Below are 115,343 nucleotides of genomic sequence, written 5' to 3' on the forward strand. Positions count from 1 at the left end.
CTCTTCCGTCATCCCTTCCAGCAGCCGCAGCTCGGTCACACTAACGAAAGGCTGGTTGCCAGCCCGATAAGCGGGTTCGGCCGATAGATATTGGCCATCTTCTGCCCCAGAGACACTGATAGTCTGGTCATTACCATCTATCCAGTCGACCAGCACGTCGACGTTGATCGCTGAAACATCGAGGGCAGCGAAGAGCCGGGTCAAGCGTTCTTTGGTCAGGGTGTTAACCTGACCATTACCAGTCACCAGATCGTTCAGGTTAATTCGACCACCCAAATCATCGATCTGAACCTCGACTACGCCATTCTCATCTAATGGCAATATTGCCGCGTTCATGGCCCAGAACTCATCGAGACTGTCGATCATCTCGCTTTCTTCTTTATCGTCCTCGTAATCTCTGACCAGAATCTGTCGGGCAAAGGCTTCCGCACCGAGCGCGATGCTCGTTCCCTGTTGCTGGGCCAGGTAATGCCCGGCCTTGAACACCCGGATGCTCTGTTGCTGGGTCATCCCGGAGGTCAGCATTACTACCAGCGCCATCGCCAGCAATACCATGATCAGGCCACGCCACGCTCTCTGAACGGGAATCGGCTAGCACGGACTTGTTTCATCAGCCACCCTGCCCCTGAGTACCGGGATCCGCCGAATCGTCAGCGCCCTCTTCGGCTTCTGTTTCGCTCGCCGCTTCGTTGGCCTGATTCACCACGCCCTGCGCGTCTTCCGCATTAAAGTCCGGCAGCACAAAGGTGCGCACCAGTTCGCCGTAGCGTTCATGCTCCAGGGTTATCTCGATCCCCATGGGAAGTGACGTCTCTGGGCGGCTGCCGGGCGACAGGCCCGCCATGGTTTCATCACTCGGCCATTCCGGTTGCCAGGCGCGTTGATCGTTGAGAAAACGCACTTCAAAGTCCAGAACACCTTCCAACAACAACACGTCTCTACTATTGTCTTCCTGCCCCTGATCGACCAGCGGCCAGTATCGGCGCCGGAGTTCCTCACCGGTGTATTCCCAGGCTACCCGTTGCAGTCCACTGCGGCGTGACCCCAGAGGGTTCCGCCAACCCTGCCGGGTCAGCATGAGGGCAAAATCGTCCTCCCGACTGGTCAACGCAACCTTATAATCGCCATACACATCTCGCGCCGGTCGATTTACCACCTGCATCAGATCGCGCTCGAGCAGCAACATGGCCCGCTGGAGTCCATCGAACTCTTCAGCCAGTTCGTTCACCCGATCCCGGGACGTGATCACACCGCTTAACACTTGCCACACGCCCAGACCAATCACCGCCGTGATGGTAACGGCAATGAGAACCTCAAGCAGCGTGAAGCCACTCTGCGACCGGGTTGGGTGCGGGCGAAGGCTCATCAGTTTTGCCCCAGGAACGCTGACAGAGAATGCACCGGCGCGGGCTCCGCCCCCTCACTGCGATAGCGAGACACCGTCACTTCAACGCGTCTCATGGTGGGCTCTTGGGTGGCCAGCACCGCAGTGGTCACCTGCCACCTGAAAGGACCGTAATCAGTATCGCGGGAATTTTCGGAGATTCCAGGCAGGTTCTCGGCCAGACGCAGCTCATTGATCCGGTTATCCGCCAACCAGGCGGCCAGGGTTTTATCGCGGACTCGTTCGTAGCTGGAGATGTACTGACTCCCCACTTCCGCCGCCGCCGTGGCAATCAGGCCAAACACCAGCAACGCAACCAGAACCTCAATGAGCGTGAAGCCTCTGTGATTGTTCACAAATCTTCCTCGTCATCACCGGGCTTGCGCCATTCCAGCTCCGATACACCATCGGACGCAAGGATATGCAGGTAGTCGCTGTTTTTACCGGCGGTAAACTCAATCTCAAAAGGCGTGGTTTCGCCGCTGGAGAAAAACACGACGTCTGGGCGCAACTTGTCTTCGGTCGAGGCCAGTCTCGGGGAATCGCTTTCGATGAACTTGGTCACGACCAGCCACTCCGGAAAACTGCCCGGACGGAACAAACGTTCTCCGGAAGCTGCCCAGTCACCGGATTCATCTTCATAGGCGACGAACTGGTAACCCTCCTCCATCACCTGCACACCCAATTCGCGATTATTGAGAATCGCTTGCTCGGAGGCGGTTTGCATCAACAGGTACAGGTCGCGCACTTCGTTCTTAAGCTCCCGTTGCTGGGAGCTTCCGCCAAAGCTGAATACGGCCAGGGATGCCAGCAGTCCGACGATAATCAAGACAACCAGGATTTCCAGCAGCGTAAAGCCGGCTTGCCGCGTCCCGAGGCGCACAATCACTTATTCCTTGGTGTTCCAGGCGCTGATGTCCGCCGCGTCGCCTTCACCGCCTTCCTGGCCATCGGAACCGTAGGAATACAGATCGTAAGGCCCCTCAGTACCCGGGCTCACGTACTGGTACTCGGCACCCCAGGGATCTTCCGGAACACTTTTCAGGTAACCATCGGCGTTCCAGTTTTTGGGCTCGGGGCTGCCGCTAGGTTTGGACACCAGCGCTTCCAGACCTTGCTGGGTGGACGGGTACTGGCTGTTATCCAGCCGGTACAGGTCCAGCGCGTTGGCAATATTGCTGAGCTGGGTTTCGGCAACCGTGACTTTGGCTGATCACTCCGGCCCATGATGTTTGGCGCAACAATCGCCACCAGAAGCCCAAGAATTACCATCACCACCATGATCTCGATCAGGGTGAAGCCGCGACTGTTGGTCCGCAGGTTCCTATTTCGATTCGTCATTGTTTCACTCGTCATTGGAATGGAATTCCTTCGTTTTAAGTGGCATTCACGAGCACCTGCCGGGCCTAGCCCACCAGATTGCTCATGTTCAGAATTGGCAGCATGATGGCCAAGACAATAATCAGCACCACCACGCCCATTATCAGCAGCATCATTGGCTCAAACAAACCAACAATGGCCGCAATCTTTGATTGCAGGGTGTTTTCCTGCATCCGGGCCGTTCGCTCCAGCATACTGTCCAGCTCACCGCTGGCCTCACCGCTTGCAATCATATGCAGCATCATCGGTGGGAAGTACCCGGTTTGGTCCAGCGAGCGATGCAGCGACCCGCCCTCACTGACCTTTCGCGCCGCGTCCCGCAGTTCGCCCCGCAAATAATCGTTGGACAAGACCTCGCCCGCAATGCGCATAGCCTCCACCAACGGCACGCCACTGGTGGTCAGAATGCTCAGGGTACTGGCGTACCGGGCCGTGCTCACACCCCGCACCATGCCGGAAAATAACGGCAGGTGCAGCAGGCGTTTATGGAACTTCAGCCGGAACGCCGGCCTGCTGAGCGCTAGCCGGAACGCGATCACCGCAATGATCAGGAGAACCAGAAGGTAGATACCGTAGCTGCCGAGGAAGTCCGATACGTTCAGCATGGCCTGGGTCAGGGTCGGCAATTCCTGCCCTTGCTTGAGGAACACGTCAATGATGTCCGGCACCACGTAGGTCAGCAGGAACACCACGATAGAAATCGCAACCACACTGAGAATGATGGGATAAATGGCGGCAAGCTGGATCTTTTGGCGGGCTTCCTGCCGGCTTTCCGTGTAATCAGCCAATCGGTTCAATACCAGATCCAGGTGGCCTGCGTGCTCGCCCGCAGACACAGTGGAGCGGTACAGGCGCGGAAAGGCGTTAGGAAATTCACCCAGACTTTCAGCCAGACCGTAGCCTTCCATTACCTTGGCCCGAATGGCAATGAGCATGCTGCGGATACGCGGCTTGGAGGACTGTTGTGCGGCTGCAGAAAGAGCCTGTTCCACCGGGATGCCAGACTGAATCAGTGTGGAGAGTTGGCGGGTCACCAGGGCAAGATCGGCCGCTGCCAATGAACCACGACGGCTTAGAGGGTTGGAGCGTACCTGTTTTTCCGTCGACGGCTCGACAGCCAACGGGGTCAAGCCTTTCTCTCGGAGCTGCTGGCGAACCGCGCGCGGCGCATCCGCCTCCATCACGCCGGTTTTCTGCTTGCCCCGGGTATCAAGTGCCTTGTAATCGTAAGCAGGCATGGTTTATCGACCCCGGTAGGTAACGCGCAGAACTTCTTCCACACTGGTCACGCCGTCGAGTATCTTCTGCACGCCGTCTGCGTGGATGCTCGGCCCCCGCCTGCGGGCTGCCTTTTCCAAGTCCAGTTCACCGCCCCGTTTATCGATCAGCCCGCTGATCTCATCGGTGATCTCCACCACTTCATAAATACCAATACGGCCGCGATAACCCAGATCGTTACAGTGCTCGCAGCCTTTCGCGCGGTAGAGAGTCGGCGGCAATGACGGGTCCAGTTGCAGGAACTCACAGTGCTCCTCCGTGGGCGTGTATGCCTCACGACATTCGGTGCACAGCACCCGAACCAGGCGCTGAGCCAAAATACCCACCAGACTCGACGAAATCAGGAACGGCTCGATGCCCATGTCCATCAAGCGGGTAATCGCGCCCACCGCCGTGTTGGTGTGCAGGGTGGAGAGCACCAGGTGGCCAGTCAAACTGGCCTGTACCGCGATTTCAGCTGTTTCGAGATCCCGGATCTCACCAATCATCACCACGTCCGGATCCTGACGCAGAATGGCCCGCAGGCCGCGAGCAAAGGTCATGTCGACCTTGGTGTTGACCTGGGTTTGACCAATACCGGGCAAGTCGTATTCGATCGGGTCTTCCACCGTGAGGATGTTGCGGCTGCGATCGTTGATTTCCTGCAGGGAGGCGTACAGCGTGGTCGATTTACCGGAACCCGTCGGGCCGGTGACCAGTAAAATGCCGTAGGGCCGATGAATCAGCTTCCGCAGCACCTTCAGATCGTCACCAGACATGCCCAGTGATTCCAGACGAATGGCGCCGGCCTGCTTGTCCAGCAGACGCAGCACTACCCTCTCGCCACTGGACGATGGCATGGTCGACACCCGGATATCCACTTCCCGGCCGGCAACTCTCAGGGCAATCCGGCCGTCCTGGGGTACCCGTTTTTCAGCGATATCCAGCTTGGCCATAACCTTGATACGGGACACCAGCAGCGGCGCCAACGCCCGCTTGGGTTGCACTACCTCACGCAGGACACCATCAACGCGGAACCGCACCACCAATCGCTTTTCATAGGTTTCGATATGCACGTCCGACGCGCTGGTCTTCACCGCTTCGGTCAGGATGGCATTGATCAGGCGAATGATCGGAGCGTCGTCTTCCTGCTCCAGAAGATCCTCGGTCTCGGGAACGGAATCCGCCAATGAGGCAAGATCCATATCGTCACCGATTCCCTCCACCATCTGCATGGCTTCAGCAGAATCGTTCTGATAGGCAGCGTTCAGGGCGTGGTCGAACCGGTCGGGATCAATGGTAGAGAACCGTGCTCGGCCACCGCTCACGCGGTTAGCTTCCGCGAGGGCAGAATGCGAGGCACCGGGCCGAATCAGGATGATCGGGTCCCCTTCCTCCGAGCGCGTCAGGATGACCCCATTGCGCTTGGCAAATGTAAAAGGAAGACGGCCCAGCGGAGCATCCTGCTGCTGAAATTCAGATTCTGTAGTCAAGGTCTTCCCCGTCCCGAAATTCTTTTTTATTCAATCAATTCAGAAAGGCTACCACAGGATATGGACCCGCTGAATAACTCTATACACTATACTGCCAATAATTCATTGCCGTCTGATAACCTGTGGACTTTTTCCGCCCACACAATTGCATCCAGGAAGATCAATGCCTTTTAACAACCAACGGCTTCCTCTCCTCCTCACCGTTATCGCGGGCGCGGTCATGGTGGGTGTGACAGCCTGGCAGGTTTATAGTTTCTCCCAGGCCGAACGCCAGGGTGCGTCTTCATCAGACGCTCAGCAACTGGTCCGGGAAGGCAGAATTTGAGCCAGGCGCCGGAAGTGGATCTGACTACGTTGGCCCTGTTTGGAACGGCCAGCCCGGAGGGCAGCGCGGGGCCGGTGGAAACTGAAAACCTGCCGGAAACCAACCTGCGCCTGTTTTTGAGGGGCGTTATGGCAGCAGACGGCGAATTTCCCGGCAGTGCCTGATTGAAGACCAGAAAGGCAACACCGAGGCATACCCTGTGGGCGATGAATTGCCCGGTAACGCCAAGCTTCGGTCCGTGCACGCTAACCGGGTGGTCATTGAGCGCGGTGGGAAGCTTGAAAATCTGTTCTTCCCTGAAGAAAAAAACCGTTCCGGCATGACCATAGCGTCTGACAATCAAGATGAACCGCAACGGTCCGCGCCGGAACCCCAAATACCAACGTCCACACAGGCACCCTCACCTGCCGCTGATGAGCAGCGCAGAGAGGAAATTCGCCGACGCTTGAACAACTCAGGGAACGGCTGCGAAACAACAGTAACTGAGGCCGCCAATGGGCACTGCCGCTCGTACGCTCGGGTACCCTGCATCGCTGTTACCGGCACTTGTGCTGGCGACAGCCTTGGTCGGTGCCCTCGAGCTCAGCAGCCGCCTGATGAACTACGTGCAGCAGGAGTTCGGTACCGAGCTTTCGAACGCCTCGAGAACTGGCAGCGCCTGCACAAGCTCGCCGCCAATGCGCCGGTCGAGCGCCAGCTCGAGCTTGTGAACCGCTTTTTCAACCGCGTTAAATTTGTCAGCGATATTCGTCACTGGGGCGAGGAGGATTACTGGGCCACGCCGGTGGAATTGCTCACCACCAACGCCGGCGACTGCGAGGACTTCTCCATCGCCAAGTACCTGACCCTGAAATCCATGGGCGTACCGGATGACCAACTGCGTGTGGTGTATGTAAAAGCGCTGGAGCTGAACCAGGCCCACATGGTTCTGGCCTGGTACTCGGAACCCAATGCCGATCCGTTGATCCTCGACAACCTTATAAATGAGATAAAGGTTGCTTCCCAACGCACTGATCTTGAACCTGTTTACAGCTTTAATGGTGAAGGTCTTTGGCTAAACAACTCATCCGGCGGCGAAGGAGAGCGCATCGGCGAGGCGCAGAAGCTTTCCCGCTGGCAGGAATTGAACGAGCGCCTGACCGACTCCCTACAGCAATGATAATCCCCATCTCTGGATGCTCATCGATTTTCACAAAAATGCTTTATACTGTGAAAAATCGACAAAGGAGCTCCATCATGAGTACCGCACAGCTCCCCAACGAGCAAACACAAGACAAAGCACTGCTTGCAAAAGCCCTGCTCAACGCCGGGAAGGCCTTCGGCTTCAACCAGACCGAACTGGCCGACATTGTGGGCCGGAACCGGACCGGGCTGGTGCGGGACGGCATTGATCCCGCCAGCAAGTCCGGTGAGCTCGCCCTGCTCTTCATTCGGCTTTACCGCAGCGTATTTGCGCTGACCGGCGGCGAACCTGCGGCCATGAAGCACTGGATAAACACCGAAAACCGTTACTTTGATGAAGTGCCGCGGCAGCTAATCAAATCGGCGGAAGGGCTGGTTCGGGTGAATCACTACCTGGATGCCATGCGAGGTAAGGTGTGAGTTATGAAGAGCGCATCTATAGAGCCCTCGAACCGCTGCAGGGAACAGCGTATCGGGTGGTGGAGTCTCAGGAGGAAATAGCCACCACGCGGCTGGTGGATAACATACCGGAACAAGCCCGCCTGGAAGAGCTACTGGAGGCTACCAAACCGGCTCGCGCGAAGAGCACCGACAAGCTTCATTACCTGCTGGCCACCCCATTTCGCTACCCACCACTGAAACACGGGTCACGGTTCGGCCGCGCGTTCGAAAAAAGCCTGTTCTACGGCGCCATGACTATCAACACCGCGCTGGCCGAAACCGCTTTTTACCGTTTTGTGTTCGTCAGCCATGTGAGTGCGCCATTCCCAAAGCCCCTGCAAACCCTTCACACGGTATTCGGCGCCAGGGTTCGGAGCGAGCACGGCGTGCGCCTGCAGGATTCCGCCTGGCAGGATCTCCACGAGCCGCTTACCCATCCTTCGAGCTATGCCCTGACCCAATCCCTGGGCACCCAGATGCGGACGTGCGGCGTGCACTGCTTTCAGTTCCTGTCCGCCAGAGCGCGACAGGCAGAACTGTACCGCCTGCCCTACGATGCCGGAGATGGCATGGAAGGCATCAATGTTGCGTTGTTCGAGCCGAGTGCGCTTAAAGACCGGAAACCCCGAGAATCCTCCCGCCTGATAATCGTGACTGGACCGGAATCCGTGTCCATGAGCCTGACGTTGGCGGATGGCTCTCGACAGGTTTCGGAGTTTGCTCTGAGCAGCTTTTTAATTGATGGCCGGCTGCCTGATCCTGCGGCGTAAAACCCAGCTCACTACACGCAATATACTTTGATATACGGATTAAGAAACATCCGTAGACTGTTGACATTAAACAAAACATGCTCCCCGGATAGATCACATGTCAGAAGGTATTTACGACCTATTCTTCGGGAGCGCTATAGGCCACCTGAGCATAATTCACAGCGGCTACCATCATTACCCCGCCAACCATGTTGCCCAGCAGCGTAGGCGTGAAAAACTGAAAGAGAAACTCCCAGATACCATAAGAACCATGGAAAACCCCATAGAGCGCCGCCACGGAGCCAGCGATGATGTGGGGGAAATGTGCGAGGCCAATGACGTAGGTGACCAGAATAATCACGACCACCCGTGCAGACTCGGCAAACGGCAATAGCCAGAGCATCAGCGCCACCAGCCAGCCGGCAAAGATTGCCCTGACGAACATGGAGCCAAAACCATGGCCATATTCCGTAGCCGCGATCGCTGCCAGGGCATCGTCGATTTTAGGGTCGAGCACGTCAAACCAGCTCAACGCTGCTGCGAAAATTGCCGTACCCAGTATGTTGAAACAAAGTACAACGGCCCATAATTTCAACGTGCCCGAAATGGTGGGCAGGTTCCTGACCCTCAGTACCTCAAGCACCGGCGTTAGCGTGTTTTCAGTGAACAGTTGCTGTCGCCCCAGAATGACAAACAGAAAACCGATGGAATAACCGAAGCTACTTATAATCGGGCGCCAAGGCGCCTCTGGCGTGTAACTATAAAGAAGAGCCTGTGCAATCAGGGAGAAGCCCATCGACAAGCCTGCGGCCAGAGCAGACCAGGCTAAAGCAACTAACGGCCGATTCAGCTCTGATTCGGCCTCACGCCGAATTGCCTCATAGACCACCGCGGCACTCGGTGCTTCCCTACGACGAGCATCCTTTTTCTCAGTTGAGTTCAAAGCCTCAGTCGTCGGGTCGTCCTGATCCATAAAGAAATATGCTCGCTAGTTGGTGGCGTTTTAGGTTGCGGTGCACGTACACGAGAGTCAACTAGCGATCTTCAGAAAACTCTCCGTCACGACTCTTTGGTAGCAGCCCTACAGACTAACCAAAGGAATCCAAAACGATCTGATTGGCAAGCCTTCATACTGTAGATCCGACCCTAACCTTGCTCATACTCCCGAACCAGCTCCTGCAAAAAGTAGAAACCGGCGGAACTCAGGAAGCAGCGGCTGGCTCCGGAACGAAACAGCAGGTTGCGTTTATCGAGATAGTCCAGGGCCTCCGAGAAACCTTTCTCGAAGCGCGCAGCCCGGAGAATTTCCTGATATTCCTCATCGCCTGCCAAGGCAGTAAGGTCGTTCTCATTCAGTCCGGCATCCGGACGACCAAGGTATTCCAGATCCCGCCCGCTACGAGCGAAATAACGCCCGATCAACAGCAGTATGACCTGCACCCGGAAGGCGTTCTCGTCGTGCTCCTCGTTTTCGTCATCACTGCTTTCCTTGAGAAAGAAAAACGCGCCGGTTTCGTTAAACGCCAGCTCGCTGCCCAGGTGTTCGTAAAATGTCCTGAAATGGGACAAATGGTTATACAGCAGATTGTAGAGCGGATTGGCTCGCAGCTCGGAACGGTTGTTGTCCCAGACGTCACGCACAATCACCCGGCCGGCCTGAAATTCCCGGTAGATCGCAGCGCTCCGGGCCGGCAGGATCTGCTCGAAGCTGCTCGAAGTTTGTGAATGGTCCACGGATTCGTTGGTTTCCATCGCGTCAGTGATGTCAGGCATGCTGTTGCTCTTCTTGATTGGCCGGGGCGTTGCTTTGAATAGTTTCCAGGTTTTCCAGGCGACGCTTCCGGTAGACAAACTGTTCGCCGTCCGATGACTGGTCCAGGATTCGGAAGCGGTTGGTGGTAACCACCTGCAGACCCTCCGGCGGCGAGTTGACCAGACGGTTCAGCGCTGCCAGCAAATCCGGAAAGCGATAGCCCGGTATGAAGCCATCCAGCCGGCCGTGCAGCTCCCGCACAAGATCGTTGGTAGGCCGCAGCTCCAGGGTTTCCAGCCATTGATAAAGCTGGTTGATACGCTGTACATCAATCCGGGTATGGCGTCCGCTGACGTCGACCTGCTGCAGTACCGGCACCTCGGCCTTGCGGCGGAGGTCGTTCAGGCGCAGCTCCAGTTCGCTAAACAACAGCTGGTAATAGCTGGACGATTCACCGAAGGCGTAGTGTTTCGGGCGCTGCTGGGCCCGCAAGCCCACGAGGAAGCCAGTACTGCGGGCAAAATCACCGCCCTCCAGCCATTTTCTCTTGAGGCTGAGGGTCTCGGTTTCGCTCTTGAGCTCCTGAAGCTTGCCGTAGAAATGCTCCATTGCGTTGTACTGGACCATGCCCTGACGGGTCTTGCGCAGAAAGTGCTCCACCTCCTGAGCCACCGCCTGAATGGGTTTGTACAAGGCGTTAAGGCTAATGGAGGAACGGAACAGCTGATCGGCCAGGCTATGGTCATCATGCTTTCCAGTAGCCTAACCATGGCTTCCAGGGTCTCAAACAGGTTACTGCCATCGGGCAGTCGGGTATCCGGATTCAGGAACACCAGAGTCGGCTTTATGTGGCGTTCGTAGAGAGTAACGATCTGCTCAAACAGGTTCTGGCGGAACTCCAGATATTTCTCAGGCGCCCGACTGGCGTCTCCGGAAAGATCCGCAAGCTGGGCACTGATAGTCTGCATGCGCAGGACATTCTGACGCAGCAAACCAATGAGCTGGCTGACCCGCTCGTTCAGATCGTCCCTCAGTTCGGTGTAGTCCAGGTCGGCAGCGCTGAAGCTGCTGGTTTCCAAGCGGTTACGCACGTCCCGAAGGGTCACCAGATGGCCCCGCAGACGGGCATCCGTCAGTTCCTGATAGAGCGAAGCGTTACAGGCTCGCATCAGGTTGATCAGGGCATCCTGGAACACCAGTCGCCGCTCGCCTTCGGCCTTGATGATGTCGATCACCAGGCCGCTCCGGAACAGATTGTCAGTATTCAATGCAAGCCGCACCCGGTCCCGGTCGGCATTGCCAAGGGTGCGGGTATAGTCCATCACCTCAGCCACCAAATCACTCTCGCGAATATACCGGGCTTCGTTTCGGTCCATCCGTTCGATCATCCGGAACAGAATCTTCGGGTGCTCGAACAACAGCCGGGTGGTGTCCAGGGTGCTGAAGCGTTTACTCATCCGCCGGCTCCAGCAGGCTGCTCTGGGACTGATCGGCCCATTGGCTCAAGGATTCGCCGTTGGTAAAACCCTCAGCCCCGCCCCAGAACACCAGGGTGCGCTGCGGGCTGTAAGGCCGCGCCGTGCGCATCTGCCCCACTTCCAGGTGCCTGCCGATCAGGTAGATCACTTCCGCGCTGGCACTGTGAGTAGCGGCAGAGAACAAATTGAAGCCCTGCTTGCGCAACCGTTCCAGCAGCGAGGGCATCTGGCTGATGTCCACGCTGGCCAGCTCGTCCAGCACCATGGGGAACGACAGCTGCACGCCGGGATACAACACGCGCTTCAACAGCCGGTACACCAGCTCTAGATTGATCAATGCCGTGGTGGAGGTGGACTGGCCTTTCTTGTCCAAGCTCGCAGCGTTTTCCTTACGAGTGCGGTAGGAAATGCCGGTGATCACTCTGTCCATGGTCAGGCGCTTGCTACCGCTCTCACCGAAAAAGTCCGCCACGAAGACCCGCAACCGGTCATAGAACGCGTCCGACTGCAGCTGGTTGCCATAGGGATCGATGTTGTTGGCTTCTTCCACCAGATTGCGGAATTTCGGATCGGTGTGGATATCCACCCGGATTTCCACCAGATCGTTGATGCACACCCCATCCAGCTCGCGGTTCAGCTGCGCTTCAAACCGGGCAATGTGCTCATGGTTGGATTTCAGGGCCTGCCGGTAGCTGGCGACTGTCTCATTATGGATTCCAACCTGCTGCTCCAGCACATTCCATTGCTCGACCATGCCGGCAAACAGGTCCGACAGGCTTTTGAACGTTTCCCGGATGACCGATGAGGCCGGGCTGTCTTTCTGCAATTCGCCTTCGGTATCTTCGTGGATGCCGAGATAAACAAATTGGCGAAGGTGGTCGAGAATACTGCGACGGCGCTCTTCCAGGTCGTCCAGCTGGGTTTGAAGGTCGTCGAACGCGGCGACAGACACCTGCTCAATAGCCAGCGGCTGCTCGACTTCCACGGTTCTCAGATGCGGAAAGCGGTGCTCCACGGTTCCGACGCTTCGGCTCAGACCCGTCAGTTCCCGCTCCCGCTCCTCAATACGCTCTTTTTCGGCCCTGGCTTTGGCGGCCTTCTGCTGAACCGCATCCTGCTTCTCCTGCTCCAGACGGGCCTGCTCTTCCAGCTTGGCCAGCTGCTCCTCCGCCGCCTGTTTCTCCTCAGTAGCGTCCCTCAGTGTGGTTGCAGCTCCCGGGTAACGGCTCAGGGTATCCAGATCCTTTACGATGGCGCGGATCTCTTTTTCCGTGCGTTCGATCAACCGTGGCCGGTCATGTTCCTGGTTGGCGGTATCTGCCAGTTCAGCCCGCTCCTTTTCCAGGCCCTGGAGCTCACCTTCAATATGCCGGCGCTGCTCTGCAAAGTCAGTCTGCCGAGCTGGCTGGGCCACGTATTCGGCATCGAACCAGTCGAAGCCTTTATCATTAGGCACGAACAGCCGGGCAAAAGCTTCTATGGCCGCCTTGCTGTCGGCATCCAGATCCTGGCCCGGGCTGGCCATAACCAACCGTGGGTCCACGGCCCGTAGCGGTGCCGCGGTGGCTTCATCCAACTGGTTCTGCAGCTGCCACTGCTGTTTGCTTTCCCGATCCTTCAAGGATTCCAGCTTGCGCTCAAGCTCCTGCTTCTTGTTCTGGATCTGCACCAGCCGGATTTCCGCTTGGGCGGCACTCTTTAGCGCAGCCAGATGACCTTTCTTGCTATCGAGTTCCTCTTTCTGGATGTCCTCGATTTCCTGAAGGGTCATCTCCCGTATTGGGACACCAGCAAATCGCCATCTTTCTGGCTCTGCTCTGCCTGCTTGATGCGCCGATCGGCTGAACGGATCTCGCCCTTCAGGCCGCTGGATTCTTGCTCCAGCTTTTTCAGAACCTGGAGCACATGGCGCAGAGTCTCGTTCTGTTCATTGAACGCCTCTACTGCGGCTTTGCGCTTGGCACCAATGTCCTGCAAGGCATTGCTGACGCCATCCCGGAAAGCGGCAAAATCGTGCTGGCTGCGAAGCAGGGTTTGGTAGGCCTGATAATCCCCTTGCAGCTTCTCGAACCGTGAACGCTCTTTTTCAATCTGGTTCAGCTGGATTTGCTGTTGCTTAAGTTGATCATGCCGATTGAGGAACTCATCGATGTTGAAATCGAAGGCATCGTCGGCAAACTTCTTGTCCGCCTCGATGATGCTGGCCACCGCATTAGACATGGCCTGATCGTCTGCCTTCATTTCAAACAGCAGCAGGATCAACGTGCGCAGCGACTGCACCCGGCGCTCGTCGGACTCACCCAACGGCAGCACCGAATAACGCACGGCATCGGCGTTCATCAACTCGCTGCTGTACAGCATCTGTTTGAGTTTCGCCGGGTCATTCACCAGCCGGGTATCTTTGGAAAACTTCTTCAGGGTCTCGGACAAGCGGCTGAACGACAGCTCCGGCACCGCCTGGCCGATTCCGTCCTCGTCGTCACCATTCCAGAACAGCGGCCGCAGCTGGTCGTAGCCCACCGGCACGAAAGCGCGGCCATAGCTGAGCTGACTGGCGCTGTCCCGGTACAGAATTTGGCAATGCACCCCTGCCGGGTTCTCAGCTCCATGATCAGGAAACTGAACTGGCTCGGAAAGTAGTGCTGGTAGCTTTCCTCGTTAGTGTAAAAGCTGCCGGCACTGGCGTTGCGGAACGCAAATTTCTTGCGGCTGTTCTTGAAGTTGTTTTCCGGCAGCAGGAACAGACGCAGGCTGTTTAAAAGGCTGGACTTGCCCAGATTGCCCGGGCCAAGGATCAGGCCATGGTTGTCCACCGGAATTTCCACGTAACAGAAGCCGGCGGAATCCACCAATACCAGACGGCGAATACCAAAATTGAAATTGCCTGGGCTCCCCTGGGAGTCACTCATCCAGAATCATCTCCTGTTCCATGAATTTTCCGGTTGCCCGGAAGGCCTCTTTTAGGGATGTAAATCCCAGCCTCTCCGCCAGGGAAACTGCCTTTGTGAAGCGTTCAGTGCTGTCCGGTATTTTGTGAAACCGGTATAGCCAGGGCTGCCAGTCAGGTGGCTGCACAAAACTGGTTTTATCGCCGATAAACGCGGTCATCGTCGAATACATTTGCAGGCCACCAGCATCATAATCGAATGCGCAGAATACTTCTTCGTAACCCTTCAACCACTCGAGAATCGCGCCCCGGGTAATCCGGTTGCCACCGCCCAATACCACATCACACTCCGCCAACGTCACGCGGTTGCCCAGTGCCTCACTGACAAAGTTCAGCATCTGTGAGTATTGGAAGAAATTACGCTCGTTCTCCACCACCAGTACCGAACGTCCCCGGCGAAAACCGATATCAACAGATTCGTTGCCTACAACGACCACATCCGGGCGGCTGGATGTCAGCCCCTGATGGTAAACCAGCAGAAAACTTACCTCAGTACCGTGGCGATGGGAGTCACCTTTTTTGGCGGCATCTACCCGGCTTACCGGAACCTCCGCGACATTCTGCAGCTCCGCGAAACCGGTTTCATCCCGCACCGTGACCATCCACCGATTGGCCCCGACTTTCTCTGTTGCAAACATCTCCCTGTGACGGCGGCGAAACGCCTCCGGGAGCTTTTTCACGAACGATTCATAGTTGATCGGCAGACCGCGCAGGATTTTTTTTAGGTAGTCGTTCAACAGGTCACCACAATTACTCTGAAGTGTGTTTTAGAACGTATGTTTAAGAGTTAGTGTAACGCTATCAGGCGCTTACTGTATCGGCTGTTTTTGATTCAGAATGCTGGCCTGGACCTCGAGAAAGCACTGTAAGGTAAACCCATGAAAGAAACCCACTGTACCAGCCACTCCAGCCAAGGCCCCACGCTGGTCACTTTCGACGGCGAGAAGAATCACCTTGAGTGGGAATCCCTCGGCGATCAAGTCATGGGCGGGCAATCTGATGGTAAGGTTGTTTGCTCTGAGGAAGGCGTCGGCCACTTTCATGGCACGGTTCGATTGGATAACGGCGGCGGCTTTGCCTCTGCTAAATCTGACCTTCAGCCCCCCGCGGATGCTTCCGGTTACACAGGCATCGAATTAGTCGCCCGCGGTGATGGTAAAACTTACAAGATCGGACTTCGCAACAGCACCAATCGGCGCAGCATCGTCTACCAGCAGAGCTTTACACCAGATGTGGACCAATGGTGCCGCATACAGCTTCCCTTCAGCGACTTCGTACCGACCTGGCGAGGCCGAACCGTGACGGATGCGGAGCCACTGGACATCCGCCAGCTGGCGTCAGTGAGCCTGTTTGTGTCTGGGCGCCAGGTTGGTGAGTTTCACCTGAGGATGCAGGACTGGGCTCTTTTTTAGAACCAGTTGTGGCTGATCTTTGCTTGACCACTCCACGTACTCCCTAACTCGTGAACCGATTTGCCCACAAAGCCAAAGGAATCAGAACGATGGATAAAAATCAGAAAGCGAACGGCCTCCAGACAACCTTGATCGCCGCTCTCACCTCAGCGGCACTGCTCGCTTCAGGTGTCGCGACGGCTGAGGATTCACTCAGTGCAGAAGCCATCTCGGCCGCGGTTAGCGACCACTCTTACCAAGGCAGCATGAGCTCCCCAAACTCGGGGTTCAATGAATACTATGCACCCGATGGCACCATCTACGGCAAAGACTACGAAGGGAAATGGACCACTCAGGAGGGCAAAATGTGTTTTGCCTACGGCGACGAGCAACTTGCTACGAAGTCAGTATTGACGGGCCATCCATGGTGTTGCGGCAGAATGGTGCGATCAAAGGCAACGGCATGCTAATTCAGGGCAATACCGTTCGATAGGTGGACCAGTAAGTGACGAAACTAGCTCTAGTAACCGGTGCCAGCGCCGGCATTGGCCGTGAAGCCTGCGCCCTTTTTGCCCGGAAAGGCTATAGAGTGATCGCCCTGTCCCGACAGCCAACCGGCGTCGAGTCAGCCGATCTGGAGCTGGCGCTGGATCTCGAATCCTTTGAGCAGATTGAAGGGCTTGCGGGCGCTCTGGACACCGAAATCGCGAGCGCCGAGCGGGTTATTCTGGTCAACAACTCCGGTTACGGCCAATTCGGCGCGCTTCGAGACCTTTCCGAATCCATGTGGCAAAAGCAGTTCAGCACCCACGTATTCGGCCCCATCAAGCTGGCTACCGTCTGCCTGAGACTCTGCGAACAACACGGCATACTCTTGCGGGTCATTGCGGTTAGCTCTGTTCTATCCATCGCCCCCCAGAAAATGAAAGGCACCTACTGCGCCGCGAAGGCCGCAATGAACGCGGCTCACGACAGCTTTTGGTTTGATGAGCAGGGCAGCGAAAGCCTGGAAAGCGTCTCACTGGTGCTTCCGGGGCCGGTGGTCACCCGGTTCAGAGAACACGCCCTGGCCGCTTTAAAACCGGTGATTGACCGGGGAAGCGCAATTCATCAGGAGAAGTACAAAGCAATGGAAGCCGCGCTTGCCCCCGGCGCGAAAATAAAGCCGTTCACAGCGAGTGCCTCGGACGTGGCCAATAAGATCTTCCGGGCTGCGGAAGCGGCGCGACCCAAGCCACGATATCTGGTCACGCCACAAACCTACATGGCCACCTTTATCACCCGATTTATGCCCCACTCTGTGCAACGAGCGCTTTTTAAGTAAGGCCCGTTCTGACGGTTGAGAACTATTCATTCTTTTGCTCGTAAAATCTTCTCTAGGAGTTACGAGCAGACAAACAGCGATCTTATGAGCCTGATATCCAAACCTTTCGATGACAGTGGCGTTGACATGGTCGACGATATCGCCCGCTACGGCCTGTGCATATCGAAACGGATCGAACAGTTTCGCCAGCGCAACCGGCTAAAAACGGTCACAGCGAATCCGTTGTCTGGCCTGGACGTTACCCTTGTGCTTTGCGACACCCTGTGTGGAATCATCGACACAACATCCCACGAGCCATACCGCACAGAATGCGCCCGCGCGGCCGACACCATCTACTTCGAATCCGTGTCCCCAGACTACCTCCCCCGGCAGGAGCCGTCGAACAATCACCCGCTGGCCTCGGCGCTCATCCAGGAAATCAGCTCTATCCTGACTGATGACCAGATCGTGCCGGCAGACGGCAGGATTCCCCTTCAGAAGGTAATGCTGGCGCTGGTCTGGTCGGCCCTGAGCTTTGCCATTGAGTCGATACCGGCTGACCAGGCGCGTGTCTGGGTCCGGGAGCGAATCATGGGTTCTGCACCCTCGCGACCCTACCACTGAACGCCAGGCCCAAACTCAAATACTTTAACCCGCACGCCCGCGACGCGCCTTTTTTACCGCCCTGGACCGGCTGAACTCATCCTTCACAAAGGCACCAACCGCCTTGAGGATGCTCAACTCCGGATCCACTGCCTGGTCATCCGCCAGCCTAAAAATCTGCTGGTAATACCAGGCCTGACCGCCCAATACGTTGATGATTTTAAGCGGCATCAGCGGACTGACCGGCGAGAAAAATCCCCGCTGCGCGAGCTTCACGTGATCTTCGTGGCAAACGGTTTTATCAATGCGCGCGTCAAGCAAATCCCTGGGTGTATCGGGATCCGTGCAAAGCGGTCGGCCAAGGCCAATTACGTCGGTTTCGCCGCTGGCAATCGCCTCTTCCATAAACGTGCGCGTGCGGAATCCACCGGTAACCATCAGCGGGCAATCGCACACCTCTCGAATCGTTTGGGCGTAATCCAGGAAGTAAGCTCCCGCTTGCGAGTGCTTTCCCGCATGGCCGGGCCATCGCTCGCCGTGTCGGCATCACCGCTGTACCCGAGCAGCCGCGGCTGCTCGTAGGTGCCGCCGGACACCTCCAGCAGATCAACACCCTCCTCATTGAGCCAGCGCACCACGCTCACAGACTCATCAAGCGTAAACCCGCCCTTGCGGAAATCGTCGGAATTCAGCTTTACCGCTACCGGAAATTCCGGCCCCACGGCAGCGCGCGTCGCCCGCACCACCTCGAGCAGGAAGCGGGCGCGATTCTCCAGCGACCCACCCCAGCGATCAGTGCGCTGGTTGGTGACCGGCGACAGAAAAGACGACAACAGATACCCATGAGCCCCATGCACCTGAACGCCAGTGAAGCCCGCATCTTTCGCGATCCGCGCCACGTTGGCAAAGCGCTGGATAAAATCGAGTATCTCTGGCTCCGTGAGTGCCCGTGGGCGGGCGTAGTTGCCCATCAGCGATAACTGCACCGCCGATGGCCCCATTGGGCGCGTAGTAACGTAACGCGGCGACTGGCGACCGGCATGGGAGATCTGCATCCACAAGTGATTGCCGTTACGTGTGCCTGCTTCCGCCCAGGCACGCAACTGCGCCATACCCTCCGGCTCTCCATCCTCAGGCACCGGATCAATCGCCACGTTACCCGGCCGCTCCAACACCCGGTGATCAATCATCACGTTGCCGGTAATCAACAGCCCCGCCCCGCCATCGGACCAACGCCGATACAGGGTTTCATGGCGGTGGGTGGCGTGGAGCTGATCGTCTGCTAGCCCTTCGGTCATGGCAGCTTGGCAATGCGGTTGGGCAGTACTGCTCCGCAGGGGAGTTTCAGGGGTTGGGCGAGGGGCGATTGGGGCACGGTAGTCTTAATCCGTCGAATTTAGTCTGAAAATTACGCTCATTGGGCCGCTTCCTTCATGGCTTTGATACTCGACGGGGCCGAAATAGGTAAAGGGCGCCGCTTTACCATTACGCAGCTTATTATCGCGGACAAATAGGTGCACTGAGAGTCCCAGCTTTCTGTGTTCGATCAGTTCCCGACCGCGTTTGTTTTGGGGCGTGGTTGAGTTCTGACTCTGCCAATGAAATGTTTGCTCATCAATCCAATGATCGACATACCGATGCTCGACGCCCTTACCCTGCTTGTTTAACGTCACAAGCAAAACATGTGCATTGGCATCTTTCAGGAAGACATGGCCACTTTGCCAATTGCCAGGATTAAAAGTCGCTCCGAATAGCTCCGGAATCTCCTCTCTCGGGATTTCCTGTCCGAGAGCCATTTCCAATGGATCGATAACCTCACAAAAGCGTGCGAACGTTCGAAACTGTTCGAGAAGCTCTGGCGTGACAATAATGTCTTCATACTCCGAGTTAGCGGCTTCGAGAACATATTCACCGACCGGGGATTTACGAACTGTCCGCAGAAGATACTGGGTGTCACCAGTCTCATCGAGCCGCTCAATAGCGAGCGTATTGTCTGTGATGGACCCGGCCTGACCAGGGTTCATTTGCTCAAGCAATAGATAATCCCCATCTTGGATCGGCTGCTTGCCGCCATTCATAGAGTTACCCGATGCTCTAGCAATGAAATGCCGAGTTGGCTCTATTCGCCCACGCCCCAATCCGATGGACCTGTACTCCGGTTCTTCAGCGTTACTGCTTCTAAAGTGGCCACAAGCGATCTTCAAGGATGGAAAGTAAGGCAACTCCGTTCCAGAAGGAGTGATCGGGACTACATTTTCAGACGAAGACTGCACTAGCTTAGAAGACTCGCGTGCTTCGTAGGAAGCCAGACGGTAATCAATTAACTCCTGCACCATCTCCTCGAAAGGCGGTATCTGCGCACCTTCCAGCCCAATAACAGGCTTAAATTGATCGTTCTCGATCTCAAAAACAGCTGGCGACTTATTGGTCCAATGATCGACTGGGTTCTTCTTCCAGTATTGCTGCCATTGCGCCGAGGAACCATCCGCGTCTTTCACTGAAGTAGCAATTTCTTGATAAAGCCTGGGACGGCGTTTCAGTGTCTCCCAGGATGTTTGGGCCAGTTTTGAGAGCTTTGGTGGACTACGCCATCCGCCTAACTGCTGGAACGCGTCCAGCAATATCATTTTGAACGATTTACTCATGGCCGTCGTTTCAACTTCCAGCAGAAACGTCTCGTAGCGGGACAATAGTTCTGCCTTAATCTTAGTGAGATCCTCCATATCCCGAACCAATCCAAACCAGCTTCCGTGCAATTTGCGAGTCTTGGCGATACTGGCACCGAAACGGTAGTACTCTGTGAGGGTTGGGCGACGACCCAACGTATCTTTCAATACCTGATAGTCTTTTTCAGCGCCCTGATGATCAAGGCCCTTAAGGAAGTCGATCACCGCCAGATCGTAATTGATAAAGCATCCGTCTGGCAGGTCCAGCTGGTTCTTTTCAGCTTTCCTGGCAAACTCCGCTAACTGTCGGTGATTCATTGCCTGGCCAATAAGCGCCTGAGGTTTGTGCAGGAAACTCTGGTGGTTCCCAACAAAATCCAGAATCACCAGCTTGTCTTTGCCAGTGGCCGCGCTTTTCCGTAGGCCCCGACCGATCTGCTGGAGGAAAAGGATCTTGGATTCCGTTGGGCGCAAGAGCAGCACCGTATCAATAGCGGGCAGATCGACACCCTCGTTGAACAGATCAACGGAAAAAATCACTTCGAGCTGACCGTTCTCCAACTTCTCCAAAGCCTCGCCACGGGACATCTCTGATTCACCGTGGACGGCTGCAGACCTTACGCCCTTTCTAGAGAATTGGTCTGCCATGAAATCGGCATGAGCCCGCGAAACACAAAACGCCAAAGTCCTGCTTTGCTTCTGCTCGCCCCATACCCTAAGCACGTGTTTGGCACGTCCGTATGTAGCCAGCTTATTCGCGAGCAGATTGGGATCGAACTTTCCGTTACGCCAGGGGATCTCGGTGTAATCGACAGTCTCGTCGTAGATGCCATAGTAGTGAAACGGCACCAGGAATTGTCCCTTGACACCCTCGAACAACGGATACTCGAATACCAGGTTGTCATCGCATAACGACAAGATATCGGAGCGGTCCGTGCGATCTGGCGTCGCCGTTAAACCCAGCAGAAACTGGGGCGCGAAATAATTCAGAAGCCGATGATAGACAGGCGCGGCGGCATGGTGGAATTCATCGACAACGATGTAATCGAAATGGCGTGGGTCGAATCGTTCCAGATGGGTTTCTTTGCCGAGTGTCTGTACCGAAGCACAAAGGATATCCACCGTCCGATCTCGCTGCTTACCCATGAAAAAGCCAACACGGCTATTCGGCTTGATCCGCAAGTAGGTTTCAGCCGCCTGATAAAGAATTTCTTCGCGGTGGGCGACAAAAAGAATCCGACGCGCACCCATTTGAACGGCATCAAACGCAGATAGCCAGGTTTTACCTAAGCCCGTTGCTAACACGACCAAACCTCTGCGGTAACCTTCTACGCGGGTCAGTTCCAGTGACTCTAGCGCTTCCTGTTGCACTTCATTAGGTTTTGGAACTTCCTGCTTCTCGTCACTGCCCGGTTCCAATGACTGTTCTGGTGGTTTCCTCCTTTTCTCGTACTCATCAATCCAGTTGTCTGTGAGCGGCACAACATTTGGGTGCTGAAACAGTTCATCGAACCTGCTGGCAGCCTCGAGGTACCCAGAGTCGGGCGGGAAATCCACCTGATAATTCCATTCCAACCCGTCCTGCAGCGCTTGTCGGCTGATATTGCTAGAGCCGATGAACGCCCTGCCCCACATTTGCTGATTCTCAACATGGCCAGCGAACAAGTAAGCTTTCAAATGAAAGCTACTCCCTTTGCTTTGATAGACACGCACCTGAGCGCCATGGTCATGCAACAGAACAAGCTTTCGAAGGGCCTCTGTGTCGGTAATGTCCAAATAATCACTGGTGAGAATGCGGATACGAGTCGGATCAGGAGTTCGCTGCAGCGCGCTCACCAAATCCGGGAACAATAGATTTAGGCCGGTGGTTTTAACAAAAGCTACCGCCATATCTACCTGATCAGCAGCTTTAATTGCCTGGCAAAGCTTGGGTAAGAAATGATGTTCTTTCCCGCCCGTCGTCAGCTTTTCGTGGGAAGCCGGCGCCTTGGTCAGAAGAATGTTCAACCACTGCTCATCCCTATCAGGACGCTGATCATCAGTGCGCCACATCTGGCAAGCTTCATAGTCTGTCAGGTCCTGAATCCACTGCTCGGCAATCGACTCGTCAGCGTCAGTAAAGTGCCGGCCATTGTGGTCACGTTCCCCCTGGCCAACCTTGAAACTCATGTAGAAAACGCCATCCGGTTTCAGGGCATTCCATAACCGTTCAATAGCTCTGGGTACTTCAGCGAGAGGCAAATGCAAAAGGCTGGCACAAGCCAGATGCCGTCATACGTAATGGATTCTTGAACGTCTGAAAAAGACCTGTGCTGAATTGGCAACCCGGTCTTTTGGCGGGCAAGAGAGGTGATGGCTTTTGAGCCATCGAAAGCAGAAACGCGGTAGCCATTCTGTTTGAAGTACAAAGCATCTCGACCAGAACCACAGCCCGCATCCAGAATGTGTCCACCTTCGGGAACTTGTGGCAAGAACTCTCGGTAAAGGTCTTCCATGCTGACCTCAAAAGTAGACTCCACAAAGTCGTCGGCATTACTGTCGTAATAGCTCAGCGTATCCTGCATTGAATAGTTCCCTTGCGACTAATTAGCCTGAAGTCGATCTAGACCAGGCTACCAGGCGGACAGGTCGTCGCCAACAAACTCGGGAGATCTACTCCAGAACTTCCCTTCAAGATACAGGAGTGTTTTTTGAATCACTGGTCTCAGGCCAACACCGCAACAAACTCTCCAACGACCCTCAAGTCGTGAAGATCATCGTCTTCAATCACGATATCTCGATAACCATGAGCGCTAGTAACCGGCATCAAGATGACTTTTTCGTTAACGAGTTCATCGCCGGACATCGTTTTTTCACTGCGATACAGTTTAATGGTGAGGCAACTGCCGTTATCAGGGTCTTCAATAGCCCGATGTTGCACTAGGACTATCTTGCCATTTCGCGTTCCTCCAGGGTTGGCACTAAAGAGGCACCATGCGCCGTTCGGAATCCGCTTGTTCATGGACTCACCAATAACCTGAGCGACAAACTGGCCTGGTCTCGTGGCAAAATGCTCGGGCAATTTCACCCACTCAAAATCTTCAACGGGAGACTGAAATTCACTGAATTCGCCGGCCACCGCCTGTAGGTCGTAGAGGGGCACAAAGCCTTCATAAGGAAGTGCTGATTCGTAATTAACTACCTCGTACGGGACTTGCATAGCGGAAACATCATTCCTTTGTTCCGTTATCTGGGTCTCTGAAAAGCTACGAAAGTGTTCTCTGGTTTCTGCATCTGCAGAGTAGATGTAACACCCTTTCATACCCCGCGTCATCAACGTCCGATAAGTGTTCTTGATGATCATGTCAGCATCCGCGAGGGCGCTCTCTCGATCCTCTTTCAGCCTCTTCTTGTAGCCACGCACAGAACGATCAGACTTTGAGCGAGCGCCGGCGTTTGTGACAGCAACTCCATCTCGGATTACTAAATCATCTCCGATAATCACGCCTACATAGTCGAGCTCTAAGCCTTGGCATGTATGGATACAGCCAATCTCACTGATAGAGTCCTCGGCAATCAGCCATTTTGAGCCGTGCTTGTCGAGATTCCACCTTGCTCTGAAATCATGCTCAGGGAGCTCAATATCAAACCTGGCTGGATCCTTCTTGCTGTTCCAGTCCCAGCAATACCCTGCCACCAACCGCGCTTTATTGGCCCGGCGATTTTTCTGTTCAATAACATTCCGCAGCTCGTTAGGGTCGTCAAAGACCCGAAAATCATAGTCGATGCCGTCCAGACTTATATTGGCTGTTTCCCTGATCTGCAGGACATGATCAATCCATGCCAGATAGCCATCAGAACCGTTGCAACGAAATTGTGAGCTCAGCTCCAAGACAGTGACTTCTGAACCCAATTGCTTGGCAAAATGCCGGATCTCTTCCACCGTGCCGATATCCGAAAGAGTCACGCGCTGGTCTTCATCAATAAAAAAAACAGAGGTTCGGGCGCTATTGATCAGTTCTTTTATCTGGTTCTCACCGAGATTCCCGTACAGGCCAGACTTCTCGTTTAGCCTGTGGGCCTCATCAACGACCAATAAATCAAAAAAGTTGTTCTCAGTTTCGGTATAACCACCAGAACCGCGAAACAGGTTATCGATGTGGGTTTTGCGCATAGTGCCTGTCAGGCGGGCTTTGAAGACTTCCCGCGGCGCGGCATTCTTGCTGACAAACTGAGTCAGCATCTCTCTATTGGTTGCTTCAACGATAAGGTTAATTGCGACGACCGATTTCCCCGTGCCCGGGCCACCCTTTACAATGAAAGTCTGCTTTGGATTTTTGCGCCCTTTTTCCGCTAGATCCAGCGCGGTCTCGTAAACCAGTTTTTGCTCATCTAGCAAAATGAATTCCCTGTTTCCGCGAAGCATCGAAGCAAGGCTGTCAGCGAGTCCTTTTGACGGTTTGATTACACCATGTTCAATTCGGTACATGATGTTGTCGCTGTCGCCATAGCGGATATTTCGCCTGAGGAAATCCGACAACTTTTTCGCATCGCTCGAAATAAACACCGGCGCCCTGTCGGTATGCTCTTGATAACGGGAGTCGTTGATAGCCACTCCACTATCCATGTTGTGCAGATAGGCGCATGGTTGAAGGTCAATCCGTTCTTCCCGGACCGTTTCGTTATAGTCTTCAATCAGTGCTGAGTATGACCAGGCTTGATAGGAAGGATGGTTAACTTCACGGATGGACCCGTTCAGGAATGTTCGAACGATTGCGTCTTTATCCGTAACTTCTGCTTCGGACCACTGCTTTAGTTCAACGATGATTGCGGTGTCATTGCGCGCTGCATCTTTGCCCGTCAGGATAAAATCCACTCTGCGACTGGTCAGCGGAATCGTATATTCAATGGCAACACCGGCCGACGGGGGTATGCCCTGATCCAGCAGCGCGTTAAACATGTATTGAAGCGAATTTTTCCAGGACGCAATTTCAGATTTTGGGGTTCGTCGTTTGAGCTTCCTCCAGACTTCTTCCTCGATAACTTTCTCAATCTGATTGAACTTCACATGCTCAACAAATTCCGCCTTGGAAGCCGAATAGACGATCACGAATAACCCCTACAGTTCGTTATATTTATTGGATCTGCCTTTAGCTTTGGCAACAGGATATTTGAGCGCATTTGCCTCTATTTTTCGGGCGGATTCTTCAGCAATATCGACGCCCAAAGAATCTGCCAAGAGAACAAGGTACAGCTGAATGTCCGCAATTTCGTCTTTCACTGCTGCCAAACGTTTTTCGCTGAGGTTTTTCGAGTCGTCTTCGCTAAGCCACTGGAATTGCTCCGACAACTCACCCGCCTCACCACAAAGAGCCATGGTCAGGTTTTTCGGTGAGTGGAACTGGCGCCAATCGCGTTCTTCAGCAAATTGCTTCAATTTCAGGCGCAACTCTTCAAGCGAATCCATTTTGGCTAAACTCCCCTTTCTCGTGACAAAACCATTTGCTTTCGATCTATTTGCACATTAACCAAACTCAAGTGCACCGGTCCACATAATCCATCATGAACACACCAGCTAAGCGCTCAGCTCCTTCGATGCCTGAATATCCACAGGCGGGACCCCGAGGTCCTGCCACTTCTCCGGATGGCAGGTAAACAGCAATATCTGATGCCGGCTGGCCGCATCGAACAGGATGCGTTTCATGTCTTCCAGGCGATCGCTGTCACTGTGCACCAGGGTGTCGTCCAGGATGACCAGCGTTGGCCTTCCTGCTTCCCGCAGCAGATCGGCATAGGCCAGGCGGCTGATGAGGCCCATCTGTTCCCGGGCGCCAAAGCTCAGTTCAGTGATCTGCCCCAGTTCGCTGCCCCGGCTGAAGGTGCCCGGGCGTAGCTGTTCGTCGACTTCCAGCGACGCTTCCGGAAACAGCACTGAAAGGTAGTGGTTCAGGTGCTTTTGCAGCGGCGCCTGCAGACGGCGCGTCAGGGCCTGGCGCTTTTCGGTGAGCAGGGTCAGCAACAGGTCCAGTGCCTGGGCGCGGCGGTGCAATTCCTGATAGCGGCGATTGCACTGATCGTACTCCGCCTCTTTCTCGTTGAGCTGTTCTTCCAGCCTTCCGCGCCCCAGGCCTCCAGCCTGACTTTGATATCCCGGAGTTCGCGGCCCCGGTTCTCCTGGGTCTGGCGCAGCTGATTGACCGCATTCTGGTAGCGTTCGATATCCTGCCGGAGAAACTCAGGGCGGGCATCGCGGATTTCCCGTTCCCGACGTTCGAGGCTGGCTTCCAGTTCGGCCTGCTGTTTTTCGAGGTTCGCCAAGTCGGTGGTTATCTGGCGGAGTTGCTGTTGCCGTTCCGGGCTCTTTTCTTCATCCGCCAGCCGCTGCCATTCGGTTTGGGCGTTGTCACGAGCCTGTTTTAGCGCAGACAGACTGGACTGATGCGCGCGCTCATCGGATTCGGCTTTGTCCAGTGCGGTGCCAGCTCGGGCGAACGCCGCCTCCGCTTCTTCCGGGGCCGGCACATTCTCTTGCGAATCCGGTTTGGGAGTGGCTTCCAGTTGTTTTTTGGCTTTCTCCAGCTCGCCCTCCGCCTCGCTCTGGTCCGCGGCAAGTTGCTCAAGGCCTGCCGGCGCCAGAGATTTAAACAGCTCGTCGGCATGCTTCACAGCTCGTCCAGCACTTTCAAAGGCAGAAAGACGATCCTCCGCCTGTTCCACGGATTCCACGCCAAGAGTCTTCAGCTGTTCGTCCAGATCTTCCTCAAGGGCTTTTAGCTTCCTCCGGGTGCTGGCCAGCTCTTCCCCGCCTGGCGTGATGCCCAAGGTGCCAACGCCCGGAATCACCAGGGTCGATTCTTCCAGAAGCTGTTGCTCACCTTGTCCGGTAAGCGATTCTTCGTTCAGCGTCAGTGAGGCGCCAGCATCCAACTGCCAGTTCAATCGGGTGGCGATGGTCCGTGAGCGAATAGTCTCTTCGTTCAGCTGGTTCCCCGTTGCTCGCAGTTTCTTGACCAACGCTGAATCGATACGATTTTCCCGGGCCTGCTGCCTGGCTTGCTCCAACTGCTGGTGGTATTCCTTTGCCTTGGCAAGGTTCTGGGTCAGCACCTGTTTTTGCTGTTCAAGCCGGCGGACATCCTGCTCAAGCCGCTCCCGGGTTTGCAGTAAACCCGCCAGTTTGCGTTGCTTTTCGGCTTGCTCATAGGCGATTCTGGCTTCGGTTAAACGGCCTGTGACCACGGGCGTTTGTGCTTCTGCCACGGAAAGGTCGCGCTCGGCACGATCCAGTTCTGCCTTTCGGCTCTCAAGCTGGCGACTGAGCCTTCCAGGTGTTCCTTGTTCTGCTGCAACAGGCGGTGGTTTTGCTGTAGCTGGCTGAGCGTGGCTTTCTCCTGGTTCTGTTGCTGCTCCAGGCGCTCAACCTGCTGATAACGTGCGCGGGCCTCCTCCAGCTGGCGCTGGGCGTCTTCCCATGGGCGCTCGGCCTCGGCCTGATCATAGTCCTGCGCCAGTTTGCCAAGCCGGTCGACCTGCTCCTGGTATTTATGCACCCGCTCCTTCAGCTCTTCAGTTTCGAGTTCATATTGGGTGCGGTCTTTTTCCAGTTTCAGGTAATCGCCCCGGGGCTTGCCGGTGCCGGTCAGCAGGGTGTCTCGTTGGCTGCGGACCGTCTCGATCAGGTCGTCGCCCCCAGAACTGGCCACCTCTCCCACCATGGAATTCAGGGCAGACTTCAGATGATCACCGGCATGCTCTATGGCCTGTTCGATGTCCTGCCCGGTGCCCTGCTCCACCCACAGCAGTCCCGGTATGCCCCAGTGTTCAGCTTTGCTGGCGCCACGTTTTGGGTACTGGTAGCCCAGCAATTCAGCCAGCTTTTCTTCGGCGTCGTCTTCACTGTAGGTCTCGGTGCCCACAGCCAGGTCGCAGCGTTTGCGCTGGAGAAAGCTTTTGGTGAGTCGCCAGGTTCGGTCGTCCTGCTCAAACTCCAGCTCAATGGTGGGCGCAGCGGCAGAGTCGCCCCACGGGCGCAGGTCGTCTACGGCCGTTGAACGGTAGCGCTCGAAAAACGCCGCACGGATGGCGCGTACTAGGGTGCTTTTGCCGGACTCATTTGGGCCGTGAATCAGGTTGAGGCCGGGTTGCAGGTTGTCCAGAACGAAGGGTTTGCGGAACTGGCGCAGCTGTTCAATACGCATTCGCTGCAGTTTCATTGGCTGGCCTCCTGTTCCCGCTCTCTGAGCAAGCCCGCCAGAATGGCCAGCGCGTCACGGGCGGCGTCATCCTGCGCGCCTTCCTGCTGTTCACGCAGACTCTCAACCACCTCGCCCACATAACCATCGGCTTTCAGGGCCGCAATGTCGTCGTCCGTTGGCGCAAGCTGAAGCCCGCTGCGTTCGCAACGAAGGCTGCGGAATCTGGCTTCAGCGACCGACAAGGCCTTCAACAGCGTCTCCTCGCCGGCCAGGGTTACCGAGCCTTCAAGGCGCAGATCGACAACAGCGGAGTCGGGCAAGGCGTTCAAACGCTCCAGCAACTGCTCAAGATCAGACTGCACAGCCAGGGTTTCCCGCCACTGGTCCCACTGATACCGCCCCGTTGGAACTCGGGTGACTGTCGGCGTTGCACCTGCCTCGGGCACTTCAACGATCAGGGCATTGCCGGCTTCGTTATTCTTAAAGCGTTCTGGCTCGGGGGTGCCGCTGTACCAGGTGCGTTCATCAATCTGTTTGGTGCCGTGCCAGTCGCCCAGGGCGAGGTAATCGACCCTGCTGGCTTTCGCCCGGTCTGGTGCAATCGGATTGGTTGAATCAATCTCGTCCGGCAGCAGGCCCTGTACACTGCCATGGGCCAAGCCGACTCTGAGAAAACCTTCCGGTGTTTCGTAGCTGCTGAATGGCTCGGTCAGGTCGCCGTAGGTATGGCGTTGGGTCAACGGCGCGCAGAGAATGCTGAGGCCCTGGGGTTCCAGATCAATCACGCCGGGCTGAAGCGCCAGATGTACATTCTCCGGCACTGCACCAAGGCGTTCCGCTCGTGTCCACACGCTCTCTGCCAAGGCGGCGTCGTGGTTGCCTGGCAGCATGACCCAGGGGCCGGTAAACGCTTTCGTGGCGTTGAATACCCTCCTGATAGTGCGATCGGAAACCGTTTGGGCATCGAAGACGTCGCCGGCGACCAATACCGCATCGCACTGATGCTCATTGGCCAGTTGGGCAAGCGTTTCAATGGCCTCGAACCGAGCCTCGACCAGGGCCGCACCGTCTTCGGTCTCGAAACGGGTAAAGGCCCGGCCCATCTGCCAGTCTGCCGTATGTAAAAACTTAGGCATTTTATCTACCTGAAAGATCTGGAAATTTTGGCGTTATTCTAAACTACTCGCGCCTGTTTTACAGATGCGGTAGGGCAATGAACGGCGTTCGAAAGGAGCTTGTTTGCTAGGGAAGCTACGCCGGGCTCAGCCTGCAGGCTGCATACTTGAACTCCGGGATCTTTCCGAACGGATCCAGTGCCGGATTGGTGAGTAAGTTCGCCGCCGCCTCAACAAAGGCGAAGGGAACGAACACCATGCCCTCCGGCATGGTCTGATCGACCCGCGCTGTCAGGGTGATGGTGCCGCGGCGGGTGGTAATTTGAATGTCATTACCCGAGGTTACGCCTATGCGATCCAGCTCCGCTGGTGCCAGATAGGCTGCAGCTTCGGGTTCCCGCTCATCCAGCACCCGGCTGCGACGGGTCATGGCACCCGTATGCCAGTGTTCAAGCAAACGCCCGGTGGTCAGCACAATGGGATAGGCCCCATCCACCGGCTCATCCGGTGGCAGCGGGCTGGCCGGTGAGAACCTGGCACGGCCTCCTGCGCGCGGGAAGGCATCGGAGAAGACAACGTCCTGGCCTGGGGCGCCATCCGCGGGGCATGGATAGGTTACGGACCCTTCGCGCTCCAGGCGAGACCAGGAGATATGATCGAGTGAATGCATGCCCTGCTTCATCTCTTCAAACACTTGCTCGGGGCCGACGTAGTTCCAGGCCAGCCCGAAACGCCGGGCGATTTCCTGAATAACCCACCAGTCGGGCTTTGCCTCTCCCGGCGGCGGTAATGCGGCACGGCCCATTTGCACCTGGCGGTTGGTGTTGGTAACGGTGCCAGACTTTTCCGACCAGGCTGCGGCAGGCAGGATAACGTCGGCAAACTGGGCGGTCTCTGTGACAAACAGGTCCTGAACCACCAGGTGTTCCAGGGCAGCGAGCGCGGCCCGGGCGTGGGTCAGGTCCGGATCGGACATCGCGGGGTTTTCCCCGAGGATGTACATGCCCTTGATGGTGCCCGCCTTGATGGCGTCCATAATCTCTACAACGGTGAGGCCCGGCTCCGGGTCCAGCTCGGTGTTCCAGAGTTCTTCGAAGGCGGCGCGCAACTGCGCATCACCGACCGGTTGGTAATCGGGCAGCACCATGGGAATCAAACCGGCATCGGAGGCACCCTGCACGTTGTTCTGCCCCCGCAATGGGTGCAGGCCGGTACCGGGCCGGCCGGTGTGGCCGCATGTGAGCGCCAGGGAAATCAGGCATCGGGCGTTGTCGGTGCCGTGCACATGTTGGGAGATGCCCATGCCCCAGAAAATCATCGCGCGCTCCGCACCCGCATAGGCTCGGGCCACTTCACGAATGGTGTCGGGCGCCACGCCGCAGACCGGGCTCATCACTTCCGGGGTCATACCTTCGACACTCGCTGCCAACGCCTCGAAGCCTTCGGTGTGGGTATCGATGTAATCCTTGTCGACAAGCCCCTCGCTGATAATCACATTGAGCATGGCGTTGAAGAGCGACACGTCGCCACCCGGCGAGAAGCGCAGGCTGCGCCAGGCATAGGCATCCAGCGCCTGGCCCCGGGGGTCGATGATGATCAGTTTGGTGCCATTTCGTGCCGCCTGTTTGAAGTAGGTGGCGGCCACCGGGTGGTTTACCGCCGGGTTGCAGCCGGTGAGGATGACCACATCCGCCTCAAGCGCCTGCATGAAGGAAGCGGTCACGGCGCCAGAACCCAGGCACTCCATCAACGCGGCCACGGAGCTGGCGTGGCAAAGCCGCGTGCAATGGTCAACGTGATTGGAACCGAAACCGGTGCGCACGAGCTTCTGGAACAGCCAGGCTTCTTCGTTGGAGCACTTGGCGCTGCCGAAGCCGGCGAGCGCATCTGGACCGTGTTGGGCTTTAAGTTTAGTCAGTCCACTTGCAGCAAGATCCAGCGCTTCGTCCCAGCTTGCCTCTCGAAAGTGCGTTAACGGGTTGGCGGGATCAAAGTCGGGGTCGAGCCCCTTGGGGACGCCCTCTCGTCGAATCAGCGGACGGGTGAGCCTTGCCGGGTGAGACGGATAATCGAAGCCGAAACGGCCTTTCACGCATAGGCGGCCCTGGTTTGACGGGCCGTCTTTGCCTTCAACAAACAGGATGCGTCCTCGTTGCTCGCCTGTTTCTGATTCGGCAGGCGCGGGTTCGTCTTTCACGTGATAGGTCAGTTGGCAGCCCACCCCGCAATAGGGGCAAACAGAGTCCACAGTGCGATCGGCCGTGGCGGAGTCTCCGCAGCCCTGGGCATCAATGAGGGTGGCGGGCATGAGCGCGCCCGTCGGGCAGGCCTGCACGCATTCGCCACAGGCAACGCAGGTGCTGTCGCCCATGGGATCATCGAAATCGAAGACCACTTTGGAGGCGGCACCGCGATGCGCCAGGCCGATGACATCGTTGCCCTGCACTTCGCGGCAGGCGCGCTCGCACAGGCCGCAGGTGATGCAGGCGTCCAGATTCACGTTCATGGCAGAGTGAGTAGCGTCATGGCCACGGGCGTGGGCCAGTGAATCAGAGCGTGGCTCAACATGGTGAACCGTAGGCACGTTGCGCTCTGAATGAGCCGGGATACGACGGCGCACTTCACTGGCATCAATGGCCAGTTGATCCGCCGTACGCCACAGATGGCTGGACCGGTCCGGGCTCTCCCCTCGCTCAGGCTGATCGGCCAGCAGTAATTCAAGCACGCTTTTCCGGGCCGCCTGAACACGTGAGGAGCCTGCGCTTCGCACTACCATGCCGGGCAATGCCTCGCGGATACAGCTTGCAGCGAGCACCCGCTCACCCTCCACTTCCACCATGCAGGCACGACAATTGCCATCCGCTCGATACCCAGGGGCGTCTTTGAAGCACAAGTGCGGGATGGTCTCGCCTGCGCGCTTGGCTACCTGCCATAGGGTTTCGCCGGGGAAGGCCTGAACCTCGATATCGTCCAGGGTCAGGGTAAAACTGGTGGTTGCACCGTCCATGGCTGCCTCCCCTAACCTTTCGCGATCAGGTTGCTGCTGGCAAGTTCGCTGCGGAAGTCTCGCAGCAGACTCAGCACAGGATTGGGTGCGGCCTGGCCGAGACCGCAGATGGACGCATCCGCCATCACTCTGGCCAACTGTTGGAGCGTCTGCTCATCCCAGGTATTGCGCTCCAGCAAGGTAAGCATTTTCTCGGTGCCCATACGACAAGGCGTGCACTGGCCGCAGGATTCATCCGCAAAGAAGCCCAACAGGTTGGCTGCCGCAGCCTGCAAATCGTCCTGATCAGACAGAACGATCACGGCAGCGGAGCCGATGAAGCAGCCGTGCTCCTGGAGAGTGTCGAAATCAAGCGGGATGTCCGCTTTGTTGGCCGGCAGTATGCCGCCGGACGCCCCACCGGGCAGATAGGCCAGCAGGCGATGACCTTCGGCCATGCCGCCGCAATACTCCTCGATCAATTCATTGAGGGTGATGCCTGCGGGTGCGAGATGAACCCCAGGCCGCGCGACCCGGCCGGACACCGAAAAGCTACGAAGCCCCTTGCGACCATGCCGCCCCTGGCTGGCGAACCAGTCGGCGCCCTGGGCGTGAATGCGCGGAATCCAGTAAACGGTCTCGACGTTGTTAACCAGGGTGGGCTGGTTAAACAATCCCTTCTGGGCCACAAACGGCGGGCGATGGCGTGGTTTGCCGGGTTTGCCCTCCAGAGACTCGATCAGGGCGGATTCTTCGCCGCAGATATAGGCGCCCGCGCCACGGCGCAAAATTACGAAGCCCCGCTCAACGATTCCGGCTGATTCCAGCTCGGCTATGGCCTCTTGCAGCACACGGTGCAGGCAGGGATATTCATCCCGCAGATATATGTAGAGGGCCTTCGCCTCAACCGCCCAGGCGCTAACCAGCGCACCTTCCAGAAAAACATGGGGTTCGCGTTCCAGGTAATAGCGATCCTTGAACGTACCCGGTTCCCCCTCGTCGGCATTGATCACCGCGTAGCGTGGCCCGGGTTCGGCTCTCACGGCCTGCCATTTGCGATAGGTGGGGAAACCCGCGCCGCCGAGGCCGCGCAAGCCGGCCTGCTCAAGTTCTTCCGCAAGGGACTCGACCGCAACCCGGCCGTCGCGGCAATCCTTCAGCAACTGATAACCACCCGCGGACCGATAATCCGCCAGCTTCTGCCAGTGGATGTCGTCGGGTTGAACCTGCTTTTGTTCCACTGCCGCGCCAACCGCCTGGGCAGTGGCGTTGCATACATGATGTTGCCCCACGGCCACCACGGGTGGTGTATCACAGCGCCCCATACAGGGCGCGTGGACCACACGCACCTGGCTCGGGTCAGTCCCATCAGCCAGTGCCTCATGCAGTGCGCCTGCTCCCGCCAGTTGGCACGAAAGCGAGTCGCATACCCGAAGTGTTATTGCCGGTGGTGGCGATTGCTCGTCATGAACAACATCGAAATGGGCATAAAACGTGGCCGTTTCATAAATGGCGGCCATGGGCAGGTTCATGAATGAAGAGAGGGCCCGGAGACGGGGCATGGAGAGGTAGCCCTCGGCATCCTGAAGTACATGCAGGTGCTCGATCAGTCGATCGCGGTGGCGCAACGACGAATCAGTACGTTCGTCACCGATCAGGTGCCGCAGCGCTGACAGTACCGACGGTTCCAGTTGTCGGCCACGAAGGCCGGAACGCCGGCGTTTGACCTTCTGTTCGTCTGTTTTCATTATTTTCGACCACGCACCGAAGCACAACAGACAGCATTTTCTGCTGGTCTGGCAGTTTACAAGTCATTGAAGCATAGCAGTGTGTCGAGGCACCAGAAGATCGGGAATTAGCTGCACAGCGAGACGAATCTGGCTTGGAGCTTGAATCTTGATAAGAGGGGGTAAAAATGGAGGCGCGGGTCGGAATCGAACCGGCGTACACGGAGTTGCAGTCCGCTGCATAACCACTCTGCCACCGCGCCGGGTAAAAGTCCGTATAGGAGGAGGACTTTCATGCTCTCAGGTGGGCATTGAGAGACTGTGTTAACTGGAGCGGGAAACGAGATTCGAACTCGCGACCCCAACCTTGGCAAGGTTGTGCTCTACCAACTGAGCTATTCCCGCTTGGTCAACGAGGGCGTATTCTACGGATTCGGCCGATTCCGTCAACCTCTTTTTTCAACTTTTTGTTTTATAATGATTTCTGGACAATTTTTAGCCGCCTTCCGTCAGAATGCCCGGCTTCAGACAGACCAAATAGCAGCATGATATACTTCGGCCAACTCAACGGGGTGCCCTCCTAGACACAGGGCTGAGACCAGACCCGCGGAACCTGATCCGGATTATGCCGGCGAAGGGATTGAGTGCTCACCAAGGTTGGTGGCCCGCGCCATGGTTGCTCCCCCAGTTTTCCCGGAGGAATCTACAACCATGCACTTACCTGCTGCACGCTTACTGCTTGCCCTGCTTCTGCCGCTAACTGCCGCAGCTCAGGCGGCCAGCGAACTGACTGTTTATACCTATTCTTCCTTTGCCTCAGACTGGCCCCGGCCCTGCCGTAAAAGCCGCGTTTGAGGAGCAATGCAGCTGCCGCGTGAACTTCGTGGTTCTGGAAAGCGGCGGCGACATCCTCCAGCGGCTTCGCCTTGAAGGCGATAGCAGTGAGGCGGACGTGGTTCTGGGACTGGATACCGGCACAATGGATACTGCCCGAAAGGCCGGATTTCTGGCTGCCCATCAGATTGACACCAGTTCTCTAAACCTGCCCATTGACTGGGCCGACGACCTGTTCGTGCCCTTCGACTGGGGCTATTTTGCGTTTGTCTACGACACTGAGCAATTGCCCAATCCGCCAGCCAGCCTGGAAGAATTGATTGCTGCGCCGGATGATTTGAAGATCATCGTCCAGGACCCGCGCACCAGCACCCCGGGTCTGGGACTTTTATTGTGGCTGCGCCATGTCTACGGAGACCAGGCGCCAGAGAAATGGACACAGCTCAAGGACAAGATTCTGACCACCACCAAGAGCTGGAGCGATGGCTACTTTTCGCTGTTCATGAATGGCGAAGCACCGATGATCTTGTCCTACAGCACCTCGCCCGCCTATCACATGGCGATCGATAAAACCGACCGTTATCAGGCGGCGAATTTTGCCGAGGGGCACTACCTGCAAGTGGAAGTAGCTGCTCTGGTAGATTCCTCTGATCAGAAAGAGCTGGGCCGAGAGTTTCTGCAGTTTATGCTGACCGACGAGTTCCAGCGTCACATCCCCCTGAAGAACGCGATGTATCCGGCCATCAACCTTGGCCCTGAATTGCCCGATGTCTTCAATAAACTGATCACTCCAAGCGAAACCCGGTACTTTGAGCCCGCGGAAGTGGCCGAAAATCGGCGCGCCTGGCTGGACGAATGGCTGAACGCCATGACCCGATAACCGGGCCAGAAGTTTATGTCTAAGCTTACTCGCGCCCCTCTCAGTCAACCGGGCTGGCAACACTGGCCAGGTTGCCTGTTTGCGCTGGCGATTGTCTTGCTGACAGTCAGTGGTGCTGGGGCCTTGTTCTGGCAGGCGCCGGCATTGGACATAGGCGACTTGTGGGCTAGCCGGTATCTGCGCAGCGTGGTGCTGTTCACACTCTGGCAGGCGCTCCTGTCGGTCTCTATCAGTGTCTTGCTCGCCCTTCCCATTGCCCGAGCACTGGACCGCCACCGGAACTTTGTCGGGCGCGCCCTGCTGTTAAGGCTGATGGAGCTCAGCCTGGTGGTACCTACCATCGTTGCCGTGTCCGGGCTGGTCAGTATGTATGGTCGGCAAGGCTGGCTGACCGTTGCGATTCAAGAGTGGCTGCCGTCCTTGAGCTGGAACCTGTATGGACTCAACGGCATTGTGCTGGCCCATGTTTTCTTCAATGCCCCTCTGGCTGCGCGCATTTTGCTGCAAGCCTTGGAAAGCGCTCCATCAACAGCGCCGCATTGCCAGCCAACTGGGCCTTGGATCCTTTTGGCTCTGGCGCAGCCTGGAATGGCCCAGTATCCGGCCGGTTTTACCCGGGATCGTGGCCTTGGTATTCACTCTCTGCTTCACCAGTTTCGCCATTGTCATGACCTTGGGTGGCGGGCCGGCGACTTCCACTATTGAAGTCGCCATTTACCAGGCGCTGCGCTTCGAATTTGATGCTGGCCGGGCGGCATTGTTGGCACTGATACAGCTGCTAATTTGCGGAACGCTCTGGTGGCTGGTGTTGCGCAAGGGGCTGAACACCGCCCTGGTACCCGATCGACAACTTTTCATTAGCCATGCCCGTCCTGATGCACAAGGCGTCAGGAAACTGCTGGATAGCGCCCTGCTTGCGGCGTTTGTACTGTTTCTGACCCTCCCTCTGCTCGCCGTACTGACCCGAGGCTTGCCAGGGCTGGCCGATGCGCTGATGCCGTCCGGCTTTGCGAATCAGGGCCTGCAACTCTTGAAGCAACTGCACTCAGCCTCGGCATTGCCCTGCCCGCCGGTGTGGTCTCGGTGGTCACGTCACTGCTGATACTCGGGGCTAAACCGGGCAACACCAACACGCCTATTTCGCGGCTGCTTGAGACTTCCGCCTATCTACCGCTGATCATTCCTCCGCTGGTGCTGGCCACCGGTCTGTTTCTGTTGCTGCGGCCAAAACTCGGTATCGCCAGCGAAGGGCTGGCCTTGGTCGCTCTTATCAATGCCATGATGGCCCTGCCCTTTGTCATGCAGCTCCTCCGCGGACCGCTCCGCAACCTGGACCCGGCGAGTATCCGCCTGGCAGACCAGCTAGGCATCCGAGGCTGGTATCGCTGGCGCTGGTTACACTGGCCGAGGCTCAGGCGCCCCCTGGCCCTCGGGCTTGCCTACGGCACTGGGTTGTCACTTGGCGATTTCGGCGTGATTGCGCTGTTTGGATCACCCGGCAATCCGACACTGCCGGTGCTGCTATACCAGCAACTAGGCAGCTATCAGATCAACGCGGCGGCCGGCACCGGGCTTTGGTTAATGATGGTGTTACTAGCCTTGTTCGGTCTGTTCAATTTGGTGGGGAGACCACCCACAAAGTCACAGGGGCTTCAGGTCCCAAAGCCAAATCAACTGGAGACCTCGGATGCTTGAGGTTCGCAACCTGACCTTCACTTACCCGTCGAATGACCGTACCTGGTGCTTTGATTTCCAAGTTAGTCCAGGCCAGTGCATTGCCATCGACGGCCCCAGCGGGTCTGGCAAATCCACCCTGCTGGGACTGCTCGCCGGATTTCTTTCACCCGCTGCCGGCACAATCACCTGGCAAGGACAAAACGTTGATCAGCTCGCGCCGTGGCAACGGCCTATGACCAGCGTATTCCAGGAACACAACCTGTTTGAGCACCTGGATGTGCAGACCAATATTGGCCTTGGCATTCACCCCGGCATGAAGCTGTCCCGAGAACAGAAGCAGGCGATACAAGAGGGACTGACGCGGGTTGGTCTTGCCGGGTATGGCGAGCGGATGCCATCGGCCTGTCGGGCGGGCAGCGCCAGAGAGTGGCCTTGCTGCGGGCACTGCTGCGGAACCAACCTTTGCTGCTACTCGACGAGCCCTTGACCGGGCTGGATGAGGATACCCGAAATACGCTTCGGGCAATGCTGGTGGAACACAAAACCCAGGGCATCACCATAGTCCTGGCTAGCCACGATGAAGAGGACCGGCAAGTGCTGGCGGATAGCCGATGGAACCTCTAAGCTTGTGATTAACCAACAAAACAATCAATGGATTGTCGTCCAACGTGACCAGCACCGCGAGCAAGAGAGGGTCGGTTTTCGCGGCGAACGCTTCGTCGCCTGGCGAAGCTATTGTCACTGACACTTCATTGCAGATCCGTGGCGACTGGACGCTACAAAATTACCCCCTGCTTCAGCAAACCGTTGCCGAGGCGTCAGCTCAGGCATTTAAGGACGTAGATCTTTCTCATCTGGAACGTCTCGATACCGCGGGAGCGTCCCAGCTGATAACCCTGCTCGGCCCTGAGCGCCTGCACGCCCTGGCGTCCGAACCCGATGCACTTCCTGCCGCGCGATCGGCACTGCTCTGCGCCGTGTGCGACGCCCTGATAAACCGCCCCGAGCCAGAACCGCCTGCCATCCCCGTGATCACCCGATTCCTGGCCGAAACCGGTCAGCGCACCGATGGCATCTATCAATTGCTCAAGGCACTCAACGTTCATCGGGCAGACCCTTGCCGTCCTGTTTTCGGTACTTCTACGGCCCTGGCGATGGCGTGTGACGCCCTTCGTCGCCGCAATCCAGGAAACCGGCCTGAACGCCCTGCCCATCGTGGCACTGCTCACCTTCCTGGTGGGTGCCGTGGTCGCCTTTCTTGGGGCAACGGTGCTTGAGAGCTTCGGTGCAACTATTTATACGGTCAACCTGGTGGCGTTTTCCTTCCTGCGGGAGTTTGGCGTATTACTCGCGGCTATTCTGCTGGCTGGCCGCACCGCCAGTGCGTTTACCGCGCACATAGGCGCTATGAAGGTTAACCAGGAACTGGATGCCATCCGGACTCTGGGCCTGAACCCCATTGAACTGCTGGTGATCCCACGGGTATTGGCGATGATGATCAGCCTGCCCATTCTGGCGTTTGTCGGCATGATTGCCGGCATGGCAGGTGGCGCCACGGTGTGCGCCCTGGTGCTGGACATCTACCCGCCGCAGTTCATAGCGATTGTCGAGCGTAGCGTTGAGCTCAGACACTACCTGGTCGGGCTTTCCAAGCGCCGATTTTTGCCTTTCTGATTGCCGTTATCGGCTGCCTGGAGGGGTTTAAAGTCAGTGGCAGTGCGCAATCGGTTGGCGAGCACACCACCTCGAGTGTGGTTCAGTCGATCTTCATGGTGATTCTGATCGATTCGATTGCGGCCCTGTTCTTCATGGAAATGGGGGTGTAGGCCATGCCTAAACACCATCAACTTGCCCCCCATCCTGACCTACAGAGCCAGACCGTGATTCAGGTTCGCGAACTCTGCAACCGGTTTGGCAGCCAGGTGATTCATGAAAACCTGGACCTCGACGTAATGACCGGGGAAATCCTTGGCGTGGTCGGTGGATCCGGTACCGGTAAAACGGTATTACTGCGAACCATTGTTGGCCTGAACCGACCCACGTCGGGACACATTCGGGTGTTTGGGCAGGATCTCCAGGAGCTCTCGGCCGGCGATCGCTCTCTTATAGAACAGCGGCTTGGCGTGCTGTTTCAGGGCGGAGCGCTGTTTTCGTCATTAAACTTGCAGGAAAACGTGGCAGTGCCACTGATTGAGCATGCCGGTCTGAGCAGGCCAGACGCAGAGCACCTGGCCCGGGTGAAGCTGGCGCTGACCGGATTGCCGCCGGAAGCTGCACTGAAATACCCGGCAGAGCTTTCGGGTGGCATGGTTAAGCGGGCGGCCCTGGCACGGGCGCTGGCGCTGGATCCGGAAATTCTGTTTCTGGATGAACCGACCGCGGGCCTCGACCCCATTGGCGCCGCCGCGTTTGATCGCCTGATCCTGACCTTGCGGGACGCGCTCGGTTTTACGGTGTTCCTGGTCACCCACGACCTGGACACGCTTTACGCCACCTGCGATCGCATTGCGGTATTGGCAAAGAAACGGGTTCTGGTTGCCGACCGGTTGGAACGTGTTGCCACCATCGACGATCCCTGGATTCAGGACTATTTTAACGGCCCGCGTGGGCGCGCTGCGAGCAGCGCCACCGGGGCAAACACACTGAGGCCACAGGAGTAGTCACCATGGAACCCAAGGCCCATCACGTTATTATTGGACTATTTACGCTTCTGGCGTTTGTGGCGGCATTGCTGTTTGCCCTGTGGCTCGCGAAAACAACCACTGATCGGGACTGGTCCTACTATCAGATCGGATTCAATCAACCGGTCAGCGGTCTCTCAAAGGGCAACCCGGTGTTATACAGCGGCGTGCAGGTTGGTGATGTGGTGGAGTTGAAGCTCAATCCCCGCGATCCCAGTCAGGTGCGTGTGCTGATTCGAGTCGATAAGAACATTCCGATTCGGGAAAACACCCAGGCCTCGCTTGTGCTCGCCAACATCACCGGCAGCATGAGCGTGCAATTCAGTGGCGGCACCCCGGACAGCCCCGAGCTAATTGGCGACATCAACGATCCCCCCTGATCATGGCCAAACCCTCCGCCCTCGATAGTCTGCTGGCTAACGGCCAGAGCCTGCTGCAAAAAGCCGAGATTCTGCTGGGTGACGCCAACAAGATGTTCTCGGACAAGAACATAGAGAACCTGACTGCCGTTCTCGACAACACCCGGGAAGTATCCGATGCTCTGCTGGAACAGCGCAGCCGCCTGGACGATTTGCTCGCACGGCTGGATTCCGCCAGCCAGCGAGCCGGTGAAGCAGCAGTGAAGGTCTCCAAGGTATCAGACAACGCCAATGCCTTGCTGGAAAACGAGGGACGTGCAGTACTCGGTTCCCTGAATGCAGCGCTGAAAACCATCGAAACAACGTCGGCGCGCATTGACCAGCTAACCCAGAACAATCAGGCGCGATCGAATCAGGCCTGCAGGGTATGGGCGACCTGTCACCGGCGTTGCGCGAATTGCGCAACACTCTGCGTAATCTCAACCAGCTCACCCGCAAGCTGGGTGAAGACCCGACGCGTGCCATCTGGGGCGGCGAAACAATACAGGAGCTAGGACAGTGAGCTTGAGGCGAGTGGTCTTCGTAGCCAACGCGGTGCTTCTGGGCACGATCACAGGATGCACGGTGTATCCAACCCTGGAGGCGCCGCGAGTCATGGATTTTGCAGCGCCCTCCTCGGCCATCCGCGCGGATCAAACACGCCCGCTGAGTTTGCGGGTGGATACGCCCTACGCCTCGGATCCTCTGGGCACCAACCGAATTCTGGCGAAACCTACGCCTTTGGAATTTCAAATCTACCCATCAGTGCGTTGGCGGGACGCCGCGCCCGTGGTCATGCGCGACCTATTGGTTGAAACGTTCCGGCACAGCCAAGGATTCAGTTCGGTGATCAGCGACACCAACCCGGCCAACGCAGACTGGACCCTGGTGAGCGAATTGACTGCTTTTCACACCGAGTATCAGACCGAAGACATACAGGCTGTAATTGAATTGCATGGCCAGTTGGTGGACAACCAGAGTCGCAAGACCCTGTGCGCGACCAGTTTTAAGGTGCAGGAGCGCTCGGAGAGTGAGGCCATTGAACAGGTGGTGGAGGCGTTTAGCCGCGCCGGTCAGGAACTATCGGAGTCCGTCGTGCGCTGGGCTGGTGAGTGCCACCAGCCCAAACCCTAGCCCGCCGGGGGTTATTTGGCGGGAAACAAGTCAGCCCAGGCAGCCTTCAGATAGAGGCCCATGGACCAGAGCGTTAGGCCGGCAGCGATATACAGCAGAGCGATCGCAATGTTCGATCCCAGCACGCCCGGCGGGAATGCCAGCAAGCCCACGATGGCTGCCATCTGCGCGGTCGTCTTGATCTTGCCGATGTAGGAAACCGCAACGCTGGCGCGACTGCCCATTTCAGCCATCCATTCCCTCAGCGCGGAAATGACAATCTCACGACCAATAATAACGGTAGCCGGAATGGTCAGCAGAATCGCCGCGTGCTCTTCAATCAGCACAGCCAAGGCGACCGCCACCATCAGCTTATCCGCCACCGGATCCAGAAACGCCCCGAATGGGGTGCTCTGGTCAAGTTTGCGGGCCAGGTATCCATCCAGCCAGTCGGTCACACCGGCCAAAGCAAAAATACCGGCACTTACCAGGTAACTCCACTCCACCGGCAAATAAAAGATCACCACAAACACCGGAATCATGATGATGCGTGAGAGCGTGAGTATGTTGGGTAAATTCATGCTGTCCTTACTCGTCGTGCAATGCTGCGTAGATGTTTTCCGCCAATGACTTGCTGATGCCCGTTACCTTGGCCATCTCATCCACACTGGCTTTGCGGATTCCCTGTATCCCGCCAAAATAGCGAATCAAATCGCGACGGCGCTTGGGACCCACCCCTTCGATGCCCTCCAGGGTGGACTGCCGGCGTTTTTTATCCCGACGTGCCCGGTGGCCGGTAATGGCGAACCGGTGCGATTCATCCCGGATGTGCTGAATCAGGTGCAGGGCCGGCGAATCGGCCGGTATCCGGAACACATCACCGGTCATCGCGTCGATCAGCTGTTCCATCCCTGCCCGTCGGGTCACGCCTTTGGCAACACCAATCAGCGGGATTTCGGAGATCTCCAGTTCATCAAAGACCTCTCGCGCTATATTCAGCTGGCCCTTACCACCGTCGATAAACACCAGATCCGGGCGCTTACCCTCGCCGGCCACCATACGCTTATAACGCCGGGTTAACACCTGGCGCATGGCGGCATAGTCATCGCCAGCGGTTACGCCCTCGATGTTATACAGGCGATAGTCGCTTTTCAGCGGGCCATTCTCGTCGAAAACAACGCAGGATGCGACGGTATTTTCACCGTGGCTGTGGCTGATGTCGAAACACTCCATGCGGGATGGCGTTTCCGACAACTCCAGCGTATCCCGCAGGGCCAGTAACCGGCGGTACACGGTTTCCTTGCTGGCCAGGTGCGTCAGCAGGGTCTGGCGGGCGTTGGTCATTGCCAGTTCCAGCCAGCGACGGCGCTCGCCGCGAACATTGCCGCGAATCCGGGTTTCCCGGTTCGCTGCCTTGGTCAGCGCTTCGGCCAGTAACTCCTGGCCATCGACATCCACCGGTACCAGAACATCACGAGGAATTTCCCGGCGAGTGTTGCCGCCAAAATAATACTGGCCAAGAAAGGCGCTGAGCAATTCGCCTTCGGTCTGTTCAATGGAGTAACGGGGGAAATAGTCCTTGGTACCCAGCACCCGGCCGCCGCGCACTATGATCACCACGATGCAGACAATGCCGGCGTCCTGGGCAATGGCGATCACATCAGCATCGCCGCCCTCGCCGTCCACCGACTGCTGCTCCTGGACATGCCGGAGGTGATTGATCTGGTCCCGGTAAGCCGCCGCCTTTTCGAAGTCGAGGCTTTTGGACGCCGTCTCCATTGCATTCATCAAATCCTGGATGATGGCGGGGTTCTTACCCTCCAGGAACATGCTGGCACGGCGGATGTCCTCCTGGTAGTCCTCGGGACTGATGTACTCCACACAGGGGGCGGTACAACGGTTGATCTGGTACTGCAGGCACGGACGGTTCTGTTTTTAAAATAGCTTTCACTACAGGATCTTATGCGGAAAACCTTTTGTAAAACATTAAGGCTTTCCTTGACCGCCCCGGAGCTTGGAAACGGCCCGAACCAGGTGCCGCCACCCTTTTTCGTGCGCCCACGCCGAAAGGTCAGCGAGGGATAATCGCTGTGGGACGAGAGGTAAATATAGGGATAGGACTTATCGTCCCGCAGCAGGATGTTATAGGGAGGCCGCAGAGATTTGATCAGGTTCTGTTCAAGCAGCAGCGCCTCGGTTTCACTCCCGGTGATGGTCACTTCAATGGACGCAATCTTGCCTACCAGCGCCTCAGTCTTGGGCGCCAAGCCGGTTTTGCGGAAATAGCTGCTGACCCGGTTCTTGAGGTTGCGTGCCTTGCCCACGTACAGCACGTTGCCCCCTTCATCGAACATTCGATAGACGCCGGGCCGTTCCGTGAGCTGTTTCAGGAAGTTCTTACTGTCGAACTCCGCTGTTTGATTCGCGGGGTCAGACCTTGTCGGCATCAAGCAACCCGAGGCGGACGGCCATCAAGGCCAGTTCAACATCACTGGAGATTTCGAGCTTTTCGAAGATTCGGTAGCGGTAGCTGTTCACCGTCTTGGGACTCAGGCACAGCTTATCGGAGATGTCCTGAACTTTCTGGCAATCGACCACCATCATGGCGATCTGCATTTCCCGCTCGGACAGCCGCTCGAATAGCGACAGCTCACCGTCGTCATCACGATCGCCGCTCATCTGCTTGAGAGCCATTTTCTGGGCAATTTCCGGGCTGATGTAGCGTTGCCCTGAATGGGCCATGCGGATGGCCCGAACCATTTCCTTGATGTCCGCGCCCTTGGTGATATAGGCGGAGGCCCCACTCTGCATGACTCGGGTGGGATAAGGATCGTCGGCACAGGCGGTGACAACGATGACACGGATGGAATCATCAATCCTGAGGATACGGCGGGTAGCTTCGAGGCCGCCAATGCCAGGCATCCTGATGTCCATCAGAACAATGTCTGGCCGCTCCTGGCGAACGAATTCTATGGCGTCCTCGCCCGAGGATGCTTGCCCGATAACGTCCAGGTCGGGGTTATCGGCCAGCATACGGGTAATGCCCGAACGCACCAGCTCATGGTCATCGACAACCAATACCCTGATCAAAATTTACCTCGCACACGGACTACGGGAAACAGCAGAATTGTACTGGTTACCTTACCACTCTAATAGGTCCAAAATCATGATATCAGGCAAATTATCACGCCGAAGGTCCCAATCCTGCGGTATTTTCGACCGGATCAAACCAGACCACAAGGTCACCGCGCCTGACCGCAGCCATAACCCTGTCACGCTCGGCCAGCGGACTCTCGGTGTCGTTCAACCCGTGGTAGCGGGTGCAATATTCTTCCACCAGACCATTCAACTGCTCTTGAGTCAGTAGCTCGGTTTCCACCACGAACTTCTCTTCCCGTGGGTCTGGCTGGGCCTGGTTGGCTGCGTCGTCAGTCATAGATTCTCCCTCGTGGCCAACATGGTAAGGATTAAGGCCGTGCGCGAGAAGCCCTGATCAACAATTGCCGCGATCAACGATAGAGAGTCTCGACAAAGAGCCTCGACGAGTCAGGCAGCTTCAGAGGCTGTCCGGAAGTGAGCGATCAGTTGCCGCATGGAGAGGGATTCCTGGCGCAATGCTTCACTGATGGAGCGCGTATTTTCAACGCTCTCGATAAGAAAGTCAGCGCTTTCGTCCAAAACCGCAGATCGGCGCCCCACCCGGCCAATTTCATCGTGCTGGGTGGTGATGGCGGCAGTAATCTCCGCACTATGCTCCTCTAGCCGGACAAACCGTTCGCCCAGGCCTTCAAGGTGTCCCCGCAGGCCACCAGATGCTCGCGGTTCTGATTGCCAGCTTCGCTCATCTCTCCGAGTAAGCCGTCTACGCCGCCCACTCCCGATACCAGATCCTGAACCCACTGCGAGATATTCTGGGTCGATTCAGAGGTCCGCAAAGAGAGCGTGCGAACTTCATCCGCCACCACCGCAAAACCGCGCCCATGTTCTCCGGCTCGGGCTGCTTCGATTGCGGCGTTCAGCGCCAACAGATTGGTTTGCTCCGCAATCTCAGCGATCACGCCGATCACCTGCTCAATTTTTCCAGTCGATTCGTTTAAAGCATGAATGGAGCCGACACCCGGGATATCACTTCCACGGTGTTCTCTGCCGCTTTTTCGCTGGTGACGAGGCGCTCCTGTACCCCTACATTGGCGGCAACGGCCTCTCTCACGGTTTCTGCCGAAGCATTGGTAGCCTGATCAATCGCTGAGCCTGATCGGCAATAGCGGCCATGGACTGACTGACATCCTGGATTTGCTGCCGGGTTTTCTCCGAGGCCTGCTGTAATGATTCGGCCCCACGATCCAGGGTGCTGGAGCGCTCGTTCAACCCACCAGCCGCGCCGCGAACGTCACCAATGAATTGCTCGAAACGACTCACCAGGGCGCCAAGGGCACGACTGACACCTGCCACCTCGTCCTTTCCGTTCAGTACCGGGACTCGAGTCAGGTCGCTGTGCTCTTCCATGGCCTCCAGCTCCCGGGCAATGCGGCGTAGCCTCTGGATGACCGAAACCCGCAACCACAGGGTCATCAAGATCACCAACGCCAGGAAACCGACCGAACCGGCGACCAGAAAGGTTTGCTGATCGGACAAAAAGGACAGCAGATCGTCAGCGCCGTTTTTAACCGATTCGCGACTACTCTCTTGACGTTCGTTTATGGCCCCCAGCATCGGTTCAAGCGCGGGGAACAGATCGAAGTCCACCACCTGACCAACCCGGTAATAGCTCTTTTGTTCGATACCCTCACTCATGGCGACCATCAACGCCTGAACCCGTTCGAAATCCTCGATGTGGCTCTCAGACCAGGGTTGCAAACCGCTGTTAGCCTGTACCGCCTCCCAGCGTTCCGGCAGTGAGACTTCCAGGTTCGCAAAAGCCGGCTGGATCTCATCCCAGAGCAAGAGCTGGGCTTTGATTTTATAGGCCAGATCCTGAAGCTTGCGGTGAGACTGCTCCAGGTCTGCAAGCAGCCAGGTTTCTTGGAGGTTGGTGCGAATCAGTTCGTCCGACGCCTCCTCGGCCTTGAGAATGATCGTCCCGGACAGAGTAGCCAGCCCCGCCAACGCAAAAACACAGAGGAAGGCAAAACAGAAAATACGAGCGCGAACAGTGCCTAACATGACGACTCCAACGACAGACTGAGAGCAGCAGGTTAAGACAGTTCTGTGACGCTTTTATGTCAAATGAGCATTTGAGTGCTGTCTTTTGCTTTGGAGGCCAGCGCGGAATCGCTTCAAAAACAGGGGTTAATTGCCTATTATCGCGACTTTAAATCAGATTGGATGCTAATGAATCACTCCGTTTTTCGGCTGACCCTACCCATTCTATTCGGCTACCTGCCCCTGGGCATGGCGTTCGGCGTGCTATTTGCGACCCAGCTGGACTACGCCTGGTGGATTGCGCCGTTGATGGGCGTGGTGATTTTTGCCGGTGCCGGACAGATCCTTGCGGTGAGCCTGTTGGCCGCCAACGCCGGATTGGTTGAGGTATTTGTGGCGATGTTTGTGCTCAACGCTCGCCATCTGTTTTATGGCCTGTCGCTGCTCGGGCAGTTCCGCGGAGCTGGCTGGCGCAAGGTTTACCTGATCTTTGGCCTCACCGACGAAACCTACTCACTATTAACGAGCCGCCCGCGCGGGCCAGATCGCGCCTACGAGCAAACCGTTGATTTCCGGATTACCGCGTTTAATCAGGGCTATTGGGTTATCGGGTGCGCACTGGGCGCCTTGCTTGCGGATAACGTGGCGTTTAACAGCACCGGCATCGAATTTGCGCTGGTCGCGCTCTTTATCGTCCTGACCATTGAGCAATTGAAGGCACTCGGCGACAGCCTGCCGGTCTGGCTGGGCGCCGCTGCCGCAGGCGTAGCCATGATTGCCCTGCCCCCCGCTCATCAGCTTATCGGGCTATTGCCATCGTTACCGCTATTTTGCTGCTGCATTATCGGCGAATACGTGGTGAGCAATCATCGGGAGGAGGAGTGAAGCGTGGCTGAATCGACCTATATTGCCGCATTCATTGCCGTTGCTGCAGTCGCGACTTTCGCGACACGGGTTATCCCGTTTCTGTTTTTTGAGCGGCACACGGAACACCCGCTGATCCAGCACCTGGGGCGTTACTTGCCGGCCGCAGTGATGGCCTTGCTGGCAACGGTGTTCCTGCAACGTTCTGGCACCTGGACGGCTGACCTGCCGGGTTTCGATGCCCTGATACCAGGATTGCTGGTAATCGCGGTGCACCTCTGGCGGCGCAATGCCCTGCTATCCATTGCTGCGGGCACCGCCAGTTACATGATCATTCAACAAACCGGCGTATTTTAACGCTAACCGCGCTCTTCAAGATTAGCCACCAGCCGGGAATCCTGAACAGCGGCAGTCCGATGCTTAACCACGCCCTTGTATTCCGGGCTCTCGATCATCGCCATGAAAGCATCAATGGACGGGTAGCGGACCAGCAGAACCTGGTCCCAGGATTCTTCCGGTGGTGCTATGAGTGAACCAACACTGTTGCCGGACCAGATAACCTCGGCACCGACCGCCCTGACGCAGGCACCCGCTTCTTCCATGTAAAGCTTGTAGGCTTCGCGACCTGAGCGCTCCATGGCTTCATCAGGGTAGCTGGCCCGGTCACGAAATCTCAGCAGGTTCAACATGACCACCGGTTGATTCTTTGGCGTATCCGCCAGCACTTTCTGTAATTGCTCCGGGGTCGGATTGACGGCTTCCATCCTGGTCCTCTTCTTCTGCGTCGATTGGCGTCCACTATAGCCCAGGCCTGAGGCCTTGGGACAAGGATTTTCGTTAGAATTCTTTCACACTGGCGCTTTTTTGCCGCCGAACAAGGACCTACTGAGACAGGTCTACTAGGCGTTGAGATTGGCGTTGGGATTAGCATTGGACTTTAGGAGCATAAAGATAGCTTACTATTTAGCGAGCACATACAATAAAACCTCCTGCGGAACCCTCACTTACGCACCCCATTCGCCGACCAAGGGAACTCGATACCGGCATGAACCTGACGGACATCTTCCTGCAAACCCTGGAAACAACCCTGCCTGTATTTGCCATGGTTTTCATTGGTATGGGCCTGCGCAGGATTGGCTGGATCGACAGCGCGTTCGTCAACACCGCCTCGGCCCTGGTCTTTAAGGCCACGCTGCCGACGCTGGTATTTCTAAGCATAACCCGGGCGGACCTGAACACCGCACTGAACTTCGGCCTGCTGGGCTTTTATCTGGCGGCAACCCTGGCAAGCTTTGCTTTAACCTGGCTGTGGGCGTACTGGCGGGTCCCTCATGCCGACCGGGGAGTTTATGTACAGGGCGCGTTCCGGGGCAACTGCGGCATTGTTGGCCTGGCATTGGCGGCCAACCTTTACGGCGACTTCGGACTGTCCGCAGGTGGCATTCTGCTCGGGCTGGTGATCATTTCCTACAACGCGCTGTCGGTCATTGTGCTCATTGCCTATCAGCCTGGGCAATCCGCCAGCTGGCGCCGCATCGGCCACGACATTATCCGAAATCCGCTGATCATAGCGGTCATCATCGCTGTTCCCGTGGCCTGGCTCGATATCAGCTTCCCTGAGTGGGTTATGACCTCCGGTGACTATTTCGCGTCTCTGACCCTGCCCCTGGCCTTGCTGTGTATTGGCGCCACGGTTTCGCTCAGCGCCATCCGCAGTGACAGTTCAACGGCCTTGGGCTCCAGTTCGCTTAAAATGGTTGTTTTGCCAGCCTGTGCACCGCCGCGGCCTGGCTGGTGGGTTTTCGGGGCGCGGAACTGGGACTGATGTTCCTGTATTTTGCCAGCCCCACTGCGGCCGCGAGCTTTGTGATGGTGAAGGCGCTGGGGGGCAACGATCGCCTGGCTGCCAACATCATTGCGCTGACAACCCTGATGGCCAGCGTAACTGTGACTGTTGGTGTGTTTGCCCTGCGTAGCGCTGGCCTGATTTAGGCCGTGCGCATGCAGAGCTCCTGCATCGCTACGAAGCCACGCTCGCAGCCCCACTGGTAGCTGCTGCCAAACAGGTTGTAGTGATTCAGGTAGTGGTAGAGGTTGTAAATATCGCGCTTCTGCGCGTACACCGGAGTTCGTGGCCATACCCGGTCATAGGCCCGGTAAAACGCAGTCCCAAACCCTCCAAACAGCTCCGTCATCGCCAGATCTGCCTCGCGATCTCCACAGTAGATAGCGGGATCGATCAGCCAGGGACCCTCCTGATTGAACAAGACATTGCCACTCCAGAGGTCGCCGTGCAGCAGGCTTGGTTGGTCGCAATGCTCGTTCAGCCAGCCAATCAGGGTGTCGTCACACTGATCCAGAATACCTTCGAACCGATTGCGAACACTGCTCGCCCGGATGCGAGACACCTGATAGCGCAAGCGCTCCTGAACAAAGAACTCACCCCAATACTCGGCCCAGCAATTCGGCTGCGGCGACAGCCCAATGTAATTGTCCCCGTGCCAGCCATACATCGGCTGCGGCAGCCTGTGCAGCGCCGCCAGCCCCTCACCTAACGCGTCCAGCGCTCCTTCGCCAGGCCGGGCAGGCTCTATGGCAGTAATCTCAAGCGTCGACTCGTCTACCCTGAAAAACTCGGGAACCCGAACCGACTCGACCCCTGCCGCCTTTAGACCATCAGATAGCTGACGCAAACCTTCTGCCTCGCAGATCAAGGCATCGGCGTATACCGTAGTGTTTTGTTTGCAAAAAATTCGAGACATTGCACTCCAGCCTTCTTGAATACATCCACCAACAGCCGGTAGATTAAAAGATAGCTGACATTTCCGCCTGACAAGGACATTTCATGCACGCCAAGCGTTGGTCCCTCCTCATTTCAGGGCTCGTTCAAGGAGTCTACTACAGAGCCTCCACAGCAACTCAAGCGACCAAATTCGGGCTTACTGGCTTTGCCCGCAATCTCGCCGACGGCAGAGTGGAAGTCGTAGCGGAAGGAACTGAAGAGCAATTGCAGCAGCTGAAAAGCTGGTGTGAGATCGGCCCGTCTGCCGCGCGGGTGGACTCGGTGGAGGTATCGGAACAAGAGGCCAGCGGAGAATTCAGTGACTTTGGCATTCGGCATTGACGGTGCCAATGTGACTCAGAATCTACCGTTTTCTCAAGCCTGCGAGAACAACAAACGGCCTATTCTCGAGAAGCTGGCGGCCATCTTCCATGCCCCGGGGCTGGTTCTGGAAATCGGCACCGGCACTGGCCAGCATGCCGTGCATTTTGCCGGCCATTTATCTCACCTTACCTGGCAGCCCAGCGACCATCCCCGGAATTACCAGCTCTGCCTGCCCAGAATCAGGCAAGCCGGCCTGGCCAACCTTAATTCGCCCAAATCACTGGACGTTTGCCAATCAGAGTGGGGCTTACCGGATTCAGTGAATGGTGTGTTCTCAGCCAACACCGCCCACATCATGTCTTGGCCCGAAGTGGAGCGCATGTTTGCGGGCGTCGCCAGGATTCTGGCACCTGGATCGGCGTTTTGCCTTTACGGCCCGTTCAGTTACGAGGGCCAACACACCAGTGCAAGTAACCTTAATTTTGACCGGCACCTTCGTTCTCAAAATCCGAGCATGGGCATCCGGGACATGAGCGATCTGATCGCGCTTGCTGACCGCTGCCGGCTATCGCTGGATGAAGATCTCGACATGCCCGCCAATAACCGCATGACCGTCTGGCGGCGACAAGCATGAGGCCACTGAGGAGGCGACCTGCCACATTGCCACGGGCAGTATGGGCAGGGTTCACCCTGATCGCCTTTGTTCCGGCGGCTCATGGGGAATCCGGTGCGAACATCGTGGTTACCGCACCGTTGCTGGAGCGTACTCTCTACGAGACGCCTGCCGCGCTCTCCGTTGTCGACCGCCCGACCATTCAACAGGGCCAGTTACGAAACAAGCTGGATGAGTCCCTGGTGCTGGTTCCCGGCGTGTACCTGCAAAATCAGGAGAACTACGCCCAGGGCGAGCGCATTGCCATTCGGGGCTTTGGCGCCCGGGCACCCTTTGGGGTTCGGGGAATCACCGTGATCGTTGACGGCATTCCCTACACCCTGCCCGACGGACAGGCCCAACTCGACGCCATTGATCTCGACAACGCCGAGCGGATCGAAGTCATTCGAGGCCCGGCCTCGGTACTCTATGGCAACGCCGCCGGCGGTGTGATCAGCGTGACTACCGCCGATGGCCGGCGGACACCCGAAGGCTCCAGCATTCGCCTCACCGGGGGCAGCCATGGCTTTGGCAAGCTTACCGCCCGCAACAGCGGCACTGACGGACCCTGGGCCCATAACGTTAGTTTCACCGCGCTCAACGTGGACGGGTATCGAGACCAGAGCGAAGTCGAGAAATACCTGTTCAATTCGAAGCTGAGCCGGGATCTGGGTGACGATCAGTCCCTGACGGTTATCCTGAACCTTCTCGACAACCCGCGCTCGCAAGACCCCGGCGCTCTCACCGCTGAACAGGTCGAAGACGACCGCACCCAGGCCGGGCGCTTTACCGAGGACTATGACACCGGGCAGACCGTCGACCAGCAAGTGCTGGGCCTGCAATACCAGGACTTGTCGGCCGGCTCCGGCGAGTGGCGAGCAAAAACCTTCTACCTACGCCGCAACTTCGAGCAGCAACTGCCCTTTCCCGGCCCCAGCCGAATCGACTACTTCCGCGATTACTTCGGCTTCAACTCCGACTATCGCCAGCCCTTTGCACTAGCCGGTTACCCTGTCCGCACGGTCACTGGTATTGAGGCACGCCGACAAAGAGACGACCGCAGCCGACGCGAAGTGAGTTTTGACGGCACCCTCCAGGGTGAAACCGCAGATGAGGTGCAAACCGCCACGGCCCTCAGCGTTTTCAGCCAAAGTGATCTGGATCTGAATTCCGACCTGACCCTTTCAGTGGGCGCCCGCTTTGACCACATTCAGATGGAAGTGGACGATCAATTCGTTGAGGACGGCGATCAGTCCGGTGACCGCTCCTTTGGTGAATGGAGTGGCTCAGCCGGCCTGAGTTATCGATTTCGCCCCGACCATCAGGCCTACGCTAACGTCAGCACCGCGTTCGAGACCCCCACCTTCTCCGAATTTGCCAACCCTTCAGGCCAGGGCGGATTCAATCCGGATGTTGAGCCACAGACGGCAGTGAATCATGAATTGGGCTTAAGGGGCGAGCTGGACGTCGGCGTTCGCTATGACCTGACCCTGTTCTGGATTGACGTGCGTGACGAGTTGACCCCCTACACCTTGCCCGGTGATAACGACCGGACCTTTTATCGCAACACCGGGGACACCACCCGCAAGGGTGTTGAGGCGGCCGCGGGCTGGAGTATCTCGCAAGCCTGGCGGATTGAAACGGCCCTGACACTGGCCCGCTACACCTTTGATGACTATCAGGTGGGCGGCAATAACTTTGCCGGGAACCGGCTGCCAGGGTTGCCGGAGCAGGTCTGGAGCAACCAGCTCCACTGGAGCGGTCTCGGCGGCACTTTCGCTGTGCTTGAAACCCGCTATGTCGGAGACCTGGTGGCGGATGATGCCAACGATGTCCAGGTCGACGATTATTGGTTGGTGAACCTGCGCGGGGGCGATACCTGGTATGTCAGCCGCAACAGCCTGCTGAAAGCCTTCGTGGGCGTCCGCAATCTGTTGGACAAGGAGCATTTCGCCAATGTGCGCATCAACGCCAGTAACGGCCGATATTTCGAGCCGGCGGCCAAGCGCACCTATTACGCGGGGTTGGAGCTCACATTCTGAGCCCATAAAAAAGCCCTGACCTTCTGCAAGGTCAGGGCTTTCTATTGGCGGAGAGGGAGGGATTACTCGGGCCTTCGGCCCTCACCCCTTCGGGGCCGTCGTCGCAACGCTCCGACGTTCCTCAGCCTGCGGGACAGGCTTCGGTCGAACCCGCGAAGGATCTTCTACCCACCCAATCGGCCAATAAAAACCCCAGCAAGCGCTGGGGTTTTGTATTGGCGGAGAGGGAGGGATTCGAACCCTCGAAACGCTATTAACGTTTACACACTTTCCAGGCGTGCGCCTTCAGCCACTCGGCCACCTCTCCAATAAACTGTTTCAAATCAGCGATATCGTCGCTCATTTGAGGGCGCAAACTCTAATGGTTTTTATGGCGTTTGGCAACTCCCTTTCTGCAGTTCGGGCTTTTTTTTCTTTTCGGGTGGGTTTTCGTTTACCTATTGTTAGGATTGGGCACTATGGAGAACAGGTCACGCGCCATTCCAATCCTGCCAATTCCGCCCAAGGAGCCAGCCAATGATGATGAAAGCCGAACAATCGACCCTGGTGTTGATCGACGTTCAGGAACGATTGATGCCTGCCATCGCCCATGGTGAGGAAGTCGTCGACCGGTGCCTCACTCTCGCCACCATCGCTGGGCTTCTGGGGGTGCCCATTGTGGCCACAGAGCAATTGCCGGATAAGCTTGGCCACAACGTGGAAGACATCCGGGAGCTGTGCGATCAGGTCATTTCCAAAGACCATTTCGACGCCTGTGGGGACGGTCTCATCGATCAGCTTCCGCAAGGACGTCAGGAGATCGTGATCTCAGGATGTGAAACCCACGTATGCATGCTGCAAACGGCACTGAGTCTGCTCAAAGCCGACTACACCGTATGGGTGGTAGCAGACGCCACCGGCTCCCGTAACGAATTTGACCGGGACGTTGCCTTGGACCGGCTTGCTCAAAGTGGCGCACGGATCGTGACCCTGGAAATGGTCGCCTTTGAGTGGATGAAGAACAGCAAGCACCCGCATTTCCGGGATCTGCAAAAATTGATCAAATAGCTACCAAGCAAGAGGCCAGCGATGCTGAACATGGATTTCTCCAAGCGTGTAGTAATCCGCACTGAAGAACAGGAGTGGGTTCCCAGCCCGGCGGGCGGCGTGCGGAGAAAACCGCTGGCCCGTGAAGAGGCGGAACGCGGTCACGCTACCAGCGTGGTCCGTTATGATGCGGGCGCCTCATTCAAACGGCACGAGCATCCGTTGGGCGAGGAAATCCTGGTTCTGGATGGTGTTTTTTCCGATGAAACCGGAGACTATCCCGCCGGTACTTATTTCCGGAACCCGCCCGGGACTGGCCACGCGCCCTTCAGCCGTGACGGCTGCACCCTGCTGGTGAAATTGCATCAGTTTGAAGAACGCGATCTGACCCCTGTGCAAATAGATACCCGTTCCCAGCCCTGGCTACCTGGTATTGGCGGGCTTGAGGTAATGCCGCTGCACAACTTCGAGCACGAGCATGTCGCGTTGGTGAAATGGCCGGCCGGCGAGCGCTTTCAACCGCACCGGCACTTCGGCGGAGAGGAAATCTTTGTGCTGTCGGGCGAGTTCTGTGATGAATACGGCCGCTATCCGGTGGGCACCTGGATTCGCAGCCCTCATCTCAGCCAACACCACCCCTTTGTTGAGCAGGAGACTGTAATCTGGGTGAAAACCGGCCACCTTCCCCTACAGGACTAAGCTGCCAAAGGCCTAAGCTGCTAAGGTTTCTGGCTGCTCTCCACAGAGCCCTCCACAGTACCCTCTACAGGACTCTCCACGGCACTCTGGTCGACCACGATAAGCTCCGAGAGGTCGAAGCCCTCTGCCCTCGCCCGATCTCGGAAGTTGGCCATCTGGGCATCACTGACAGTGGGGGTGCGCGACAAGAACCATAGATAGTCGCGGTTATAGCCGGTGATGTAAGCGTAGTCATAGCCCTGTTGGTCCAGCTCGAACACGACATAGGAACTGTAGAAAGGGCCGAAAAAGGACACCTTTAAATGCCCACTCTTGCGGTCGTCAACAAACACTGCGTGGCCTTCCGCTTCACTCCACTGCCCTTCACTGGCGTCGTAACCGCGATTGGTAACGACAATACTGCCGTCTTCCTTAAGCTCGTACTCGGCAGAGACCCGGCTCAACCCCTCCTCAAACGAGTGATCCAAGCGGGCGATCTCATACCAGGTGCCAAGGTAACGATCCACTTCCAGATTCTGGACCGGGCGAATGCCTCAGGCACTCCGGTACAGCCGGCCAGAAAGCCGACTGCCATAACAATTAATGCGCCTATCCTGCTCAAAATTTCCCACCTAACCCAGTAACTTGGAAACAGGCAACCAAACGGCTGCCTACCTTGATCAGGATACGCAGAATCAGATGGGTAGGACCAGTATGGGCCCCGAAGGGCCCATCTCACTTTCCGTCACTTCCCACTCCCCTTTCTCCTGAGAAGACTTAAGAGGCTTCAGAGCCGCGCCACTGGCCGCCGGAAAAATCGTGGTTACTGGCAGCACCAATGTTCATTGACCGCTCCGCCTCCGGCACCTCAAACACGTGATACGCTTCCGGGCCGAAGGTATCCAGCGCGGTGCCACGATACTCATAGGAATCCGGGACCGGCTCGCCAGAGAAGGCAACGCGGAAATAGTGCTCGCGGGTCTGTGCGCCGACCCTTAATGGCTGCTCGACCCAGAGATAGACGGATTTATCCGGCACCATGTACTCACACCGGACTACGCGATAGCCGTCATGGAGCGACAGGCTGGTAGGCTCTTTACCGGGTTCCAGACGAAATTTGTGGATAGTCTTCATGGCGGTGACTCCTCTGAAAATGTGGTCTACACATTTCCATCTTGCCCCCAAAGACTGATCGACAAAATAAGGTTTTATGAACCTTTTAGATCGATTTTTTCGACGCCAAATGACGCCCATCCAAAGGTTTATTGAGGGGTATTCTAAGAGGCCTGAAGGCCTGGACCGCCTTCGCAAATCGCGCGAACGCCTTCATGTGCAGGGTCTTTACTCCGGGTTATCGCAAACAGCTCATCTTTCACGTCGTTGATCGAGGCGATCTCTTCCACCTCATACTGTCGGCATACTTCCGCCCGGATCGCCGTCGGTGCAGCGAACACGCCGAGGCCCTGGCGGCCAAAGACTTTTATCAGTGCACTGTCATCAATGCGAGCCACCACGTTCATGCGTACCCCTTGCAGCGAAAACCAGTTCATCAGCTTTTCGAAATAAGGTGCATTGGTCGCGTTCGCCAACAAGGGCTCGCCGTTCAGTGAACCTGGAAAGCCCTGTTTCAGTCGCTCTGCGATATCGGATCGGGCGAAAAGGCTGATCGTGGAGCCCGCAAGCGGATGTGCAGTAAAGCTGCCGTGGTCAACCAGGCCAGGCATGCGATCGGTCAGCACCACATCAAGATCCTTACGCTTGAGGCGGAGCATAAGATCCTCAGTGCCACCGGTCTGGCAGTTGAGCTGAATAGGACGTGACAGCGCCATGGCTGGCTGCAAAAGTGAGTAGGCAATCAGCTTGTGGATGGAGGCGGAAATACCCGCTGACAACGTTAGCGGACGATCGGCCGGTGCCAACTTCAGGGTTTCAGTGAGCTCGCCGGTGAGCGCAAAGATCTCATCGGCATAGCCCAGGACGGTCTTACCCAAATCGGTCAGAATCAGCTGCCGCTGTTCACGCCGGAACAGCAGGCCATCCAGGGAGGATTCGAAAGTGGCGAGCTGCCCGCTCAGGGTTTGAGGGGCAAGCTCCAGCACCTCGCTGGCGCGGGCAATTGAGCCTTCCCTGCTGATCATCCAGAAGTAATACAGGTGTCTGAGGTTGAGCTGATCCACTGGCAACTCCGCAGTCCTTCTTCAGGAGGGGCGAGGCACCTTAAGAATATCGCCAAAGGTCACGTATTCGCTGCCGCCCAGGCGACCGATGGAGTCCAGCGCCGCGGCATCGATTTTTAACCGGCCTTTATCATCCAAATGGGTCGCCTGGTCACTCACGTAGACGCCTTTCACCAGGCCAAATACCAGAGTCTGGGGTGCTGCCCCGATTTCCTTGATGTCATAGAGTTCACAAGCGAAGGCGACGTGGCAGTCCGTGAGCCGTGGCAGGCGGGATCCTTCCATCGGCGTCAACTCCAACCCCAGATCCGCCAGCTCTGACTCACCGTGTGGCAAGGTACGGGATGTTGCCGTCATGGCACTGGCGAGCTCTCGATGGGCGATATGGACGACGAAATCCTTCCGAGCTTCGATATTCACCCGCGTGTCCTTGAAGGCGTTGTCCGTGGGCTTTCGGCCAACCGAAAACATCAACAAGGGAGGATTGCTGGTGATGGGTGTAAAGAATGAAAACGGCGCCAGGTTGTAGTCGCCATCGGGATTTTCACTCAGCACCCAGGCAACCGGACGAGGTACCACAGTCTGGGTCAGAATATGGTAAGCCTCGGTTGCATCCATGTTCTCGAAATCAATAAACATCAGGCTATTTTTTCCTGTAAATGATACCCGGGTGACACTGCACCATCTCATACAAGTCGGGCAGACCGTTCAGCGATTCAGAGGCGCCGAGGATGAGATAACCACCAGGGTTCAGGGTGGCATGGATGCGGGTAAGGATGTCTTTCTTGAGCTCTGCCGAGAAGTAGATGAGGACATTGCGACACATCACGATGTCGAATTTCCCGAGCATGTATCGCTCCAGCAGATTCAGCTCCTTGAATTCGACCATACTCTTGAGCTGCGGGCGAATCTGCCAGCCACCGTTCAGCGAAGGCGTGAAGAACTGTTTTTGCCGTTCCGGAGAGAGTCCACGGCCGATGGCAATCATTTCATACTCGCCCCGGCGTGCCACTTCAAGAACGCTTTTGGAGATGTCGGTGGCAGTAATTTTCACATCACGCAGACGGCCCGGCCGTTGGCGCCGGAACTCTTCCACAATCATGCCCACCGAATAGGGCTCCTGCCCCGTGGAGCAGGCCGCAGACCAGAGCCGAAGAGGCTGAGCCGTTTTACGCTCGGCAAACTCTGGCAGCAGCTTTTCCTGCAAGATTCGGAACGGATGATTGTCTCGGAACCAAAGAGTTTCGTTAGTGGTCATCGCATCGATGACCACTTCACGGAGGCTCGCCCTGCCCGTCCGCTTCAATCGGTCGAGCAACTCACCCAGGGAGTTGAGTTCGTTTTCTTCCAGGATTCGACGAAGGCGGCTCTTAACCAGATATTGTTTATTTTCGCCCAGCAAAATGCCGCACGCATCCTGCAGGAACGTTTTGAAGGCTTCATATTCCTGTGGCGTTATTTCCGCTTTCATTGGATCTCTGTTGTTTGTGCATCAGTGAGCAATGGCTTCACCCTTGGTCGATGATCTCCATCACTCGCTCGGCCAGTTCGTCGGGACTGAACTTGGCCATGAAGTCGTCTGCCCCAACCTTTTGCACCATAGCCCGGTTAAAGACGCCACTCAACGAGGTATGAAGCATGATGAACATATCGCTCAGCGCCGGGTCACTCTTGCACTTGGTCACCAGTGTGTAGCCATCCATTTCCGGCATCTCTACGTCCGAGATTATCAGGGCCAGGTGATCACGGGCTTTCGAGCCGTCACCGGTGATCTCTTTAAGATACTCATAGGCCTGCTTGCCGTCGTTCTTGGTGACCACCTCCATACCAATCGCGGTCAGGCAGCGCTCAATCTGACGACGGGCTACCGAGGAGTCATCAACCACCAGGACCGGCAGATTGGCAGGCTCCCGGCCAGCGCTCTTGCTCAAGACCGCTTCGGTAACATCTTCCTTGAGCGGAGAAACCTCTGAAAGAACTTTCTCTACGTCAATGATTTCAACCAGTTTATCATCAATCTTGGTAACGGCAGTGAGGTAAACATCCTTGCCTGCACCTTTCGGCGGTGGAAGGATATCTTCCCAATTCATATTCATGATCCGGTCCACGCCGGTAACCAGGAAGCCCTGGGTTTTCCGGTTGTACTCGGTAATGATCACGAAACTGTTTCCCAGTTCTTCCTGGGGAATCCCCGGCAAGCCAATGGACATGCTGAGGTCGATGATGGGAATGGTCTCACCCCGAGTGTGGGCGACACCTCGTACCACAGAACGGCTGTTCGGGATGGAGGATAGCTTCGGACATTGAAGAACCTCTTTTACCTTGAACACGTTGATACCGTACATCTGCCGTCCGCGCAGGCGGAACATCAGTAGCTCAAGGCGGTTTTTCCCTACCAGCTGGGTCCGCTGGTTTACGCTATCCAATACCCCTGCCATCTATGCTCTCCTAACTCACCGGGTCATCACCGGCATGTATTTTGCTGCTATTCAGATCATGAACGAGCTGACGGAAAATCGTCACCGTCACAACTACCTGCTCGCTTAACGGCCGACGGGGCCAAATCCTTAGGATTTTTCCAGAGTAATGGCCGGACATTGACAGCATAGGACAAAGTGACACGTATGCGCACCACCATTTTTAGCCTCGCTTTACTCATGTCCGGCGTCACGGGCGGCGTAGCTGCCCAGACCACGGCCACGGAGATTGAACAGGCTGCCACAAACTATCTAACCGCTTTTGCGAAGGCGCAGTCTGAGCAAGGCTATGAGGTCACCTTTGAGCCGGGCAGTATTGATAGCCGGCTCGCCCTGGCTAGCTGTGAGCAGCCTTTGGCAATCGAGTTTACCGGTGATCCCTGGCGCAGCACTCATCCGTCTCTTCAGGTCGCGTGTGAGGGTAAACGCCCCTGGCGTATGTTTGTGACCGCGTCGGTTTCCATCAACGGCCCAGCCTGGTGGCAGCACGACCGCTTGCCCGCGGCGAGCGCATTACCGCCGATATGGTCACCACCGAATCCGTCGTGGTAAATGCCAGCCGCAGGGGCGTGTTGGGCAACGCTGATGATGTACAAGGCATGGAAATTCGTCGGCCAATCAATGCAGGGTCCGTGATTACCCCCGATCTTCTCTCCGCTCCCGACGCAGTGGAACGGGGCGATCATGTTATTATCTTCGCCAAGAGTGGAGCTTTCTCAGTGACATCCCGAGGCAAAGCCCTGGCGAATGCCTCGGTCGGCGAACAGGTATTGGTTGAGAACCTCCGGTCTGCCCGGACGGTGCGAGCCAATGTAATCGCACCGGGGCGTGTTGAGATTCCGATGTAACCGTAACTGGCAAGTTTCTGCCGCTCGGCAATAGCCTGCCGCCCGCCATCGCCCTAGTGCAAGATAGTGCACAGACAGAGGCACGGCAGATGGAGAATTGGTAATAAAAATTCAGAAAATTTTTCTAAAGGTATGGACGGCACGGCCGTTACATAGATACACACTCGAGTAAGTCGCGCCACCGCGCGGCACTACAGGCAAGCAGGTATAGATATGTCAGTTGACTTAAATGGAATTGGCCCCGGCCAGGTCAACACCCAGAGAACCACGGCCGACAAGTCCTCCAGCAGCCAGGGCACCCAGCCGGCAAGCAGCGAACAGGCTAAAACCCAGGCCCAGTCGGCACGCGGCGAAAGCGTTAGCCTCAGCAATCAGGCAAAAAACCTGAAGCAGCTGGAACAGAAGCTGGGCGACTATCCCGAGATGGATGACGACCGAATTGCAGAAATCCGGTCAGCATTGGAAAACGGAACCTACAAGATCGATGCGGAAAAACTGGCCCAGAAAATGCTTGAGATGGATGAAAGCATTTTTGGGTGAGTAAATCATGGCTGCTATCGATGAATTGAAAGAGCTTCTGTTGCAAGATGTGCAACAACTTGCGGTGTTGACGGCCATCCTGGATAAGGAAAAAGCCTGCCTGTCTGTCTCTGATGTTCGTGCACTGCAAGCGCTGACCGCAGAAAAGAATCAGCTTCTCGCGCAGATCAGGGAGCGGGCAAAACAGAAGATCCACGCTCTCGTCGCCATGGGCTACAAGCCGGAGAGCGGTGCGCCTTCCCGATTTATTCAAAGTGCCGGCCTGACCGAACTGGTTGATCTCTGGAAACGTGCCGATGAGCAATTGCGCCAGTGCCAGGCGCTGAATCAGCACAACGGCCGTGTTATGGGCCACTTGCAAAAACGCCTATCACGACTGACCGATATTTTCCGCGGCGCCACCGGCCAGCAAAAGCTTTACGGTCAGCAAGGCCAGCAAACCTCGGTATCAAGCAGAACCATTCTGGCCAGCGCCTGAATACCCCAGACCTAAGATAACGCCCGGCTTGCCGGGCGTTATTTTTTATCGGGTATAGTTACTGGGCATAGTTACTGGGCATAGTTACCCGGCATAGCTAGCGGGTATAGATAGTCATCTGTGACGAGGGACTGAAGCGAATATCATGGATGCTGACGTTTCCAAACGAAGGCCCCCGACTGCCACTCACCCGGATGTTGTCCATCCTAATTTCCTCAATGCGCTCCGGAAACGCCAGAGTTAGGCCGCCATCCTCTCGCAACGTATATCGAGGCTCTCCTTCCCGGTAATGAACCCCTGTGATGCTCAAGTCCGAATCCAGAAAGTTCAGGACAGGCACGAACACGTTGGTCGTAAGCTTCAGCCCTTCCATGACATCCGCTTCCGATCCGTCACCCTGTTCCGTTGCGTTATCCACCATGCTGCCCACCTGAGCCATACGCTCCAGCAATGAGGGATCGCCCTGCCCCGACACAGCGGCTAACTCATCGTCCTCAAGGGGCGTGAAGCCCACCGCCTCGTACATTTCGCCAGACTCAGACGGAGTGGAGTTCGTGTTGTTGACATGGTTAGTGGCCGCAAAACCGACCAGCGGCTGGAAAGGCAGAGCTACAACGGCGACGAGCGCGGCGGCATTACGGTAGCGGGACTGATGCTTCAGTACGCGACGCAACTCTTTTTCACTGATCCAGCCAGACTGAATGAACACCTCACCCAGTCGCTCTCCTGATTTCCGCTGCAAGCGCAGACCTTCTTCAAGCTGCGCTTCGGACAGGTAGCCTCGACCGACGAGCAATCGTCCTAATCGCGACTTTTCTTCAAATCCCTGACGGATTCTCACTGAATTCTCCTTATTATTCGTGAAAACCGTACAACCCGGCCCGGCATAGGGTAATAAAAACTGCAGCAACCACAGAGCGTGGTTTAGTCTCGCGATTCCGTATCTCATGAGTCGCCGAAACAGCCCACGCTTCTGCTAAAATCCTGCGGTAACTGAAGATTCAATGGATTATTGCAGGAAATCACTCTGCAGCTCACCAGGAGATAAGTAATCAAATGCTAAATTCCGTAAAACCGGTTCGTAGTGTGATCCCTGCCCTGATTCTGGCGATGTCGACCTTGCTTCCGCTTGGCGGAGCCCATGCCGAAACCGCTGCCGAGGCAGCTTCAGACACCTTGCCCAGCGTGAGAGTTGTCACCAGCAAGGGCCCGTTTGTCCTTCAGTTGCGCCCGGATGTTGCGCCAAAGACTGTTGAGAATTTTCTTGAATACGCTCGCGGCGGCTTCTACAACAACACCGTGTTCCACCGTGTCATACCTGGTTTCATGATTCAGGGCGGCGGCTTTACCAAAGACCTGACCCAGAAGCCCACCCAGGATCCTATCGTGAATGAAGCCAAGCAGACCCTGAAGAACCTTCGTGGCAGCATTGCCATGGCACGCACCAGCGCTCCGGACAGCGCCACCTCTCAGTTCTTTATCAATGTGGTGAACAACGGTTTTCTGGATGCCGGCGTTAGGGGCGCGGGCTATGCCGTTTTCGGCAAAGTGACTGAAGGGATGGGCGTGGTTGACGCGATTGCGGGCGTGGATACAAAAAATGCCCGTGGAATGGCTAACGTACCAGTAGAGCCAGTGATCATTGAGTCCGTCTCGGTGCTCGAGCCCGCTAACTGATCCCATGCCCGACGAGTTGCTCTCACCCAGTATCGAGACCGCTGAACTGACCTGGCAGGACGGTGTCCCGGAATCCACCCGGTTCGGGGACGTCTATTTCAATCGTGAGGACGGACTGGCCGAGAGCCGATATGTGTTTCTTCGCCCCAACCGGCTTTCTGAACGGTTTACGTCGGTTCCAGCGGGTGGCAGCTTTGTGGTCGCCGAATCCGGGTTCGGAACCGGGCTTAATTTCCTCACCACCTGGCAGGCGTGGCGGGAGCATGCGACCAATCAGTCCGCCACGCTCCATTTTGTGTCAGTAGAGCGCTTTCCCCTGCAACGGGACGACCTGGTTCGGGCCCTTGCCTTATGGCCGGAATTGGCGCCACTGGCAGCCGAGTTGGCTGACAAGTATCCACCGATGACCCGCGGCGCGCATCGCATTCTGCTGGATGGCGGACGAGTTCGGCTAACGCTTTACCTGGGCGATGTCTGTGAAGCCTGGCAGGCTCTCCAGTTCAAGGCCGACGCCTGGTTCCTGGACGGTTTTTCCCCGGCCTGTAATCCGGACATGTGGCAGGATCAGGCTCTTGCGATGATCAGAGGTCACAGCAAACCGGGCGCGACACTCGCCACGTTTACCTCGGTGAGCCGAGTTCGGCGGGCACTGGAAAGTGCCGGCTTCACCATGAACATCTCGCCGGGCTTCGGGCGCAAACGAGACATGCTTGCTGGCAGCCTACCGGCTGAGACTCCGTCAGACCCAGATCAGCCAGCGAATTCAGTTGCGATCATCGGCGCTGGCATCGCCGGCTGCCTGCTCGCCCGCAACCTTGCCGAGCGCGGCCTTCCGGTAACGCTGATCGACTCGGCCAAAGGACCTGGCGCGGGCGCTCCGGGAACCTTCAGGGTGCGACCTATGTGAAACTGGGAGTCGAATTCAACGATCAAACGGAGCTGGCACTGACCGCGCTGTGCTTTACTCAGCGCTTTTACAACCGCTTCCGCGATCAGTATTGGCATCCTACCGGATTGCTACAGCTGGCCTGGAGCGAACAGGAACAGGACCGTCAGCGACGTTTCCTGAACAGGAACACTTACCCGGCGGACATCTTCTATCCAGTAGACCAGCAGCAGGCTGAGCAACTGACCGGCGTTCCGACCCAAACCGGCGGCCTCTGGTTTCCAGGCAGTGGCTGGCTGGAGCCGGCAAAGCTGTGTGCGGAGCTTGCGGCACACCCCCTGATCCGCCAGCAGTTCCAGACTGACGTTCAGCAACTGCAACGACTTACCAACGCCTGGGCCATAAAGCCCGCGACCGGGCCAGAGATCCTGGCAGATCGCGTGGTGATTTGCGCCGGCCATCATACCCCATCACTGTTGCCGGTTTCGGGCCGGTTCCGTCTCAAGAAGATTCGTGGTCAGGTCACTCACCTGGAATCACACTCCCTGACGAGCCCTCGATCCGTGATTTGCGGCCCTCGCTACCTGAATCCCGCCCATGACGGTGTGGCTGTGGTTGGCGCCACTTTTGACCTGCGCGATGACAATCCCGATCCCACCGTGGCCAGCCACGAACAGAACCTGCAAGAGCTGACCGACCTGTTGCCGGGCATTCTAGAGAACAAAGAGGGGCTCGAAGAATCCGTTGAAGGACGAGTCAGCTTCCGCTGCGCAACCCACGACTATCAGCCTGTGGCCGATGAACTGTGCGACTCTGAGGGCCATGTAAGCCCGAACCTGTTCATGTTTACTGGGCTGGGCAGCAAGGGACTTACCTATGCCCCCCTACTTGCGGAATACCTGGCGGATCGACTGTCAAACCAACCACAATGCTTGCCATCACACCTGATGCGCCGGGTGGCGAGCCGGCGCCTGCACCAAGTGGAAAAACCGGAATCAAATTCAGGGTAAACTACAGTAATGGGCCTCACGGCCGATAAGTGACTATTGCCAGTATAGAACTTGGGGATTCCGATTCATGTCCATCTTCGTCAGTGAGCCAGGCCGTCCAATCGGGACCCGCCTTCCGGAAGCTTTCCGGGCACGGCGGGTGAACGATGTTACGGAGCTGACCGAAGGCCATGCCATTAACCCCAGCCACAGCGAAGCAACGGACGCGGAGTTTCAGCAGGCCGCCAACTCGGGACGGCATCGGGCGCTGGAGGAATATGGCGCCACGGCGGCGGCAGAGCCCAGAGCGGAACGGGCCTACCTGCCGGTGTCGATGATCTGCTCCCCCTCCCTGTACTCGGTGCCGGCCAAATCTACCATCTCGAATGCCATGGCTCTCATGGAAGAACACGGCGTGCACCACCTCGTCATCACAGCCGAAGACAACATTGCAGGCCTGGTTGACCTCCGCTGGCTCCTCGATTGGTTACACCGCAATCGCGCCAACGCCTTCGACCAGAACCTGGTCCATGTGGAACTGCCTGCGTTTCTCACTGCGTCGCCGGAAACGGACGCCCATCAACTGGCCAGACTGATGCTCGCACACCAGTTGAATGCTGCCCTGGTGGTAGACCAAAACGGTAAAGCCTCAGGCATCGTGACGAGCACCGATTACCTGAGACTTTATGCCAGCGCCAGCAGGCATGAGGGCGCTGTTTAGTCCAGCGCTGAAAGCAGCTGGCCCTCCGGACTGAACACCAGCACTAACCAATCACTGCCAATCCGAGTCAGAGCCGCGATTTCATCATCGCGATAATTGGCGAGGGCGACAATCTCTGAGTCACCTTTAGGCAACTGGTAACGCCATTCGTTGTCGTGGGGCTTTTCCTCGCTATCAGATTCTGAATCTTCCTCAACCAGAGATACCCTGGCCAAAACACCCTGATCTCCATCGACCACTGCGGTGTCCCCATCGAACCCTCCGTCCGTAGACCCACCGACCACCATATCGTCGTCAAACGCCAACAGCAGCGTAAGACGATCGTCCGACTGATCATCCCCATCGTTGAGGGTGAACGCCCGTCTGATCAGGCCGGTGGTGGTGTAAGCTAAAAGGAAGCCGGCCTGACTGTTTAGGGGCCCACGCTCCAGGCTGCGATTGCCGCCCTCGTCTTTCAGCAGCCGATAGCTGCCGGCCGTGGTGCCGAGCAGCCACATTTGATTACCTTCGTAGATGGCATCCGTGAGCGGATCATCGGCCTCCGAGCCAACCTGGAACACGGCTAGCCCGCGCTCGCCTGAGGTTGTGCTGTAATAGAAAGCATCCACCCCGCCCAATACCGGTTCGCCATTCACCGAACCGGCCACGGACCCGAAGAGCAGCGGCGCCACTGAGCGCGAGGCGGCGCCGACCACAGACTCGTTGGCCGACGAGCCGACCTGGCGAGTCCACGCAACCTTGGGAACTTCGTTGGCTCCATCCTGCTGCGTATCGATGCGTTGCAGGAAGCTGTCCGTACCGCCGGCGTTAGTTTGATTGGGCCAGGTGCCCACTGTTTCCCCAGCGATCAGTACGTAGCCACTATCGGAATTCATTTGCACTGACCGTACCTGGTCGTCGGCACTGGTGCCGGTTCGAATGGTCCAGTTCGCAACATACTCACCACCGTTGGACTCCTCATCAAACCAATACCTGGACGTCACGATATCCACTCCACCCTGGGCGGCGGTGCCCGAAACGGCCGAATCAGTGCTGTAGGAGACGACAAATTCGAAACGGTCGACCTTCCCTTTATCCTTGGCTACCTCTCGCTTGACGGTGGCAATCAACGGCTTTGGCTGTGACAGAGTGTCACTGGGGCTGGAAATCAGAATATCCTGCAGTTCACTGCCTTTCTGATCGTAAACCCTGACCCTCACTCGATCGCTGCTGAGGCTGTCATATCCGGCGACGAAGATCCGCCCTTGGTGAGAAACATCGAGGTCGGTCGCGACAAAGCCGTCGGATTGATGCAATGCTAGGGCTTTAACCTGCTCGTTGAAGCTCACTCTCAGGATACCTCCGTCAACCGCACGAGCGTAGTTTTCCCGGCCTGCCTGATACTTCTGATCAAGGCCGAGCAGGAGGAACCGGTCGTCCAGTTCCGAATTGGAATAGCTGCCCTCCGGAACCCGGATGCGGAACCTGACTTCGTTGACGCCAACAGGAAACTCCAGCTCATCGGAAGGCACCCACCGGCCATTACTCCAGCGCTCGGTGACTACACCAGCCCCCAGCTCTGCGTCGGACTCCTTGGTTTCCTGAAGTCTGGCCAGAATCACCTCGTCCCGGTCCCCCGTCAGCACAGCCAGGTACTCCCGTGCATCGCCAACGTTCAGGGCATCTCGCGCGTCCCCATCTTCGGTCTGAATGCTGACCAGAGGCTCATTGTCATCAATTTTCAGAGAGGTATCGGCTTCTTTGTTATTGGGGCCCAGGCCCGCCAGCCTGAGCGCACTTCGGTGAGCTTGAGCTTGGCAGTTTCCTGCTTCTCCGGGAAAGAATCGTCAATGACTTCCAGGCGGATATAGCACTCGGTAATGCCTGGCTCCAGCGTTACTACGCCACGGCTGTAGGTGCCGGACTCGTCCTGCTGATATACCAGGTAGTCCAGCTCTTCCAGACGGGTTTGACTGTTGCTACCCAACGCGACTATGTCATGACCGACGGTGGCATCGGCCTCGTTGGCCTTGCTGTGATCACAACGCTGATGGGGCGGAAGGTAATCGGTATCAGGATCCTTGTCGCAGCTGGCCGGGTTGTACTCGGACGTGAGCTCAAAGGCCACCGCCACCCGAGTGACGGACGGTTGATCGAGTAGAACTCGCACCAGAACCGGCTGAGTTTCGGCGGTGATGGTCTTGGTGCCTGAAACCGAACCATCCTCAGCGTACTGGTTTACGGTAAAACTGTGTTCGCCTGGAGTGTCCAGTTTTGGGACGTCACAAAACCCGTCGTTCTCTTCCGGCTCATCGTCAGTTTCTGTTCCAGTATCCGCACCACTATCGGAACTCTGCCCCTCCGTGAAAGTGTCGTTTTCAAGCGATAGAGCGTTGTATCTAACCTCGATATCAAACGGTTGCACACCCGACATGCTCCCGTCGGTGCTCACGAGGTTGATACCCAGCTGACGCCCCAGATCCGCTTCGCCCCGACTGCCCCCACTAAGCCCAGGGACGCCTCGCATGATGATGCCCTGACGAGCTTTATTGCTTGTTTCTTCGAGGGCAAGCCAGGATGGCGCGTTGGTAAGGGTGTAATCGAGGATGTCCTCGCCGCCATAGGCGCCGAAGTTGTAGTAGTACTCTACGCCGAGATAGGCTTCTGCCGGCGGCACTCCAATAATGGTGGGGTCGTCGGGGTCTTTTTCGGTCTTGCAGGCAATCAGGGCCGAAGCAAAAACGAGCGTCACGAGGAGGCGGCTGGCGGAACCAGTGCGGGAGACTATATCGGCGCGCATGGAAAAATCCGTTTTAACGTTGTTGTTATCGGGTGCCCTGGCTCTCGATTGAAAGCCACTTACACTCCGTTACAGAACAACGCCATGGTAGCCAATTTGAAGTACAGGGGAGCTGCGCGAGTTCTCAGATTTTTCCGCCAGCCAGCGTCCAAAAACCAGAAATTCGAGGGGTTTTAAAGGAACAAAATTAACTTACGCTTTTGCTGAGTAGTCATTCACAATACCTATCATACCTGACGCTACTGCCTGACTATCCGTTAGCCTTCGATAACTCACCTCGTTATCGAGTACCATCCGCCGGATATTTGAAGGCTTGGCCAAACGCTCATCCATGATCTCTTGTGACACCGGTCTACTGAACAAATATCCCTGCACTTCATCGCAATGGAGATCCTGCAAGAAGCGCAGCTGCTCTTCCGTTTCCACGCCTTCTGCCACCACCCGAATATCTAGACTATGACTCATGGCAATAATTGCGCTAACGATCGCCGCATCACTTGAATCCTGAAGAAAGTCCGCAATAAACGAGCGATCTATTTTTATCACGCTGATTGGAAACCGTTTGAGGTAACTTAGTGATGAGTATCCAATTCCGAAATCATCCAATGAAATCCTCATACCGGCGGAGCTGAGTTTTTCCAGAACGGACTCCGCAGCATCCATGCTCTGCATAACCGCTGTTTCCGTAATTTCTATTTCAAGCGCTCGGGCCGGTATGCCAAATTCATCCACGATCGCGATAATCTGCTCGGCAAGATCCGAAACTCTGAACTCATATGGAGATATATTCACTGCGACAGGAAGGGTGCCGTAGCCCGCTTTCTGCCAAAAGCTGATTTGCCGGCATACAGAGCGGATTACCCAGCGATCCAGCATCTCAATCAACCCAGCCTGCTCGGCGAGAGGAACGAACTCGCTCGGCTGCACCAGTCCTAATAAAGGATGCTGCCACCGCACTAGCGCTTCCATGCTCTTGATCTCGCCAGTTCTCAAGTCGATCTTAGGCTGGTAGTAGACGGTTAACTCGTCATGCTCTAACGCACGATGTAACTCAGCTTCTAACTGGATCTGTTTCTTGGCACGCTGATTGATCTCTTCCGCATAGAATCGAAAGTTGTTATCCCCGTGGGTTCTTCTACCTTCCCGCATCGCGCCACTTGCGTTTCTGAGCAATAATTCAGCACCTTCACCATCCTGAGGGAACAGGCTAATACCAACATTTATGTTCAAATAGATTTCATTACTTTCAACGGTAATCGACTTTTTAAATTCCAGGAAAATACGCTTCAATATACTTGTAACTATTTCAGGCCGTTCCAGATCGGTCAGCACCAGCGCAATTTCATTACCACCCAGACGGGATACTGTGAAAAATAGTCCCTCCTGCGAACAAATAGCGACAGTGTCAGTAGACCTTAGGGTCTGTTTTAAGCGCGTAAGAATCTTGTTGGCTAATTTCTCTGTTATCGCAAAACCCAATGTGTCCTTTACACGCTGTAAGGTATCAACATTCATTAGCAGTACAGCAATTTGGGTTTCATCCCGCCGTGCCCTTTTCATACCTTGCTCAATACGATCCAGAAGTAAGGCGCTACTCGAATGATCACCGGCGCCAGTGCCATTTAAGGATGCTTCTCCCAAGCTCTCGTTTGCCGAAAACTCCGATAAAGCCTCCTTACCAAGAGCCGGAAGCGCGGTAGGCACGGTACTCTGCCCTCCTGATGGTTCATCATGGTTTAGCGTGCCCTTGTGCGGCGCCGGCGTCGCCAAGCTGGCGCTCTCTTCGTTCTCGGCCCCGTTCCAACAAATCACACGGTTTCGCCCGCTTTCCTTTGCTACATACAGCGCTTTATCGGCTTTTGACAGTAGGTCAGGAGCACTTGAAGCGCCCTTCGACAACGCGGAAACCCCAAAACTTGAGGTGATATGCAACTCACAATGGATCTCAGAGGTATCCCATCCTTCAACGGTTGAACGCATTCGCTCTGCAATTTGAGCAGCCGCATTGATATCCGTATCTGGAAGAACGACCACAAATTCCTCACCTCCCAGCCTTCCGACCAGATCACCGGAACGCGAACATTCTGTCAGGATGTGAGTTAGCAATTTTATCGTCTCATCACCAATCGGATGTCCGTATCGGTCATTGACCAACTTGAAGTGATCAATATCAACCATGATACAACTGAACTCACTGCCCTCCCGACGGGCCTCATCGAACAAGGCGTCCATATGATGAGTTAAAGAGCGCCGATTCAATGCGCCGGTCAATGGGTCACGAGCAGCTAGCCACTGGAGTTCCTGATTCTGCCGTGATATTTCGCCCTGACTATGCTCCAACTCCATTAATGCACGATTCAGAGCCTCATTCTTCGCTTCTATTTCCGTAATATCATCAAAGGTAATTAATACCCCTCGAATTTTCCCTTCGGTTGCCGTAATCGGCGAGGCATAGACCGTGAGGATAAAAACTTCATCAAGGTCATTTTTGAGTTTCATCGTCACACTGCCGGCTAACACCTCACCAGCCAGTACATTCACCCAAGGCCGCTCGAAGTTATCACCGCCCTCACCATGACTCTGCCAGCTGAAACTCGAAATAGCTTTGCCCAGCAAAGCATCGGGTTTCATTCGGATTTTTTCTGAAAATGCCGAATTCGCAAAAACAATAAAGCCTTTTTGATCCACGATCAGAAGCCCCTCAGACAGTGTGTCCAGAGCCTTGCTTACCCGATCGGGTATGACCGCATCAGGGTTCAGTTCGCGCAATGCCCGCTTTAAAAACAGCAGGTAAACCAGAAACCCACCCAATGAAACAAATAAAATAATACCAAGGTACGAGTTTTTCAGAGGAAGCAGGCCGCTGCCGCCATCCAAATCAAAAAAAACAATTTCAACATTGCCCCAGCGAACTTCCCCCTTAAACAGAGGCACCAGAACCTGTGTGGCCGTAGATTTATCACCTGTTTTCAGGCTCCAGTGTTGCTCATGACCACCAAACTCGGCGAGCAACTCGTTATTGTTCTTACGAACAGCGATTGAATTGACGATTTCATTCCGATCAACCACCGATTGCAGTATCTGCTCAATAGTTTTTACTCGCCCATTGGAAATTTCGTTCGATATCTGAATGGCTAACGATTCAGCGACCATTTTCCTGGATTCAATCTGGGCATGGCGTGTATCAGGAATCAGACCAAGCACATCTGCGACAAGGAGTAACGAAACGGTAAGCAGTGTCAGGCTGAAGCTGATTCGGATCAAAGGTGATTTAAGGAATCGTCTCATAAATAATTATCCGCCCTGACGGCTGGAATCCTCTCTTGAAAAGATCTGTTCGACCTCGTTCTCTGCTTCGCTCTCCGCATGCTGAGCATCTTTTTCCTGATCCTCTTCTCCAAGCACAGGAATTGGGTCAATCTGCCGCCACAATGGCGCGATAGACATAAACCCGGCAATCAACGATCCCGCCCGAAGCACCCAACTGATAACACCCACTGAAAGCCCTGCCGTTGCGCCCAGCAGAACCTCCGCTCTCATCTTCTCCTGATTGGCTGTTGCTGCAGCAGCTTCATCAAGATCTCGCTTCATGTCATCGAGCCCATCAGAAAAAGACGCGTTGTCCATTAGCCAGGCCAGATCACCAATCTCATTGCTATCAGGTTCGAAAGGCGCCAGATCCAGGCTCAGCAGGTCAATAAATTTTGGTGGGACAGGGTTATAGCTTTTAGCCTCGTACTGGTAGCTATCGCGTGCCGCAGGCTCAGTTGCCAACACCTGGGCCAGAATTTCGTCATTAATCGGTGCCAATTGTTCAGCACCAGTTGTTACGGCTTCTTCCGTTTGCTCAATCTCTGGCTCACGGGCAAAGTTAGGTTCTGCCTCTGACGCTATTTCGAGGTCTGCTTCTGGCTCCGGTTCAGACTCAGCTTCTGGTTCCAGTTCATATTCTGATACAGGTTGTGGGCTGAGCGGCGTTAATGGCTCTCTTGCAACCACTCCAGTACCAGAGGTCATCAGCTCATTCCCACCGTCCTGGTCTTTGTAGCTTGCCTCGACAGTAATGACCCTACCCACCTCTGACTCAGTGAGCGTATAAGTCGTGCCTTTTCCCACCTCTATTCCGTCGGCCTTCCAGGTGTAGGTAACAGGCCCCATACCATCTGCATCAGCCAGTGAGTTGGCGGCCGTCAGGGTTTCACCCAGCATTGCGATGCCAGAAATGGTCACCGCGCCGGTCGGCAGATCGTTAACGGCGTTGACCGTAATATTCACGGTTCCGGTCTCCGTCACTCCGCCCGAGGTGATGGTGTAGGTGAAGGAATCGTTGCCGTTGAAGTTTGCATCCGGCGTGTAGGTGAAGGTGCCGTCAGACTGATAGCTGACGGTTCCGTTACTGCCGTTGGTCACAGCGGTTAGAGTTGGCGTACCCTCGAAGTTGTCGGCGCTGGCGCCGTTGGTGCCGGTCAACACGTTGGCCGTGATCGGCGTATCCTCATCCGTGATCAGAGTGTCATTAACTATATCGACCACCGGGGTCACGATGACGCTGATTACCTGGGTGTCGGTGTAGCCATCATCGTCAGTGACCGTGACGGTAAACGAGTCACTGCCGCTGAAGTCAGCTGTTGGTGTATAGCTCCACAGACCAGTGGCCGGATCGATGCTGGCCGTGCCGTTGGTCCCATCGGTTGAGACCGTAAAATAGGTGCCATCAGTCAGGCCGTCGGCATTGTCGCTGGCCGTCAACGTTCCGCTGATGGTGGTGTCCTCATTGCCCGCGCCAGTGGTGTTGCCATTGATGGTGACCGGATCATCGACGGAATTGACGGTGATGGAGACTGTCTGAGTCGAGCTCTCACCGCTACCACTGTCGGTAACGGTGTAGGTGAAGCTGTCAGGGCCATGATAGTGAGCGGTGGGCGTGTAGCTGAAACTGCCATTGGTATTGAGGGTCAGACTGCCGTTACTGACATCGGTCGCCAGCGCGTAGCTCAACGCCCCGCCACTGGTGGTGCTGTCATTGGCAGCAACCGTATCAGTGAGAACGGCGTCCTCGTCGAGCGTGAAGCTGTCGTCCTGGGCCGTCAGATCAGTCACGGCAGTGACCGTGATGTTGATCACCTGGGTTTCGACATTGCATCATCATCGGTGGCCTGCACCACAAAGCTGTCGGCACCGCTGTAGTTCGCACTCGGGGTGTACGTCCAGTTGCCATTGCCATCGATGGCAGCAATGCCGTTACCTGCACCACTGGTAAGAGCGAAATTATTGACGGTGTATCCATCAATAGCATCGGAAAAGGTCACCGTGCCGGACGTGGCGGTATCTTCATTGGTGGTCGCCGAAACATCGCCCCCGAAGGTGCCGGCATCGTCGACCTGGTTAACGGTCAGACTAACCGTCTGCGTCGAGCTCTCACCGCTACCACTGTCGGTTACGGTGTAGGTAAAGCTGTCACCGCCTTGATAGTTGGCCGTCGGGGTGTACGTGAAGCTGCCGTTGGTATTGAGGGTCAGGCTGCCGTTACTGACACCGGTATTGACCGCATAGCTCAGCGCTCCACCACTGGTGGTGCTGTCGTTGCTGGCGACCGTACCGGTGAGCGTGGCGTCTTCGTTGAGCGTGAAACTGTCGTCCTGGGCCGTCAGATCAGTCACGGCGTTGACCGTGATGTTGATCACCTGGGTTTCGACATTGCCATCATCATCGGTGGCCTGCACCACAAAGCTGTCGGCACCGCTGTAATTCGCACTCGGAGTGTACGTCCAGTTGCCATTGCTATCGATGGCCGCAGTGCCGTTACTTGCACCACTGGTTAGAACAAAATTATTGGCGGTGTATCCATCAATAGCATCGGCAAAGGTCACCGTGCCGGACGTGGCAGTATCTTCATTGGTGGTCGCCGAGACATCGCCCCCGAAGGTACCGGCATCGTCGACCTGGTTGACGGTGATGGCAACGGTCTGGGTCGAGCTCTCGCCACTGCCGGCATCTGTGACTGTGTAGGTAAAGCTGTCACCGCCGTGATAGTTGGCCGTGGGGGTGTACGTGAAGCTGCCATCAGCATTGAAACTGAGGCTGCCGTTGCTGACACCGGTATTGACCGCGTAGCTCAGCGCACCACCACTGGTGGTGCTGTCGTTGCTCGCAACTGTACCGGTGAGCGTGGCGTCTTCATTGAGCGTGAAACTGTCGTCCTGGGCCGTCAGATCGGTAACGGCATTGACCGTGATGTTGATCACCTGGGTTTCGACATTGCCATCATCATCGGTGGCCTGCACTACAAAGCTGTCGGCACCGCTGTAGTTCGCACTCGGGGTATACGTCCAGTTGCCGTTGCTATCGATGGCCGTAGTGCCATTACTTGCACCACTGGTGAGAGCGAAATTATTGACGGTGTATCCATCAATAGCATCGGCAAAGGTCACCGTGCCGGACGTGGCGGTTTCTTCATTGGTGGTCGCCGAGACATCGCCCCCGAAGGTGCCGGCATCGTCGACCTGGTTGACGGTGATGGCAACGGTCTGGGTCGAGCTCTCACCGCTGCCGCTGTCGGTCACGGTGTAGGTAAAGCTGTCACCGCCGTGATAGTGGGCTGTCGGGGTGTACGTGAAGCTACCATCAGCATTGAAACTGAGGCTGCCGTTACTGACATCGGTCGCCAGCGCGTAGCTCAGCGCCCCGCCACTGGTGGTGCTGTCGTTGCTCGCAACCGTGCCGGTGAACGTGGCGTCTTCGTTGAGTGTGAAGCTGTCGTCCTGAGCCGTGAGATCGAGCACGGCGTTGACCGTGATGTTGATCACCTGGGTTTCGACATTGCCATCGTCATCGGTGGCCTGCACCACAAAGCTGTCGGCACCGGTGTAATTCGCACTCGGGGTGTACGTCCAGTTGCCATTGCCATCGATGGCAGCCGTGCCGTTACCTGCACCACTGGTTAGAGCAAAATTATTGGCGGTGTAGCCATCAATAGCATCGGCAAAGGTCACCGTGCCGGACGTGGCGGTATCTTCACTGGTGGTCGCCGAGACATCGCCCCCGAAGGTGCCGGCATCGTCGACCTGGTTGACGGTGATGGCAACGGTCTGGGTCGAGCTCTCACCGCTGCCGCTGTCGGTCACGGTGTAGGTGAAGCTGTCACTGCCGTGATAGTGGGCCGTGGGGGTGTACGTGAAGCTGCCATCAGCATTGAAACTGAGGCTGCCGTTACTGACATCGGTTGCCAATGCGTAGCTCAGCAACCCGCCACTGGTGGTGCTGTCGTTGCTCGCAACCGTGCCGGTGAACGTGGCGTCTTCGTCGAGCGTGAAGCTGTCGTCCTGGGCCGTCAGATTAGTCACGGCATTAACCGTCACCGTCACAGTCCCGGTCTCGGTCACCCCACCCGAGGTGATGGTGTAGGTGAACGAGTCGCTGCCAGTGAAGTTTGCATTCGGCGTGTAGGTGACGGTGCCGTCACCCCGGAAGCTGACGGTTCCGTTACTGCCGTTGGTCACAGCAGTCAGGGTCGGCGTACCTTCGAAGTTGTCGGCGCTGGCGCCGTTGGTGCCAGTCAAAACGTTGGCCGAGATCGCGGTATCTTCATTCGTGGTGAGACTGTCACCGACAATATCGATCACCGACGTTACAGTGATACTGCTGCTGGCTGGGTCAGCGCTGAACGGACTACTGCCGCCCACACCGGTGGTCAGGTCGGCGGTGACACCAGAGGTGCCGCGGGTCTGATCCCAGGCATGGAAGCTGATGCCGTTGGTGACCGTGCCGTTCCAATCCGCGTCCGGTACGAAACGCACTGAGGTGTCGGCATCGGCGGCCAACAGGCGCGCGTTGGCCGTATCCACTGTGCCAAATGCCGTCCAGGTGGTGCCGCCGTCAGTGGTGTATTGCCAGGTGCCGTTGGTGTCGTCGACACCGGTCACCGCGATGCCTTCCACCGAGCCACTGTCACTATCGGTTACCTGACCACTGATCAGAGCCGAGACCAATGTGCCATCATTATTGGCCGGATCCTCGTTGATAACGGCAAGGTCATTTGCCCCGGTGAGCACCGGCGCATCGTTAACATTGGTCACGTTGAAGTTAAAGGCGCCGACGGCGGGCGTCGCTCCGTCTTCACCTCCATCGGCCAGTGAGAAATCAAACGAGTCCGTTGTCGCCTGCGTCCCATTGTGGACAAAAATCAGACGGTTGTTGTCGATGTCATCCTGGGTAAACGAAGTGATCGCCACGCCGGAATTGGTCGTCAGTTCCAGTTGGCCGTTGGTGGGTCCATTGGTCACCGTATAAGTAAGCCCGGTTCCGGCATCGTCCGGATCACCTTCGTTCAGCATTGTCGAGGTGATCGTTACCTGACCACCCTCGGCCACGGTCGTTCCATTGTTCGTGGCCAACGTCGGGGAATCGTTGACCGCAGTGATAGCAATATCACGAGTCTGCGCATGGCTGTTAGCATTGCCATCGTTTACGGTAAAGCTCACCGTACGAGTTGTTGTGTTCGGATTCTCGCTACTATTGCTGTAGGTGATCGAGCGGAGCGCCGTTTCATATTGCCCCAGCGTGGCATTACCGGTCAGCGTCAAGATTCCCGTGGTCGCGTCAAAGGAACCGGTAATGCCGTTTTGGTCTCTGAAACTCAGGACGTCTTCGCTACCGGTGTATCCTGCAGTAAATTGCACGACGGCCGATTGAATGTGCGTATTATCCACATCGCTGATAGCCAACGTAGAAGTGATCGGTACCGCGCCATCATTTTCGGTATATGACAGTGCCGTTTTCTCTATTGCGGCTCCGACAGGTGCCTCATTTTTGTCTTGCACTACCTGGATAGTGAAAATTTCGTTGTAAGTCAGCCCGCCTGCATCAGTGACCTCGATGGTAATATTATGTGATGTTACTGTCTGATAATCGATCAGCGAGGCATTCAGAACCGTGATGTTGCCGTTCACCGAATCGATGTCGAAACGCCCACCTGCGCTATCAAGAAGTGTGTAAGTAAAGCTGTCACCACTGTCAGGATCAATGGTCGATAGCGTACCGACCACGGTTCCATTGGCAGTAGTTTCCGACACGGATAGGACCAGTTCTGGGTAGCTTGGCGAGAATCCGGTGCCGCTGGCGTGCTGCACGGTCAGGTTGTTACCGCTGACGCTTTCGACGATCCTGCCACTGCTGGAAAGGTTGTCGAATATCCAGTTAGCTAACATGCCGGCTTCGTTACTGGGCAGCGTCTGATTGTAGTGCGTCGCAACTTCGGTGGCTGTACGTACACCATCGAAGAGCCGGATATCATAAAGCTCTCCGTTAAAGTATTCATGGGACTCGAAAGTGCCGCCGATGCTGTCCTGCTCAAGGCCAAACATCAGCGTTCCACCAGTCGGGATCGTTTGGCCTGTCGATAAACCTGTACCACTATCTATCAACGCGCCATCTATGTAGATGCTCCAGTCTCCAGCGGTATTATCCCAACTCACAGACAGGGTGTGCCTCTGACCGTCCATCAGGGTCGCGTTGTAATCGATCGCGCTGGAAAACGCGACAGCGCCTGTTCCGATATCGAGCTCAAGCGTGTTGTTTGCCATCGTGTTGATGGTGAGCACGTCGCCTGATGAGGTGTTGTACGAGATGAAAGGCACTTCGTTAGAGAAGGTATTTCCTTCGAACTGCACTTCAAACGTGAACTGGCTAAGTGGGCTTGGCAGTCCGTTGTCTGCTAAAAGATAAGTATCGTTACCGCCGTCTTCATTGAGACTGATGCCACTCTGTGAAATCGATGTGGTTATAAGGTCGATTGGGGTGTCGTTGACGGCCGTGATGTTGATCAGAACGCTGTTACTGCCTTCCTCGGTAGCAGCGGTGCCCGATGTACCGGGATCGTTCCCGGAATTACCGCCATCGTTTACCGTGACAGTGAGCGTTGTGCTGCCCGACGGATTATCCAAGCCGTTCAGATAGGTGATGGTGCCGGTACCGGCGCCGGTCAGCAGGTTATTGACTTGGGCGATACTGCCGCTAAGGGTGACTGTACCGGTGCTGTTGCCGCTGTTGATGGTAACGCCTGAATCCCCGGCGGCCACCGTCAGAACTCCCTCAATTACAGTCAGGGTAGCCGTGGCCCCGCGCCCGCCTCGTCAACATCACTGACACTGAAGCCGGTGCCTTCAATGCTCAGACTGGTCTGCTCTGTGGCGGCAAGGGAGCTGCCCGGGGCTGTGACCACGGGCGCATCGTTATAGGCGTTGACGGTAACGCTGCTGCTAGCCGGGTCGGCGCTGTAGGCCGTGCTTCCACCCACACCGGCAGAACCGTATTCGATCTGGATATCATCCAGGTAAAGCGTACGGTTAGATGCCGCTCCGTCGTTGACATACAGGCGTATCTGCGTGTCGGTGGCGATGTAGCTGCTAATGTCAAACGAGCCGGTTCCGATCCCGCTATTGACGGAGGAAAAGGTATGCAGAGTGGTGAAACTGATTCCCCCATCGCCGGAAACCTGCAGCAATACCTCGCCCTTGGCCATCGAGCTGGAATCATACGCATAGGTCAACGTGGCGGATGTCGCTGAGCTGATATCGACCTCGCGATAGATATTGTCTCCGATAACCGCGGCATTGACTATTAACTGTCCGCCCCTGACTTGCAGGTTACCCTTGTCTGCTCCCAGACCTCCCGCCTCGTTTTCGACCCAGGCGCCGGACCAAGTTGCCGAGCCATCGTCATTTCCCCAACCGACCAAGGTGAATTCATCGCGCACCGTGGCAGAAGCACTCAGGTCGGCGGTGCCACCAGCCGTGCCGTTCGTCTGGTCCCAGGCATGAAAACTTATTCCATTGGTAACAGTGCCATTCCAGTTCGCATCCGGCATAAAACGTACCGAGGTATTGGCATCTGCTGCCAAAAGTCTGGCATTCGAGGAGTCTACTGCCCCGAAAGCAAACCAATTGGTGCCACCGTCCGTCGTATATTGCCAGGTGCCGTTGGTATCGCCGACTGCCGTTACCGCAATGCCTTCCAACGAGCCGCTGTCGGTATCGGTCACTTGGCCCGCGATCAAGGCAGAGACCAACGTGCCGTCGTTACTGACCGGATCCTCATTGATCGACGTCAGGTCATTAGCGCCAGCCAGTACCGGCGAAGCATTGGCGAGAATGTTATGCCACTGACCCTGCTGCCTCTCGCTTATGGCTACAATAGTTTCGATGTCACCAGTTTCATATTCCAGATCCCAGTCTCCACCTATGCTTTCGTGTCCGGTGAGGTCATCGGAAGCTGCCACATCGGCCAGGGTCAGGGCGGCGAGGCCATCGATAAGCGATCGCCCCACCTCGGTTTCTGCCAGGTCACAACCATAAAAAAGAATATCTGCGTCGGGATCCAGGTATTCGGCCCAGGATTGCAGCTGATTTTGATATAAAAAAAGATTCTCGTTATTGAGCTGCGTGTTGCCGAGATCAACGTTGCCATCTGAGCCGTGAGAAATAAGGTGGATTGCGTCTACAGCCTGATAGTTTTGCAAGGCGGCGGTGATCTGCTCGATGCCATCGCGGTTATTATCGAGCAGAATTACTTCCAAGCTGCGGTTGTCGTTGCCTTCCGATAAGATGTCATCGACGAGTTGCTGGTAGTTGGGAGTATCGGTATCAACAAAGACCAGCTCCGTACGAATAGCGCTTTCAGCCACAGGCGAAGTTGATTCGCCTTCCTGGGTGGGTGGTTCCGAGGGTGCGATGTGACTCTGTTCGCTCTCTAGCTGAGCACGATGCTTTTCGAGCACTGCGGCGGTGTCATCAAGCAGCGTCGCCAGAGAATCGTCCGTAGCAGGGTTGTCAGCGGCCCCGCCAAACAAATCCGCCGAAAACAGCACCCGGGGCTCAAGAGCCTCGATGGTTGGCGCTACGCGTCGTTTCTGTTTTTTATCCATCAGGCGCCTAACTCCATTTAAGACCCCTTCTCGTCAAGACTGAACTTAACGATTGGCCAATTCAGGGTAACAAGCCATCGGTTTGAAAGCGGCCGGCGACACAAGGGATGCGGTGATGCTCTCTAACTGGTCGAAAAGATCAGGTTCACCAGTTAGAGCTACATCGAGCCAATATTGATCAACGTCTTTGGTATGGGGCAGGATTTCCGTTTCGAAGCCCTTCAGCGCAAGCCCTTCCTGGCGTTGATCTGCGAACGCACGCGTGCGGAAATAACCGAGAGCCAAACGGCCCTTATTCTCGCCTTGCGCTAGAACGAATCGATCGTTAATACCCGCTTTATCAAGAAGGGAAAGTAAGCGCTTGGTCCCCTGAGAATTGGGCTGTTCAAGTGCAAGAACCCTATAACCCGCAATTACATTGTTACTGGCTGAGCGTAACCGGAGTTTTTCAGTGGTTTGTTCAAGCCTCTCAGCAAGCACTTGAGCCGTACTTTCATCCTTAACAGGGCCAACGCTGTAACAGACCTCTGTCGGATACTCGTTAGTCACCTCGACTGGCAAGGTGGGCTCTGTCGCATCAACAATCTGTGCAGGTTCATGCAAAGATTGTGGTAGGAAACTTAACTGACACCGTAAACCAGCAGGAATCGCGTAATCGGGATTGGGCAAGCTTAAACGAACACCATAGGTACCACTGGCAGCATCAGCGACACGATCGACTCGTTCAACCGTTGCCCGGTATTCGCCAGCGACCCCCAAACCAGTAGTCACCTCCGCCTGCATACCCGGCAGGATACGACCCCAGTAGTCCACCGGCACGATAACCTCCACATGCAGGGGATCTAGTTGAGCAACACGGACCAGTGGATCATTTTCCACAAACTCACCCACCGACTTAAAGCGCTCCATAATCACGCCCGAAACCGGGCTACGAATACTACGCTGTCCCAGAATCATTTGTGCTCGGTGGTATTCAAGCTCTGAAATGGCCTTCTTATCTTGCTCGTGCCTAACCTGCAATTCTGCAATGCGCGCTTCCGTTTCCGATTGGTCCACATCGTGCTGGGAGATGGCGGACTTGCGTAACAGTTCCTGTTTACGCTTTTGAGTAAGTGAGCCAAACCGCGCGCCCTCCTGGCGTAACTCTATTGCCGTATCCATACCGGCGCGAATCCTGGCCAGCTCTAAAGAGGCTCGCTCCACACTGGATTCAAGCTCGACGATGACTGTGCCTTTCTTCACGCGATCACTGCGATAGACGTGAATGGCTTCCACAACTCCCGGGATTGCGCTTCCCACATCAACAATCTCACTGGGCTGCATGACACAATCTTGAACGGGAATGGCGTCATCAACCGATTCCCTCGGACTTTCGTTTGCATGAGCACTGACAACAGAATTAGTTATCAGAGCGAGCAGGAGCGACTTCCGTGTTTTTCCTTTCATTGGTTGACTCACTCGCTACATGTCCTTGGAAGGTCAGAAATCCAGCCTGCTCAACAGCAACTGGCGACCACTACGAAACCATTGGCTGGCCAAAGGCTCAGCACCATGATCGAAGCGCACGTAAGCGCGCTCACCTACCCCAGTTACACCGAAATTCTCGGGTAACGCCAGATCGATCTGAAAGACTTCTTCGGCCGCGCTTGTTCCGCCGCTATCCGTCATCTTTACGGCAATTGCACCACCGCCAGCAGTACCCAGGGCTCGGCTCGGCAACACCCTGCTGCCAGCTGGAGTCTCCCTGATAACCTCGGCCGTCACCGTCTCAATCGGCCTTTCAGCAACACGGATTTGAACTTGGGAGATCTGTTGGCGCACCAATCCTATAGTTGATTGCGGCACTACCGCCCTCACAATCAGACGCTCCGGGCTGATTACATACCCGATCAACTCCCCCTTACGCAGATAACTTCCGGCAAACCTGCTTTCATCGGGCAGTACAAACACACCCGCCACTTTGCTACGCACGATCAGTGCGTCCCGCTGTGCTTTCAGCATTGCCAATTCCGCTTCGACCGAAAGCAACTCTGAACGGATCAGCTCAGATTTCACACGTTGCCTCATACGCTCGGCGGCACCACGAATTTGCAACTCTCGGCGACGAGCATCCAGTTTCGAAATTTGGGCTTCCAGTGAAAAAGCGCTCATGCGAACCAGCGGTGTATTGGCCTCCACCGGTGTTCCGGACTTAACCAACAACTCCTCCACAAACCCTTCTGCACCGCTATACACCAGGGCCTGCTCATTTACCCAGACAACACCTTCTGCGTGACTGGTAAGCGATATCGGCATCAGCAACAAGATAGCGCTAAGACCACCGACTACTAAGACGGAAACGGAAGTGGCCCGTGCACGCCGCCCAACCAACATCTGTCCTTCGATCAGAAAGCGGGCACCGCGATAGAGCGGCAGAAACAGCTGCGTCCCCATCGCCCAGGCCCCCAAGGCGATCCCAATGAATAGGTACTCTTCCGCCAAAAACAGAACGATGACGGCCAAGATAAACAGCCGATAGAAAAAAGCGGCCAACCCATACACAGCAAACCAGGCCGCCTCGCCTTCGGCCGTCACCGGGGAGCGAGCTGTCTCAATGCCAAAGAGATAACGCTGGATCAGATAAAGGTAGTAACGGCTTGAACGGACATAAAGATTGGGAATTTCTGCGAGGTCCTGAAGGACGTAATAGCCATCAAATCGCAACAGCGGGTTGGCATTGAACAGTAGGGTCGAAACCGTGCCGATTAACATGACGTTAAATGCCACATCGCGCACCAGGCCGGGCTCAACCGCCAGCCATACAATCAATGCCAGTGCAGCAAGTGACAACTCGGCCAGCACACCTACCGCCCCTACCAACGCCCGTTTGTACTTGTCGCGTATCTCCCAGGCGGCAGATGCATCTACATACGGAACCGGAGCAAAGACCAGGAGCGTGATCCCCATTTCATGCACTTCGCCTCCCCACATCTTCACCGCGAAGGCGTGAGCAAATTCATGCACTACTTTGATAACCACAAAAGTCAGCAGCATGAGAACAAGGTTGGCCGGCAGGAGGATATCCCGACTTATTGAGGAGCTGATTTCAGGAATATTTACCAGCCCTAGCAAACCAGCTAAACCCACTAGGAGGATCCAAACAACGATACCGGCTCGAGAAAAAACTGGGCGGATCCAAGGATGAATCGATTCAGAATAGCGTCTGGATCCAGCAACGGAATGCGTATCGACAACGGATTCACGACGGCACGTTGCCTGCGAAGACGACGCTCATTCTGAAACCGGTTAAAGAACTCTTTTGCTTCCGTCGGCAGTTCACTTCGCAGCAGATCCATTGCGAACAGCTGAGTCAATATCAGAACGATTTCATCTTGAGTCAGCGAATCCTCACCCAGAATTTGTTCTACCTTGTGGTAGATTTCTTCAACCGTGAGCTCGCCGTCGAGTCGACCAATAAACTCGTAAGCCGGCGCGCTGAAACGCATATGACGATTACTGGATTGATCACGCAAAAGGTACCAGCGCTCGCCACGGTATTGCTGGGAATGGGTTGTTACATGCTTACGGAGCTTGGGGCGCAGCTTGGCGAGCAAAGGCCAATGTGGGTTTAAGGATGCTGCGTTCACTTGTTGTTCTGCCATCAGACCGCCCAGAGCCAGAGACGGACTCGATCAACGATTGAGTGCGTCCAGATCCAGAGCAAGCTGTGTTGCCCCATATCAACCTTGGCCACCCCCCGCATGCCCGGGCGCAGCATAGGCGCGGGCTGATCTAGCGACGCCTCCACCCGGAAAAAGTTTCGCGCTTCACTGGAGACAGCAACTGGCACTACTTGATCAATGACAACATCGAAAGCGGTTTGTGGTAAGGCCGATATGATAAGACGTCCGGGCTTGCCCCTTTCCACGCCCGCCACATCCTGCTCTTCCACTTCCAGCACCACGCGATAACTTTCCAGCGGCGCAACTTCATAGAGTACCTGGCCGGTCTCAACCGGTGCCCCAACCGATTGGCTCAGATCACCACTAACCACAACGCCATCGAAAGGCGCACGCAGTTGAGTACGTTTTATCTTTTCTTCAACAAGCTGAATTTCGGCGTTTACCTGGTCCAGCTGGGCGCGCAAGACGCTGAGGGTAACCCGTTCGCTGTCCGCCAACGCCTGCTGATACTCGGTTTGGAGTTTGTTGTATTCGCCCTGCCATTTTTGACGCTCAAGTTGCAAATCTCGATCGTCTAGTAAGGCCATCAGCTGGCCGTTCTTGACCAAGTCGCCAGCACGCACCTCCGCGCGTTTCACATAGCCAGTTTGCGGTGCCACCAAGACCTGACGAACAGCGCCTTCGATGCTGGCGGCCGAAGCCATCTCATAGGTCCCTTCCACCAACGACAAAACACTGAGCAATACCGACGCCGTGAGCATCACCAATTTTGACTTCATAAATGAAAGGCCAAAAACGCTAGCGGCTAATTCATGCAACGCCTCAATGCCTTTAGACCAAGAGGAACGATCCTCCTGCCGCTTCCATTCAAGCGCTGGCCCCACCACAGCAGCCAGAGACTGACACAGCGCAACCGTAGCCTTGTCAAAAGGTTGATTAGCCTCTCGCTCCAGGGTGATAGCCCCGATAACCTTTGATCGACCTCGTAGCGGGATTGTGCAAACAGAAGCACTTTGCTTCTGATTGGCCAATTCAGCATGGGCGCGAGAGACAACAGAATCCTGAATGGGAATAGCCGGTAGAACCACGGTTAAGTCTTGATCCACAGCCTCTTCCATGGCTGCTTCTATTCTTCGCACGAGTTGGGTACGTGGATCAAAACTGCTGACATGTGATAAAGCCTGAAGGCGAATAGGCAGGCCCTGACGAAAACCGATACTGACTCGTTCGCATCCGAACTGATTGGCTAGCTGATTGACTGTTTCAATCGCCGCTGCATGAGAGGAGGAATGGCGGAGAATAGCTGTCATTGCAGTCAGGGCAAAGGTGCCCGATTCTCGCTGTGCAATGGAACGCTGTTGCACCAGCGTTTCCATCCACAGGCCACCCCATTGAAGCAACTGCAATACAGCATGCTGTTGGGCCACAGAGCGAGGTGAGATCAGGACTGCAACGACCGCGACGGGCTTATTTCCAACCATCAATGGGCAGGCTATTAATTCACAAGCACGCTGTTTTTCAGGCCCGTAACGCTGTTGCGAGCGAACTACGCTGCGCTTGTCGGCCAGTGCTTGGGCGGCGGCATCTGCCAGGAGAGATTCACCCTCACCCTCCTCTGGCCAACAGGAAACAGAAGCACCGAGACGCTTGGGATTTTCCGGCAAATAGAGTGCGCCGCGGATAATGCCGGTAACCATCCGGCACTGCCAAGCCAGCCATTTCCGGGCCAATTCAACCGAAACAGCGGAGGAGCTTAGATCCACGCCCCCGTGGTCGGAGGTATTCGCCTTCCCCCGGTTAAATGCACGTGCCTCTATAGGTCCGTGGACGTCCTGTTCTTGGGAGCTCTTATCTGCACGCCTAGACGGTGTGAGTATGCTAATGGGCATAAGTAATTCTTCCGCTGAATTACCTGCAATTATCACCCAAAACTTATATTTTTCCTGTTTATTTTGTGTCCAAGTGTATCTCAACCGTACACATGAATCTGCGGATCACGTCCCAAAACTAAAATTTGACTGCCCGCGGGGCCGAAATCCCCTCGGGGCGACCAATTTTAAGAGTTCTTGGCATGTTGTCTTAGCAACGCCAGCAAGCCGGCTTCATTTAGCACCGGCACTTCAAGCTGCTCGGCCTTGGAGAGCTTTGAACCAGCCGCCTCACCTGCCACCACGCACGCGGTTTTCTTGGAGACACTACCGGACACCTTGGCGCCAAGGCTTTCCAGCTTCTCCTTGGCTTCGTCTCTGGTCATCTCAGACAGGGTCCCGGTCAGCACCCAGGTTTCGCCCTGAAGAGGCTTTTCAGATTCTTCGATGACCTCTTCCTGCCATTGCACGCCCGCATCCTTCAAAGCTTCCAGGGTTTCCTGGTTGTGAGGTTGCTCGAAGAAACTGCGAATATGCCCGGCGACGATGGGCCCGACATCAGGCACCAGCTGCAACGCCTCTTCATCCGCGCTGGCTATCGCCTCAAGCGTGCCAAAGTACGATGCCAGTGACTTCGCCGTCGCCTCACCCACCTCACGAATACCGAGGGCGTACAGGAATTTCCAAAGCACCGGCTGACGGGACCGGTCAATGGCCGCGATAAGATTGCTGGCCGACTTGTCGCCCATTCGCTCAAGGCCAACGAGATCCTGCTTCTTCAAGCGATATAGGTCGGCAACGGTTTCCACCAGTTCGTGCCCGACCAGGATGTCGATCCACTTATCACCCAGACCCTCGATATCGAGAGCCTTTCGAGAGGCATAGTGGCGGATGGCTTCCTTGCGCTGGGCGGGGCAATAAAGTCCACCGGAGCAACGGGCGACTGCTTCGCCCTCGATCTGGACGACATCGGAACCACACACCGGGCAATGTTCAGGCAGAACGACCTCGCGAGCGTTTTCAGGTCGCTTCTCCGGCACCACTTTAACTACCTGGGGAATGACGTCACCGGCTCGCCGTATGAAAACGGTATCGCCGATGTGGGCATCGAGGCGTCGAATTTCGTCCATGTTGTGCAGGGTGGCATTGCTTACGGTCACGCCCCCGACAAAGACTGGCTTAAGACGCGCCACCGGGGTAACAGCACCGGTACGGCCGACCTGGAATTCAACATCTTCGATGACGGTGAGTTCTTCCTGCGCCGGGAATTTATGCGCGATGGCCCAGCGCGGTGCCCGGGACACAAAACCGAGCTTTTGTTGCAGATCCAGCCGATCGACCTTGAACACGATGCCATCAATTTCATAAGGCAGTGAATCGCGCTTTTCCATAAGTTTGGTGTAGGCCTCAAGGCATTCCTCGACGCCACGGGCCTTGCGCATTTCGGGGTTGATGCGGAAGCCCCAGCTTTTCACCTGCTGCAATCCAGCCCAGTGATTGTCCGGAAGATCACGCTCATCAACCACCGCCACGCTGTAGGCGCACATCTCCAGCGGTCGCTTCGCCGTGATCGTGGATTTTTTCTGTCGCAGGCTGCCCGCCGCTGCATTTCGGGGATTTACGAACGTTTTCTCACCTTGATCCACCAGCCGCTTGTTAAGCTTATCGAACCCGGCCTTGGGCATGTAAACCTCACCCCGGACCTCAACCAGGTCGGGAACGCCCTCGCCTCGCAGTTTCAAGGGAACCGATGGAATGGTGCGGATATTGGCAGTGATATCTTCGCCGGCATAGCCGTCACCCCGGGTCGCGGCTTTTGTCAGCCGGCCCTGCTCATAATGCAGGCTGACCGCAAGGCCATCGAGCTTGGCTCGCAGACATACTCGATGTCTTCCACGGCGTCCAAGCGCTCGCGCACACGGCGATCAAAATCGCGCAACTCGTCCTCGCTGAAGGCGTTATCCAGCGACAACATGGGAATGCGGTGAACAACCTCTTCGAAACTGGTTTCAGCACTGCTCCCCACCCGACGCGAAGGCGAATCTTCCGAGGCCAGCTCGGGATACTCCGCTTCCAGGGCCTGCAATTCACGAAACAGCCGGTCGTATTCGGCATCCGGGATGCTTGGATCGTCCAGCACGTAGTAGTGATAATTGTGCTCCTCAATCAAAGACCGGAGTTCTTCGACCCGCTGGATCACCTCGGGCGTGGCTTTACTCATGGGGTTGCGCTCTCAACTGTCAAAAAAATGCCCGGAATACTCCGGGCATCATTCGTTACTCTGGTCGCCCTGCGTTAAACCCGCTGGGAACGTTGCTTTCGGTCGAATTCACGGATGCGCTGGCGGCAGTGCTCAATGGTTTGAGGCGTCATTACACTGCGCCGCTCATCTTTGAGCTCACCACCCAGGTTACGAACCACACATTGGGCTGTTTCAAGCATAAACTCGAACGCCTGGAGCGACTTCGAGGGTCCCGGCATGCTCATGAAGAAGCTGATTCCCGGTGTGGTCATTCCGGGTATATCCTTTGGCCTGAAGGTGCCCGGCTCAACCGCATTGGCAACGCTGAACTGAACCGGACTGGTGGTGTCGGTCGTTTCATGCCGGTGATAGATGTCCATATCTCCCAACTCAAGGCCGCAGGCCTCAAACAGGTTTTTCAGAGCCGTTCCGCTGAAATCGTCACCGGTACGGGCCAGCACATTGATTACGATGACCTCCCGGGCTTCAGGACGGTTGGCGCCCGCAAGCGGCTGGCCGTGGTTGTGCTCCACCGGACTCCGACGAGCAGTATCTTCCTCAACTTCTGTGGTCACCGTCGGCGGTACCGAAGCTTCGGTTTCCCGATCCTGGACTGGCTCGGCTGCCTCAATCGCTGACTTGTGCTCAGCGTCTTTCTCGGCCTTTTTCTCAGCCTCTTTCTCAGTCCACGACTCTTCCTGCCTCTGGTCATCGTCAGTCAGATGCTCATCGTTCGCACCCCAACCAGTATCGACGGCAGCGTCTGCTTCGTCATGGGCGGAAAAACCGGAGGCCCAGGACGAATCATCGACTTCACTGGCCGGTTTTTCACTTGCCGGAGTGCTGGCCGACGCGGTGACCGGACGTGTCGGCTTGGGTTTTGGCGAGCCAAAGCGCCCGGAGCGCTCGGGCTTCACATAACCACGCTCCTCGAGGGTATCCCGGGAAATCGTGCGGGCACCGCCATTCGGCAGCTCCGGATTGAAATGATCATCCAACGGCGACTCTTCCAGCTCATCGGCTCCCATACCGGAGGAGATGGCCAGGGATTCCTTGCGGGCGCGCCGGACGCGGCGGATTCCGTCAATGACAATACCAATAATGACGAGGGTACCTATGGCGATTAACCATTCCCTAAGTGACATAGTCCTGCTGTCCTGTTTGCGGATCGGGTAACACTGTTACTCTAAGAAAAGCCCGTTGCGAATACAACGCACAGGCGGGCCAGATGGCGTTATTGTCATCCTTGACGGTTTTCTGTCCAGTTACGGCATTCAGGCTTCCGCCAATGCCGCCGCTTCTTCCACATCCACCGAAACCAGTCGCGAACAACCCGGTTCGTGCATGGTCACGCCCATCAACTGATCCCCTAGCTCCATGGCGATCTTATTGTGGGTAATGTAGATGAACTGCACTTGTTTCGACATCTCTTTGACCATATTGGCGTAGCGGCCAACGTTGGCGTCATCCAGCGGTGCGTCGACCTCGTCGAGCATACAGAACGGCGCCGGATTGAGCTGGAAGATCGAGAACACCAGGGCAATCGCGGTGAGGGCTTTCTCACCACCAGACAGGAGATGAATAGTGCTGTTCTTCTTGCCCGGCGGGCGCGCCATGATGGCAACACCGGTTTCCAGCAGGTCTTCACCGGTCAACTCCAGATAGGCGTTACCGCCGCCGAAGACTTTCGGGAATAGCGCCTGCAACCCGCTGTTGACCTGGTCAAAGGTCTCCTTGAAGCGCTGACGGGTCTCCCGGTCAATCTTTCGGATGGCATTATCCAGGGTCTCCAGCGCCTCCATCAGATCGTCGTTCTGGCTGTCCAGGTAGGTCTTCCGCTCGCTCTGGACCTGGTATTCCTCGATGGCAGCAAGGTTGATGGCACCCAGGCGCTGGATGCGATTGCCGATCTTTTCCAGCTCCTCGGCCCAATCCTTTTCATTGGCGCCTTCGGGCAGCTGCTCCAAAATTTCCTGCAGCTTCACATCCAGCTCTTGCAACTGTTCGATGTGATTACCAGAGCGGATTTCCAGGGCCTGGGATTCCATTTTCAGTTTTTCGAGGCTGGAACGAACATCCTGGATCTGATGATCAATCCGGCTGCGGCGCTGCTCCTTGTCCCGAACTTCCTGATCAATTTCCTCGAGCGCGTCCCGGGCACCGCCCAGCTTTTCCTCTTCCGCCAGACGACGATCCAACAACCCTTCCAGCTGCATCTGTAAATCTTCGATGGGCTCTTCCGCGCTTTCGCGGGATTCCCGAAGTATTTCCAGGCGCTCTTCAATGCGCTCCTTCTGCATCTGCATTCGCTCGATGGTCTGCTTCAGACCGTCACGCTGGCTATGCAGTGACTGCAGCTGTAATTGCAGCTGGTGGGCATGATCGCGGTCATGACGGGCATCGTGGCGCAGCGGTCCAGGTTTTCCCGCAGACTGTCCCGCTGCGCCAACAGGCGTTCTTTTTCCTCATCACTGTCCTCGCTGGAAGCCAGCGCCTGCTGCCATTCTTCCCGGGCACTCTGCAAGCTCTCTTCCCGATCTTCGAGATTCAGGGACACGTCGGACAGGTCTTCGCGAATACTCTTCAAACGGGCATCGATCTGTTCCGCCCTGGCCCTTAGGCCACTGATCCGCGACGACAAACCACTCAGTTCACGTTCGGCATCGCTCAAACTGGCCTGGGCGTCATCACGCTCCGCTTCCGCACGCTCGGCGCGCTCCTGCAGGTTGTCGAGCCGATCGTTGGTCAGTTCCAGGGATTCCTCGGCCTGGGCCAGTTGTTCGGTCAGTTCGCTGACCTTTTTCTGACGCTCAATCACACCAACCTGGCCCGCCTCCGAATCCGGCATCAGCAACCAGTCACGGGAAACCCACACACCTTCGGGCGTAATCGCACTTTCACCGTCAGTCAGGGACGCTCGAAGTTCGAGGGCGTGATCCAGCGATTCAACCGTTCTGATGCCAGCCATCAGCGAGGCAACAGTCGGCAACCCGGAAACCTTGGCAGCCAGTCTGTCGCCACTAAACTCGCCCGTTTGTTGCTCGGCGGAATTCACTAAGGCGAGGCCTTTCGGAGCGGACGCCATGGCCGCCGAGAGGTCTTCGATGCCGGGCAGCGCCAGCCCGTGGGTAAATCGGCCGATGACCTGCTCGACCGCGAATTCCCAGCCGTTCTCAATACTCAGCTTTCCAGCCACGCGGGGCGAGTCGGTCAGGCCATGTTCAGACAGCCAGCCCTGCAAGGCATCGTCCTGGCCGCCTAACTGCTCATCCAGCAAAGCCTGCTGCGATTCCAGCGATGCCCGAAGGCTCTGCACCCTTTGGCGATCCTCGGCGGCAGCTTGCTCAGCCTCACGCTGATTCTGGCGGGCCTCGTAAAGATTCTCCTGGATGGTTGCGATGCGCTCGGACGCCTCTTCACGCTGGAGCTCCAGGGTTTCCTGCTGCTCGAGCAACTCCTCCAGTTCAGCTCGATCCATCTGGCCGTCCAGCAGCGCCTGCTCGTCTTCCAGCTTGCGGTATCGGTTCCGCAGTTGTTCGATGGCATCTTCCAGAGAACGAATACGGGATTGCGATAGCTCGGCCTGACGACGGGCGTCGGAGGAGCGACCGCTGAAGTCTTCCCACTGCTGCTGCCACTCGCTCATGCGTCTTCCGCCATCTGCAGTTTTTCTCCCGACTCTTCGGAGCGCAGCGAGAGCGATTCCTGCTCGGGCTCGATCATATCGAGCTCTTCCTGAATGCCGGCCAGCCGGCTTTCATCCTGTTCCAGTTCCCGGGCCAGTTCGCGCTGGTTGGCCATGGCCTGATCCAGCTCCGCTGCCGTCTGGCGGCTACGCTCACGCTGGTGCTCAAGGCTCTGCTCAATCCGGGCAATATCCGCGCCAGCCTCGTAATAGCGGGCCTGGGCCTTATTAAAGTGCTCTGTTCGATCCAGATGGTTGTCCCGCAGGATTCCAGCGAGGTTTCCAGGTTAACGCGCTCGGTGAGCTGCTTTTCCAGCTCAAGCTCTGTGTCGCGGATTTTGCTGCGCCAGCTTTGCAGATCATTATCGAGGGTCTGCCAACGCAAGACCGTGAGCTCGGCTTTTTTCTGACGCTCTTCGTGCTTGTAGGCCTTGTACTTTTCAGCCGCCGCAGCCTGACGTTCCAGGTGCTGCAACTGTCGGCCCAACTCGTCCCGCAGGTCCGTCAGGCGTTCCAGGTTTTCCTGGGTACGGCGAATGCGGTTTTCGGTTTCCCGGCGCCGTTCCTTGTACTTGGAGATGCCAGCCGCTTCCTCGATGTAAATCCGGAGCTCTTCTGGCTTGGCCTCGATCAGCCGGGAAATCATGCCCTGCTCGATGATGGCGTAGCTACGGGGGCCCAGACCCGTACCGAGGAACAGATCGGTAATATCCCGGCGCCGGCATTTTGAGCCATTCAGGAAATAATCGGACTGACCTTCGCGGGAGACACGGCGGCGTACGGAAATCTCGTTAAAGCTAACAAACTCGCCCGGAGCCGAGCCGTCGCTGTTATCAAAGACCAGTTCAATGGAAGCCTGACCGACAGGCTTGCGAGCACTGGAGCCATTGAAGATAACGTCGGTCATGGATTCGCCGCGCAGGTACTTGGCTGAACTTTCACCCATAACCCAGCGAACGGCATCAATAATGTTGGACTTACCACAGCCGTTGGGGCCCACCACGGCAGTCATGTTGGATGGGAACGGCACCGTGGTTGGGTCAACAAAGGACTTGAAGCCAGCCAGCTTGATGGATTTCAGACGCATATCAGGTGTTCTCCTCATCCCTGAGAATGGTCAGTACCTGCTTGCGCTGGTGCTCACCGAAGGATTCGATGACCGACTGCAGACGGACCACGTCATCGTTGACGGCGGCGTCGGCCAACTGACGGAAAAAGGTCGCGGTTTCACCGATCTCATCCCGGAAATGCTCCAGGGCAACAAAATAGGTTCGGCTGATGGCCGGACGGAAGTTTTCCAGGGTTTCTTCCAGAAACGGGTTCTCGACCAGCTTGTAGGCATACCGCATCACACCGAAACCGGCGTCGATGACTTTTTCGGCCGCGTCGGTGTCAGTCGAGTTCATCGCTGCAATCACCGCTTGCAGCTCGCTGACTTGCCCCATTACCCCGCCTAATTCCTTGCCGGACCAGCGCTCCAGCACTTTGCGCCCAAGCATGCACAGCAGATCAATATAGATATCGTAAAGGCTGTTGACGCTCTCAGGCGTTAAATTCGAAACCACCGCGCCACGGCGTGGGTAGATGTTGATCAGGTGGCGACGCTGGAGAATCAGTAGGGCTTCACGCACAGACCCACGACTGACATTGAGATCTCCAGCAACCTTAAGCTCCTGAATGCGCTCTCCAGGTTCAAGATCTCGAGTAATGATCCGTTGCCCCAAGTGCTGGGCGATTTGTTCAGACAGACTTTCCGGGGCCTGAAACCTCATAAAGATAGTCGCTCACTTCTGCAGACGGCGTAGGTACAAGCGCAGCAGTTTACCACAGGCGTCCGCCAGCCCAATGCCCGGGCCTGAGATTTCGAATTCAATCCCGCACCCAGGCGGCAAAGGTCTGCCGGCAAATTGACGCCATCCCTGTCCAACACCTGCCAGACCTTAAAAAACACATGAATTATATGTTTTAGCTATTTGTGTTAATTAGGTTTTTAGATTTTGGCATAGGTTCTGCTTGAACCGCTCTGTAGCGGCGCAAATCCCACTGACAGAGCAAACACCAGTGAAACAGATACCATCCATCGAACGATCCATTGCCCAGCCCCACAAGTTGGGGGAACTGAGGCAGGCGCAGAAGGACTGGCGCAATGACCCTGATGTGCTCACACGTCTGACCAGACGACTGTCCACAACGCTTTCATTGGAAACACAGCTCGGTATTGTTGCTGACGAGCTCGGGGAAATCGTACCCTTTGATTCACTGAACTACCGGCATCGGATTGCGCGCCAGGATTTCGTGTTTGCCTCGGGCCTGGGTGGCCAGCACAAGTGCGAGTACCGACTCAATCTCGAAGGCGTTTCCTACGGCACTCTTACCTTGTACCGGCGCAAGAAATTCTCTGAAGAGGAACTGGAGGGGATCGAAACGATATTGGGCGTAGTTATCTGCCCAATGCGCAATGCCTGCCACTTCCTTACCATCGAGCAGGCAGCATTGACTGATTCCCTGACAGGCATTCCGAACAAGCGCGCCCTGGATGACAATTTGTTACGGGCAAGCCAGCTATCGGCTCGTCACGAAGAATCCTACTCGCTGATTCTGTGCGACCTGGACCATTTCAAGACGGTTAACGACAACCACGGCCACGTGGTTGGTGACCACCTCCTGCAGCAGGCCGCAGAAGGCATTGAGCGGGCTCTGAGAACCTCGGACAGCGTCTACCGATTCGGAGGAGAGGAATTTGCCATTGTGCTCCCGCACACCTCTGATCAGGATGCACGGGATGTCGCGGACAGAATTCGAAAGGCCATTGCCAGCATTTGCGTTGACTGCGGAGACGGTAAGCTCTCGGTAACCGCCAGCTGCGGCGTCGCTACCCATCTGGGCAACGAAACGCCGGAGCAATGGCTGGCGCGGGCAGATGATGCCCTCTATCACGCCAAACACGCCGGCAGGAACCGCACTCAGGTATTCGCAGCTATCGGCTGAAGCCTACTTCTTAACCGGCTTGCGCTTGGGAGCAGTAGCCTTTACTGAAGATTTCGCCGGCCGAGAGTCACTTACCTGCCAGCGACTGCCGCTGCGCTTCTGATTTATGGCTGGACTTTTCCGACGCTGTCGATCCTGCGCCGCTTTCTCACTGGGCGTTTTCTGCGGGATGGCGAGCGCGTTCAAACCAACCGCGCGGCTCAGAGAGTCCACGGCCTTCTGGTCCAGCTCTTCCCACTTGCCCAAGGTCAATCGACTGGGAAGAAAAACCGACCCATAGCGAACCCGCTTAAGGCGACTCACCTTCACACCCTGAGATTCCCAGAGACGGCGGACTTCGCGGTTACGCCCTTCCAGTAGCGTCACGTGGAACCAGCGGTTCATGCCACTGCCCCCCGCCGGGCTGATGTCGGTGAACTTGGCCATGCCATCTTCCAGCAACACGCCCTGCATCAGTCGCTCGACCATGGCGTCGTCCACCTCACCGAAAATGCGTACCGCGTATTCACGGTCAATCTGACTGGACGGGTGCATCAATCGATTAGCCAACTCGCCGTCCGTAGTGAACAGCACCAGGCCAGTGGTGTTGATATCCAGGCGGCCAATGGAAATCCAGCGATGGTCCTTGAGACGGGGCAATCGGTCGAACACTGTCGGCCGGCCTTCCGGATCCTTGCGGGTGGTGACCTCGCCCTCAGGCTTGTTGTAGATCAGGACCCGTCGAACAACCTCGCGGCGCCAGCGACATCGAGGCGCTTGCCATCAAGCTCGAACTGGTCCTCAACCGTGGCCTTCTGCCGGGTGAGACCGCATTGCCATTCACAGTCAGACGCCCGGCCTCCATCCAGCCTCAATTTCGCGCCGTGATCCTACACCGGCACGTGCCAGAAGTTTCTGAATACGCTCGGGACCAGCATCGCTGGCTGCGTCGACCGCTGGTTTAGCGGCTTTCTTTGGGCGTTGTGAACCCATGTATAAATCCTTAGTTACTGACCGAGTCCGTGACGGCCTCAGTGAAGTGTCTGCTCGTTCGTGTCGTCGTCTTTTGGCGACTCAAACTCTATTTCCGCCTGCATGTTCTTTTCAATCTCGCGCCCGATCTCTTCGAGATCCCGTACTTCCGACAACGGTGGCAACTGGTCCAGGCCACTGAGATTGAAATAATCGAGGAACTGTTTAGTCGTCGCATACATAGCAGGCCGCCCTGGAACATCCCGGTGCCCGACGACGCGCACCCACTCTCGCTCAAGCAGCGTGCGAATGATATTGCTGCTTACCGTAACGCCCCGGATATCTTCAATTTCGCCCCGGGTAATGGGTTGGCGATAAGCGATCAGCGCCAGGGTCTCCAACAATGCTCGCGAATAGCGCTGGGGCCGTTCCTCAAACAGGCGGCCGACCCAGGGCGCGTACTCTTCGCGGATCTGGAGACGGTAACCACTGGCAACCTTCTTCAGCTCAAAACCGCGATTCTCGCACGCGGATTCCAGCAGCATCATGACATGCTCCATCACCTGCCGCGCAGGCCGCTCATCCTCAGTGAACAGCTCTCGCAACTGGTCCAGCGACAACGGTTTACCGGCTGCCAACAAAGCGGCCTCGGCAATCGCTGGATACGTAACAGATGCTCTTCATTCATAACGGTGACCCGTGCTCCACACGTCTCTCAGATAACAGCCAGCGGGCTCGCTCAGCTTGCCGCCCTGGCCCGAACATGGATTGGCCCCAGCACCTCGGCCTGAACCACTTCAATCAGCTGTTCCTTTACCAGTTCCAGGGTCGCCAGGAATGACACCACTACGCCCAGCTTGCCCTCCTCCGGAGTAAACAGGCTTTCGAACGTGACAAAATGATCGTCCCGCAATACCGACAGAATCGCCGACATGCGCTCCCGGGTGGACAACTTCTCCCGCTCAACATGGTGACTGGTGAACAGATCGGCACGCTGGAGCACACCCTGGAGTGCCAGCAGCATTTCCCGCAAATCAACGTCCGGATGGGGCTGGCTCGACGGTAACTTCGGCAGCGCTGCCGAGGCGTTAAAGTTGTCGCGCTCAAGTCGTGGCAGCTCGTCGATATCCTCGGCCGCCTGCTTGAACCGCTCATATTGCTGCAAACGTCGGATCAGCTCGGCCCGTGGATCGACCTCGTCGTCGTCCTCACTCTCCTGTCGCGGCAGTAACATGCGCGATTTGATCTCTGCCAGCGTCGCCGCCATCACCAGGTACTCGGCAGCCAATTCGAAGCGCATGGCCTCGACGGCACCAATGTAATCCATGTATTGGCGGGTAATTTCGCTGACATCGACGTTCAGGATGTCCATGTTCTGGCGACGAATCAGATAAAGCAGCAGGTCCAAGGGCCCTTCGAAGGCCTCCAGAAACACCGCAAGGGCGTCGGGCGGTATGTAAAGATCTTTGGGCAGGTCGACGACGGGCTTGCCGGAAACCCGAGCAAGCGGCGACCGCTCGGGCGTCCCTTCCTCGTCGGCCACTGGCGTAGCTGCGCTGTCGTCCATCACCACTCTCTCCTCTGGAAGCCTCCCCTCTGGAAGCACCTTGCTGCCCGGACCATCACACCTGAAGCCGCAGCTTAACGGTAATGCAGACCCATTGCGGCCCGAACTTCCTCGAGCGTATCGCGGGCCGCATCACGTGCGTGTTCACGCCCTTCCTGAAGGATTGAATGCACCAGGTCCGGGTTATTTTCGTATTCGCGAGCGCGCTCATGCAGTGGACGCTGTTCCTCGACGATCGAGTCGATCAGCGGTTTTTTGCAATCCAGGCAGCCAATGCCGGCACTCCGACAGCCGTGCTGGACCCAATCCTGGGTATCGGCGTCGGAATAGATCTTGTGCATCTCCCAGACCGGGCACTTTTCAGGATCGCCCGGATCGGTTCTGCGTACACGCTGGGGATCGGTCTGCATGGTGCGGATCTTCTGAGCAACGCTGTCCGGCTCCTCGCGCAGACCGATGTAGTTGTTGTAGGACTTGGACATCTTCTGGCCATCCAGTCCCGGCATCTTGGATTCAGGCGTCAGCAACGGCTGCGGCTCTGGCAGAATGACCTTGCCACCACCTTCGATGTAGCCATACAGACGCTCACGATCACCCAGGGAGATATTCTGTTGTTCCTTGAGCAACGCACGGGCGGTTTCCAGTGCCTCCATATCGCCCTCTTCCTGGTAACGCCGCTTGAGGTTGCGATACAGCTTGGCGTTCTTTTTACCCATCTTGACGATGGCGCCCTCGGCCTGCTCCTCAAATCCTGCTCGCGGCCATAGATGTGATTGAACCGACGGGCAATTTCCCGAGTAATCTCGACGTGGGAGACCTGATCCGCACCGACTGGAACCTTGCCGGCCCGGTAGACCAGGATGTCGGCACTCTGCAGCAGTGGGTATCCCAGGAACCCGTACGTCGCGAGATCCTTTTCCCTGAGCTTCTCCTGCTGATCCTTGAAGGTCGGCACCCGCTCCAGCCAACCAAGTGGCGTGATCATTGACAGCAACAGGTGCAGCTCCGCATGCTCAGGCACCTGGGACTGAATGAACATCGTTGACGAACCCGGGTTGACGCCCGCGGCCAGCCAGTCGATAACCATGTCCCAGACACTTTGCTCGATACCCGCAGTTGTCATATTCAGTGGTCAGCGCGTGCCAGTCGGCCACGAAGAAGAAGCACTCGAACTCGTGCTGGAGTTTCACCCAGTTTTTAAGCACACCGTGGTAATGACCGAGATGTAGCTTGCCGGTCGGACGCATGCCGGACAGAACCCTTTGCTGGGAATCTACAGAACTCAAAGCACGAACTCCTCAATTTGTTTTTGGACCGCCATGATAAGACAGGCGACCCGGCATTATAAATAAAAAACCCCCGCTCTGCAGGGCAGAAACGGGGGTTTCAAGAAAGAAGACCGACTTACCAGCCAGTTACTTCCTTCAGAGCCTTGCCAATTTCGGCCAGGCTACGCACGGTTTTAACGCCTGCGTCGTTCAGAGCGGCAAACTTCTCGTCTGCTGTACCCTTACCACCGGAGATGATCGCACCGGCGTGGCCCATACGCTTACCAGGAGGCGCAGTAACACCAGCGATGTAGGAAACCACCGGCTTGGTTACGTTTTCCTTGATGAACGCAGCGGCTTCTTCTTCAGCGGTACCGCCGATCTCACCGATCATTACGATGGCTTCGGTCTGCGGATCTTCCTGAAGCAGCTTCAGGATGTCGATGAAGTTGGAGCCCGGAATCGGGTCACCACCGATACCGATACAGGTCGACTGGCCGTAACCAAAGTCGGTGGTCTGCTTAACGGCTTCGTAAGTCAGGGTACCTGAACGAGACACGATACCGACTTTGCCCGGCTTGTGGATGCTGCCCGGCATGATGCCGATCTTGCATTCACCCGGAGTGATAACACCCGGGCAGTTGGGGCCGATCATGCGGACGCCCTTGCGATCGACGTACTCTTTCGCGTACAGCATGTCGATGGTCGGGATGCCTTCAGTGATGCACACGATCAGCTGAATGCCAGCGTCCGCGGCTTCAATGATGGCGTCCTTGCAGAACGGAGCCGGTACGTAGATGACAGTCGCCTCGGCGCCAGTCTTCTCGACCGCGTCACGAACGGTGTTAAACACCGGCAGACCCAGGTGCTCAGTGCCGCCCTTACCCGGGCTAACGCCACCAACCATCTTGGTGCCGTACTCAATGGCTTGCTCAGAGTGGAAGGTACCCTGTGCGCCGGTAAAGCCCTGGCAGATAACCTTGGTGTCTTTATTGATCAGGATGCTCATTATTTACCCCCTGCGGCTTTAACGACTTGCTCTGCGGCATCCGCCAGGCTGGTGGCGGCAATGATGTTCAGGCCACTGTCGGCGAGTACCTGAGTGCCCTTCTCGGCGTTGTTGCCTTCAAGGCGAACAACCACAGGAACCTTAACGCCCACGTCCTTAACCGCACCGATAATGCCTTCGGCAATCATGTCGCAACGTACGATACCGCCGAAGATGTTAACCAGAACGGCTTGTACGCTGTCGTCAGACAGGATGATTTTGAACGCTTCTGAAACGCGCTCTTTGGTAGCGCCGCCGCCAACGTCCAGGAAGTTGGCCGGCTGGCCGCCGGACAGCTTGATGATGTCCATGGTGCCCATGGCAAGGCCTGCGCCGTTAACCATGCAGCCGATGTTGCCTTCCAGCGCCACGTAGTTCAGTTCCCACTTGGCAGCTTCGGCTTCACGGGAATCTTCCTGGGAAGGATCGTGCATCTCGTGAATTTTCTTCTGACGGTACAGCGCGTTGCCGTCTACGCCAATCTTCGCGTCCAGGCAATGCAGGTCACCGGCCGGGGTGATAACCAGCGGGTTGATTTCCAGCAGCGCCAGGTCACGGTCTTCAAACAGCTTCGCCAGACCCATGAAGATCTTGGTGAACTGACCGATCTGTTTGCCTTCAAGACCCAGCTTGAAGGCCAGCTCGCGGCCCTGGTACGGCTGTGCGCCGACCAGCGGATCAACTTCGGCTTTCAGGATCTTTTCCGGAGTTTCTTCGGCAACCTGTTCGATCTCAACACCACCTTCGGTGGAGGCCATGAACACGATACGACGGGTACCACGATCCACAACCGCGCCCAGGTAAAGTTCCTGGTCGATGTCGGTCAGGGATTCAACCAGAATCTTGCTCACCGGCTGGCCGTTCTCGTCTGTCTGGTAAGTTACCAGGTTTTTGCCCAGCCACTTTTCAGCGAACTCACGGATTTCGTCTTTGCTCTTGACCAGCTTTACACCGCCGGCCTTACCACGGCCACCCGCGTGAACCTGTGCCTTGACAACCCATGCGTCACCACCAATTTCGGTGGCAGCCGCTACGGCTTCCTGAGGGGTATCGCAGGCAACGCCCTGAGATACTGGCAGGCCATATTCAGCGAAAAGCTGTTTGCCCTGATATTCATGCAAATTCATAGTTAATGTCCCGCTTCTTGATGGAGGATAACCACGTACGGAAATGAACCCGCGCAAGCCCCGCTCAGGGACTGCTGTTGCGAATTCGGTTTGGCGAGCCGGGGATCACCTCAGCTCGCCGTGAGCGCAACCGGAAGCCAGCCGTTTTTATGGCAGTGGGGCGCCGTCATTGGCGCCCCCGCTTCCTGGCTTGCGTTACTTCTTTTTGCGACGGTTGGCGACGTGAATCGCGCCACCGGCGACAGCCAGAGCTGCCTCATGCACAGACTCGGACAGAGTCGGGTGCGCAAAGCAGGTCAGCGCCAGATCTTCAGCGCTGGAACCAAACTCCATGGCGATTACGCCCTGGGCAACGATTTCCGAGGCCTGGGGACCAACAACGTGGAAACCGAGAATTCGGTCTGTTTTCGCATCAGCGATAATCTTGACCAGGCCAGACGCCGAGTTGGCAGCCATGGCACGACCGTTGGCAGCAAACGGGAAAGAACCGACATTGTACTCTTCGCCTTCGGCTTTGAGTTCTTCTTCGGTCTTACCAACCCACGCTACTTCCGGAGCCGTGTAAATCACGTTCGGGATGCAATCGTAGTTGACCTGCGGCTTGTGACCGGCGATCCGCTCGGCAACCATGACACCCTCTTCCGAAGCCTTGTGCGCCAGCATCGGACCACGAACCACGTCGCCGATAGCCCAAACGCCAGGCGCTTCGGTCTTGCAGCTGTCATCAACAAAGATGAAACCGCGCTCGTCCATCTGGACACCCGCGTCTTCAGACAGCAGGTTATCGGTGTACGGACGACGACCAACCGCGACAATCAGCTTGTCGAACTTGGCTTCGTGCTTACCCTTGGAATCTTCATAGGTAACGTTAACCAGCTTACGCTTAACCTCAGCTCCGGTCATGCGTGCGCCCATAACAATGTTCAATCCCTGCTTCTGGAACTGTTTCATTGCATCTTTGGCGACCTGCTGGTCAACCGCTGGCAGGAAAGTATCCTGAGCTTCCAGTACGGTTACTTCTGAACCCAGGCGTGCCCATACGCTACCCAGCTCAAGACCGATAACGCCAGCACCGATAACGCCCAGGCGCTTCGGTACTTCAGAGAATTCCAGTGCGCCCTCGGAATCAACGATGTTCTCACCGTCGAACGGAGCTGGCGGAATCTGAATCGGCTTGGAACCTGAAGCGAGGATTACGTTGTCGGCTTCGTAGGTCTTTGCGTTGCCATCCTTATCGGTGACTTCAACCTTGCGGTTGCAAGCAGCTTGCCGTGACCGTGGATCGACGTAACGCCATTGGCCTTGAACAGCCCGGCAATACCGCCGGTCAGCTGCTTCACGATGCCACCCTTGCGCTCCATCATCTTGCCGATGTCCATTTTGACATCTTTGGCGATGATGCCCTGCATCTCGTAATCGTGCGTGGTTTCCTCATACTTGTGAGAAATTTCCAGCAGCGCTTTCGAGGGAATGCAGCCGACGTTCAGGCAGGTACCGCCCAACACCTGGCTTTTGCCGTCCGTAGACGTCCAGGACTCTACACAGGCCGTCTTAAGACCCAACTGGGCAGCCTTGATGGCGGCAACGTAGCCGCCAGGACCTGCACCAATGACAATCACGTCATACTTATCAGACATATTTGATCCCGTTTTCTGATTCGTTAAGTGTCAGCTCAGACGTCCAGCAGAATACGCGCTGGGTCTTCAAGCATTTCCTTAATGGCGACAAGGAATTGTACCGCTTCCTTGCCATCGATCATGCGGTGGTCGTATGACAGCGCCAGATACATCATCGGCTGGATCTCGACCTTGCCGTTAACTGCCATCGGACGCTCCTGGATCTTGTGCATACCCAGGATAGCTGTCTGCGGCGGATTCAGGATCGGCGTAGAAATCAGCGAACCAAAGATACCGCCATTGGTGATGGTAAAGGTTCCGCCGGTCATGTCTTCGATGCCCAGCTTGCCATCTTTCGCCTTGGTGCCGTACTCGACAATCTTCTTCTCGATGTCAGCCAGACCCATCGCGTCGGAGTCACGCAGAACCGGAACAACCAGACCACGGTCGGTTGATACGGCGACGCCGATATCCTGATAGCCGTGGTACACCATGTCATTGCCATCGATGGAGGCATTCACTGCCGGGAAACGCTTCAGCGCTTCGGTCGCAGCTTTGGTGAAGAACGACATGAAGCCAAGCTTGATACCGTGACGCTTCACGAAGCTGTCCTGGTACTGCTTGCGCATTTCCATGATCGGCCCCATGTTCACCTCGTTAAAGGTGGTCAGCATGGCGGCGCTCTGCTGCGCATTCACCAGGCGCTTGGCAATGCTGGCACGCAAGCGGGTCATCGGTACGCGTTTTTCAGGACGCTCACCAGAAGCCACATTGACCTCAGGCATACCCGCAGCCGGTGCCGCTGCAGCAGCGCCGCCGGCCGGCTTGTTATCAATGTGACTCTGCACATCTTCCTTGGTGACCCGACCGTCTTTGCCAGTGCCTTTGACGGAGTTGGGGTCAACGTTGTTCTCATCAGCCAGCTTGCGAGCAGCCGGACTGAGGATGGCATCGCCAGAGGCAGCGGCTTCTTCTTTCGGAGCCTCCTCTTTGGGCGCTTCTTCTTTCTTGCCCTCGGCAGGCTTGGAGTCTCCGGCCGCGCCTTCCTTGAATTTTCCGATTACTTCACCGCTTTCCACGGTATCGCCTTCGCCCTTCAGCACTTCTTCGATCACACCGTCGGCGGGGGCAACGACTTCCAGGACGACCTTGTCGGTTTCAATATCGACAATCAGTTCGTCTCGTGAACAGGCTTCACCCGGCTGCTTGTGCCAGGTCGCAACGGTACCCTCTGCGACCGACTCCGGGAAAACGGGGGCTTTAATCTCAGTTGACATTACAGATCCTTAGTTCGGTAGCTCGTCAGATTTCAAACGCGTCGTTTACCAGCTTCTTCTGCTCTTCAATGTGCACAGACATGTGCCCACAAGCGGGAGCAGCGGAAGCATCGCGACCGGCATACTGGAGGTACAGCTTTGGGTTCAGGCGCTGGAGCGCATTTCTCATATGATGCTGGCTCGGGTACCAGGCACCCTGGTTCATCGGCTCTTCCTGGCACCAGACCACGTTTTTCAACTTGGGATACTTGGCCAGCATAGCGTCCAGATCGTCACCCGGGAACGGGTAAAGCTGCTCGATTCGGAAGATCGCGACGTCATCGCGCTCTTCCGCCTTCTTCTTCTCGAGAAGATCGAAGTAAACCTTACCGCTGCACATGATCAGGCGCGTCACTTTCTTCGGATCAGACGGCTCTTTCTCTGGCAGAACAGTCTGGAAGGTACCTGAAGTCAGGTCATCCAAATCGGAAGTCGCTTCCTTATGACGCAGCAAACTCTTTGGCGTAATAGCAACCAGCGGCTTACGCAGCGGACGCTTCACCTGACGACGCAGCATGTGGAATACCTGCGAAGGCGTTGTCGGCACACACACCTGAATGTTGTGCTCGGCACTCAACTGCAGGAATCGCTCCAGGCGGGCCGAGCTGTGCTCCGGACCCTGGCCCTCGTAACCGTGAGGCAGCAACAGTGTAAGACCGCACAGACGGCCCCACTTGTGCTCACCGCTGGTCAGGAACTGGTCGATAACCACCTGGGCGCCGTTGGCGAAATCGCCAAACTGAGCTTCCCAGACAATCAAACCACTGGGCGCGGTGGTCGCGTAGCCGTATTCAAACGCCATGACCGCTTCTTCAGACAGCAGCGAGTCATAGATTTCAAATAGCGGCTGATCGTCAGACAGCTGCTCCAGGGCAATGTGCGTTGCGCCATCTTTCTGGTTGTGCAGTACGGCGTGACGGTGGGAGAAAGTTCCCCGGCCGACGTCCTGACCGGTGATCCGGATCGGATGCCCTTCGTCGAGCAACGTCGCGTAGGCCATGACTTCGCCGTAGCCCCAGTTAATGGGTAGTGCGCCGGCGGTCATCTTCTCGCGGTCGCTGACAATCTTGGAAACCTGGCGCTGAACACTGAAACCTTCCGGCACGGATGTCAGCTTCTTGCCCAGCTTCTGAATGGTTTTCAGAGCAACACTGGACTTACACTTTGCTGTCCACTCATGGCCAAGGTACGGCGTCCAGTCAACGTAGAGCTCCTTGTTGGGCTCCTTGACCAGGGATTTGACCACGTGCTCACCGTCATCCAGTGCGTCACGGTAGTCATTCTCCATCTGCTTGCCTTCTTCTTCGGTGATGACACCCTCGGCAATCAGTTTTTCGGCGTACAGGTTACGCGTGGTCTTCAGCTTACGGATCTTCTCGTACATCTGCGGCTGGGTAGCTGCAGGCTCGTCGGCTTCGTTGTGCCCACGGCGACGGTAGCAGACCAAATCAATGACCACGTCGTTCTTGAATTCATTACGGTAGTCCATCGCCATTTGGGTGGCGAACATGACCGCTTCAGGGTCATCCGCATTCACGTGCAGAATCGGCGCCTGAACCATCTTGGCGACATCGGTGCAGTACTCGGTGGAGCGAGCATCTTCCTGCTTGCTGGTGGTGAAGCCCACCTGGTTGTTGATCACGATGTGGATGGTGCCACCCACGCCGTAACCGCGGGTCTGGGACATCTGGAATGTCTCCATGACCACGCCCTGCCCGGCAAACGCTGCGTCACCGTGCATGATAATCGGAACACACTGGGTTCCGTCGGGATCGTTCCGGCGGGTTTGACGGGCACGAACAGAGCCCTCAACGACCGGCGATACGATTTCCAGATGCGACGGGTTGAACGCCATTGCCAGGTGCACTTCGCCACCAGACGTCATAACGTTTGAGGAGAAGCCCTGGTGGTACTTAACGTCGCCTGACCCGGAATCTGCAAGCTTCTTGCCTTCGAACTCGTCAAAAAGCTCTTTCGGGTTCTTGCCAAGGGTGTTAACCAGAACGTTCAGGCGGCCACGGTGTGCCATTCCCAGAACAATTTCCTTGGCGCCGTAGGAACCGGCGCGCTGAATCAGCTCGTCGAGACACGGGATCAGCGCTTCACCGCCTTCGAGACCAAAGCGCTTCACACCCGGATACCGGGAACCCAGGTATTTTTCCAGGCCTTCAGCGGCAGTCAGACGTTCGAGGAGATGCTTGCGGGTCTTTGCTTCGTAGTCCGGGCGGGACCGTACTGGTTCCATGCGCTGCTGGAACCACCGCTTGATGCGGGTATCGACGATGTGCATGTACTCGGCACCAATACTTTCGCAATAGGTGCGGCGCAGACCATCGATGATATCTCCGAGCTTCATGGTCTCGGAGCCAAAATTCAGGGAGCCAGTCTGGAACTCCAGATCGTTGTCGGAGTCTGAAAGCTCGTGAAACGCGGGATCAAGATCTTCTACCTTGGCTCGCTGCCAGACGCCCAGCGGATCGAGCTTCGCTTCCTGATGACCACGGAAACGGTACGTGTTAATCAGCTGTAGAACGCGAATCTGCTTCTTGTCGGCATCGCTGGTGGCACTGGCGGGGACGCCTCCACTGGCAAGAAAGCGCTGATTACGGGAAATGTGTTCAAACTGTTCGCGGATAGAAGAGTGTGCAACGTCACGGCCATGAGAGCCATCGACGCTGGGAAGCTTGTCAAAATAACTACGCCACTCTTCGGGAACGGCATTGGGGTCTGTCAGGTAGGTTTCAAAAAGCTGTTCAACGTAGGCCAGATTTCCACCCTGCAAGTGGGAAGTCTGCCATAACTGCTCCATGATGCTTTCGTGCATTTTGAATAGCTCACCTTGGCTGGTGCGGGGGAGCGCAATATGGTCGGCCAGGGGTCATTCTTAGTCAATACGGGTTTTTACGGGATCGACTTTGGCCGCCACACTCGACGTGGATGTTTTCCATTCCCCGGTGGTTTTTGTACTCAGCAATCCGTGCATCAACTTTATAAGCTTCAGTCACGGCTTGGGTAGTGTGCACCCGAGTAAGACTTTTGACTATAAGCCATTGGTTGAAGGCCCCGCGTCTTTGCGGGGCCTTCAGGGTGCCTAACCTAGTCAGGACAGTATAGTGTCTGATGCAGATCCTGCTGCTTATGAAGCTCGCTGCAGCAGGAGGTTCCGAATGTGGCCGATTGCCCTTGTGGGGTTCAGGCCTTTCGGGCAGACACTTACACAGTTCATGATACCCCGGCAGCGGAAAACACTGAACGGGTCATCAAGATTTTCCAGACGCTCTGCCTGTGCGGTATCCCGGGCTATCCGCCAGGAATCGGTACGCCTGGAGCAGACCGGCCGGACCAATGAACTTGTCCGGGTTCCACCAGAACGACGGGCAGGAAGTGGAGCAGCAGGCACAGAGAATACACTCGTACAGGCCGTCCAGCTTCTGCCGATCTTCTGGCGACTGCAGGCGCTCAATGGCGGGTGCAGGATTATCGTTGACCAGGTACGGCATAACCTTCTCGTACTGCTTGTAGAAAAGGCTCATGTCGACAACCAGGTCACGAATGACCGGCAGACCGGGCAGCGGGCGCAGCACCAGCTTGTTGTTCTTAACAACCTGGGACAGCGGCGTGATGCAGGCCAGACCATTTTTCCCGTTCATGTTCATGCCGTCGGAGCCACAGACCCCTTCACGGCAAGAACGACGGTAGGACATCGACGCATCCCGCTCCTTGATGAGGTTCAGAACATCAAGGACCATCAGGTCTTTGCCTTCCGGAATCTCGACTTCAACGTCTTGCATGTAAGGCGCGTTGTCGGCTTCCGGGTTGTAACGATAAAGGCTTACTAACATCTTTGGCACTCCCCTTTAGTAAGTCCGAATCTTCGGCTCAAACGTGTCCACGGTTTTCGGCGCGAAGTTCACCGCGCGCTTTCCGACACGCTTGTCAGCCGGAAAGTACATGGAATGCTTCAGCCAGTTTTCGTCATCACGCTCGGTGAAATCGTTACGGGCGTGAGCACCACGGCTTTCTTTGCGCTCAAAGGCAGAAATCGCGGTAGCCAGTGCAACCTCATACAGGTTATCAAGCTCCAGCGCTTCGATCCGCGCGGTGTTGAAAGCATTACTGGTATCTGCCAGCTTGGTGTTGCGAACACGCTCACCGATGGCTTCCAGCTTCTTCAGACCTTCTTCCATGCTACTGCCATCGCGGAATACACCGAAATAGAGCTGCATGCAGCTTTGCAGGTCTTTACGAACGTCCGCTACGCTTTCGCCCTCGGAAGCACCGTCCAGACGATCAAGGCGAGCCATGGCACGCTTGATGTCTTCTTCGCTGGCGCCGTCGACTTCAAAACCACCGCGCAGCTGCTCTTCGATGTGCAGGCCGGCAGCCCGACCGAAGACAACCAGGTCCAGCAGAGAGTTACCACCCAGACGGTTAGCACCGTGTACAGATACACAAGCGGCTTCGCCACAGGCGAACAGACCAGCAATCGGCTTGTCGTTGCCGTTTTCATCCTGGGTCAGCGCCTGACCACCAACGTTAGTCGGAATACCACCCATCATGTAGTGACAGGTCGGAACCACTGGGATCGGCTCTTTGACCGGATCCACGTGTGCGAAGGTGCGAGACAGCTCGCAGATACCCGGCAGACGCAGGTTCAGAGTTTCTTCACCCAGATGGTCGAGCTTCAGCAGGACGTGATCCTTCTCAGGACCGCAACCGCGGCCTTCAAGAATCTCGATAACCATGGCCCGGGCTACAACGTCACGACCAGCGAGGTCTTTAGCGTTCGGAGCGTAACGCTCCATGAACCGCTCGCCTTCGGAGTTGATGAGGTAACCACCCTCACCGCGGCAACCCTCGGTAACCAGGGTACCCGCACCGTGGATACCGGTCGGGTGGAACTGCCACATTTCCATGTCCTGCATCGGGAAACCGGCGCGCAGAGCCATGCCAATACCGTCGCCGGTATTGATCAATGCGTTGGTTGTCGACGAGTAGATACGACCAGCGCCGCCGGTGGCAAGCACGGTAGCTTTACACTTGATGTAGGCAACTTCACCGGTTTCGATCTCGATGGCGACTACGCCAACCACTTCGTCTTTGCTGTTCTTGACCAGATCTACCGCGTACCACTCATTAAGGAACGTGGTACCGCCCTTCAGGTTAGCCTGGTACAGGGTGTGCAGCAGCGCGTGACCGGTACGGTCGGCTGCGGCGCAGGTACGGGCTGCCTGGGTCGGGTTATCCGGGCCCTTGGACTGGCCACCGAACGGGCGCTGATAGATACGGCCTTGCTCGGTACGGGAGAAAGGCAGACCCATGTGCTCCAGCTCGAAAACGGCCTGGGGGCCAACCGAGCACATGTACTCAACCGCGTCCTGATCGGCGATGTAGTCGGAACCTTTCACCGTGTCATACATGTGCCAGCGCCAATCATCGTTGGGGTCAGCACTTGCGATTGCGCAGGTGATACCACCCTGGGCAGACACAGTATGCGACCGAGTCGGGAATACCTTGGTGATACACGCGGTATTTACACCGGACTCCGTCAGTTGCAGCGCAGCCCGCATACCGGAACCACCGCCGCCAATTACAATCGCATCAAAAGACATGGTCTTTATGTTAGACATCGATTAAAGCCCCCAAATAATCTGAATACCCCAGACCACATAAACAAAGATTGCCAGGACGGTGATTGCCTGAAACAGCATGCGCTGTCCTGCGGATTTAATGTAGTCGGTCGAAATGGTCCAAAGCCCTACCCAGGCGTGACCACCGATGGACAACAATGTCAGCAGAGTAAAGATCCGGAACCACGCTTGATCAAAAAGCGCTGACCAGGACTGATAATCTACGTCGGTGGTGACAAAGAAGCCGAGCAGGAACAAGGTGTACAACGCCAATACGTAGGCAGAGACACGCTGGATGATCCAATCCTGGATACCGTTACGGCCGATGTTCGTTACGCTGTTCATGCCCATACCCAAACTCCTGCCAGAACGATGAGGATAACGGAAACCACAATCGTGATCTTCGAGGCGAGACGGCCGCTTTCCAGTTCTTCACCAATGCCCATGTCCATGAGCAGGTGCTTGATACCGGCAACCAAGTGTACAGCAGAGCAGACAAAATGCCCCAGGTAATCAGCTTTGCAAGGAAGCTGTCCAGCAGTTCACTAACGCGGCTGAAGCCCTCTTCCCCAGACAGGGAAAGCTGAAGACCATAAAGCATGAACGCAACACCAACAAAAAGGATGATGCCGCTGATGCGGTGCAGAATGGACGTAATGGCTGGCAGCGGAAAATGAAACTTGCCGAGATCGAGATTTACTGGTCGTTTGCTATTCACAGCGCTCTCACACTCTCTCTTTATTCCACAGTTCCGGAAACCCGGTTGCGGATGGTTGGTATGTAAGGATCGGCATTCGATACGAGACCGACACGCGATTGGCTCAGGAGGGAGAAAAGCTCCCTTGTCCCGGTCACTATTCGACTCTGGAGCAAGGAATATCCCCAATTCCGGGCTACGGATTATAAGGAGTACCCTAATTAATTACAAACGCGCAACTCCGTGCACAGCCCGGAATTCATGGGCTTGAGACCGCTATAAGGCCTATTGACAAAACCTATTCGGCGCGCATTTCACCATTGTGTGGGATATCCCTGATTTACAGAACCAGCGAAAAAAGGGCTTTTCCGGACTCTTTCATTGACAAAAAAAGCCAACGCCCTATATTTTGCCGCCAGTTTTGCGATAATACGCGCCTTCTAGCGCATCTAAAAATGTAGATATAGCTGACAAGCTGACATATAGGAGAGCACCATGACCGACAGGAAAGCCACGCTCTCGGTGGGTGATAAGTCCATTGAGTTACCGGTATATTCCGGCACCGTCGGCCCTGACGTTATCGACGTACGAGGCCTAGTCCAGGAAGGCGTTTTCACTTACGACCCAGGCTTTGTATCCACGGCGGCCTGCGAATCAGCCATTACCTACATTGATGGCGCAAAAGGCGTCCTCCTGCACCGGGGCTACCCTATTGAGCAGCTTGCAGAGCACTCCGATTACCTCGAGGTGTGCTACCTGCTCCTGAAAGGTGAACTGCCGACCGCGGAAGAGAACAAGCGGTTCCACGACACCATCAAGAACCACACCATGCTGCACGACCAGATGCGCAACTTCTTCCAGGCTTCCGCCGTGACGCGCATCCGATGGCTATTATGTGTGGCGTTGTTGGCGCCCTGTCTGCCTTCTATCACGACCAGATGGACGTGACCGACGAGCATCAGCGTGAAATCACCGCGCACCGCCTGATCGCGAAGATGCCGACTATCGCAGCCTGGTGCTACAAGTACAGCATTGGTCAGCCGTTCATGTATCCGCGCAACGACCTGTCCTACTCCGAGAACTTCCTGCAGATGATGTTTGGCGTTCCTTGCGAGGAGTACAAGCCGAACCCGATCCTGGCGAAGGCCATGGACAAGATCTTCATTCTGCACGCCGATCATGAGCAGAACGCCTCAACCTCCACGGTTCGGCTGGCCGGCTCTACCGGCGCCAACCCTTACGCCTGCATTGCCTCTGGCATTGCTGCGCTGTGGGGCCCGGCACACGGCGGTGCTAACGAAGCGGTTCTGGACATGCTGGCCGAGATCGGTGACGAGTCCAACATTGAGAAGTTCATCGCCAAGGCCAAGGATAAAGACGATCCATTCCGCCTGATGGGCTTTGGCCACCGCGTTTACAAGAACTTCGACCCGCGCGCCAAGGTTATGGCAAAAACCGCGCACGAAGTACTGAGCGAGCTTGGCCTGGAAAACGATCCGCTGCTGCGCATCGCACAGCGTCTCGAGAAGATCGCCCTGGAAGACGAATACTTCGTTCAGCGTAAGCTGTACCCGAACGTCGACTTCTACTCTGGCCTGATCCTGAAGGCCATCGGCATTCCGACCTCTATGTTCACGGTTATCTTCGCCATGTCGCGCACCATTGGCTGGTTCTCCCACTGGAACGAAATGGTCAGTGGCGACTACCGTATTGGCCGTCCGCGCCAGCTGTACACCGGTTCCGACTCTCGGGACTATCCGGCAAAGTAACGCTGGAATGAGCGTCCACCACGACGCTACACAGGAAAAGGCCGCTAACTTTAGCGGCCTTTTTTTTGCGCTACCGGCGGCTGGCCTGTCTTTGAATCGGGAGGAATCGCCGAGCCTGTGATACCGTTTAGCACAGCGGCTTAAAATCAGACCACTTGAACCAACAACAACACTGGAAATCCAGGAGACAATCGCTATGACAACTACCGTCAGCTTTATCGGACTGGGCGTAATGGGCTACCCAATGGCTGGACACCTGGCAAAAGCCGGGCTCAATGTCAGAGTGTGGAACCGCACCTCGGAAAAAACCAAACAATGGGCTCAGGAATACTCAGGAACCCCCTGTCAGACTATCGCTGAGGCCGTGGACGGTGCCGATTTTGTTATGACCTGCGTTGGCGCCGACAAGGATCTGGTTGAAGTTTTCGAAGGCGACAACGGCATCATCGCCAACGCCCCCAAAAATGCCATTTTGGTGGACCACACCACCGCTTCCGCCGGAATTGCCGAGCAGTTGGCCGCATCCGCCAGCCAAAACGGTCAGGGCTTTATCGATGCGCCAGTTTCAGGCGGCCAACAAGGTGCCGAGAAAGGCCAGCTAACCATTATGTGCGGCGGCTCAGACGCGGATTTCAGCAAAGCCAAGCCGATTCTTGAACTTTACGCCCGCGCTCTGAACCTCATGGGCCCTGCAGGCAGCGGCCAAAAAACCAAAATGGTCAATCAAATTGCAATCGCCGGACTGGTCCAGGGCCTGTCCGAGGCCCTGCACTTTGCAGAGAAAGCCGAACTGGACGTCCAAAAGGTAGTGGATGTCATTTCAAAGGGGGCAGCTCAATCCTGGCAGATGGAAAACCGCTCCGGAACCATGATTGCCGGGGAATTCGACCACGGCTTTGCGGTCGACTGGATGCGCAAGGATCTGGGCATCTGCCTGGCAGAAGCCAACAAGGTGAATGCCTCGCTGCCGGTCACGGCCCTGGTGGATCAGTTCTATGGTGACGTTCAAGCCATGGGCGGACGCCGATGGGACACCTCCTCTCTGATCCAGAGACTGCGCAAACTGCGCTGAGACAGTTTCTGAAATCAACACGCAAAAAAAGGGGGCCCAAGCCCCCTTTTCTTTTTGATACCAGTTAATCAGACCGGCAGGTACTGCCTACTTTTCTTTCGGCTGCCATTTACCCTTCACGTACCAGGCAGACCAGCCCGTCGCCTTTCCGTCCTTTTCGGACATGACGTACTGCTCCTTGGACTTCCTGCTGTAGCGAATGACCGTAGGATTGCCCTCCGGGTCCGCCTCTGGCGCCTTCATCAGGAACTCGTACTTGGGGTCAATCTCGTCGCGATGCGGCTTGATCTCCTTGACCAGCGGCGGCCGCGTTTCCCGATTCTTGGGAAATTTGCTCGCAGCCAGGAACAACCCGGAAGCACCGTCACGCAGCACATAAGTGTCATCCACTTTCTGGCACTGCAGCTCCGGCATTGGTACCGGATCCATTTTGGGCGGCGCGGGCTCTCCACTTTTCAATAACTTACGAGTATTTTTGCAAGTATCACTTGTACAACCGAAATACTTACCAAAACGCCCGGTCTTGAGCTGCATCTCAGAACCGCACTTGTCGCACTCCAGGGTCGGGCCATCATAACCCTTGATGCGGAAAGTACCCTGCTCGACCTCGAAGCCAGAACAATCCGGATTGTTGCCACACACATGCAGCTTCCGGGTTTCGTCAATCAGATAACTGTCCATCGCGGTACCGCACTTGGCACAGCGGCGCTTTTTACGCAGCAGCCGGGTTTCGCCCTCGCCCTCAACATCTTCGTCAGCGCTGACCACCTCATCCCCTGAGGTCAGGTTGATAGTGGTTTTGCAACGCTCCTTGGGCGGCAGCGAGTAGCCGGAACAACCCAGGAAAACCCCTGTGCTGGCAACCCGGATCTGCATGTTGCGGGAACAGGTCGGGCAAGGAATATCGGTCTCCGTTGGCACGTTCGCACGCATGCCACCGTCTTCGGTGCTCTCGCGGTTTCCAGCTGTTGCCGGAATTTGCCGTAAAAATCATTGAGCACTTTTTTCCACTCAACATCACCTTCGGCAATCTCGTCCAGCTCGCCCTCCATCCGGGCGGTAAAGTCAAAATCCATCAGGTTCGGGAACGACTCCGACAAACGCTCGGTAACAATCTCACCCATCTTTTCAGCGTAGAACCGACGGTTCTGCAGCCGGACATAGCCACGATCCTGAATGGTGGAAATGATCGATGCGTAGGTCGAGGGCCGGCCTATACCCTGCTTCTCCAGCTCTTTGACCAGGCTGGCCTCGGTGTAACGCGGCGAAGGCTTTGTGAAGTGCTGGCTCGGATCCAGCTTCTTCAGGTCGAGAACCTCGTCTACCTTGATATCCGGCAACGCCACGTCTTCGTCTTTTTTGGACGACTGAGGAGCAGCTTTCAGAAAACCGTCAAACTTGATGATCCGGCCCCGGGTACGGAGCTCATAATCGCCGTTAGCGACCACAATGGAGGTGCTGAGGAACTCGGCATCCGCCATCTGACAGGCAATGAACTGACGCCAGATCAGGTCGTAGAGCTTCTCCGCATCCTTTTCGAGACCACTGATATCGGCCGGACGACGGCTAACCTCGGTAGGACGAATCGCCTCGTGCGCTTCCTGGGCGCCTTCCTTGCTGCCGTAGATCCGCTGCTTCTCAGGCAGGTAACGTTCACCGAACTGCTTCTGGATGAACTCCCGGCAGCCAGCCACCGCGTCCTGACTCAGGTTGGTGGAGTCGGTACGCATATAGGTAATGAAACCCGCCTCGTACAGCCTCTGAGCCAGCATCATGGTTTTCTTGACGCTGAAGCCCATGCGGTTACTGGCCGCCTGCTGTAGGGTTGAGGTAATAAACGGCGCCGACGGCCGCGACTTGGTCGGCTTGTCTTCGCGCTTGGCAACCTTGAAGCTGCC

Annotated in this window: 87 protein-coding genes, 3 tRNA genes, 19 pseudogenes and 1 riboswitch (2 of these 110 only partly in view); of the genes and pseudogenes, 39 read left to right on the forward strand and 70 right to left on the reverse strand. The window is 56.4% G+C overall.

The window, feature by feature from the left end:
• The 7 genes and pseudogenes from gspK to gspE all read right to left on the reverse strand — a co-directional run.
• Positions 1-555: the 5' portion of a type II secretion system minor pseudopilin GspK gene (gene gspK, locus AU14_RS02325; RefSeq protein WP_052471939.1), read on the reverse strand. Its footprint begins 399 nt before the window's first position; the window shows 555 of its 954 coding nt (coding positions 1-555); it begins with the start codon at positions 553-555; its stop codon lies beyond the left edge, outside the window.
• Positions 556-610: 55 nt separating this feature from the next.
• A complete protein-coding gene (gspJ, locus tag AU14_RS02330; protein ID WP_041338584.1) occupies positions 611-1,366 on the reverse strand; it encodes a type II secretion system minor pseudopilin GspJ in 756 nt (251 codons plus the stop codon).
• A complete protein-coding gene (gene gspI / locus AU14_RS02335) occupies positions 1,366-1,740 on the reverse strand; it encodes a type II secretion system minor pseudopilin GspI (RefSeq protein WP_041338587.1) in 375 nt (124 codons plus the stop codon). The genes gspJ and gspI overlap by 1 nt, the downstream gene beginning before the upstream one ends.
• Positions 1,737-2,273, reverse strand: coding sequence for a type II secretion system minor pseudopilin GspH (gspH, locus tag AU14_RS02340; protein WP_407942809.1), 537 nt, complete (start codon positions 2,271-2,273; stop codon positions 1,737-1,739). The genes gspI and gspH overlap by 4 nt, the downstream gene beginning before the upstream one ends.
• Positions 2,274-2,725, reverse strand: a pseudogene (gene gspG, locus AU14_RS02345) (type II secretion system major pseudopilin GspG).
• 65 nt (positions 2,726-2,790) lie between these two features.
• A complete protein-coding gene (gspF, locus tag AU14_RS02350) occupies positions 2,791-4,002 on the reverse strand; it encodes a type II secretion system inner membrane protein GspF (protein WP_041338591.1) in 1,212 nt (403 codons plus the stop codon).
• Between the two features lie 3 nt (positions 4,003-4,005).
• Positions 4,006-5,514 (reverse strand): type II secretion system ATPase GspE, encoded by a 1,509-nt coding sequence (gene gspE / locus AU14_RS02355; protein ID WP_041338594.1) that lies wholly within the window; start codon positions 5,512-5,514, stop codon positions 4,006-4,008.
• A 163-nt stretch (positions 5,515-5,677) separates the two neighbouring features.
• Between gspE and AU14_RS20330 the strand changes: the two genes are divergently transcribed.
• The 5 genes and pseudogenes from AU14_RS20330 to AU14_RS02375 all read left to right on the forward strand — a co-directional run bounded on the left by AU14_RS20330 (position 5,678) and on the right by AU14_RS02375 (position 8,232).
• A complete protein-coding gene (locus tag AU14_RS20330; protein WP_236744313.1) occupies positions 5,678-5,839 on the forward strand; it encodes a hypothetical protein in 162 nt (53 codons plus the stop codon).
• A complete protein-coding gene (locus AU14_RS20335; RefSeq protein ID WP_236744314.1) occupies positions 5,836-6,003 on the forward strand; it encodes a type II secretion system protein N in 168 nt (55 codons plus the stop codon). Before AU14_RS20330 ends, AU14_RS20335 begins: the two co-directional genes overlap by 4 nt.
• Before the next feature lie 330 nt (positions 6,004-6,333).
• A pseudogene (locus tag AU14_RS02365) lies at positions 6,334-6,998 on the forward strand (transglutaminase-like cysteine peptidase).
• Between the two features lie 77 nt (positions 6,999-7,075).
• Positions 7,076-7,441 carry an MbcA/ParS/Xre antitoxin family protein gene (locus AU14_RS02370; protein ID WP_041338597.1) on the forward strand — a complete coding sequence of 122 codons (366 nt, stop codon included), beginning with the start codon at positions 7,076-7,078 and terminating at the stop codon, positions 7,439-7,441.
• Complete coding sequence (locus AU14_RS02375) at positions 7,438-8,232, forward strand: RES family NAD+ phosphorylase (RefSeq protein WP_052471940.1); 795 nt, start codon at positions 7,438-7,440, stop codon at positions 8,230-8,232. Before AU14_RS02370 ends, AU14_RS02375 begins: the two co-directional genes overlap by 4 nt.
• Before the next feature lie 118 nt (positions 8,233-8,350).
• On the opposite strand, the gene AU14_RS02380 is transcribed toward AU14_RS02375, so the two are convergent.
• From AU14_RS02380 to AU14_RS02400, 7 genes are all read right to left on the reverse strand, one after another.
• Positions 8,351-9,184, reverse strand: coding sequence for a formate/nitrite transporter family protein (locus AU14_RS02380; RefSeq protein ID WP_041338599.1), 834 nt, complete (start codon positions 9,182-9,184; stop codon positions 8,351-8,353).
• Positions 9,185-9,357: 173 nt separating this feature from the next.
• Complete coding sequence (locus AU14_RS02385) at positions 9,358-9,984, reverse strand: condensin complex protein MksE (RefSeq protein ID WP_236744315.1); 627 nt, start codon at positions 9,982-9,984, stop codon at positions 9,358-9,360.
• Positions 9,977-10,393 carry a hypothetical protein gene (locus tag AU14_RS20345; RefSeq protein ID WP_236744316.1) on the reverse strand — a complete coding sequence of 139 codons (417 nt, stop codon included), beginning with the start codon at positions 10,391-10,393 and terminating at the stop codon, positions 9,977-9,979. The genes AU14_RS02385 and AU14_RS20345 overlap by 8 nt, the downstream gene beginning before the upstream one ends.
• Positions 10,366-11,421 (reverse strand): hypothetical protein, encoded by a 1,056-nt coding sequence (locus AU14_RS02390; protein WP_236744317.1) that lies wholly within the window; start codon positions 11,419-11,421, stop codon positions 10,366-10,368. The genes AU14_RS20345 and AU14_RS02390 overlap by 28 nt, the downstream gene beginning before the upstream one ends.
• On the reverse strand, positions 11,414-13,213 hold the full coding sequence (locus AU14_RS20350) for a coiled-coil domain-containing protein (protein ID WP_236744318.1): 1,800 nt from the start codon (positions 13,211-13,213) through the stop codon (positions 11,414-11,416). Before AU14_RS20350 ends, AU14_RS02390 begins: the two co-directional genes overlap by 8 nt.
• Positions 13,210-14,028 carry a hypothetical protein gene (locus AU14_RS20355; RefSeq protein ID WP_236744319.1) on the reverse strand — a complete coding sequence of 273 codons (819 nt, stop codon included), beginning with the start codon at positions 14,026-14,028 and terminating at the stop codon, positions 13,210-13,212. Before AU14_RS20355 ends, AU14_RS20350 begins: the two co-directional genes overlap by 4 nt.
• Positions 14,029-14,343: 315 nt before the next feature.
• Positions 14,344-15,126: a hypothetical protein gene (locus AU14_RS02400; protein ID WP_041338602.1), complete on the reverse strand. Its 783-nt coding sequence runs from the start codon at positions 15,124-15,126 to the stop codon at positions 14,344-14,346.
• A gap of 141 nt (positions 15,127-15,267) precedes the next feature.
• Between AU14_RS02400 and AU14_RS02405 the strand changes: the two genes are divergently transcribed.
• From AU14_RS02405 to AU14_RS02420, 4 genes are all read left to right on the forward strand, one after another.
• On the forward strand, positions 15,268-15,801 hold the full coding sequence (locus tag AU14_RS02405) for a CIA30 family protein (RefSeq protein WP_041338605.1): 534 nt from the start codon (positions 15,268-15,270) through the stop codon (positions 15,799-15,801).
• A gap of 89 nt (positions 15,802-15,890) precedes the next feature.
• Positions 15,891-16,250, forward strand: a complete 360-nt coding sequence (locus AU14_RS02410) for a hypothetical protein (RefSeq protein ID WP_041338609.1) — start codon at positions 15,891-15,893, stop codon at positions 16,248-16,250.
• Positions 16,251-16,285: 35 nt separating this feature from the next.
• Positions 16,286-17,104, forward strand: a complete 819-nt coding sequence (locus tag AU14_RS02415; protein WP_041338612.1) for an SDR family NAD(P)-dependent oxidoreductase — start codon at positions 16,286-16,288, stop codon at positions 17,102-17,104.
• An 84-nt stretch (positions 17,105-17,188) separates the two neighbouring features.
• Positions 17,189-17,707, forward strand: coding sequence for a hypothetical protein (locus AU14_RS02420; protein WP_041338615.1), 519 nt, complete (start codon positions 17,189-17,191; stop codon positions 17,705-17,707).
• A gap of 24 nt (positions 17,708-17,731) precedes the next feature.
• On the opposite strand, the gene AU14_RS22560 is transcribed toward AU14_RS02420, so the two are convergent.
• The 12 genes and pseudogenes from AU14_RS22560 to AU14_RS02470 all read right to left on the reverse strand — a co-directional run bounded on the left by AU14_RS22560 (position 17,732) and on the right by AU14_RS02470 (position 34,759).
• Positions 17,732-18,124 (reverse strand): hypothetical protein, encoded by a 393-nt coding sequence (locus AU14_RS22560; RefSeq protein ID WP_269079089.1) that lies wholly within the window; start codon positions 18,122-18,124, stop codon positions 17,732-17,734.
• Complete coding sequence (locus AU14_RS02425; protein WP_269079090.1) at positions 18,124-18,984, reverse strand: oxidoreductase; 861 nt, start codon at positions 18,982-18,984, stop codon at positions 18,124-18,126. Before AU14_RS02425 ends, AU14_RS22560 begins: the two co-directional genes overlap by 1 nt.
• Before the next feature lie 84 nt (positions 18,985-19,068).
• Positions 19,069-22,521: a DUF3427 domain-containing protein gene (locus tag AU14_RS02430; RefSeq protein WP_236744320.1), complete on the reverse strand. Its 3,453-nt coding sequence runs from the start codon at positions 22,519-22,521 to the stop codon at positions 19,069-19,071.
• A 20-nt stretch (positions 22,522-22,541) separates the two neighbouring features.
• The gene (locus AU14_RS20360; protein WP_236744321.1) at positions 22,542-22,916 is read right to left on the reverse strand and encodes a class I SAM-dependent methyltransferase; all 375 of its coding nucleotides are present in this window, start codon (positions 22,914-22,916) and stop codon (positions 22,542-22,544) included.
• Between the two features lie 140 nt (positions 22,917-23,056).
• Positions 23,057-25,441 (reverse strand): DNA/RNA helicase domain-containing protein, encoded by a 2,385-nt coding sequence (locus tag AU14_RS02435; RefSeq protein ID WP_041338618.1) that lies wholly within the window; start codon positions 25,439-25,441, stop codon positions 23,057-23,059.
• A 9-nt stretch (positions 25,442-25,450) separates the two neighbouring features.
• On the reverse strand, positions 25,451-25,798 hold the full coding sequence (locus tag AU14_RS02440) for a nucleotide pyrophosphohydrolase (protein WP_041338620.1): 348 nt from the start codon (positions 25,796-25,798) through the stop codon (positions 25,451-25,453).
• Between the two features lie 108 nt (positions 25,799-25,906).
• Positions 25,907-28,544, reverse strand: a pseudogene (locus AU14_RS02445) (AAA family ATPase).
• The gene (locus AU14_RS02450) at positions 28,541-29,662 is read right to left on the reverse strand and encodes a metallophosphoesterase family protein (protein ID WP_041338623.1); all 1,122 of its coding nucleotides are present in this window, start codon (positions 29,660-29,662) and stop codon (positions 28,541-28,543) included. Before AU14_RS02450 ends, AU14_RS02445 begins: the two are co-directional and overlap by 4 nt.
• A 115-nt stretch (positions 29,663-29,777) precedes the next feature.
• On the reverse strand, positions 29,778-32,648 hold the full coding sequence (gene fdhF, locus AU14_RS02455) for a formate dehydrogenase subunit alpha (RefSeq protein WP_041338625.1): 2,871 nt from the start codon (positions 32,646-32,648) through the stop codon (positions 29,778-29,780).
• Between the two features lie 11 nt (positions 32,649-32,659).
• Complete coding sequence (locus AU14_RS02460; protein ID WP_041338628.1) at positions 32,660-34,375, reverse strand: NADH-ubiquinone oxidoreductase-F iron-sulfur binding region domain-containing protein; 1,716 nt, start codon at positions 34,373-34,375, stop codon at positions 32,660-32,662.
• Between the two features lie 168 nt (positions 34,376-34,543).
• Positions 34,544-34,617: transfer RNA gene (locus AU14_RS02465), tRNA-Cys, on the reverse strand.
• Positions 34,618-34,683: 66 nt separating this feature from the next.
• Positions 34,684-34,759: transfer RNA gene (locus AU14_RS02470), tRNA-Gly, on the reverse strand.
• 153 nt (positions 34,760-34,912) lie between these two features.
• Positions 34,913-35,011, forward strand: a riboswitch (TPP riboswitch).
• A 217-nt stretch (positions 35,012-35,228) separates the two neighbouring features.
• Here AU14_RS02470 and thiB point away from each other — a divergent pair.
• The 11 genes and pseudogenes from thiB to AU14_RS02505 all read left to right on the forward strand — a co-directional run bounded on the left by thiB (position 35,229) and on the right by AU14_RS02505 (position 41,958).
• The gene (gene thiB / locus AU14_RS02475) at positions 35,229-36,068 is read left to right on the forward strand and encodes a thiamine ABC transporter substrate binding subunit (RefSeq protein WP_236744322.1); all 840 of its coding nucleotides are present in this window, start codon (positions 35,229-35,231) and stop codon (positions 36,066-36,068) included.
• A gap of 15 nt (positions 36,069-36,083) precedes the next feature.
• On the forward strand, positions 36,084-36,773 hold the full coding sequence (locus tag AU14_RS20365) for an ABC transporter permease family protein (RefSeq protein WP_236744323.1): 690 nt from the start codon (positions 36,084-36,086) through the stop codon (positions 36,771-36,773).
• Positions 36,736-37,170: a hypothetical protein gene (locus AU14_RS20370; RefSeq protein ID WP_236744324.1), complete on the forward strand. Its 435-nt coding sequence runs from the start codon at positions 36,736-36,738 to the stop codon at positions 37,168-37,170. Before AU14_RS20365 ends, AU14_RS20370 begins: the two co-directional genes overlap by 38 nt.
• On the forward strand, positions 37,152-37,763 hold the full coding sequence (locus AU14_RS20375) for an ABC transporter permease subunit (RefSeq protein WP_236744325.1): 612 nt from the start codon (positions 37,152-37,154) through the stop codon (positions 37,761-37,763). The genes AU14_RS20370 and AU14_RS20375 overlap by 19 nt, the downstream gene beginning before the upstream one ends.
• Positions 37,756-38,171, forward strand: a pseudogene (locus AU14_RS02485) (ATP-binding cassette domain-containing protein); the annotation flags it as partial. The gene AU14_RS20375 and the pseudogene AU14_RS02485, both read left to right, overlap by 8 nt.
• Before the next feature lie 36 nt (positions 38,172-38,207).
• Positions 38,208-38,369 (forward strand): P-loop NTPase family protein, encoded by a 162-nt coding sequence (locus AU14_RS20380; RefSeq protein ID WP_236744326.1) that lies wholly within the window; start codon positions 38,208-38,210, stop codon positions 38,367-38,369.
• Positions 38,370-38,479: 110 nt separating this feature from the next.
• Positions 38,480-39,571: pseudogene (locus AU14_RS02490) on the forward strand (MlaE family ABC transporter permease).
• Between the two features lie 3 nt (positions 39,572-39,574).
• A complete protein-coding gene (locus AU14_RS02495) occupies positions 39,575-40,405 on the forward strand; it encodes an ABC transporter ATP-binding protein (RefSeq protein WP_041338631.1) in 831 nt (276 codons plus the stop codon).
• A 5-nt stretch (positions 40,406-40,410) separates the two neighbouring features.
• Entirely contained in the window at positions 40,411-40,806 is a 396-nt protein-coding gene (locus AU14_RS20385) for an MlaD family protein (RefSeq protein ID WP_236744327.1), read from the forward strand.
• 2 nt (positions 40,807-40,808) lie between these two features.
• Positions 40,809-41,339, forward strand: coding sequence for a hypothetical protein (locus AU14_RS20390; protein WP_236744328.1), 531 nt, complete (start codon positions 40,809-40,811; stop codon positions 41,337-41,339).
• Between the two features lie 4 nt (positions 41,340-41,343).
• The gene (locus AU14_RS02505; protein WP_148312708.1) at positions 41,344-41,958 is read left to right on the forward strand and encodes an ABC-type transport auxiliary lipoprotein family protein; all 615 of its coding nucleotides are present in this window, start codon (positions 41,344-41,346) and stop codon (positions 41,956-41,958) included.
• A gap of 11 nt (positions 41,959-41,969) precedes the next feature.
• Here AU14_RS02505 and pgsA read toward each other — a convergent pair whose 3' ends face one another.
• The 6 genes and pseudogenes from pgsA to AU14_RS19295 form a co-directional block, all read right to left on the reverse strand.
• Positions 41,970-42,518, reverse strand: coding sequence for a CDP-diacylglycerol--glycerol-3-phosphate 3-phosphatidyltransferase (pgsA, locus tag AU14_RS02510; protein ID WP_041338638.1), 549 nt, complete (start codon positions 42,516-42,518; stop codon positions 41,970-41,972).
• A 7-nt stretch (positions 42,519-42,525) separates the two neighbouring features.
• Positions 42,526-44,384, reverse strand: a pseudogene (uvrC, locus tag AU14_RS02515) (excinuclease ABC subunit UvrC).
• A complete protein-coding gene (uvrY, locus tag AU14_RS02520) occupies positions 44,368-45,027 on the reverse strand; it encodes a UvrY/SirA/GacA family response regulator transcription factor (RefSeq protein ID WP_041338642.1) in 660 nt (219 codons plus the stop codon). The pseudogene uvrC and the gene uvrY overlap by 17 nt, the downstream one beginning before the upstream one ends.
• Before the next feature lie 94 nt (positions 45,028-45,121).
• Positions 45,122-45,373 carry a hypothetical protein gene (locus tag AU14_RS02525; protein ID WP_041338645.1) on the reverse strand — a complete coding sequence of 84 codons (252 nt, stop codon included), beginning with the start codon at positions 45,371-45,373 and terminating at the stop codon, positions 45,122-45,124.
• Positions 45,374-45,695: 322 nt separating this feature from the next.
• Entirely contained in the window at positions 45,696-45,995 is a 300-nt protein-coding gene (locus tag AU14_RS24015) for a methyl-accepting chemotaxis protein (RefSeq protein WP_456237734.1), read from the reverse strand.
• Between the two features lie 148 nt (positions 45,996-46,143).
• The gene (locus tag AU14_RS19295; RefSeq protein ID WP_148312710.1) at positions 46,144-47,100 is read right to left on the reverse strand and encodes a methyl-accepting chemotaxis protein; all 957 of its coding nucleotides are present in this window, start codon (positions 47,098-47,100) and stop codon (positions 46,144-46,146) included.
• Between the two features lie 168 nt (positions 47,101-47,268).
• On the opposite strand from AU14_RS19295, the pseudogene AU14_RS02535 reads away from it, so the two are divergent.
• Positions 47,269-47,975 (forward strand): annotated as a pseudogene (locus AU14_RS02535) (AzlC family ABC transporter permease).
• A complete protein-coding gene (locus AU14_RS02540; protein ID WP_041338648.1) occupies positions 47,968-48,300 on the forward strand; it encodes a branched-chain amino acid transporter permease in 333 nt (110 codons plus the stop codon). Before AU14_RS02535 ends, AU14_RS02540 begins: the two are co-directional and overlap by 8 nt.
• A 2-nt stretch (positions 48,301-48,302) precedes the next feature.
• Here AU14_RS02540 and AU14_RS02545 read toward each other — a convergent pair whose 3' ends face one another.
• On the reverse strand, positions 48,303-48,707 hold the full coding sequence (locus tag AU14_RS02545; RefSeq protein ID WP_041338651.1) for a DUF1330 domain-containing protein: 405 nt from the start codon (positions 48,705-48,707) through the stop codon (positions 48,303-48,305).
• Positions 48,708-48,988: 281 nt separating this feature from the next.
• Between AU14_RS02545 and AU14_RS02550 the strand changes: the two are divergent.
• A pseudogene (locus tag AU14_RS02550) lies at positions 48,989-49,935 on the forward strand (AEC family transporter).
• On the opposite strand, the pseudogene AU14_RS02555 reads toward AU14_RS02550, so the two are convergent.
• A pseudogene (locus AU14_RS02555) lies at positions 49,932-50,732 on the reverse strand (fructosamine kinase family protein); the annotation flags it as partial. The pseudogenes AU14_RS02550 and AU14_RS02555 sit on opposite strands and share 4 nt — an antisense overlap.
• Positions 50,733-50,788: 56 nt before the next feature.
• On the opposite strand from AU14_RS02555, the gene yccX reads away from it, so the two are divergent.
• The 3 genes from yccX to AU14_RS02570 are packed head-to-tail and all read left to right on the forward strand — an operon-like array spanning position 50,789 to position 53,743.
• A complete protein-coding gene (gene yccX, locus AU14_RS02560) occupies positions 50,789-51,067 on the forward strand; it encodes an acylphosphatase (RefSeq protein WP_041338657.1) in 279 nt (92 codons plus the stop codon).
• Positions 51,045-51,683, forward strand: coding sequence for a DUF938 domain-containing protein (locus AU14_RS02565; RefSeq protein WP_236744329.1), 639 nt, complete (start codon positions 51,045-51,047; stop codon positions 51,681-51,683). Before yccX ends, AU14_RS02565 begins: the two co-directional genes overlap by 23 nt.
• Positions 51,684-51,709: 26 nt before the next feature.
• Complete coding sequence (locus AU14_RS02570; protein WP_201773503.1) at positions 51,710-53,743, forward strand: TonB-dependent receptor family protein; 2,034 nt, start codon at positions 51,710-51,712, stop codon at positions 53,741-53,743.
• Positions 53,744-53,959: 216 nt separating this feature from the next.
• Here the strand turns inward: AU14_RS02570 and AU14_RS02575 are convergent.
• Positions 53,960-54,050: transfer RNA gene (locus AU14_RS02575), tRNA-Ser, on the reverse strand.
• Positions 54,051-54,259: 209 nt separating this feature from the next.
• Between AU14_RS02575 and AU14_RS02580 the strand changes: the two genes are divergently transcribed.
• On the forward strand, positions 54,260-54,790 hold the full coding sequence (locus tag AU14_RS02580) for an isochorismatase family protein (RefSeq protein ID WP_041338660.1): 531 nt from the start codon (positions 54,260-54,262) through the stop codon (positions 54,788-54,790).
• Positions 54,791-54,811: 21 nt separating this feature from the next.
• Positions 54,812-55,468 (forward strand): cupin domain-containing protein, encoded by a 657-nt coding sequence (locus AU14_RS02585; RefSeq protein ID WP_041338663.1) that lies wholly within the window; start codon positions 54,812-54,814, stop codon positions 55,466-55,468.
• A 20-nt stretch (positions 55,469-55,488) separates the two neighbouring features.
• On the opposite strand, the gene AU14_RS02590 is transcribed toward AU14_RS02585, so the two are convergent.
• The 6 genes from AU14_RS02590 to AU14_RS02615 form a co-directional block, all read right to left on the reverse strand.
• Positions 55,489-55,974, reverse strand: coding sequence for a lipocalin family protein (locus AU14_RS02590; protein ID WP_236744330.1), 486 nt, complete (start codon positions 55,972-55,974; stop codon positions 55,489-55,491).
• A gap of 250 nt (positions 55,975-56,224) precedes the next feature.
• On the reverse strand, positions 56,225-56,581 hold the full coding sequence (locus AU14_RS02595) for a DUF7352 domain-containing protein (RefSeq protein ID WP_041338665.1): 357 nt from the start codon (positions 56,579-56,581) through the stop codon (positions 56,225-56,227).
• Positions 56,582-56,724: 143 nt separating this feature from the next.
• Positions 56,725-57,624 carry a LysR family transcriptional regulator gene (locus AU14_RS02600; protein WP_041338667.1) on the reverse strand — a complete coding sequence of 300 codons (900 nt, stop codon included), beginning with the start codon at positions 57,622-57,624 and terminating at the stop codon, positions 56,725-56,727.
• A 21-nt stretch (positions 57,625-57,645) separates the two neighbouring features.
• Positions 57,646-58,263, reverse strand: coding sequence for a flavin reductase family protein (locus AU14_RS02605; protein ID WP_041338670.1), 618 nt, complete (start codon positions 58,261-58,263; stop codon positions 57,646-57,648).
• A 4-nt stretch (positions 58,264-58,267) separates the two neighbouring features.
• Positions 58,268-59,095, reverse strand: a complete 828-nt coding sequence (locus tag AU14_RS02610) for a CheR family methyltransferase (RefSeq protein ID WP_041338673.1) — start codon at positions 59,093-59,095, stop codon at positions 58,268-58,270.
• Positions 59,096-59,132: 37 nt separating this feature from the next.
• The gene (locus AU14_RS02615; protein ID WP_041338676.1) at positions 59,133-60,062 is read right to left on the reverse strand and encodes a chemotaxis protein CheV; all 930 of its coding nucleotides are present in this window, start codon (positions 60,060-60,062) and stop codon (positions 59,133-59,135) included.
• A 219-nt stretch (positions 60,063-60,281) separates the two neighbouring features.
• On the opposite strand from AU14_RS02615, the gene AU14_RS23130 reads away from it, so the two are divergent.
• The 4 genes from AU14_RS23130 (at position 60,282) to AU14_RS02630 (ending at position 61,967) form a co-directional block, all read left to right on the forward strand.
• The gene (locus tag AU14_RS23130) at positions 60,282-60,653 is read left to right on the forward strand and encodes a hypothetical protein (RefSeq protein ID WP_330217978.1); all 372 of its coding nucleotides are present in this window, start codon (positions 60,282-60,284) and stop codon (positions 60,651-60,653) included.
• Positions 60,581-60,949 carry a flagellar basal body P-ring formation chaperone FlgA gene (gene flgA, locus AU14_RS23135; RefSeq protein ID WP_330217948.1) on the forward strand — a complete coding sequence of 123 codons (369 nt, stop codon included), beginning with the start codon at positions 60,581-60,583 and terminating at the stop codon, positions 60,947-60,949. The genes AU14_RS23130 and flgA overlap by 73 nt, the downstream gene beginning before the upstream one ends.
• A gap of 213 nt (positions 60,950-61,162) precedes the next feature.
• On the forward strand, positions 61,163-61,489 hold the full coding sequence (flgM, locus tag AU14_RS02625; protein ID WP_041338680.1) for a flagellar biosynthesis anti-sigma factor FlgM: 327 nt from the start codon (positions 61,163-61,165) through the stop codon (positions 61,487-61,489).
• Positions 61,490-61,496: 7 nt separating this feature from the next.
• A complete protein-coding gene (locus tag AU14_RS02630; protein WP_041338683.1) occupies positions 61,497-61,967 on the forward strand; it encodes a flagella synthesis protein FlgN in 471 nt (156 codons plus the stop codon).
• Positions 61,968-62,064: 97 nt separating this feature from the next.
• Here AU14_RS02630 and AU14_RS02635 read toward each other — a convergent pair whose 3' ends face one another.
• Positions 62,065-62,808 carry a hypothetical protein gene (locus AU14_RS02635; RefSeq protein ID WP_041338686.1) on the reverse strand — a complete coding sequence of 248 codons (744 nt, stop codon included), beginning with the start codon at positions 62,806-62,808 and terminating at the stop codon, positions 62,065-62,067.
• A gap of 215 nt (positions 62,809-63,023) precedes the next feature.
• On the opposite strand from AU14_RS02635, the gene AU14_RS02640 reads away from it, so the two are divergent.
• The 4 genes from AU14_RS02640 (at position 63,024) to AU14_RS02650 (ending at position 66,240) form a co-directional block, all read left to right on the forward strand.
• Positions 63,024-63,644: a peptidylprolyl isomerase gene (locus AU14_RS02640; RefSeq protein WP_041338691.1), complete on the forward strand. Its 621-nt coding sequence runs from the start codon at positions 63,024-63,026 to the stop codon at positions 63,642-63,644.
• Between the two features lie 4 nt (positions 63,645-63,648).
• Positions 63,649-64,551 (forward strand): tRNA (5-methylaminomethyl-2-thiouridine)(34)-methyltransferase MnmD, encoded by a 903-nt coding sequence (gene mnmD / locus AU14_RS22565; protein WP_269079091.1) that lies wholly within the window; start codon positions 63,649-63,651, stop codon positions 64,549-64,551.
• On the forward strand, positions 64,548-65,540 hold the full coding sequence (gene mnmC, locus AU14_RS22570) for an FAD-dependent 5-carboxymethylaminomethyl-2-thiouridine(34) oxidoreductase MnmC (protein ID WP_269079092.1): 993 nt from the start codon (positions 64,548-64,550) through the stop codon (positions 65,538-65,540). The genes mnmD and mnmC overlap by 4 nt, the downstream gene beginning before the upstream one ends.
• Before the next feature lie 67 nt (positions 65,541-65,607).
• Complete coding sequence (locus tag AU14_RS02650) at positions 65,608-66,240, forward strand: CBS domain-containing protein (protein WP_041338694.1); 633 nt, start codon at positions 65,608-65,610, stop codon at positions 66,238-66,240.
• Here the strand turns inward: AU14_RS02650 and AU14_RS20400 are convergent.
• The 14 genes and pseudogenes from AU14_RS20400 to AU14_RS02715 form a co-directional block, all read right to left on the reverse strand.
• Positions 66,237-67,865, reverse strand: coding sequence for a hypothetical protein (locus AU14_RS20400; protein ID WP_236744331.1), 1,629 nt, complete (start codon positions 67,863-67,865; stop codon positions 66,237-66,239). The genes AU14_RS02650 and AU14_RS20400 overlap by 4 nt on opposite strands.
• A 95-nt stretch (positions 67,866-67,960) precedes the next feature.
• Positions 67,961-69,019 carry a hypothetical protein gene (locus AU14_RS20405; protein ID WP_236744332.1) on the reverse strand — a complete coding sequence of 353 codons (1,059 nt, stop codon included), beginning with the start codon at positions 69,017-69,019 and terminating at the stop codon, positions 67,961-67,963.
• A gap of 192 nt (positions 69,020-69,211) precedes the next feature.
• Complete coding sequence (locus AU14_RS18560) at positions 69,212-72,307, reverse strand: EAL domain-containing protein (protein ID WP_052471941.1); 3,096 nt, start codon at positions 72,305-72,307, stop codon at positions 69,212-69,214.
• Between the two features lie 6 nt (positions 72,308-72,313).
• On the reverse strand, positions 72,314-74,143 hold the full coding sequence (locus AU14_RS02670) for an Ig-like domain-containing protein (protein WP_041338697.1): 1,830 nt from the start codon (positions 74,141-74,143) through the stop codon (positions 72,314-72,316).
• Positions 74,140-79,095 carry a beta strand repeat-containing protein gene (locus AU14_RS02675; protein WP_041338700.1) on the reverse strand — a complete coding sequence of 1,652 codons (4,956 nt, stop codon included), beginning with the start codon at positions 79,093-79,095 and terminating at the stop codon, positions 74,140-74,142. Before AU14_RS02675 ends, AU14_RS02670 begins: the two co-directional genes overlap by 4 nt.
• Positions 79,096-79,118: 23 nt before the next feature.
• On the reverse strand, positions 79,119-80,939 hold the full coding sequence (locus AU14_RS02680) for a DUF4347 domain-containing protein (protein WP_041338704.1): 1,821 nt from the start codon (positions 80,937-80,939) through the stop codon (positions 79,119-79,121).
• A 45-nt stretch (positions 80,940-80,984) separates the two neighbouring features.
• The gene (locus AU14_RS18565; protein WP_052471942.1) at positions 80,985-82,385 is read right to left on the reverse strand and encodes an efflux RND transporter periplasmic adaptor subunit; all 1,401 of its coding nucleotides are present in this window, start codon (positions 82,383-82,385) and stop codon (positions 80,985-80,987) included.
• Between the two features lie 33 nt (positions 82,386-82,418).
• Positions 82,419-84,065, reverse strand: a complete 1,647-nt coding sequence (locus tag AU14_RS02690; protein WP_052471943.1) for an efflux RND transporter periplasmic adaptor subunit — start codon at positions 84,063-84,065, stop codon at positions 82,419-82,421.
• Positions 84,065-84,580 (reverse strand): DUF1152 domain-containing protein, encoded by a 516-nt coding sequence (locus AU14_RS18570; RefSeq protein WP_148312711.1) that lies wholly within the window; start codon positions 84,578-84,580, stop codon positions 84,065-84,067. Before AU14_RS18570 ends, AU14_RS02690 begins: the two co-directional genes overlap by 1 nt.
• Positions 84,580-86,298 carry an efflux RND transporter periplasmic adaptor subunit gene (locus AU14_RS02695; protein WP_052471945.1) on the reverse strand — a complete coding sequence of 573 codons (1,719 nt, stop codon included), beginning with the start codon at positions 86,296-86,298 and terminating at the stop codon, positions 84,580-84,582. Before AU14_RS02695 ends, AU14_RS18570 begins: the two co-directional genes overlap by 1 nt.
• 359 nt (positions 86,299-86,657) lie before the next feature.
• Positions 86,658-88,690 (reverse strand): annotated as a pseudogene (gene ligA / locus AU14_RS02700) (NAD-dependent DNA ligase LigA).
• A 74-nt stretch (positions 88,691-88,764) separates the two neighbouring features.
• Positions 88,765-89,856 (reverse strand): cell division protein ZipA, encoded by a 1,092-nt coding sequence (gene zipA / locus AU14_RS02705; RefSeq protein ID WP_041338708.1) that lies wholly within the window; start codon positions 89,854-89,856, stop codon positions 88,765-88,767.
• A gap of 129 nt (positions 89,857-89,985) precedes the next feature.
• Positions 89,986-93,483, reverse strand: a pseudogene (gene smc, locus AU14_RS02710) (chromosome segregation protein SMC).
• A gap of 1 nt (position 93,484) precedes the next feature.
• Positions 93,485-94,168, reverse strand: coding sequence for a GntR family transcriptional regulator (locus tag AU14_RS02715; RefSeq protein WP_041338711.1), 684 nt, complete (start codon positions 94,166-94,168; stop codon positions 93,485-93,487).
• A gap of 289 nt (positions 94,169-94,457) precedes the next feature.
• Between AU14_RS02715 and AU14_RS02720 the strand changes: the two genes are divergently transcribed.
• Complete coding sequence (locus AU14_RS02720; protein ID WP_041338714.1) at positions 94,458-95,384, forward strand: GGDEF domain-containing protein; 927 nt, start codon at positions 94,458-94,460, stop codon at positions 95,382-95,384.
• 3 nt (positions 95,385-95,387) lie between these two features.
• On the opposite strand, the pseudogene rluB reads toward AU14_RS02720, so the two are convergent.
• The 13 genes and pseudogenes from rluB to sdhC form a co-directional block, all read right to left on the reverse strand.
• Positions 95,388-96,356: pseudogene (gene rluB / locus AU14_RS02725) on the reverse strand (23S rRNA pseudouridine(2605) synthase RluB).
• Positions 96,357-96,394: 38 nt separating this feature from the next.
• Positions 96,395-97,023 (reverse strand): annotated as a pseudogene (scpB, locus tag AU14_RS02730) (SMC-Scp complex subunit ScpB).
• Positions 97,024-97,074: 51 nt separating this feature from the next.
• On the reverse strand, positions 97,075-97,902 hold the full coding sequence (locus AU14_RS02735; protein WP_052471947.1) for a segregation and condensation protein A: 828 nt from the start codon (positions 97,900-97,902) through the stop codon (positions 97,075-97,077).
• A gap of 74 nt (positions 97,903-97,976) precedes the next feature.
• A pseudogene (locus AU14_RS02740) lies at positions 97,977-99,188 on the reverse strand (tryptophan--tRNA ligase).
• A gap of 118 nt (positions 99,189-99,306) precedes the next feature.
• Positions 99,307-100,179 (reverse strand): succinate--CoA ligase subunit alpha, encoded by an 873-nt coding sequence (sucD, locus tag AU14_RS02745; protein ID WP_041338717.1) that lies wholly within the window; start codon positions 100,177-100,179, stop codon positions 99,307-99,309.
• Positions 100,179-101,345, reverse strand: a complete 1,167-nt coding sequence (gene sucC, locus AU14_RS02750; RefSeq protein WP_041338720.1) for an ADP-forming succinate--CoA ligase subunit beta — start codon at positions 101,343-101,345, stop codon at positions 100,179-100,181. The genes sucD and sucC overlap by 1 nt, the downstream gene beginning before the upstream one ends.
• 195 nt (positions 101,346-101,540) lie before the next feature.
• Positions 101,541-102,982, reverse strand: a pseudogene (gene lpdA, locus AU14_RS02755) (dihydrolipoyl dehydrogenase).
• A 35-nt stretch (positions 102,983-103,017) separates the two neighbouring features.
• Positions 103,018-104,238, reverse strand: a complete 1,221-nt coding sequence (gene odhB, locus AU14_RS02760) for a 2-oxoglutarate dehydrogenase complex dihydrolipoyllysine-residue succinyltransferase (protein ID WP_041338723.1) — start codon at positions 104,236-104,238, stop codon at positions 103,018-103,020.
• Positions 104,239-104,263: 25 nt separating this feature from the next.
• Positions 104,264-107,101: a 2-oxoglutarate dehydrogenase E1 component gene (locus AU14_RS02765; protein WP_041338725.1), complete on the reverse strand. Its 2,838-nt coding sequence runs from the start codon at positions 107,099-107,101 to the stop codon at positions 104,264-104,266.
• A gap of 312 nt (positions 107,102-107,413) precedes the next feature.
• Positions 107,414-108,119 (reverse strand): annotated as a pseudogene (locus AU14_RS02770) (succinate dehydrogenase iron-sulfur subunit).
• 15 nt (positions 108,120-108,134) lie between these two features.
• A complete protein-coding gene (gene sdhA / locus AU14_RS02775; protein ID WP_041338728.1) occupies positions 108,135-109,907 on the reverse strand; it encodes a succinate dehydrogenase flavoprotein subunit in 1,773 nt (590 codons plus the stop codon).
• A 3-nt stretch (positions 109,908-109,910) separates the two neighbouring features.
• A complete protein-coding gene (gene sdhD / locus AU14_RS02780; protein WP_041338731.1) occupies positions 109,911-110,258 on the reverse strand; it encodes a succinate dehydrogenase, hydrophobic membrane anchor protein in 348 nt (115 codons plus the stop codon).
• A pseudogene (gene sdhC / locus AU14_RS02785) lies at positions 110,249-110,625 on the reverse strand (succinate dehydrogenase, cytochrome b556 subunit). Before sdhC ends, sdhD begins: the two are co-directional and overlap by 10 nt.
• 474 nt (positions 110,626-111,099) lie before the next feature.
• Here sdhC and gltA point away from each other — a divergent pair.
• Positions 111,100-112,373 (forward strand): annotated as a pseudogene (gene gltA, locus AU14_RS02790) (citrate synthase).
• Between the two features lie 196 nt (positions 112,374-112,569).
• On the forward strand, positions 112,570-113,445 hold the full coding sequence (locus tag AU14_RS02795; protein WP_041338733.1) for an NAD(P)-dependent oxidoreductase: 876 nt from the start codon (positions 112,570-112,572) through the stop codon (positions 113,443-113,445).
• Positions 113,446-113,532: 87 nt separating this feature from the next.
• Here the strand turns inward: AU14_RS02795 and topA are convergent.
• Positions 113,533-115,343 (reverse strand): annotated as a pseudogene (gene topA / locus AU14_RS02800) (type I DNA topoisomerase); it runs 822 nt beyond the window's last position.

The organism is Marinobacter similis, assembly GCF_000830985.1.
In the GTDB taxonomy this organism is placed as follows: Bacteria; Pseudomonadota; Gammaproteobacteria; order Pseudomonadales; family Oleiphilaceae; genus Marinobacter; species Marinobacter similis.

Coding starts and splice junctions, on each gene's coding strand:
- AU14_RS02595 (WP_041338665.1), bottom strand. CDS start 56,581: ATGAAGACTATCCACAAATTTCGTCTGGAACCCGGTAAAGAGCCTACC.
- AU14_RS02380 (WP_041338599.1), bottom strand. CDS start 9,184: ATGGATCAGGACGACCCGACGACTGAGGCTTTGAACTCAACTGAGAAA.
- AU14_RS02585 (WP_041338663.1), top strand. CDS start 54,812: ATGCTGAACATGGATTTCTCCAAGCGTGTAGTAATCCGCACTGAAGAA.
- AU14_RS02605 (WP_041338670.1), bottom strand. CDS start 58,263: ATGTTTATTGATTTCGAGAACATGGATGCAACCGAGGCTTACCATATT.
- AU14_RS02420 (WP_041338615.1), top strand. CDS start 17,189: ATGAGCCTGATATCCAAACCTTTCGATGACAGTGGCGTTGACATGGTC.
- AU14_RS02765 (WP_041338725.1), bottom strand. CDS start 107,101: ATGCACGAAAGCATCATGGAGCAGTTATGGCAGACTTCCCACTTGCAG.
- AU14_RS02430 (WP_236744320.1), bottom strand. CDS start 22,521: ATGAGTTTCAAGGTTGGCCAGGGGGAACGTGACCACAATGGCCGGCAC.
- AU14_RS20365 (WP_236744323.1), top strand. CDS start 36,084: ATGTCTAAGCTTACTCGCGCCCCTCTCAGTCAACCGGGCTGGCAACAC.
- AU14_RS02695 (WP_052471945.1), bottom strand. CDS start 86,298: ATGGTTACCGGCATTATCCGCGGCGCACTCTATTTGCCGGAAAATCCC.
- AU14_RS02405 (WP_041338605.1), top strand. CDS start 15,268: ATGAAAGAAACCCACTGTACCAGCCACTCCAGCCAAGGCCCCACGCTG.
- AU14_RS18565 (WP_052471942.1), bottom strand. CDS start 82,385: ATGAAAGGAAAAACACGGAAGTCGCTCCTGCTCGCTCTGATAACTAAT.
- AU14_RS02425 (WP_269079090.1), bottom strand. CDS start 18,984: ATGACCGAAGGGCTAGCAGACGATCAGCTCCACGCCACCCACCGCCAT.
- AU14_RS02735 (WP_052471947.1), bottom strand. CDS start 97,902: ATGGACGACAGCGCAGCTACGCCAGTGGCCGACGAGGAAGGGACGCCC.
- AU14_RS02545 (WP_041338651.1), bottom strand. CDS start 48,707: ATGGAAGCCGTCAATCCGACCCCGGAGCAATTACAGAAAGTGCTGGCG.
- AU14_RS02680 (WP_041338704.1), bottom strand. CDS start 80,939: ATGGATAAAAAACAGAAACGACGCGTAGCGCCAACCATCGAGGCTCTT.
- AU14_RS18560 (WP_052471941.1), bottom strand. CDS start 72,307: ATGAGACGATTCCTTAAATCACCTTTGATCCGAATCAGCTTCAGCCTG.
- AU14_RS02615 (WP_041338676.1), bottom strand. CDS start 60,062: ATGGCAGGGGTATTGGATAGCGTAAACCAGCGGACCCAGCTGGTAGGG.
- AU14_RS02640 (WP_041338691.1), top strand. CDS start 63,024: ATGCTAAATTCCGTAAAACCGGTTCGTAGTGTGATCCCTGCCCTGATT.
- sucD (WP_041338717.1), bottom strand. CDS start 100,179: ATGAGCATCCTGATCAATAAAGACACCAAGGTTATCTGCCAGGGCTTT.
- AU14_RS18570 (WP_148312711.1), bottom strand. CDS start 84,580: ATGGCAGAACAACAAGTGAACGCAGCATCCTTAAACCCACATTGGCCT.
- AU14_RS20330 (WP_236744313.1), top strand. CDS start 5,678: ATGCCTTTTAACAACCAACGGCTTCCTCTCCTCCTCACCGTTATCGCG.
- AU14_RS02440 (WP_041338620.1), bottom strand. CDS start 25,798: ATGGATTCGCTTGAAGAGTTGCGCCTGAAATTGAAGCAATTTGCTGAA.
- AU14_RS20385 (WP_236744327.1), top strand. CDS start 40,411: ATGGAACCCAAGGCCCATCACGTTATTATTGGACTATTTACGCTTCTG.
- AU14_RS02650 (WP_041338694.1), top strand. CDS start 65,608: ATGTCCATCTTCGTCAGTGAGCCAGGCCGTCCAATCGGGACCCGCCTT.
- flgM (WP_041338680.1), top strand. CDS start 61,163: ATGTCAGTTGACTTAAATGGAATTGGCCCCGGCCAGGTCAACACCCAG.
- AU14_RS02385 (WP_236744315.1), bottom strand. CDS start 9,984: ATGCCTGACATCACTGACGCGATGGAAACCAACGAATCCGTGGACCAT.
- zipA (WP_041338708.1), bottom strand. CDS start 89,856: ATGTCACTTAGGGAATGGTTAATCGCCATAGGTACCCTCGTCATTATT.
- AU14_RS20360 (WP_236744321.1), bottom strand. CDS start 22,916: ATGCAGGATACGCTGAGCTATTACGACAGTAATGCCGACGACTTTGTG.
- AU14_RS20350 (WP_236744318.1), bottom strand. CDS start 13,213: ATGACCCTTCAGGAAATCGAGGACATCCAGAAAGAGGAACTCGATAGC.
- AU14_RS02390 (WP_236744317.1), bottom strand. CDS start 11,421: ATGAGTAAACGCTTCAGCACCCTGGACACCACCCGGCTGTTGTTCGAG.
- AU14_RS02715 (WP_041338711.1), bottom strand. CDS start 94,168: ATGAGGTTTCAGGCCCCGGAAAGTCTGTCTGAACAAATCGCCCAGCAC.
- sdhD (WP_041338731.1), bottom strand. CDS start 110,258: ATGGGCATGAACAGCGTAACGAACATCGGCCGTAACGGTATCCAGGAT.
- AU14_RS02370 (WP_041338597.1), top strand. CDS start 7,076: ATGAGTACCGCACAGCTCCCCAACGAGCAAACACAAGACAAAGCACTG.
- mnmD (WP_269079091.1), top strand. CDS start 63,649: ATGCCCGACGAGTTGCTCTCACCCAGTATCGAGACCGCTGAACTGACC.
- AU14_RS02525 (WP_041338645.1), bottom strand. CDS start 45,373: ATGACTGACGACGCAGCCAACCAGGCCCAGCCAGACCCACGGGAAGAG.
- AU14_RS02450 (WP_041338623.1), bottom strand. CDS start 29,662: ATGCCTAAGTTTTTACATACGGCAGACTGGCAGATGGGCCGGGCCTTT.
- AU14_RS02580 (WP_041338660.1), top strand. CDS start 54,260: ATGATGATGAAAGCCGAACAATCGACCCTGGTGTTGATCGACGTTCAG.
- yccX (WP_041338657.1), top strand. CDS start 50,789: ATGCACGCCAAGCGTTGGTCCCTCCTCATTTCAGGGCTCGTTCAAGGA.
- AU14_RS02630 (WP_041338683.1), top strand. CDS start 61,497: ATGGCTGCTATCGATGAATTGAAAGAGCTTCTGTTGCAAGATGTGCAA.
- AU14_RS02410 (WP_041338609.1), top strand. CDS start 15,891: ATGGATAAAAATCAGAAAGCGAACGGCCTCCAGACAACCTTGATCGCC.
- sucC (WP_041338720.1), bottom strand. CDS start 101,345: ATGAATTTGCATGAATATCAGGGCAAACAGCTTTTCGCTGAATATGGC.
- AU14_RS02610 (WP_041338673.1), bottom strand. CDS start 59,095: ATGAAAGCGGAAATAACGCCACAGGAATATGAAGCCTTCAAAACGTTC.
- odhB (WP_041338723.1), bottom strand. CDS start 104,238: ATGTCAACTGAGATTAAAGCCCCCGTTTTCCCGGAGTCGGTCGCAGAG.
- gspF (WP_041338591.1), bottom strand. CDS start 4,002: ATGCCTGCTTACGATTACAAGGCACTTGATACCCGGGGCAAGCAGAAA.
- AU14_RS02795 (WP_041338733.1), top strand. CDS start 112,570: ATGACAACTACCGTCAGCTTTATCGGACTGGGCGTAATGGGCTACCCA.
- pgsA (WP_041338638.1), bottom strand. CDS start 42,518: ATGAATTTACCCAACATACTCACGCTCTCACGCATCATCATGATTCCG.
- AU14_RS20405 (WP_236744332.1), bottom strand. CDS start 69,019: ATGCGCGCCGATATAGTCTCCCGCACTGGTTCCGCCAGCCGCCTCCTC.
- gspJ (WP_041338584.1), bottom strand. CDS start 1,366: ATGAGCCTTCGCCCGCACCCAACCCGGTCGCAGAGTGGCTTCACGCTG.
- AU14_RS23130 (WP_330217978.1), top strand. CDS start 60,282: ATGTCCGGCGTCACGGGCGGCGTAGCTGCCCAGACCACGGCCACGGAG.
- AU14_RS20390 (WP_236744328.1), top strand. CDS start 40,809: ATGGCCAAACCCTCCGCCCTCGATAGTCTGCTGGCTAACGGCCAGAGC.
- AU14_RS02460 (WP_041338628.1), bottom strand. CDS start 34,375: ATGAAAACAGACGAACAGAAGGTCAAACGCCGGCGTTCCGGCCTTCGT.
- AU14_RS20370 (WP_236744324.1), top strand. CDS start 36,736: ATGACCTTGGGTGGCGGGCCGGCGACTTCCACTATTGAAGTCGCCATT.
- AU14_RS22560 (WP_269079089.1), bottom strand. CDS start 18,124: ATGGTTACCGGTGGATTCCGCACGCGCACGTTTATGGAAGAGGCGATT.
- AU14_RS19295 (WP_148312710.1), bottom strand. CDS start 47,100: ATGTTAGGCACTGTTCGCGCTCGTATTTTCTGTTTTGCCTTCCTCTGT.
- sdhA (WP_041338728.1), bottom strand. CDS start 109,907: ATGTCTAACATAAAGACCATGTCTTTTGATGCGATTGTAATTGGCGGC.
- fdhF (WP_041338625.1), bottom strand. CDS start 32,648: ATGGACGGTGCAACCACCAGTTTTACCCTGACCCTGGACGATATCGAG.
- AU14_RS02495 (WP_041338631.1), top strand. CDS start 39,575: ATGCCTAAACACCATCAACTTGCCCCCCATCCTGACCTACAGAGCCAG.